Source organism: Kerstersia gyiorum (genome assembly GCF_048595715.1).
Classification (GTDB): Bacteria; Pseudomonadota; Gammaproteobacteria; order Burkholderiales; family Burkholderiaceae_B; genus Kerstersia; species Kerstersia gyiorum.
In genome coordinates this window covers 2639785-2751952 of sequence record NZ_CP169556.1, presented here as the reverse complement: position 1 = coordinate 2751952, position 112168 = coordinate 2639785, and the positions used below count along the sequence as shown (strand labels likewise).

The following is a 112168-nucleotide window of genomic DNA, read 5'->3' as shown; positions in this document are numbered from 1 at the left end:
CCGCAGTGTCGCCGCCTTGTGCCTGGCGAACTGTTCCTGTTGAGCGTGACCAACCCGGCGTCGTTTGACAGCCGCTATTTCGGGCCAGTCAGTGCATCCGCCGTGATCGGCGTCGCGCACCCGGTTTGGTTGGAGACACGCCCATGATGGTCGCCGATTCGCTACATGCTGCCGTGCACCTCATCGTGCCATCGGGCATACCGTTCCGGCTGCTGCCGCCATGTCGTCGCGCGTGCAGTGCGGGTGCATTCGCACCGCACTTCGCGCTGCCTTCGGCGCAGCCGTCCAACGTGCAGGCGTCTTGCCTCGAACGCGCCCAGCCTGCTGCCATCGGCGTGTCCCTCTGTGCGTTCGCCGGCGGGCTGGCTGCAAGCAGCGCAGCGCCGCCGGGCCGCCGACGCCTGGAGCACCAGCGACAGGCAAAGGCGGAAGGCAAGACAAAAGGACGCGGCACCGGGCCGCGTCGAAAGCCTGTCTGCACATGGGGGGAACGCAGCACGGAGCGGCTTCGCCGCCGTGCCGCGTTCGGCGCGAGGATCGCGCCAATGCAGGCATGTCCGCGTGCTTCGCACGACCGGCCACGCCCGAGCTTGCAGGGAGCGCAGCCATGACCGACCGCCGCGATGATGATTTCCGGGTGCGCCCCAGCGCCCCGAAGAACCGGGGCAAGGGCCAGGGCCAGAGCTTCGTTTCCAAGGTGCTCAAGCAGGCTGGCAAGGCCAGCAGCGGCAAGTCGGCGGTGCGCCGTCCTGGGGCGGCCGGCACCGGCCAGCGTCCCGGCTCGCGCCTCGGGCGCGGCCACACGGCAGCGCGCTTCGCCGGGGCGACGCTGACGCCCATGTCGCGGCGCGTGACCATCAAGACGCTGCTGGTCAATCACCAACGGGCCAGCCCGCAATCGCTCGCCAAGCATCTGCGTTACATCGAGCGCGACGGCGTGGGCCGCGATGGCGAATCGGGCCGGGCCTATGGGCCGCAGACTGACGAAGCCGACCTCGGCGCCTTTAAGGAGCGGGCCGCCGACGACCGGCATCATTTCCGCTTCATCGTCTCACCGGAAGACGGGGGCGAGCTGGACGACCTGCGCACCTACACCCGGCATCTGGTGAACCGCATGGAAGCCGACCTGGGAACGCGGCTAGATTGGGTGGCGGTCGATCACTGGAACACCGACAACCCGCATACCCACCTGATCGTGCGAGGGCGCGACGACACCGGCAAAGACCTCATCATCGCGGGCGACTACATCGCCCACGGCTTTCGCCATCGCGCCGCCGAACTGGTGACGGAGTGGCTGGGGCCGCGCACCGAACTGGAGATCCAGCAGACCTTGGGGCGCGAAGTGGAACAGGAGCGGTGGACGAGCCTCGACCGCACGCTGCAGCGCGAGGCCGACGACGACGGCCGGGTGCGGATCGAACGCTTCAACGAACCCCGGTTGCAACGCCAGCGCCTGTTGCTGATTGGCCGGTTGCAACGCTTGCAGCGCCTGGGCCTGGCCGACGAGGTGCAGCCCGGCACCTGGGTCGTGCATGCGGACGCGGAGAAGACCTTGCGTGCCCTGGGCGAGCGTGGCGACATCATCCGCACCATGCAGCGCGCCATGAGCGGCCAGCCGCGTGAGCTGGCGGTGTTCGAGCCGGGCGACGATGGCCGTACCGTCATCGGCCGCGTGGTTGCTAAGGGGCTGGCCGACGAGCTGCACGATCGCGGCTATCTGGTCGTCGACGGCACCGACGGCAAGGCCCACTACGTCGCGCTGAATGCCCGCGACGAGCTGGCGAACTATCCCACCGGCGCCGTGGTGGAGATACGCGGTTCCGCCGAGGTGCGCGCCGCCGACAAGAACATCGCCACACTGGCAAGCGATGGCCTGTACCGCACCGATCATCACCTTGCCATTGAGCAGGGCCGCGCCAAGCCCGGTCGCGATCCGCAGGAGGTTGTCGCATCGCATGTCCGTCGCTTGGAAGCCCTGCGCCGGGCCGGCATCGTGGAGCGCGTGACCGAAGGGCTATGGAAGGTGCCGGACGACCTGGCCGAGCGTGGCCGCCAGTACGACGCGCAGCGCCTGGGTGGCGTGGCCGTGGAAATGAAGTCCCATCTTCCCATCGAGCGGCAGGCCCGCGTGATCGGCGCGACCTGGCTTGACCAGCAACTGATCGGCGGCGGCCGTGGACTGGGCGACCTGGGCTTTGGCGGCGATGCGAAGCAGGCCATGCAGCAGCGAGCCGTCTTCCTCGAAGAACAGGGGCTGGCGCAGCGGCGTGGGCAGCGCGTCATCCTCGCACGCAACCTGCTGGGCACGCTGCGCAATCGGGAGCTGGCGCAGGCTGCCAAGGAGATTGCCGCCGAAACAGGCCTGGAGCATCGCCCGGTGGCCGACGGGCAGCGCGTGGCCGGCATCTACCGGCGCTCCGTCATGCTCGGCAGCGGGCGTTACGCGATGCTGGACGACGGCATGGGGTTCAGCCTGGTGCCGTGGCGGCCGGTGATCGAACAGAGGCTGGGGCAGCAGCTCGTTGCGACGGTGCGTGGCGGGGGCGTGTCTTGGGAGATTGGGAAGCAACGTGGCCCACAGATATAAATTGCCTCAGGACATTGCATGAAAAAGGTGTCTTGCTGTCTGCAAGGAAAGATCATTTGGAACAAGTTTTTCCAAGCAGGCTGTTTATTTCTGCTTTGAGGTGATCCTCTGTTGCCACGCGCACCGGATAACCAAATGCTTTGCTAAGCGGTGTTACCACAACACTCAAAGACACCGCAATGGCTTGGTTCGATACGATGACAACACTACCCGCACAAGTTCGCTTTAACGATTCTCGGTTCCGTTTGAGCCAAAGCGCGAATCGTTTCCGGTCTTCGCCATTTGCATCATGCCCCCTGTCTGGCATCTCCCGTGTGAGCAATACGAATCTCTCCCCTTTACTCAGCAAGGCGTCTAATTGCGATTCCCAGTTAGATGGTTGAGAGGAAGACATCCATACCAACGGGAAAAGGCGAGTATCAATGTGCATAGGCTGCTTCCTTAGTGCTAGGCGACTGCATTACCAGGGGCATGGAAGGTGTTTTGCACACCAGCGATCAGAAGTTCCAAGCCGGTCAAAAACCGGCCATCGAAATCCTCTGAAAAAATGGCATCACGAGCGATCCAGTTGTTTGGATACCTCTCACGCGACAGTTCAATAAATGCCTGCTTGCGCGTGGCCAGGTCCAGCGTGCTGCCCGGCCCCAGCGCCTGTTCTTCCGTTACGAAGCCCAACACGTAATAAGTGACGCTGAAGCTGGCAGTGGCCGCGAGGTCAGCATCTGCACCCGCCTGCGCGAAGGCTGAGAGCAATGCCTCACTGGTGCGCAGTACGTTGTCCGTGACAACGTATGTCCCCGCAAACACCCGCGCGCCATCGCGGCGCTGTAGGAGAGCCTGGCGAAGCTCACTCGCCACCTGCCGGACTCGATCCGTCCATTCCTGATTCTCAGGAAGGTCGCGCGCCACATCCTGCACCAGTGCATCGGCCATGCCGTCGATCAAGGCCTGCTTGCTGTCGAAATGCCAATAGAGGGACGGTGCTTGTATCTGCAAAGCCTGGGCGAGCTTGCGCATGGTCAGGCCTTCCAGACCGTCCTTATCTAGCAGCTCCAGCGCTGCCTGGATGACCTGTTCTCGCTGGATCTTTGGGGCTTTCACGTGTGGGAATTTTCCGTTGGGCTTGAAATCTAACGGTGTTAGTGTATCATTTCAATCAAGACTAACGACGTTAGATTTGATATGAGAACGATTGTTTTATGCGGCATCTTGGCATCGAGCCTGGCAGGCTGCGCTGGCATGGATGGCCTGGACAAAGCCCCCAGGGCGACGCTGAACACGCCAACGGCCATCGGCGCCAAAGAGAGTGCGCAATCGCAATGGCCCTCCGATCGCTGGTGGGAAAACTATCAAGACCCAGCGCTCAATCGCCTGATCGAGCGAGCACTGGCGCAGAGTCCCGATCTGCGGATTGCAGGTGCGCGGCTGGCGCAGGCGGCAGCCCTGGCCGAACAGGCCGGCGCACAGCGGTGGCCGAAGATGGACATGGATGCCAGCGGGGTGCGGAAGCGGTATGCCCAGCAATACGATGCAGACGCGCCGCTGGCCGGGCACCACGGAACGACCCTCACGCTCGGCGCTGAAATTCAATACACCTTCGACTTTTGGGGCGAGCAGCGTGCCGCCTTGAGGTCGGCCTTGGGGGAAACGGCGGCGCGAAGTGCGGAAGTACAGGCTGCCCGGGTGCTCTTGACGAGCCGGCTTGCCAGTGCCTGGTTTGAGCTGGCGCAGTTGATCGCCCTGCGGGAACTGGCACAAGAGGCGTTGACGATACGCAGCCACACGCTGCGTATCGTGGAACGGCGGACTCAGGCAGGCCTTGCTACCGAAGTGGATCGCAAGCAAGCGCAAGGCGATCTGCCCGCTACCGAACTAGAGATTTTCAGTCTGGACGAGCAAATCGCCCTGCAACGCCATGCGCTGGCTGCTTTGGCGGGGCTTCCAGTGGATGCGCTGTCCGATGTCATGCCCAGCCTCAGCGCCGTGCCTGACAGCGAGTTTCCGGCAGCAGTCCCTGCCGCCCTGATTGGTCATCGCCCGGATGTGGTCGCAGCGCGCTGGCGGGTGGAGGCTGCCGCCCAGGAAATGGAAGTCGCCAAAGCGGGCTTCTATCCCAACATCAGTCTGAGCGCATTCGCGGGATTTGCCCGCCAGGGTTTATCGGTTGGCTTGTCCGACTGGCTGACTGCGGGCAGCCGAACCTATGGCGTTGCGCCTGCCATCACGCTGCCCATCTTCGATGCAGGCCGGCTGCGTGCCCGGTTCAAAGGATCAGCAGCCGAACTGGACGCGGCCATCGAAACCTACAACCAGACTTTGCTTGCTGCTGTGCGCGATGTGGCCGATCAGCTTGTCTCTCTGGATGCATTGATGCCGCAATCGAACGCACAAGCGCAAACGCTCGCGGCTAGGCAGGCTGCGTTTGCACTTGCGCGGCGGCAGTACGAAGCCGGCTTGACGGACTACCTGACGGTTCTTAACGCCCAGAACGCCTTGCTGGGCGAACGCCAGCAGCAACTGGCACTGAAAACACGCGAACTAGTCCTTGGCGTGGAACTCAACCGCGCCCTGGGTGGCGGCTTCGACGCAGCGAGTACGACAACCAACCTGGCATGGAAACACCAATGAGCACACCTGAAATTGCAACACAGCCGCGATCCTTGGCGCTGCGGCTTGCCCCCTGGCTAGGATGCGCTGCCGTCATTGCTCTGGTCATTCTGGCAACCACCCAGTGGGGCGATTGGACCAGCAGCCGAACCATTCAGACGACGCAAAATGCCTATGTCAAATCCGATATCGCGGTGTTGAGTGCCAAGGTATCGGGCTATGTCAATGCGCTACCTGCGGGCGACTACCAGACCGTCCATGCCGGAGAGCTGATCGTGCAGATTGACGATGGTGACTATGAACTGGCCGTGTCGGCAGCGCAAGCGGCCCTGGCCAAGGTGCAAGCGAACTTCGACAATCTGGATGCGGAAATGGCCCAGCAGCGCGCGCGCATCAATGAGTCGCAGGCCAATGTCCGTGCGGCCGAAATCCGGATTCGGCAGTACCGGAGCAATCCTGCGCGTCAGGCCGAACTGGTCAAAGAGGGGGCACTATCTCGCCAACTATTCGAGAACGCGCAGGCCGACTTGGATCATGCCGTGAGCCAGCGTGAGGCTGCCGCTGCACAAGCTGAATTGGCCAGACGATCACTGGACGTTCTGGAAGGCCAGCGGAAACTTCGGCAGGCAGATGTGAACGCTGCCATCGCAACACTTGAAACAGCCAAACGAAACCTTGGCTATACACGGATTGTTGCGCCGTTTGACGGCATACTGAACAAACGGCACGTGCAAGCTGGTAGTTTGGTCAATATCGGCACGCAAATCGTATCTCTTGTTCCATCAAGGCCAGCCTACGTCATTGCCAACTACAAAGAAACGCAGCTCGCGCACGTAAAGCCGGGTCAGCCTGTTGTCGTGACTGTCGATGGCCTGCCAGGCCGGCACTTCCGTGGTCGGGTTGCTGAAATCGCACCCATGAGTGGAGCAGAGTCCGCGCTGCTGCCGGTGGATAACGCCTCGGGCAACTTTACGAAGGTCGTGCAGCGGATTCCGGTTCGCATCGAACTGGAGCCAGGACAGGACGCACTCGACCGGCTACGCCCGGGAATGTCAGCGGAGACGCGCATCGACACCGAAGGCGAAACAGTCGCCGTCTATGCGACAGCAGCGGTAAAAACGGCGCAATTTGCTGCTATCGCGGGCCGAGAGGCCGATTGATCATGGCCTTTTCCCGCCTGTTTTCCAACACGCCTATCCCGCGTCCGGCGCTCACCGTGGCGGCAATTTTTCTTGGTGCTGTCCTAACAACGCTGCAAGGACGCCTGTTTTCTGCGGCATTACCGGATTTGCGCGGGCAGTTCGGTCTGGACGTACTGGAGGCGGCTTGGCTGGGGACGGCGCTCAATGGCGCGCAACTCGTCACCATGCCCATCGTTCCCTGGCTTGCTACGGTTATTGGGCCAACACGTGTTCTCGTCGCACCGAGTCTGTTGCTGGGTTTTGTAGTGTTGGTAATTCCAGCCTTCGCACACCACTACCCGATGCTGATGTTCCTGCATGCCACAGCGGGACTATGCCTGGGAATCTACCTGCCCCTGACCATTTCCCTTGGATTGCGCAGCGCGCATCCTCGATTCTGGCTGGCGGTCATGGCGGCCTACAGTTTAAGGGTATCCACAGGTATGGACGCGGGATACGGTACGTCCGGCTTTCTGGTTGAAGGCATCGGCTGGCATTGGGTGTACTGGATCACAGCGATAGCAGGCCCATTGATTGCCTTGCTGACATGGAAAGCCATGCCACTGACACCGGTTGATCGTGCCCAGTTGAAGCAAGCGGACTGGGGAGGTATGGCTTTGTTCTGCACGGGGTTAGTTTTGTTCTTTATCGGTATTGAGTCCGCTGAGCGATTGGGGTGGGCAGATTCGGGCCTAGTCGTATCTACACTCGTGGGCGGAGCAGTTCTGTTCTGCACAGCCGTCATGCGTGCTATTCGCCTGAAAGGTTCGTTTGCACAGCTAATTGCATTCGCAAACCGCAACATCTTCATCTGCCTAGTGATCGCTTGCCTGTTCGGCGTATTGATGACGCCATCATCCCTGCTGATACCGACGTTTCTGGCCCAGATGGGTGGCTTGAAGCCGATGCAGGCCGGGACAGCCACATGGATCGCTTTCGCAGCCTACCTTGCCGCGACGCCTTTGGCGATTTATCTCGGAAGGCGTTTCGAGCCTAGGCTTCTAATTATCTGCGGATTGACCATAATTGCCACGACTGCGTGGCTAGGGACACATATCAATCACAATTGGCGCGTTGATCAGTTCGTCATGATGCTGATCCTGCAATCGCTGGGTGAGAGCCTCATGCTGATTGGGCTAATCGCGGCTTTTGTTACCAACCTGAATCCGCTGCATGGCGTCGCGCTAGGCGCTTATGTACCGATCGCCCGGGTTCTGACGCCCGTGGCCGCGGGCACGATCATGACCGCTTGGCTGCGGACGGCTGCGGATATGAGTCGCACAAGTTTGGGTTCGTATGTCCCGGCAGGCGATCCGTGGGTCATGGAGCGGGCCGCGTCTGGGGTAGCTGGTATTGCGCAGGTGCTGGCACGCGAAGCGCAAGTCGCGGCGCATATCAGCGGCTACCAGTTCGTATTTTGGTGCAGCCTGCTGTCGATCTCTTTGGCTGTCATGATTCGCTCGTCGCCGCCAAACCCGATTGCGCCACCACTTCTATAGGTGCGCAATGGAACTACGTCATCTTCGTTGCTTTCTTGCCGTCGCCGAAGAACTCCACTTCGCTCGCGCAGCGGAGAAACTGCATATCGAACAATCGCCACTGTCACGTGCCATCAAGGAACTGGAAGAAGAACTGGGCGTGGTGCTGTTCGCCCGCACCACGCGCAGCACACGACTGACCCGCGCGGGCAAGCTGTTTCTGGATTATGTGCCGCGCGTCTTCACCGCCTTGCAGCAGGCGCGCGATAGCGTGAAGGCAGCGGCCAACGGCTTCCATGGCCAGTTGCGCATCGCCTTGTCCGACGGCATCACGCCGTCGCGGCTACCTGCCTTGCTGGCGCTGTGTCGGCAGGAGGAACCCGAAGTCGAAATCCGCTTCTTCGAGGTGCCGCTAGCTCAGCAGATCAAGGGGCTGCATGACGATCTGTACGACGTGGGTTTTGCCCGCGCCGATGAAGTCGGCGATGGCATCGTCGCCTTGCCCGTCTGGAACGATCCGCTGATGGTGGCGGTGCCGGCGCGGCATCCGTTGCTGGCCCACAAGCGCATTCCATTGGAAGAACTGCTGCGTTATCCGCTGGTGCTGTGCGATCCGCAGGCGTGCGAGGGTCATTGCCGGCAGGTTGATCGTGTGCTGCGCCGTGTCGACGTGGAACCACTGGTCGTCGAACGGGTGGCATCCTGCGACCTGATGATGGCGCTGGTTTCCGCAGGCTTTGCCCTGGGCCTGACCGGCGCCGCACATATCGCGGCCAGCCAGGAACAGGGTATCGTCGCGCGGCCGCTGGTTGGCCGTTCGCCCATGCTCACGACCTATTTGCTGCGCCTAGATGGCGAACCTTCGGAAACGCTGGCCCACTTCATTGAGCGCGTGCAGGCTATCGAATCCCCGGAAGTCGCCAGATCTGCACCAGGCCATATCCCTGATCCCCCGGGGGAACCCAAACCATGAAGAAGGTAATCCTGCTGCTGGCCGTGGTATTGACCGCCTGCGGCCCCGCCGAAACGCCAGAGACGAAAAATGTGCCAACCGTTGAAGAACTGGCATCCGATCCCGTGCGCCTGAAAGAGCTGCGCCAGCAGTGCAGGACTGATCGTACCGCGCTGGGCGACATGCTGTGCAACCGGGTGGCCGAAGCCACGCGCAAGCGGTTTTATGGCAACGGCAATACACCTTACACGCCGCCGGAGAATCCGCCCAAGTTCTGATCGTGGGCGATTCGCCACGTCACTTCTGTTTTTCTGCCCGACACGCCGCAATGCGCTTTCGCTTGCGGCGTTTTTCTTTGGCTCGATACGACCCTAATTCTTTCCAATTACTCGACCTTTCTCCCGATAACGGTCTTTGACCGGCACCGCCCCGGCACTGATCCTCACATCATGCGGCACGTCCTCGTGCCGCGTTTGGACGAGGAATCAGCGCAGGGAAATCGGAGGCCAGTCTATGCAAGGTCAGGGCGTGTTGTTCGGGCAGATCACCGCCGTCTTCGGCATCGTGATCGCCGGTGTGTGGGGTGCCACGCAATGGACAGCCGCCGCATTGGGCTATCAGCTACGCCTTGGCTCGCCGTGGTTCGATTTCTTCGGCACGCCGGTCTATCACCCCTGGCGGCTGTTCGAGTGGTGGTTCTTCTTCGATGCCTACGCGCCCCAGGTCTTCGACATCGGCGGGGCCATCGCGGGCGGCAGCGGCCTGCTGGCCGTGGTGGTGGCCATCGCCATGTCGGTGTGGCGCTCGCGGCAATCGCGCATGGTCACGACCTACGGTTCGGCGCGCTGGGCCGAAGCGGATGACATCCGCAAAGCCGGGCTGACGCAGCCGGCCGGCGTCTTCCTCGGCAAGTATCGCAACGAGTATCTGCGCCATGAAGGCCCGGAACATGTCCTGACTTTCGCGCCCACTCGCTCGGGCAAGGGTGTCGGCTTGGTTGTCCCGACATTGTTGTCCTGGCCGGCTTCGGCCGTCATCCATGACATCAAGGGCGAGAACTGGCAGATCACCGCAGGCTGGCGCAGCCGGTTCAGCCACTGCCTGCTGTTCAACCCGACCGATGCGAAGTCGGCGGCCTACAACCCGCTGCTCGAAGTCCGGCGCGGCGCGCATGAGGTGCGCGATGTGCAGAACATCGCGGACATTCTCGTTGACCCCGAGGGCGCGTTGGAGAAGCGCAACCATTGGGAGAAGACTTCGCACGCGCTGCTGGTCGGGGCCATCCTGCATGTGCTTTACGCGGGTGAGGACAAGACGCTGCGCGGCGTTGCCAATTTCCTCTCCGACCCGGCCAGCCCGTTCGAGCTGACGTTGCATCGGATGATGACGACGAAGCACCTGGGCAATGATGGCGATGGTCGGCCGCACCCCGTTGTCGCGTCCGCTGCCCGCGAAGTGCTGAATAAGTCGGATAACGAACGCTCGGGCGTGCTCTCCACCGCCATGTCGTTCCTCGGCTTGTACCGCGACCCCACGGTGGCCGAAGTCACCTCGCGCTGCGACTGGCGCATCGCTGACCTGATCGCGTCCGAACATCCGGTGTCGCTGTATCTGGTGGTGCCGCCTTCGGACATCAGCCGCACCAAACCGCTGATCCGGCTGATCCTCAACCAGATCGGGCGGCGGCTCACCGAATCGCTGGATGGCAGCGACGGTATCGAGCGCCGCCACAAGCTGCTGCTGATGCTGGATGAGTTTCCGGCGCTGGGGCGCCTGGATTTCTTCGAGACGGCGCTGGCCTTCATGGCGGGCTATGGCATCCGCAGCTTTTTGATCGCGCAGTCGCTCAACCAGATCGACAAAGCCTACGGCCAGAACCATTCGATTCTGGACAACTGCCATGTGCGCGTGACGTTCGCCACCAACGACGAGCGCACCGCCAAGCGCATTTCCGAAACGCTCGGCACGGCCACCGAACTGCGTGCGCAACGCAATTACGCCGGCCACCGGCTGGCGCCGTGGCTGGGCCACCTGATGGTGTCGCGGCAGGAAACCGCCCGGCCGCTGCTGACGCCGGGCGAGGTGATGCAGCTTCCGCCCGACGAGGCGGTGGTGATGGTGTCCAGTCTGCCACCGATCAAGACCAAGAAGTTGCGCTACTACGCCGACGCCAACTTCAAGCAGCGCGTCTTTTCCCCACCCGCGCTCGCGGCCGGGAGCTACGCCGACGCGCCGCCAGTTCGCCCCGACGACTGGAGCGCCTTGGCGATTCCCACCGTCCCCGCCGCACCGGCCACGGTATCCGCCGACGACCTGGGCTGCACCGATGACGGCGGCCCGCGTCGGCAGCCGGAGCTATCCGAGGTTGCCGAGTACCTCCCCGAACAAGCGCCAGCCGCCAACGACCTGGCGCTGCTCGATGACGACGACTTGTCGCTGCCTGTCTTTGCCGTGCTTCCCGGCCAGCTCGATCCGGCCATGCAGCGCACGGCCCGGCTGGCTTTCCTCGACCCTAACGACGGAATCGACTTATGAGCCAATACCGCCTCAATTTGTTCATTCAGCCCGAGCACGCCAAGCGTCTCGAAGAACTGGCCGCCAAGAAAGGCGTATCCAAGTCGTCCATCGTCGCAGCGGCGCTCGCATCGTGGCTATCGCCCGATGCCGGCGACCAGCGTGAGGCGGCCATTGCCAAGCGGCTGGATCGCCTGTCGCGGCAGACCGAACGCCTAGAGCGCGACCAGAACATCCAGATCGAAACGCTGGCGCTGTTCATCCGCTACTTCCTCACCGTCAGCACGCCGGTTCCCGAGGCCCATCAAGACGCAGCCCGCGCCCAGGGCAAGGCGCGTTTCGAGCAGTTCGTGGAACAGCTCGGCCGCCACCTGCTGCGCGGGCGCAGCCTGGTGCGCGACGTGGTGGAAGAACTGCACCCCGACCCGGTGCGGATGGACGACGCGGCAGCACTCGCCCAAGCCCACGAACGAACAGCGGAGCGTGCCCTATGAGCGCCGTTCCACAGACCCCGCCCGAACGCTCATCCACCGCGGCTTCGCTGGATCGCCGAATCCAGATGCTGCGTACGGCAATGGGGCCGGTCATCGCCGACGCGCTGGCCGACCCGGACGTGGTGGAAATCATGCTCAACCCCGACCGCACCCTATGGGTGGATCGGTTGTCTTCGGGCCGCACGCCGCTGGGCGTGGAACTGTCCGAAGACGATGGCGAACGCATCATCCGCCTGGTGGCCGCCCATGTCGGCGCTGAAGTGCATCGCAGCCGACCATTACTGACCGCCGAGCTACCGGAGACGGGCGAACGCTTCGAGGGCATCTTGCCGCCGGCTGCGCCGGGGCCAGCCTTCGCGCTGCGCAAGCGCGCCGTGAGCATCATCGGCCTGGATCGTTACGTTGCTGACGGCATCCTAACCGCCGGGCAGGCGGACTTCCTGCGCCGCGCCGTGCGCGAGCGCCAGAACATTCTGATTGCGGGCGCGACCAGCAGCGGCAAGACCACGCTCGCCAATGCCTTGCTGGCCGAGATTGCCGCCACGGGCGACCGCGTGCTGGTGCTTGAAGACACCATCGAACTGCAGTGCGCCGCCCGCGACCATGTGCCGCTGCGCACCCGCGCCGGCGTCGTGTCCATGACCGAGCTGGTACGCGCCACGATGCGCCTGCGGCCCGACCGCGTGATCGTCGGAGAAGTGCGCAGCGGCGAAGCCCTGGACTTGGTGAAGGTGTGGGGCACCGGCCATCCCGGCGGCATTGCCACGATCCACGCCGGTTCCGCGCTGGGCGCGCTGCTGCGCCTCGAACAGTTGATTCTCGAAGTCGCGGTGAATCCGCCGCGTGCGCTGATTGCCGAGGCGGTCAACGTCGTCATCCACATCGCCGGACGCGGCCGCAAGCGCCGCGTCGGAAGCATTGCCCGTGTCGTCGGCTTCGACGGCACTGGCTACCGCCTGGCGGACGCGCTGGAAACGCCGTTTCCCGAGCCACCGCCGGTTCCTCTTGCAGCCGATGCCGCTGCGCCTTCTTTGTCCCCTGACCAACCTGGAGAACTGCCATGACGCACGCACATTCTTTCCGTATCTCCGTAAATCCGCTTCCCCACCTGTCCAGCCTGGCACGACTGCGCAGCCTGGCCCGCCCTGCGGGGCAAGGGCTGCTTCTGGCCGCGCTGCTGCTGTTCCTGGCCGGAACGGCGCAGGCCGCCGGCTCCTCGATGCCCTGGGAAGGCCCGCTGCAATCCATTCTTGAGTCGATTCAGGGGCCGGTGGCACGCATCGTCGCGGTCATCATCATCATCGCCACGGGCCTCGCGCTGGCCTTCGGCGACACGTCGGGCGGCTTTCGCAAGCTGATCCAGATCGTGTTCGGCTTGAGCATAGCGTTCGCCGCGTCCTCGTTCTTCTTGAGCTTCTTCAGCTTCTCCGGCGGGGCCGTCGTATGAGCACGGCCACCGATCTTCCAGGCTTCGAGGTGCCGCTGCATCGCTCGCTGACCGAACCGATCCTCATGGGCGGTGCGCCGCGCACCGTGGCGATTGCCAACGGCACGCTGGCCGCCGCCGTCGGGCTGGGGCTGCAACTCTGGATTCCTGGCGTGGTGCTTTGGATCGTCGGTCACTCGCTGGCCGTGTGGGGGGCGCGCGTCGATCCGCAGTTCATGCAGGTCTTCGCCCGGCACATCAAGCACAAGCCGCTACTGGACGTGTAGGGAGACGTCGCCATGATGAACCTTGCCGAATACCGCCAGCGGCCCGCGCTGCTGGCTGACTGGCTGCCCTGGGCCGGGCTGATCGCGCCCGGCGTCGTCTTGAATAAGGACGGCGCTTTCCAACGCACGGCGCGCTTTCGCGGGCCGGATTTGGATAGCGCCACGCAGGGCGAACTGATCGCCACTACTGCGCGGTTGAACAACGCGCTGCGCCGGCTGGGTTCGGGCTGGGCCTTGTTCATCGAGGCCGAGCGCCGACCGGCGGCGGATTACCCGCACTCCGATTTCCCCGAGCCACTTTCGTGGCTGGTGGACGAGGAGCGCCGTGCCGCCTTCGAGGAATCGGGCAACCACTACGAAAGCAGCTACCACCTGACGCTGGCCTATCTGCCACCGGAGGAATCCCGCGCCCGCGCGGCTAAGCTGCTCTACGAGCACGCACCGGGTGATGGCGTGGACTGGCGCGGCCGGCTCGATGCCTTCGTGGCGGAAACGGATCGGGTTTTCGACCTGCTTGATGGCGTGATGCCCGAAATCGCTTGGCTCGATGATGCGCAGACGCTGACCTACCTGCACGCCACGGTTTCGACGCGGCACTATCGCGTAGGCGTGCCCGAAGTGCCGTTCCATATCGACGCGCTGCTGGCCGATTCCGCCCTGGTCGGCGGACTCGCGCCCGTGCTAGGCGACCAGCATCTGCGCGTGGTGTCGGTGCGCGGCTTCCCGACCTCAACCTGGCCGGGCCTGCTGGACGACCTCAACCGCCTGGGCTTTGCCTATCGCTGGAGTACCCGGTTCCTTTGCCTCGACAAAGCCGAGGCGGAAAAGGAGCTGGGCCGCCTGCGCCGCCAATGGTTTGCGAAAAGAAAGAACGTCGTCGCGTTGCTGCGCGAAACCATCTTCCAGCAGGAATCGCCACTGGTCGATACCGACGCGAGCAACAAGGCGGCGGACGCCGATGCCGCTTTGCAGGAGCTGGGCAGCGATCAAGTCGCCTTCGGCTACCTCACCGCCACGGTGACGGTGCTCGACACCGACCCCGCCGTGGCCGACGAGAGGCTGCGCATGGTGGAGCGCGTCATCCAGGGTCGCGGCTTCGTCACCATCCCCGAAACCTTGAACGCTGTGGATGCCTGGCTGTCTTCCATTCCTGGCAACGCATACGCGAATGTGCGCCAGCCCATCGTCTCGACGCTGAATCTGGCGCACATGATGCCGCTGTCGGCGGTGTGGGCCGGCCCGGAGCGCAACAAGCATCTGGATGGCCCGCCGGTGATCGTCACGCGCACCGACGGCGCAACGCCGTTCCGTCTGGTGACGCACATCGGCGACGTGGGCCACATGGCCGTGGTTGGCCCGACCGGCATGGGCAAGTCGGCCTTCCTGGCCGTACTAGCGATGCAATTTCGACGCTATCTGCACTCGCGCATCTTCGTTTTCGACATGGGCCGCTCCATGCGCGCCACCATCCTCGGCCTGGGCGGCGAACACTACGACCTCGGCGCGGATGGAGGCATTGCCTTTCAGCCCTTGGCCCGCATCGACAGTGAAGGTTATCGCACCTGGGCCGCTGAATGGGTGGAAGGCCGCCTGCTGCATGAAGGCGTGACCGTCGGCCCGGATGAAAAGGCGGCTATCTGGTCGGCGCTTGGAAGCCTTGCCGGTGCGCCCGTCGAGCAGCGCACGATGACGGGGCTTTCGGTGCTGCTGCAATCGAACGCGCTGCGGCAGGCGCTGGCGCCCTATGTGCTCGGCGGCGCGCACGGCAAGCTGCTGGATGCCGACCGCGACCGACTGGGTAGCGCGGACGTTCAGTGCTTCGAGATGGAGGAACTGATGGCCAGCCCAGCCGCCGTGCGGTCGGTGCTGGGCTACTTGTTCGCCCGTTTCGATGAACGATTCGACGGTGCACCCACGCTACTAATCCTTGATGAATCCTGGCTGTTCTTGGATGACCCGGTATTTGCAGCGCGCATCCGCCAGTGGTTGAAGACGCTGCGCAAGCGCAATGTCAGTGTCGTCTTCGCCACGCAAAGCCTGGCGGACATTCAGAACTCCAGCATCGCGGCGGCCATCATCGAAAGCTGCGCCGTTCGGATTTTCTTGCCCAATCCGCAGGCGACCGAGCCGCAGATTCGCACGATCTACGAGGGCTTCGGCCTCAACGGCCGACAAATCGAAATCGTCGCCACCGCGCAGCCAAAGCGCGATTACTACTACCAATCGCGCCTCGGCAACCGCCTGTTCGACCTCGACCTGGGGCCGGCCGCGCTCGCCTTCGCGGGCGCATCCACACCGCAAGACCAACGCGACATCGACCGCGTGCTGACGCAGGCCGGCGCTCCCGGCTTTGCCGGTGCGTGGCTGCGCCATCGCGGCCTCGATTGGGCCGCCGACCTGCTGCCGTCCTCGCCGGCGGCGGCTTCTTTCCTTGCTTCTCAACCGCTGGAGGTTTCGCCATGAAGACCCGCGTGCTTTCCGTTTCGCTCGCCGCCGCGCTGTCGGTGTCGTTCCTGACCGTGCAGCCCGCATCGGCGCTGACTGTTTTTGACCCATCCAACTTCGTGCAGAACACGCTGACCGCCGTTCGCACGCTGGAGCAGATCAACAACCAGATCAACCAGCTTCAGAACGAGGCGCAGATGTTGATGAACCAGGCGCGCAACCTGGCGAATCTCGATTTCAACATCGTCAACCGGTTGCGCTCGACGCTCGCCACCACCGAGCGCCTGATCGCCGAGGCGCAGGGGCTGGCCTACGACGTGCAGAGCATGGATGCCACGTTCGCCCGCCTTTACCCGGAGCAGTACGCGGCCACCATCAGCGGCGACCAGATGCTGCGCGATGCGCAGGAACGCTGGAAAAACACCTTGAACGGCCTGCACACCGCGATGCGGATGCAGGCGCAGGCGTCGCAGAACCTCGCTCAAGACGAAAGCGCGCTGGCCGACCTCGTGAGCCAGAGCCAGTCGGCCACGGGCGCGCTGCAAGCGATGCAGGCGACCAACCAGCTTCTCGCGCTCCAGGCCAAGCAGTCCATCCAGGCCCAGCAGCTCCAGATCACGCAAGACCGTGCGGCCTCGCTGGAACTGGCGCGACAAGCGGCGGCAACCGAGCGCGCCCGCGAAGTGCGGCGGCGCTTCTTGGGTAGCGGTACGCCGTACACGCCGCAGTCCGTCAACTTCTACAACAACTGACGGGAGGCGGCCATGCGATGCCCTTCAGTCCTGCTGGCCGTGCTGCTGACCGCGTGCGGCCAGCAGCCGGCCGAGAACCTGGCCGACGCCCTGGCCGCCGATCCCGTGCGGCTCAAGGCGCTGCGCGCCCAATGCGCGGCCGACCGGCAGGCCGTGGGCGAAGACGCTTGCCGCTCCGCCGCCGAAGCCTTCCGGCGGCGCTTCTTCGCCGGCCACACCGGGCCGGACGAATACCGGACGCTGGCCGACCTGCCGCCGATTCCGCCGAGCTTCGACACGCCCACCGACGACACGCCGGAAGGCGATGCGCCGCTCGCCGCTGCGGAGGACACGCCATGAACGACGTGACCATCATCGACAGATTTCTCGATACCTTCTCGCGCTACATCGACTCCGGTTTCGGGCTGCTGCAAGGCGAAGTCGCGTTCCTGACGGCCACGCTCATCGTCATCGACATGACCATCGCCGGCCTGTATTGGGCCATGAGCCACGCCACCGGCCAGGGCGAGGACGTGATCGCCAAGCTGCTGCGCAAGGTGCTCTACGTCGGTGCCTTCGCCTACATCATCAACAACTTCAACTGGCTGTCGGGCATCGTGTTCAGGTCGTTCGCCGGCCTGGGCCTGACGGCCACCGGCTCAACGTTGAGCATGGAGAACTTTCTCCAGCCGGGACGGCTGGCGAAGACGGGCATTGACGCTGGCGCACCGATCTTGGAACAGATCGGCGACATGGCCGGCTTCCCCGAGGTGTTCACCAACCTTGATCCGATCGTGGTGCTGTTCCTCGCGTGGCTGGTGGTGATCCTCTGCTTCTTCGTGCTGGCGGTACAGCTTTTCATCACGCTGATCGAGTTCAAGCTGACCACGCTTGCCGGCTTCGTCTTGATTCCGTTCGCACTCTGGAACAAGACCTCTTTCCTCGCGGAAAAGGTGCTCGGCAACGTGGTGTCGTCGGGCATCAAGGTCTTGGTGCTGGCCGTCATCGTTGGCATCGGCTCGGGCCTGTTCGCGGAGTTCCAGGTTCACCCTGACGAGCCTTCCATCGACCACGCGCTTGTCGTGATGCTGGCCTCGCTCGCCTTGCTGGCGCTGGGCATCTTCGGCCCCGGCATCGCTACGGGCCTCGTGTCCGGTGCGCCGCAGCTCGGCGCGGGCGCGATGGCCGGCGCTGCCGTCGGTGCTGTCGGCACAGGCGTTGCCATTGGTGCCGCCGCGACTGGCGTGGGCGGTGCCGTCATGGCCGGCGCACGCATGGCCCCAGCCGCCGCCAAGCTGGCCGGCGCGGGTGCGCGTGCCGCCACGTCGGCGGCCGGTAACGCCCGGTCGGCATTCCAGGCCGGTTCCGCCGCTGCGGGCGGCGGGGCCAAGGGCGCGGCTGCTGGCCTGGGCAATGTCGCCAAGACCGGCGCACAGGCGGCAGGCCGCCGGGCCGCGTCCGGCGCTTCCGCTGCCGGGCAGAAGGTGGCGGATTCCTTCCGCGCCGGCTGGAACGGCACAAGCTCTGGCGCTGCTGGCGCAGGCCAAGCCACCGCCGGCGAAGCGGCGGATGGTGCCGCCAGCGCGCCCAAGCAGGAGCAACCCGCCTGGGCCAAGCGGATGCACCGCCGCCAGCAGATCACCCATGCCGCGACCACTACCGCCCACACGCTGCGCGGTGGCGACGGCGGCGGCTCAGGGCAAGGCCCGAGCCTGCGCGATTCCGATACCTGACCACCAAGGAGAACCTTATGCGATTCAAGCGACCGCAGGTGCGCTATGCCGATACACCGCAACCTGCCACCCCGTATCAATCCGCCGCCCAGGTGTGGGACGACCGTATCGGCTCGGCCCGCGTGCAGGCGAAGAACTGGCGGCTCATGGCGTTCGGCTGCCTGGTGCTTGCGCTGCTGATGGCCGGCGGTCTGGTGTGGCGTTCCGCGCAGTCCATCGTGACGCCTTACGTCATCGAGGTGGATGAGGCAGGCCAGGTGCGCGCCGTGGGCGAAGCCGCCACGCCGTACCGGCCCGCCGATGCGCAGATCGCGCACCACCTGGCGCGCTTCGTGACGCTGGTGCGCTCGCTGTCCATCGACCCCATCGTGGTGCGGCAGAACTGGCTGGATGCCTACGACTACACCACGGACAAGGGCGCGGCGGTGCTCAACGACTACGCCAGCAAAAACGATCCCTTCGCCCGCATCGGCAAGGAGTCGGTCACGGTGCAGATCACCAGCGTTGTCCGAGCCAGCGACACGTCTTTCAACGTGCGCTGGACGGAACAACGCTTCGTCAATGGTTCGCCTGCTGGCACCGAACGCTGGAATGCCGTGCTTTCCATCGTCCTGCAAACCCCGCGCACCGAACAGCGCCTGCGCAAGAACCCGCTGGGTATCTACGTCAATGGCCTGTCGTGGAGCCGCGAACTGGATTCTTCCGAAGGAGCCAAGCCATGAACCTGCCTTTCCGCTTTTACGCTTTGCCGTCAATCCTGCTGGCCTCAACGATTCTGTTCTCGGGCTGCGCTTCGCAGGGAAAACCGCCGCCGACCATCTCGCTCGATGAGCCGGTGCAGGCGCAGCCGCTGCCCGAACCGCCCAAGCCGCTCGAAGTCGTCGCCGTCCCCGAACCATTGGCGCTGCCGGCGCAGTTGAAGCCGCTGCCGGAGGTCGATGCGAACCCGGCCGCGCCGGAGTCGGCCGACGAGAAGGTGCGTGTTTCCCGGGCCAATGCCGAGGCGCGCATCGCTCCGACCCGCGAGGGCTACGTCAATGCGATTCAGGTGTGGCCCTTCACCGATGGCGCGCTCTACCAAGTCTATGCCGCGCCGGGGCGCGTGACCGTGGTTTCGCTCCAGCCGGGGGAGGAACTGGTGACAGTGGCCGCCGGTGACACGGTGCGCTGGATTGTCGGTGACACGTCCAGCGGCAGCGGCGACACGCTGCGTGTCAATGTGCTGGTCAAGCCCATCCGCTCGGGCCTGAAAACCAACCTGGTCATCACCACCAGCCGCCGCACCTACCTGCTGGAACTGACCTCGACGGAAAAGGCGTGGATGGCCTCGGTGTCCTGGGACTACCCGAAAGACCGGATGCTGGCTTTGCAGCGCCAGGCGCAGGCGGCCAGCGCCGCCGCGCCGGTCGATACCGGCCTGTCGCTGGAGAAGATCCGCTTCCGCTACGCGGTCAGCGGCAGCAATCCGCCGTGGAAGCCGCTGCGCGCCTTCGATGACGGCGAGAAGGTCTATATCCAGTTCCCGCCGGGCATCGCGCAAGGCGAGCTGCCGCCGCTGTTCGTCATCGGCGCGCAGGGCGACGGGCAACTGGTGAACTACCGCTTCCGCCCGCCGTACTACATCGTGGATCGGCTGTTCGGCGCGGCCGAACTTCGCCTGGGAGCCGACAAGGGCGATGTGGTGCGCATCGAGCGCACGGATGGCATCGCCGGGAGGAACTGAGCATGAGCCAGGACGACATTCCCGACCTTGCCACGCCGCAGGCGGAAAAGGTGGCACCCGAGGCGGTGGCGCTGCGCGCCCAACCGCGCCCGGTCACGCGCCTGAACCGGCGCACGCTGGCCATCCTCGCCGGCGGCCTGTCGGTCGGCGTGATGGGCGCGCTGATCTGGTCGCTGCAACCGCAGCAACGCGGCGCGGGCGAATCCACGGAGCTGTACAACGTGGATCGTGTGTCGCGCTCGGAAGGCCTCGACCAACTTCCTACCGACTATTCCAAGTTGCCAGCGCTGCCGCCCGATGTGCCGGAGCTGGGGCCACCGCTGCCGGGTGATCTGGGGCCAGCCATCGTCAATTCGCAGCAGCCAGTTGCCGCCTCCTATGCCGCGCCCGGCTACGATCCTAACGATGCGCTGCGCAAGGAAGCAGAAGCTGCGGCAGCTTCTTCGGTATTCTTCCGCACCGGCTCCACGCAGGCCGCGCCCGTGGCGCAGTCGCAAGTTTCTGCCGCGCCGGGCTTCGCCGCCAATGCCGCTTTCGATCCGCTGGCCGCTGGCCCGGCCTCGACGGCGGCCCAGCCTGCTGATCCGACTGTCGTGCAGAACCGGCAAGACCAGAAAGAGGCCTTCCTGACAGGCGGCTCTACGGAAACCCGTAACTCCGGCAACCTGCAAATGCCCGCATCGCCCTATCAGGTCATGGCCGGAACCGTCATTGCCGGGGCACTGGTGACGGGCATCAAGTCCGACCTGCCGGGCGACGTGATCGCCACGGTCACGGAGCCGATCTACGACACGGCCACTGGCAAGTTCCTGCTGATCCCGCAGGGTTCGCGCATCCTGGGCAAGTACAACAGCCAGGTCAGCTACGGCCAGAGCCGCGTGCAGGTGGTGTGGAACCGCATCATCTTGCCCGATACGTCATCACTCACGCTCGACAATCTCGTCGGTACAGACCCGGCGGGCTATGCCGGTCTGGAAGACGACGTGGACTGGCATTGGGATCGGATTTTTGCCGGTGCCGTGCTGACGACGCTGCTGGGCATCAGTGCTGAGCTGGCCGCGCCGGAAAACCGCCAGGACGGTGATCGCGTCATCATCGCCGGGCGTGACAACCTGCAGGACACCGTGAACCAAGTCGGCCAGGAAGTGACCCGACGCAACCTCAACATCCAGCCCACGCTGACCAGCCGCCCGGGCTTGCCGGTGCGCATCATCGTCAACCGCGATCTGGTGCTGCGACCCTATCAGCCGCTGTTCTTCAATAAGGGGACTTCCCGATGAGCACGACCAAGAAACTGCGGCTTGGCCCTCTGCCTCGCCAAGAAGTCACGAAGCTGACCTTCTCTTGCCCGGCCAGCCTGAAAGCCGACCTCGACCGCTACGCCGCGCTACACGCGCAGGCGTATGGCGAGGCGGTCGATGCCGTGACGCTGATCCCGCACATGCTGGAGGCGTTCATGGCGGGGGATCGGGGATTCAGAAAAGTATGCAGGCAGAGGTAACAAAATACAAACGAAATTCTATAATGTCCGTTATCGGCTATGAGCAGTCATTCCAGCATGGGTCTTGGGCGGTTCATCTCAAGCTCCGAGTTCAAAAAAATTTGAGATTTTCCTAAAATTTAGGCGAGTAATTGCTCGCTCCAAAGACCACTAATGGATTAATTGCATGAAAATAAAGAGCACCATTTCATGCACTCTACATCTACTAACCTTCCATATAGGACATATATGAATTATAAGAAAATGGTGGCTATTTTTGTCGATGTAATCGGATATAAAAACACTACTGACTTCTCAAAAAAATATGATCTTCATAGGCTCTTTCATGAGGAAGTGGCCATTCATTCGAAGCGCCAATCTGAAATACCTCATGTCATATACGATCGAAAAGTTTTTGGATTTTCAGATTGCGCATATTTTTTCTTCTATTACAAAGATGGAATTGAAGAAGAAAGAAAAAACGATGTAAATCTTGCATATATTGCCGCATACAATGTTTCATTAACATTTCTTAGGTTAATGAGCAAAGGATTTCTGGCAAGGGGTGGCGTTGCTTTTGGAGATGTTTTTATTGATGAATTGGGATTTTTCGGTCCTGCCGTAGAGCGTGCACATGAGATTGAATCAAAAGAAGCTATTTTCCCTCGCCTTCAGTTCGATCAGGGGTTAGGAAAAAACATATTTGAATGGGAGCACGATGTTTCAAAAAAAGATCCTGAATTGTTATCAATGTTTAATGAAGTCCCTTTTGTTTCAGAACTTGAGAATAGCAAGTATTTTGTTAATCCTTTCAATGTCTTGCAAAGAAGTGGACAGTTTTTAGCTGGAGAGGATTTGCTTACACTTGAGAGTGTAAAGAAAACTGTAATAGGCAAAATTGACGCTGATTTAGAGGCCTTTTCAAATGACCAAAGAGTTGTTGAAAAACTTGAATGGTTAAAGCTTTATGTTAATCAAAAGACGAAACTTCTAAAAAAAGAAATTGAACCAGATTCATTTTCTATTATGACTACGTATATTCGAGGTGGCTGATTTTGCAAGCAGCTTTATTTTCATAGCCCTTGCGGTCATGCTTTTCTAGGGCTTTGGATCTAACTCGGCGCTCAAGCCCACCCGCCTTCGGCAGTCAGCCTAGCTTCTCGTTAATAGTGTGGCTGTCTGCTCAGGGTCGAGACCAGTCGTCTTCCCTGGCATCTGCTGTTGTGCCTTTTTTGATTTTGATGGTGTACGAAAGAAAGGGTTACTATGGCTAACAAGCCCGCTGTCTCTGGATAGTTTTCACCGTCACAGCATGACGTGGCTTACTTTCCCAAGGCTCTCATGTGGCTCCCAGCCCACAACGCCACATCCCTCGCAAGCGGCACGGAACAGAGCTAACCTATTGCCCCGTATATGGTTTCAAGCCTCGCTTGATTTGCATGAAACGCTTGACACCGGCCATTTTTTGTCGCCGGGCCGCCCCAAGACAAAAACGCCCCCTTGGGGGGCAGCAAGCCGAAGGCGCCGCGTGGGGGCCCTTTTTTTGGTGCGTGATGCGTTTTTACTGCCCGCTCGCCCGCAGCAGCCGGGGCGGTTCAGACTTCCTGACGGGAAGGGTCTGGCGCGAACAACGTGGCGAGTATGTCTATGCCGTGGCCGATGGCCGTGTCTATGGCCTGAGCCGGACTGAGGGCATAGGCCACGGCAGCATCTGCGGCGTTGGCAAATGCCGGTACGGGATAGGTGAAACCAGGGTCGTCGGGCTGGCTGGCCTTGCGTATGTCCAGCGTGGCGGTGAAAGCCGGGCCGGAGCCATTGGCGCCTTCAGGCGCGGTGGACAGGCGAGCGAGCAGCAGATAGCCCTTGTAGATGTAGCGATTCGGGTACACCAGGCACATCTCCTGTAGAGCATCTTGGCCGGTCATGGACCCGGTAAGGGGCCTGGCGCCCCGAGGGCGGACCGCGCAAGACGGTGACTACCCGGAGCCGAAAGCTGCCGGATCGTGGCGGAGACGCGCCGACCTGGAAAGCAGGCGTGCTTCACGACCGATCCCCGGTGGCAGACGGCGCACGCAGGTGGTCAGGAATTGATCACTATGGAGAGTATCCTGCGGCCTGTCAAGTGTTGCCTGCTGAAAACGGGAAATTCGGCGATGTGTGTGCATTGTGGTGCTTACATCGCCAGAATTCAGTCAAAATTCTGTTTCTGCCATGAAAATGACATGTTCGGCATGCACGGAGGCTGGCAGCCGTGTCCTACATGGCAATAGCGGCGGGTCTGGGACTGGTGCGTGTTTTTTTCAGGGAGGGCGGGCAGGGATAATTCTGGCCATGCCTTCATGGCAATGTTGCAAAGCCGCCATACAATATCCCGCTAGCAGCAGGAGAAGGCTTATATGACAGATGCTCAGAACCCCACGCAATTTTCCTCGGATGGCGAAGCCCTGTGGCTGGTTCCCCCGACCCACGACGGCCAGGCGCCGGGACAACTGTTCGTCATGTTCCATGGCCAGGGAGGCGAACCGGCAGACCTGCTCTGGCTGGCCCGCACCCTGCAGGCGCAATGGCCAGGCGCAGCCATCATGGCTTTGCGCGCTCCCTATCCCGCAGGGGTCAGCGAAGCCGAGGGCCGACAGTGGTTCGTCGCAGATGAATTGAATGCCGATGAGCTGGCCGGGCAGGTCGCAGCCGGCCTGCCGCCGTTGCTCAAGCTGATTCGCCGCGTGCAGGCGCAATGGCAGATTGCTCCTGCCGCCACGGCCTTGTTCGGCCTGGGGCAAGGCGGGTTGGTGGCGCTCGAACTGTCTGCAGCCGACCATGCGCTGGCTGGCCGCGTAATCGCCTTTTCCGCCGGTTATGCCAGCTTGCCGCAGGCAGCCGCGCCGGAAACCAGCGTGCACCTGCTGCATGGTGCCGAGGACGATGTCGTGCCGCCGTCGTCCTCGCAGGATGCCTACGACCGTATCCAGGAACTCGAAGGCGACGCCACGCTGGATATCCTGCCCGATATCGGCCACGAGCTGAATGTCGCGCTGGTGACCCGCGCTATCGAGCGCCTGCGTACCCATGTGCCCCTGCATATCTGGCAAAGCGCGCTGATGAGCGCGCGCCAGTCCAGCTGAATGATGTGCCCGGCCCGCCCGCATGGCGGTGCGGGCCTTCCGACAACCCACGCTTAGGCCCTCAAACGTTACCCGGCAGGCCAGGAGAGTTTACGGATGTCCGCGTATTTTCCTTCGGTGGTACTCACTCCGGAACCGGTCGATTTCCAGTCCTTCGAGGTCGCCGCAGCGGCGGTGGACCGCCTGATCGAGATTTACGAGCGCAATACCGCATTCCTGCGCAGCCATTTCGCAGAACTTGCCCGTGGCGAGCCCTTGCCACGTTCTGCCCGCGTGCGGGCCTGGTATCCCGCGATCCGCATCCAGGTCGATACCTATGACCTGGTTGATACGCGGCTGTCCTACGGCCATGTTTCCGAGCCCGGCGTCTACGAGGCCACCATTACCCAGCCGCGCTTGTTCCAGGCCTACCTGGTGGAGCAGATCGGCCTGTTGCTGCTGCATCACAAAGTGAAGGTAGCGGTCGGTGAATCGGAGACGCCCATTCCACTGCATTTCGCGTTCCCTGGCGGGGCGCACGTGGAGGGCGTGGACCTGGCCGCGCTGGGTCGTCCGCTGCGCGATATTTTCGATGTGCCCGACCTGACCATCACCGACGATGCCATTGTCAACGGCAGCTGGCGTCCGGTAGCGGGCAAGCCGCACCCGCTGGCGCCTTTTACTGCGCCGCGGGTGGATTATTCCTTGCATCGCCTGCAGCACTACACCGCGACGTCTCCTGCGCATTTCCAGAATTTCGTGCTCTTCACCAATTACCAGTTCTACGTGGACGAGTTCTGCGCCTACGCCCGTGCCAGGCTGGCCGACGGCGTCGGTGGCTACGAATCCTTCATCGAGCCGGGCAATGTCGTCACGCTGCGCGGCGAGGCTGAACCCGTCTCGGGTACGGCGCCTGAGCGCCTGCCCCAAATGCCGGCCTATCACCTCTGCCGGGCAGGTCATGGCGGCATCACGCTGATCAATATCGGTGTCGGCCCGTCCAATGCCAAGACCATCACGGATCACGTCGCGGTATTGCGGCCGCAAGCCTGGCTGATGGTGGGGCATTGCGCCGGTTTGCGTTCGACCCAGCGCCTTGGAGATTACGTGCTGGCGCATGGTTATGTCAGGGATGATCACGTGCTGGATGCAGACCTGCCGCTGTGGGTCCCGGTCCCGCCGCTGGCGGAAGTCCAGGTGGCGCTGGAAACGGCCGTCGAGAAAATTGCCGGCCTGTCAGGCTGGGAGCTCAAGCGCATCATGCGTACCGGTACAGTGGCCAGCATAGACAACCGCAACTGGGAGTTGCGCGATCACCAGGAACTGGTCGAGCGCTTCGCGCAGTCGCGTGCCATTGCCCTGGATATGGAATCGGCCACGATTGCCGCTAACGGGTTCCGCCTGCGAGTGCCGTACGGTACCTTGCTTTGCGTCTCCGACAAGCCGTTGCATGGAGAGCTGAAGCTGCCGGGCATGGCCAATGACTTCTACCGGCGTCAGGTCGGCCAGCACCTGCAGATCGGCATCCATGCGCTGGAACTGCTGGCCAGCATGCCCAAGGAAAGGCTGCACTCGCGCAAGCTGCGCAGTTTCATCGAAACGGCTTTCCAGTAGGCGGGTGTTGGCGGCCTGCTCCGTCCGGCTTCAGTCCTGCTCCAGCAGTAGGGCCAGCGCGGGAGAGAACTGCTTGCTGCGGTGGCGGATGCGGTAGAGCTGGCGGTGTAGTGGTGGCAGGGCGGTGCGCAGCAGCGCCAGGCGGCCCAGATCCACCAGGTCCTGAACCGCGCTGCGGGACAGGCAGGCGATGCCCAGGCCAGCGGCTGCGGCCTGCTTGATGGCCTCGGTGCTGCCCAGCTGCAAGGCCAGGTCGAAGTTGCCCAGATGCGGCAGCAGCACGTTATCCACGGCCTCGCGGGTGCCAGACCCGCTTTCCCGCAGCAGCCAACGTTGCTTGCGCAGTTCTGCCAGCGGGCAGGGGGTCTGGGATTGCGCCAGCGGATGGTGTGCAGCCACGACGAACACCAGTTCGTCGCTGAGCCAGGGCAGCGCTTCCAGTTCGTCGGCATGGCAGGGACCTTCGATGACGCCGGCGTCGACTTCGCGGCGCAGCACAGCGCCCACGATTTCCTGGGTATTGCCGATGCGCATTTCCACGCTGGCCAAGGCATGGGCCTCCAGCAGCCGGGCAATCCGGGCCGGCATCAGATAATTCCCGATGGTTGTACTGGCGCCCAGGCGGATGCGTGCCGGTAGTGGCGCGCCAGGGTTGCCGCCATCCATGCCGAAATGGGTTTCTATCGTGCGCGCCATATCCAGCAGCGAGCGTGCCGGGTCCAGCAGGGCGCGCCCGGTCTCATTGAGCTGCAGGCGCTTGCCCACGCGGTCGAACAGGCTGGCGCCCAGCATGGCTTCCAGTTCCCCCAGCGCGGCGCTGGTGGCGGATTGCGACAGCGGGATGCTGCTGGCAGCCGCTGTCGTGCTGCCATGTTCGGCGATGGCCGTGAAAATATGCAGCTGCCTCAGAGTGATGCGCATCGGGCGGTTTAATCTATTTGAAATTACGATAGGTTATAGAAATATAACCTGTTTTACAGATATTCCTTCTGCATTCATTATGTGTTCAATTCATAAGGAATTGTTCCGTAATGACTGCTAATAATATATTGACTGCGGGCAGGGACGGCTGTCCGGCGCTGCGCGGCGAGGCAAAGGAAGATCGTCCGGCACGGGAAGGGCAGGGCATGCTGCATGAAGGCTCCCCGGCATTGACCGCAGGCGCGGCCTATGCTGCAGCGGCTGCGCCGGCAAGAGTTTCCCCAGGTGCCCAGGCGCCGGCAGGCAGGTCGTGGCAGCCGGGCGCACTGGTCGCCGGGCTGCTGCTGACTGGCAGCATTGCGGCGGCCGCGCAATGGCTCAGCAGCCAGCCGTGGGCTCAGACGCATGGTATAGCGGCGCTGACCCTGGCCATCGTGCTGGGGATGCTGGTTGGCAATACGGTGTATCCGTCAGTGGCAGGCAGGCTGGGTGCCGGGGTCGATTTCTCCAAGACGCGGCTATTGCGTGCCGGCATCGTGCTGTATGGGCTACGGCTGACTTTCTCCGACGTGGCCCTGGTAGGTTATGAAGGGGTGTTGCTGGACGCCTGTATGCTGCTCTCCACTTTCTGTCTGGCATGGTGGCTGGGGACGCGTTGGCTGGGCCTGGACCGCCAGACTGCGCTGCTGATCGGCGCAGGCAGTTCGATTTGCGGCGCAGCGGCCGTGATGGCGGCCGGTCCGGTGGTGGGCGGGCGGGCAGCCCAGATCAGCGTGGCGGTAGCGACGGTGGTGATCTTCGGCACCTTGGCGATGTTTGCCTGGCCTGCCTTGTATCACCTGGGGCAAGAGTGGGGTTGGGTGCACATGGATACGCGGCAGGCGGGCGTGTTCATCGGCGCGACGGTGCATGAGGTGGCGCAAGTGGTGGCTGCCGGGCGTGCGCTGGGCAGCGATGCAGCGGATGCTGCCGTGATTGCGAAGATGGTGCGGGTAATGATGCTGGCACCCTTCCTGCTCGGGCTTGCATTGTTGCTGGCCCGGCGGGGGGCGAGCAACGGGGCCCCGGCGCCGGGGCCGGGGCGGCGCGGGATCGCGATTCCCTGGTTCGCGTTCGGTTTCATCCTGATGGCGGCATTCAATTCGCTGGTCGAACTGCCTTCCGAACTGGTGCGTGTCGCACTCGACCTGGACACCATTATGCTTGCCATGGCCATGGCCGCCCTGGGACTGACGACGCATGTGTCGGCATTGCGCCGGGCTGGATTGCGCCCCTTGCTGCTGGCAGCGATGCTGTTTGCCTGGCTGCTTGGGGGCGGGCTGGCGATGAACGCCTTGGTGCATGCCCTCCTGGCCTGACGGCGAGCGTAGTTCAACATGCCTGCAGATGGGGCTTCATTAGTGCCTCGAACCAGTCCATGAATACCGCCAGCCGGCGTGAGCGCTGGCGGCGATGCGGATAGAGTAGTGATACTTGCAAGGGGGCTGCGCGATGGTCAGGCATGACTTCCTGTAGTTCTCCCGCGTCGATCAGGTGCTGCACGTCGAAACCGGGTATCTGGATCAATCCCAGACCCGTGCGGCAGCACGCAATGTAGTTCTCCGCGTTATTCGTTACGACTTGGCTGGGTATGGGCACACTGTGCTCGGCGCCGTCGGCGGAAATATAGCTCCACGGTATTTCTCGCCCGGTGGACGGAGAGGCGTAACCGACCATCCAGTGTTTGCTGCAGAGCTCCTCGGGGTGCTCTGGTATGCCTTGTTCTTGCAGGTAGGCGGGGCTGGCGCAGTTGATCAGCCTGATCAGGCCCAACGGCCGGACGGCAAGTGCGGTGTTCGGCAACGCGCCGACACGCACCACGCAGTCAATGCCTTCCCGTACCAGGTCAACGGCGCGATCGCTGGAACCCAGGATGAGTCGCAATTGGGGATGCTGCCGCAAAAGCATGGGTAATGCCGGCACGATAAGCCTGCGCGCGATGCGGCTGGGCACATCAATTCGCAGCTGCCCTGACACCTGGCGCTGGCTGGCTTGGAACATCGTGTCTATGTTTTCTACATCCGCCAGTAGCGGGCGTATGCGTTCGAGCAACTGCATACCGTCGGCGGTCAGATGTACCTGGCGTGTGGTCCGGTGCAACAGACGTGTACCTACCTGAGCTTCCAGTTGCTGGATGGCCGCCGACACCGAGGCACGCGGCAACTCCAGTGCATGCGCCGTCTTGATGAAACTGCCCATCTCCGCAATCTGAGCGAAGATACGGTACTGATCGAGCCTGTCCATAGTCTCCCCATGGTGCTGGCGCCCAGGTCCAGGCTATTTTGCTGTTCCCGGTTCAGCCAGCAAATGCTCGAGTGGGGGCACCGCCAGCCTGCTTATTTGGTGGTGTAGCCGCCGTTGATCAGGATGGTCTGGCCTGTGATCCACCAGCCGTCGCTAACCAGGTGGCGGATGAAGGGTACGACGTCTTCGATGTCCGTCAGGCCGGTTTTACTGAACAGAGAAAGCGCTGCCGCAGTTTTGTGATAGGCCACGGCATCGGCGCCTTCAGCCGGGTAGAAAAACGGCGTGTCCATCGGACCCGGTCCAACTGCTGTGACTGAAATGCCGCGTGCAGCAAATTCCTTTGCCGCGGCACGGGTGAAGTGCTCTACCGGCGCCTTGGTGCCTGCATACGCAGCATAGAACGGAGTGAAAGCCCCGAGTAGCGAGGTTACCAGGGTAAGCACCTTGCCGTTGTCGTTGACGTGTTTGCCGGCTTCCTTGAGGAAAAAGAATGCGCTTTTGGTGTTTACTGCCGACATGTCGTCGTACTCGGCTTCGCTGGTTTCGGTGATCGGTTTCTTGAGCACCTTGCCTACGGTATTGATGGCAATGTCAGGTCTGCCTACGGCGGCAATGGCATCGGTGAATAGTTTCTCGACGGCAGCTGCTGTGGTGAGGTCTGCCTGGATTGCCACGGCATGCGCGCCGGTTGCCTTGACGGCCGTCATTGTGGCCTCTGCATCACCCTGGCTGGCGTCACTGTTGTAGTGGATTGCCACTGCCTTGGCGCCATGTTGGGCCAGATCACGGGCGATCAGGCCGCCGAGGTTTTTGGCCCCGCCGGCGATGAGAACGGTTTTGCCTTTGATGGAATGGTCTGCCATGGGACTCTCCTTTGCAAATGGGGATGCCCCCAGCTTAGGCCGAGGGTGCCCGGAGATAAACCACCTGGCCCTGGATGGATTATCCAGGAAATCCATCCAATGAATTGTCTCAGCCTGGCGTGGACTACTGATCGCGCCGATAGTGGCGTGCGCTAAATGCCTGACTGATAGCGTTCGTGTACCAGCTTCCGGATGGACGCCTTGAGCAGCTTGCCTGTGGCTGTGTGCGGCAGTTCGTCGACGATCAGTACATCGTCGGGCATGCTCCACTTGGCGATCTTGTCCTTGTAGATGTCCAGCATGTCGTCGCGTGTGAAGGTGTGGCCAGGCCGGATAACGGCCACCAGGATGGGGCGTTCGCCCCAACGCGGATCTGGCATGGCGACCACGGCGGCTTCCTGGATGGCGGGATGCGCCTGCGCCAGGTTTTCCAGCTCGACCGAACTGATCCATTCACCGCCCGATTTGACTACGTCCTTGTTGCGGTCGACGATCTGTACGAAACCATCTTCGTCCATGGTGATGATGTCGCCAGTGTCGAACCAGCCCGGGACCAGGGTGTGGGCGGGGCTGGGGGGCGCGTTGTAGTAGCTGCCGGCTACCCAGGGACCGCGGATCAGCATGGAGCCGAACGACTTGCCGTCGCGCGCCACCGTCTGGCCGTCCTGGCCGTGAATCATGAATTCCATGCCGAAGACGGGGCGGCCCTGCTTGGCCTCTAGCATCAGGCGCTGCTCGGGTGTCAGTGCGGCATGCTTGGGCAGAAGGCTGCAGGACAGGCCGACCGGACTGGTTTCCGTCATGCCCCAGGCGTGGCGGGTCTCGATGCCCATGCGCCGGAACCGTTCCAGCATGATGGGAGGCGCTGCCGCACCGCCTATCGCCACGCGGCGCAGGTCCGGCAGGCTCTGGCGGTTGCTTTCCATCCAGTCCTGCAGTGCCAGCCAGACGGTGGGCACCCCTGCCGTGAAAGTCACTTTTTCGCTGGCGAACAGTTCGTGCAGGCTGGCGCCGTCCAGGCGCGGTCCGGGCATGACCAGCTTGGCGCCGACCATCGGTCCGGCGAAGGGCAGGCCCCAGGCATTGACGTGAAACATCGGCACGACAGGTACGATGGTATCGCTGGCGGAAAGCCCGAGCACGTCTGGTGCCGGGATGGCCATGGCATGCAGCACCGTGGACCGATGGCTGTACAGCACGCCCTTGGGCTCGCCGGTCGTGCCGGAGGTATAGCAAAGGCCGGAAGCGGTGTTCTCGTCGAAGACCGGCCAGTTGTACTCTGGCGATTCGCCGCCGATCAAGGTTTCATAGCTGATCAGGCCAGGCAGCGAGCTCGACGAAGGCATGTGGGTGTCGTCGGTCAGCAGGACGACTGCCTTCATGCCGCCCAGCTGATCCGCCAGTGATTCCAGCAGAGGCAGGAACGTGAGGTCAGCAAAGATCGCACTGTCCTCGGCGTGGCGGATGATGTAGCTGATCTGCTCCTTGAACAGCCTGGGGTTGATGGTGTGGCATACCAGTCCGGAACCAGACGTGCCGTAATACAGCTCCAGGTGGCGGTAGCCATTCCAGGCCAGGGTGGCGACGCGGTCGCCGAGCTTGAGGCCCAGGCGCTGCAGGGCGTTGGCGAGCTGCTGGCTGCGCCGCCAGGCGTCAGCATAGGTGTAGCGGTGCAACGGGCCTTCCACGGTGCGCGACACGATTTCGGTCTTTCCGTGGTAGGTGGCCGCGTGACGCAGAACCGATGAAATCAGCAGGGGCTGGTGCATCATATTGCCGAGCATGGGTTGTCTCCTCCAGGTGTCGGCGCAGGTCAGAATGCGTCTGCTGCCAGTTTTGCAAGCTCGGCTGCATCGGCGCGGATTGCCTGTTCCAGCGCGATCGTCTGCGGCAGCAGGCGGGTCACGAAGAAGCGCGCGGCGGCCAGTTTGCGTTGATGCAGCGGCGTTGCACCCGCCTGGCTCTTGCCGGCCATGCGTACCCACAGCCAGCCATAGGCTACCAGTGCGAAAAAGCGCAGGTAGTCGGTGGCGGCTGCTCCCAGGGTATTGGCGTCATGCGCGGACGACAACAGGTATCCGGTCACACTTTCCAGGCGCTGCAGGGCATCCAGTACGGGAGCGGCCAGGTCGGCGGTGTTGCCGGCCCGGGCCTGTTCCAGTTCCTTGCGCACGAGCGCGAAGAAGCTGCTGGCGAGTGCGCCGTTCGCCATGGGCAACTTGCGGCCGACCAGGTCCATGGCCTGCACGCCATTGGTGCCTTCGTAGATCTGCGTGATCCGGGCATCGCGCACATATTGCTCCATGCCCCATTCGCGGATGTAGCCGTGGCCGCCGAAAACCTGCTGACTGAGTACGGCGGTTTCGAAGCCGAAGTCGGTGAAGGCTGCCTTGATCACGGGCGTGAGCAGCGCGACGAAGCCGTCGGCCTGCTGACGCGTGGCGCCATCGGGATGGCGGGCTGCAGTGTCCATCTGCAATGCCGTCCAGACGGCCAGCGCGCGTCCTGCGTCGTTCAGTGCGCGGCCGGTCAGCAGCATGCGGCGCACGTCGGCGTGTTCGATGATGGCTACCGGGCCGCGGCTGCCGTCGGCCGAGCGGCCTTGCAGGCGTTCACGCGCATAGGCGGCCGCCTTCTGGTTGGCGGCTTCGCCCAGGCCCAGGCCTTGAATGCCGACGAACAGGCGTTCCGCATTCATCATGGTGAACATGGCGTTGAGTCCGCGCCCGGCTTCGCCCACGAGCCAGCCGATGGCGCCGTCGTAATTCATGACGCAGGTAGGCTGGGCATGGATGCCCATTTTGTGTTCCAGCGCGCCCACCGACATGTTGTTGCGCTCACCTATTTCGCCATTGGCGTCCGGCAGGAACTTGGGCACCAGGAACAGGCTGATGCCTTTCACGCCAGGGGCTGCGCCAGGCAGGCGTGCCAGGACCAGGTGGATGATGTTGCCGCCAAAATCCTGGTCGCCGGAGGAAATGAAGATCTTGGTGCCGGTGATGCGGTAGCTGCCATCGTCCAGCGGTTCGGCGCGGGTGGTGAGCAGGCCCAGGTCCGTGCCAGCGGACGCTTCGGTCAGGGCCATGGCGCCAGTCCATTCGCCGCTGATCATGCGCGGCAGGTAAAGCTCCTTGAGCGCCGGGCTGGCGTGGTGAGTGAGCGTTTCCACCGCTCCGTGCGTCAGGCCGGGGAACAGGCCGAAGGAAAGATTGACGGACGACACCATTTCGTTGAGCAGGATCTGCAAGGTCAGCGGCAGGCCCTGACCGCCATAGTCGGCGGAACCGGACAGCCCGCACCAGCCGGCTTCGCGGAAGGCTTGGTAGGCCGAGGCCAGCCCGGGAGGGGTGATGACCTGGCCGTTCTCCAGGCGGCAGCCGGTTTCATCGCCACTGCGGTTGAGCGGTTCCAGCACTTCGACGCAGAACTTGCCGCCTTCTTCCAGGATGCTGAGGGCAAGATCGGTGTCCACCTCTTCGCAGCCCGGCAAGACGGCCATGCTGGCATTGAAATCGAAGACGTCGGACAGCAGGAATTGTGCATCTTCAGTCGTGGGGATATAAGCAGTCATCGTGTTTCCTTGTGTCTAGGGACGGCGAGTCGAATCAATTGCGCAGGGGCTTTCCAGTGTCCAGCATATGACGGACACGCGCCTGGCTGGCAGGCGTGGCGAGCAGTTCAAGAAAGGCGGAGCGCTCCAGTTTCAGCAGCGCGGCTTCCGCCACCGGGTAAAGCGGGTCGGCGCCGGCGCCGCCGCTCAATACTTCCGCCAGGGCGGTATTGACCACATCATCGTGCGGAGTGGCGCGTCCTGCCAAGGTTTCCGTGGCAATCAGGTTTTTCAGCGCTGCCAGCCCCGAGGCGCCCGCCACTGTCACGCAGGCGGGTTCGGGCGGCAGGTAGTCGCGAGCCAGCGCCAGCGCTTTGGTCTTGGCGTCGGCCAGCAAGCGGCTGCGGTTCATGGTGATGCCGTCGCTGTCTTTCAGAAAGCCCAGCCTGCGGGCATCGAACGCACTGCTGGAGACTCTCGCGGCAGCGATGAGCTGAAAGGCGGCAATGGACGGGGCGACCGGCCCATGGGGCACGCCCGATGCGGCCTGCATGCGCAGCAGCATCTCCTTGCAGCCACCCCAGCCGGGGATGACGCCGATACGCGTTTCGACCAGTCCCATGGACAGCTCGGCGTGCGCCTGGATGGCGTCGCAGTGCAGCAGGATTTCGCAGCCGCCACCCAGGGCCAGGCCGGCCGCCGCGCCGACTACCGGGAAGGGGGCATACTTGATGGCCTGGAAGGTGCCATGGCCCAGGTCGAGAAAACGTTCCAGGGCCGGTTGGCCGTGCTGCTCCAGGGTTTCAAGAAAGACCCGGAGATCGGCGCCCGCGCTGAATGCCTGCGCGTCGCTGCCGATCACCAGCGCCTGAAAATGCTCCTGTGTATGCGCCAGCGCGGCCTGTATGGTTTCCAGCAGCGTGGGATTAAAGGTATTCATCTTGGTCCGGAAAGCCAGGCCAGCCACGCCGTCGCCCAGGTCCCAGAGCGCCGCGGTACTCCAACTGGCAACAGGCTGTTGCGCCAGGGCCAGGTCGCCCAGCAGCAGCACGCCAGGTGCCTGGCGCAGTGGCTGGTGGCTGCCGTCCGGCAGCAGGCAGGCGCGCCGGCCGTCGCGTACCGAATAGAAACTGCCATGGCGCGCCGCCAGGGCGAGGTAGGGCGGCACCGGCAGGCCACGCGCCTGCAGGCGCTGCGCCAGCCAGTCTGTGCCCAGTTTGTCCATCAGTTCGAATGGACCCTGTTTCCAGCCATAGCCGTTGCGCATGGCTTCGTCGATATCGAAGGGGGTATCGGCAATTTCCGGCACCAGCGCGGCAGCGTAGGCCAGGGCGCGCTCCATGACGGCTGCCGCATACTGGCCGCCAGGCGCAGGGTGTTCCATCAGCGCACGCGGGTCGCCCTGGCTGGCCTGCAGGCTTTCCGAGGCCACGCTGCGCTGTGGCCGGTACTCGCCGGTTGCCAGGTCGATGACATCGCGCTGGCGGCGGTCGGCCGATAGGCGTACGAAACCGGCCCCGCTTTTGCGGCCCAGGCGATTCTCGCGGATCATGCGGGCAATCAGCGGCGGCTCTGCATCGCAATCCTGGATGGCGTCGCCGGCAGGCGTGGCCTGTTGCAGGATGCGCAGGATCATGGGCATGAGGTCGATGCCGACGAGATCCAGCAGGCCGAAAATGCCGGTGGCCGGGATGCCGAAAGGCCGGCTGATGATGGCATCGGCTTCCTCTACGTCCAGTCCCAGGCGGATGGCTTCGTTCTGAGCCACGACCATCCAGTAATTGCCGATGCGGTTGCCGATGAAGCCCGGCGTGTCCTTGCAATGCACCACGCTTTTACCCAGCTGGCGGTCGGCGAAGTAGGTCAGTGTTTCAGTGGCTTCCTTGCGGGTTTGCGGGCCGCTCACCAGTTCCAGCAGCCGCATGATGCGCGGCGGGTTGAAAAAGTGGGTAATGAGGAAGTCGCCGCAGAAGCGTTCGGGCATGCCGGCCGTGAGTGCGGCAAGCGGAATCGTCGATGTATTCGAGGACACCAGGCTGCCGGGCTTGCGCGTCTTTTCGATATCGCGGTACAGCGCCTGTTTGATGTCCAGCTTTTCGGCGACGGCTTCTATGATCCAGTCGGCATCGGCAATGGCGGGCAGGTCGGCAGCAACTGCGCCCGTGCGCACACGGGCTGCGAAGGCGGGGTCCATGAACCCTCCTGCTTTCAGCTGGCGGGCGATGCCGGCATCGGCCTGGGCTTTTTCCAGGTCCAGCAGGACGACTTGAAGGCCGGCATTGGCCAGGTGGGCGGCAATGCCAGCGCCCATGACACCAGCGCCGATGACGGCGGCTTTTTGAATTGGGGCGTTCATGTCAGGCAGCCTCCAGCACCATGGCGATGCCCTGGCCGCCGCCTATGCACTGGGTTGCCAGTGCATAGCGTCCGCCATCGCGGTGCAGCAGGCTGGCAGCCTTGCCGACCAGGCGTGCGCCCGTGGCGCCGAGCGGGTGGCCCAGCGCGATGGCGCCGCCGTCGCGGTTCAGCCGGGCGGGATCGAGATCGAGATCCTTGCAGCAGGCCAGTACTTGTACGGCAAACGCTTCGTTCATTTCAATGACGTCCAGTTGCTGCGCGCTTATGCCGGCACGGGCCAGGGCCTTGCGCGTGGCTTCGACCGGTCCTATGCCCATGATGTCTGGGGCGCAGCCCGAGATGGCATAGCCGGCAACGCGAGCCAGCGGCTGCAGATGGTGACGGCGTACGAAATCGCCGGAGCACACCAGGGTGGCGCTGGCGCCGTCCGTCAGGGGCGACGCATTGCCTGCGGTGACGCTGCCTTCGGCTTTGAAGACGGTCTTCAGGCCGGCGAGCTTGTCGGCGTCCGTGGCCCTGGGGCAGCCGTCCTCGGTCACACCGTCGATTGGTGTGATTTCCGCAGACAGGCGGCCTTCCGCGCGGGCGGCCAGTGCTTTACGCTGGCTTTCCAGGGCATAGGCATCCTGTTCAGCCCGGCCGATGCTGTAACGGCTGGCCAGGTTTTCGGCCGTCAGGCCCATATTCAGCAGTGCCGTGCGCAGAGCATCGTCCCATGCGGGATTGGGCAGCGGATTGAAACCCATCATCGGTACCCGACTCATGCTTTCCACGCCGCCGGCGATAAAGGCTTCGCCGGCGCCCATGGCAATGGCGCCGGCCGCCATTTGCACGGCTTGCAGCGAAGAACCGCACCAGCGATTGACGGTAGAGGCGCCAACCGACAGCGGCAGGCCAGCCGTGAGCGCCGCACAGCGGGCGATGTTCAGGCCCTGTTCCCCTTCGGGAAAGGCGCAGCCCAGGTTGACGTCTTCCAGCAAGGCCGGGTCCAGGCCCGAACGGCGTACCAGCGCAGCGATCACGCTGGCGGCGAGATCGTCGGGCCTGACGCCGGCCAGCGCGCCGCGATGGGCCGGCGTGAAAGGACTGCGCAGGTAATCGACGATGAATGCGGTTGTCATGGAGTCTCCGGTAAGGAATGTCTATGCATTACATATTGGGATAGTTGGGTCCGCCGCCGCCTTCCGGTGGCGTCCAGGTAATGTTCTGGGCAGGGTCCTTGATGTCACAGGTCTTGCAGTGCACGCAGTTCTGCGCGTTGATGACGAAACGCGGCGCGCCAGTCGGCATGGCTGGGTCCGTGGGGTTGCTGGTGGCAGGGGCGTCATCGACGATTTCGTAGACGCCCGCCGGACAGTAGAGCCGTGCAGGTTCGCCATAGCGCGGCAGATTGCTGCCTATCGGGATGGCGGGGTCGGCCAGCTTCAGGTGGATGGGCTGGTCTTCCGCATGGCTGGTGCTGGACAGGAAGACAGAGGAAAGCTTGTCGAAGGTCAGGATGCCGTCATATTTCGGATACACGATGGGCCGGACTGCGGCCAGCGGCTTCAGACAGGCGTGATCGGGCTTGCAGTGGGCCAGGGTGCCGAATGGGGATTTGCCGGTCCAGGTCTGTAACCACATGTCCAGGCCGCCCAGGCCGATCCCGACCGGCGTGCCATAGCGTGACCACAGCGGCTTGACGTTGCGCACGGGCTTGAGGTCGCGGCCGATCGCAGAGTCGCGCCAGCCGTCGTCATAGGCGTCAAGGATGTCATGTCCGCGCCCGGCGGCCAGGGCATCGAAGGCAGCGTCCGCCGCCTGCATGCCGGAATGCAGGGCGTTGTGGCTGCCTTTGATGCGTGGCACGTTCATGAAACCGGCGGCACAGCCTGTCAGCGCGCCGCCGGGAAAGGCCAGCCTCGGCACGGACTGCCAGCCGCCTTCGGTCAGCGCCCGTGCGCCGTAGGCCAGGCGCCGCGCGCCCTCGAAGGTGCCACGGATCAGGGGATGCGTCTTGAAGCGCTGGAATTCGTCGTAAGGGGACAGCGTCGGATTCTGGTAGTCCAGGTGCAGGACGAAGCCGACGGTGACCAGATGGTCGTCGAAGTGATACAGGAAGGACCCCCCGCCGGTCTGCCGGTCCAGCGGCCAGCCGAATGAGTGCTGGACCAGGCCAGGCTGGAACGCATCGGGCGTGACCTGCCACAGCTCCTTGATGCCTATGCCGAACTTCTGCGGTGAACGCCCGGACTCCAGGCCATATCGGGCGAGCAATTGCTTGCTCAGGCTGCCGCGCGCGCCTTCCGCGAAGAGCGTATAGCGGGCCCGCAGTTCCATGCCCGGCGCATAGTCGGCACGAGCTTTGCCATCGCGGCCTATGCCCATGTCGCCGGTCGCGATGCCACAGACGGCGCCCTTGTCGTCGTACAGCACTTCGGTGGCGGCAAATCCAGGGTAGATTTCCACGCCCAGGGCCTCGGCGCGGCTGGCGAGGTAACGCGCCAGGCTGCCCAGCGAAGCTATGAAGTTGCCATGGTTGTTCATCAGCGGCGGCATCATCCGGTTGGGCAGTCGCATGCCACCGGTACGCCACAGCAAGTAGAAGCGATCGTCGCTGACCTGCGTCTTGAGTGGCCGGTCTGCATCATCGCGCCAGTCGGGCAGCAATGCATCCAGCCCCGACGGGTCAATGACGGCGCCCGACAGGATATGCGCGCCGACTTCCGATCCTTTTTCCACGACCACGACGGAAATCTCGCGCCCTTCCGCCTGTGCCCGTTGCTTGAGCCGGATGGCTGCGGCCAGGCCGGCCGGACCCGCGCCGACGATGACCACATCGAAGTCCATGGATTCGCGCTGGGTATTGCTCGTCACGGCATGTGTTCCTTGTGTAGGTTGAAAATGCGCGCCGCGCGGTGAGGGATCGAGACAGACAGGCCTGCCTGGACCAGGAAGCCGCTACTGGAAACCGATGGCCAAGAGCACGGCGTTCTATCTGCCAATGACTATATCAAACGATTGGTGTAATAACGAAGAAGGCGATTCTCCCAGCTTGACGCGATGCCGTGAACACGCTATATCCGCACATTCCCCTGCGTGCCGCGTGCCGGTGCCGATGCACGGAAGGGGATTCAATCAATCGGGTCGGAGCAGAAATGATGGGTAATGGAAGCGGGGCGGAAAAGCGGGCCAGTCGGGGAAAGTTCATCAGCGCATTACCCGTCGAAGGCATGAGCGAACGCCACCGTGAGGTGCTGGAGGCGGCTGCGGCCCTGTTCGCCGAACGTGGCTATGCGGCGACTTCGGTCAGGGACATCGGCGAGCGCGTGGGCTTGCTGGGCGGCTCCCTGTACCACTACATCAAATCCAAGGAGGCCTTGTTCGTGAATATCCACGACATGGCGCTGCAGGTGGCTGAAGACCGCATCAACGCGGCAGTGGCGCCGCACGAGGACCCGTGGAGGCGCCTGGAGGCAGCCTGTATCGCCATGCTGGAGATACAACTGGACCCGGAATCGTTGACCATGCCGCTGATGAGCGACTTCAATTCCGTGCCCCCGGAGATCCGTGTCAGCCTGGTGTCCAAGCGGGACAAATTCGAAGATATTTTCCGCGGTCTGATTGCGGCGCTGCCGCTGGCTCCCGGCCTGAACCGCAATGTCTACCGCTTGCTGCTGCTGACCCTGCTCAATAATGTGAGCGGCTGGTACCGCCAGGGCCTGCTGTCACCGGCGGAGATCGGCCAGCAGATCATGCGTATTTTTCGGCACGACGGTAGCGCGGGGCAGTGAACGATGCCGTCCGTTTGCCTGTACTGGTGTGCATATGTTTCTGCTCAAAGTTTAATCACTGTTTTCAAGTAATTGATTTTTATTGGGGAAATCATGTGTTCCCCAAGCTATCCCAAAAGTTGTCCACATTTTTTCGGGATAAGAATGGACAAATGACGGGTGGACGCGCCGAAGGGGTGTGCTAGGCTGTCGGCAGTTCCGGCTGCCGTGGTGGCGGCGGGAGACAGGTATCACAGGAGTTTCTTCATGTCCGACTCAGTCAGCAAGGCCATACTGGAATCCCAGGCATACGGTTTCGCCATTACGTTATTGATCGCCGCCGTCATTCTGATCGTCGGCTGGTGGGTATCCAAATGGGTGGGCAGCATGGTGCGCCGCGCCGCGACCAGTTCGCCGCGCATCGACGCCACCATCGTGCCCATCCTGAGCAGCACGGCCGTGTGGGCAATCCGTGTTTTCACGCTGGTGGCGGTCCTGGCCCGCTTTGGTGTGCAGACGGCCAGCATCATCGCCGTCCTGGGCGCCGCTGGCCTGGCGATCGGCCTGGCGTTGCAGAACACCTTGCAGAACATTGCTGCTGGCGTCATGCTGCTGGCGCTGCGGCCCATGCGTGCCGGTGAGTACGTGTCCGTCGGTGGTGTCAATGAAGGCACGGTCGAGGAAATCGGCCTGTTCATGACGCGCCTGACGCAATTTGATGGCATTGCGATCTCGCTGCCGAACAGCACGGTATGGGGCGCGAACCTGATCAATTACAGCCGCAACCCGACCCGCCGCCTGGATCTCGAAGCCCAGGTGCGCTATGACGACGATCTGGATGCGGCGGTGGAGAGCCTGAAGGCGCTGATCAACGACCATCCGCTGGTATCCAAGGAGCCGGCACCCATGGTGATGGTGATGGGCTACCGTGACAACGGCGTCAGCATCAATGTGCGGGTCTGGACGGACAACAGCAAATACTGGGAATTGCGCTGGGACCTGCTCTACAAGATTCGCAAGACGCTGGTGGGTGCCGGCATGGGCGCTGCGGTGCCCGTGCGCGAATTGCAGGGCCCGGTTGTTGCCAAGGAGCGCCAGCAGGGCTGAGGCAGCCAGCCTGAACCGGCTCGGCGTGCCGGGCCGGTTCAGTCCTGCTTGCGGTAGTTTTGCGGCGCCAGCATGGCGGTACAGACACCGCGCATCATATCGACCTCATCACGGGTCAGGGCGCTGCGGCCGAACAGATGCTGCATGCGCGGCACCAGTTTCTTGGGATGTTCCGGGTCGAGAAAGCCGACGGCCACCAGCGCTTCGCGCCAGTGTTCGAGGAAAGCCTGAACCTGGCCGTTGCTGGCCAGGGCCGTGCCGGGGTCCACGCTCTGGATGGGCGTTTGTGGTAGCGCCCGTCCTTCGGCGCCCAGCGCGTAACGCATTTCCCACGCGGCCAGTTGCAGCGCCTGCGCCACATTCAGCGAACTGTATTCCGGGTTGGCGGGAATGTGGCAAATGCGCTGGCAGAGGGCAATATGCGCATTCGTCAGGCCGCTGCGCTCCGTTCCCAATACAATGGCGACGCTGGCGTCATCCTGAGAGGCCAGCAATTCGCGGCTTTCTGCGGCGGCTTCGCGGATGTCACAGACCGGCGGGCCGATGTCGCGCGGCCTGGCGGTCAGGGCATATGCCCGGGTTACCGGCGCGAGCGCTTCTTCAAGAGATGCTGTTATCAGCGCGCCAGACAGGATATCATCGGCGCCACTGGCCATGGCAATGGCATCGGGATGCAGGGTGATATCGTCCAGTTTGGGCGTGACCAGCACCAGCGATGAGAACCCCATGGTCTTGATGGCCCGGGCGGCTGCTCCCACATTGCCAGGGTGGCTGGGGGAGGTCATGATGAAGCGTACACGCGAAAAAACAGGCGTCATTTAAAATACCGGTCTGGGCCTACTGCCAGTTACTTTTATATAGGCCCTGGATGGGAGCCATCCAGGGCCTGCGAACGGATCAATACGGAATTCTATGCATCCCATGCTCAACACCGCCGTGAAGGCGGCGCGCCGTGCCGGCGCGATCATCAACCGCGCCAGCCTGGACCTCGACAAGATTCAGGTCGGCCGCAAGGGGCCCAACGATTATGTCACGGAAATCGACCGGGCCGCAGAGCAGGCCATCATCGAAATCCTGAGCACCGCCTATCCCGACCACGCTTTCCTGGCGGAAGAGTCGGGCGACGTTCCGCCTGCCGACGGTTCGACCGAATCCGAGTATCGCTGGATCATCGACCCGCTGGATGGCACGACGAACTTCATTCACGGCTATCCGTCCTTTGCCGTGTCCATCGCCCTGCAGCATCGCGGCGTGACCACCCAGGCGGTGATCTACGATCCCTCCAGCAATGAGCTGTTCACGGCCAGCCGTGGCGGCGGCGCATTCCTGAATGACCGCCGTGTGCGCGTGGGCAGCCGCGCGCGCTATCACGACGCCCTGCTGGGCGTGCGCTGGCCCAGCGGTGCCGGTCCGGTCGGCGTGCCGCGCTACCGCGAATTGATGGAACAGTGCTCGGGCGTGCGCCGCAGCGGTTCGGTGGTGCTGGATATGGCCTATGTGGCCGTCGGTCGCCTCGATGGTTTCTGCGGCATGGACCTCAAGCCCTGGGATCTGGCGGCCGCGGGCCTGCTGGTGCTGGAAGCCGGTGGCCTGGTGGGCGATTTCGAAGGCGAGCAGACCTGGTTCGAAACCGGCAATGTGCTGGCCGGCTCGCCCAAGATCTTCACGCAGATGCTGGGGCACCTGCAACTGGATTGATGGTTGGCAGCCTGCCGTATGGCGGCAGGAACCATGCATCGGCAACAGGCGCGAACCGCAAGGTCCGCGCCTGTTTTTTTATGGTTTCCACGCTGCGCCAGACGAAGACGGGCCAGGATGGTGGCCGAGCCGGCCAGGCCGCAGGAATCGTGCGCGGGGTGGCCCCGGCTTCGTATTGCCGGATGGATGCGTAGACTTTTTTATCCTGTTGCGCCGCGTGTGACACAGAATCCTAGTACGATTAGAGGCTTCAAGAACAACGGGAGTCTTACATGGAGTGGCTGCTGGACCCTTCAGCATGGGTCGGCTTGCTGACATTGGTCGTGCTCGAGCTGGTGCTTGGCATCGACAACTTGGTATTCATTGCTATCCTGGCAGAGAAACTGCCGCCTTCGCAGCGGGATCGTGCCCGTATCATCGGCCTGTCACTGGCGCTCATTATGCGTCTGGCGCTGTTGACGGCGATTTCCTGGATAGCGACCCTGACTTCCCCGTTGTTTTCCATCGGGGCGCTGAGCTTTTCCGGCCGCGACCTGATATTGATGGCTGGTGGCTTCTTCCTGCTCTTCAAGGGCACGATGGAGTTGCACGAGCGTATCGAAGGCAAGACACATCACGTCCGCGGTCCGCGCGTTTATGCCGGCTTCTGGGTCATTGTGACGCAGATCGTGGTGCTGGACGCCGTATTCTCGCTGGATGCCGTCATTACCGCCGTCGGTATGGCAGAACACCTGTCGGTCATGATGATGGCTGTGGTTATCGCCATTGGCGTGATGCTGATCGCCTCCAAGCCGCTGACGATCTTCATCAACCGCCACCCTACCGTGGTCGTCCTGTGTCTGGGCTTCCTGCTGATGATCGGTTTTTCGCTGGTGGCGGAAGCCTTTGGCTTCAAGGTGCCCAAGGGCTACCTGTACGCGGCCATCGGTTTCTCGATCATGATCGAGGTGCTCAATCAGTTGGCACGTCGCAGCCTGGTGCGCACAGTGGCGGCGCGACCCATGCGTGAACGCACGGCCGAAGCTGTGTTGCGCATGCTGGGCAAGCGCCTGCCGGATGAAATCGAAACCGACAAGCCGGCGCCGGAAGAACCTGCCGTCGCCTTCGGCGTCGAAGAGCGCAACATGGTCAGCGGCGTCCTGACGCTGGCCGAGCGTTCCATCCAGTCCATCATGACGCCCCGCACGGATATCAGCTGGGTCAACCTGAAGGACAGCCCCGAGGAAATCCGTGAACAGCTGAGCGCGTCGCCGCACAGCTTCTTCCCGGTGTGCGATGGGGCGCTCGATGAGGTCGTGGGAGTAGGCCGGGTCAAGGACATGATCGCCGACATCATCACGGAAGGCGCCATCCGCCGCGACCGCCTGCGGGAGCCATTGATCGTGCACGAGTCCATCGGCATCCTGCGCCTGATCGAAACACTCAAGCGTTCGCGGGGCCAACTGGTACTGGTGACCGACGAGTTCGGTGCGATCGACGGCCTGGTGACGCCCATCGACATTTTCGAAGCCATTGCGGGGGAGTTTCCCGACGAAGATGAAACACCGGATGTCATCCCCGACGGTGACAACCGCTGGCGCGTCAATGGAGCTGCCGATCTGCACTACCTGGAGCAGGTCCTGGAAGTCGATGGCCTGGTGGACGAGGCCGACGACTACACCACGCTGGCAGGCTATCTGCTGGCACGCTTCGGCAGCCTGCCGCAGGTGGATGACGTGTGCGAATACGTCCAGGACCATGTGCGCGTGCGCTTCAAGGTGCTGGCGCTGGAAGGCCGGCGCATCGCCGACGTACTGGTTGAACGCTCCATCCTGGAGCCGGAAATGCCGGAAAGCGGCTCTCAGCCAGCCTGAACCCCGGCAGGCGTGGCCGGCTTGCCGGCCACGCTTTCAAGAAGAGGTCAGGCAAGCCGGGTATGATGCGGCGTTTCGGACCGATTCCGGTGTACAGCACAGCTGGGCGGATAGCGGATATAAAACACGGCAGCGGCTTTCAGCCGTTGCCGATTTCTTAAATGACTATCGGAAACATTCATGGACGCAGGACTTCTACATCTGGTCAAGGCATTTTTTCTAGGCATTATCGAAGGCCTGACGGAGTTCATTCCGGTGTCCAGCACGGGGCATTTGATCCTCATCGGTGACTGGATCAGCTTCCAGAGCAGTGACGGCAAGGTGTTTGAAGTGGTGATCCAGCTGGGCGCCATCCTGGCTGTCATGTGGATTTTCCGTGCCCGCCTGGGCCAGTTGATCGGCGGCACCTTGCGCGGTGAACGCCAGGAAGTGCTGTTCGCGCGCAACCTGATCGTGGCATTCCTGCCGGCCGGCATCGTCGGCGCGATTTTCATCAGCCAGATCAAGGCGATCTTCTATCACCCCGGGGTCGTGGCGACCACACTGATCATCGGCGGTCTCATCATGCTGTACGTGGAGCGCAATGCGCACAACGCCAAGGAGCCCAAGCAGACGGCGGCCGATGTCCGTGCCACGTCGCATACGCTGGAGCAGATCTCCTGGAAGCAGGCCCTGGGCGTGGGTGTGGCGCAGTGCGTGGCCATGATTCCGGGCACTTCGCGCTCTGGCTCCACCATCGTCGGCGGCATGATCGCAGGCATCCAGCGCAAGACGGCAACGGAGTTCTCGTTCTTCCTGGCCATGCCCACCATGCTGGGCGCGGCAGTTTACGACATGTACCGCAACTATCACCTGCTGACGCAACATGACCTGTCGGCCATTGCAGTGGGCTTCGTGGCGGCATTCCTGAGCGCCATCCTGGTCGTGCGTGCAGTGTTGCGCTTCGTCGCCAATCACACCTATCGCGGCTTTGCCTGGTACCGCATCGCGCTGGGCCTGGTGGTGGCCGTCGTCCTGTTCGCCAAGGCCTGAACGGGGGGCATCCAGCAGGCGGCGCCGCCGCCAGGGCTGCCCGGCAAAAAGAAACCGCCCGCCATTCCTGGATGAAGCCAGGGTGGCAGGCGGTTTTTTCGTCTGCAAGCGGGCCATTGCCGGGCAGGCCGCCAGGCTGGCGGCCTGCCTGGCTCAGGAACGGTGTTCCGTTGCCTCGTTGTCGGCTTCTTCCAGGTCGTAGGCGGTCAGGCCATCCAGGTCCAGCGCGAACCAGCCGCCGCGCCAGGGCTGCTCATCACAGCTCCAGTCGGGCAGCACCCAGCGTTCGCAGGCCCGGCCATCGACCTGCAGCACGTGGCGTGCGGGGCGATGGGTGTGGCCGTGAATCATCAGGGAGACACCGGTGTCGCGGAAGGCGGCGTCAATGGCTTGCGCATTCACGTCCATGATTTCCTGCGACTTTTGCTGGTTGGCCTGCATGCTGTCGCTGCGGGCCTGCTGCGCCATCTTGAGGCGTTCCGGAATGGGCATGGCAAGGAACTGCGCCTGCCATTGCGGATCGCGTACCATGGCGCGGAATTGCTGGTAGGCCTGGTCGTCGGTGCAGTATTCGTCACCATGCGACAGCAGCACGGTGCGATAGTCCGTTTCCAGCAGCACTGCGTCGGGCAGCAACTGCGCGCCCAACTGGCCGGCCAGCGTTTCCCCCATCAGGAAGTCGCGGTTGCCCCGGCCGATCCACAGGGGGATCTGGCTGGCCGTGGCGCGCATGGCCTCCAGTACTGCCGCCAGCCAGGGCGGCGCGATGGCGACCGTATCGTCGCCGATCCAGAAATCGAAGATGTCGCCCGGCAGCAGCAGGGCGTCGGCTTCCTCGGCAGCGGCTTCCAGGAAGCCGATGAAGGCTTCATTGGTAGCCGGAGTGGCTTGCGCCAGATGCAGGTCGGCGGCGAACCACAGCGTGCCGGGCAGCGTCAGGCGCGGCAACTTACTCAATCGTTTCTGCCTTGATGATGACGACGTCCTCGACCGGCACGTCCTGGTGGAAGCCACGGCTGCCGGTGCGGGCGCCCTTGATCTTCTCGACCACATCCTGGCCTTCAACGACTTCGCCGAAGACGGCGTAGCCCCAGCCCTGCGGCGTGGGCGAGGTGAAGTTCAGGAAGTCGTTGTCCTTGACGTTGATGAAGAACTGGGCCGTAGCGGAGTGCGGGTCGCTGGTGCGGGCCATGGCCAGCGTGTAGCGCTTGTTCTTCAGGCCGTTGTCGGCTTCGTTCTTGATCGGGGCATGGGTCTGCTTTTGCTTCATGCCGGCTTCGAAGCCGCCGCCCTGGATCATGAAACCGTCGATGATGCGGTGGAAAATGGTGCCGTCGTAGAAGCCTTCCTGGACGTAAGTCAGGAAATTGGCGGCGCTGACCGGCGCTTTTTCCGCGTCCAGGGCGATGATGATGTCACCTTGATTGGTTTGCAGTTTGACGCGGGGCTGATTGCTCATGACGGGGGCTCCTTGAGTTGTCGGTGAAATTGCCGGGCTGGAGGCGCCGCCGGTCTTGACCGGCAGCAGTGCAAAGCTGGCGGCGACCACGGCCGCCAGGGCGATGCCGGAGAAAACCAGCCGGCGAGTAAAAGTCCTGTTGGTCATGGCTGGACCTCAGGGGATGAGAGGGATTGTACGGCGGAGATGCGGCCATCCAGGCCGCGCAGGCCCAGCGCGCGTGCGCGTTCCAGCGCGCGCGCCGATTGTGCCAGGCGCAGGTCGCCCAGGTTGGCCCAGGCCAGTGCATAGCCCGGGTCGGCATTCAGTGCCATGGATAGCGCATCTTCAGCCAGGTCGAGCTTGCCGGCGCGCCAGTAGAGCGCGGCCAGATTGTTCCAGGGTTCGGGGAGTTCCGGGTAATTGCCGGTCATTTCGCGGTAGATGTTCATGGCTTGTTCCGTCTGGCCGCTGGCCTGGAGGGCGCGGGCATAGAGGAACTGAAGCTGCACATCGACGCCGGGATCGTTGCGGGCGCTTTCCTCGGCCAGGCGCTGTTCGATGCGCTCCATGGCTTCGCTCGTATTGCCGCTATCGAGCAGATGGGCGATTTCCGCCGCCGTTTCGCTGGCGCTGGGCGGCAGCGAGGTATCGACGCCGGGCTTGAGGGCTTCGAGGAAACGGGCCAGTGTGTCCGAGCCGCCACTGGGCTCGCCGTTGTTGCCCGGCGTGGGCAGGTCAACGACAGGCAATGCCTGGGAGTGCGCAGCGGCAGAGGCCAGCAACAGGCTGGCCAACAGGGTGCGGGACAGGATATTCGAGAAGGTTGTGGTCATATCGCCTGGGCGGATTTCTGTGCAAAGACTGCCGGGCTTGAAGTCTGGGCAGCCGTGCTTGCTATACTTGCCGATCGCCATTTTAGCCTTGCTTGCCGTCCGGTACGGCATGTCGCTGGCTGCGCCGCGCCGCCAGGGGGTATTTCCCCAGGATGCACTGTTCGCGCGGCCATGTTCATTACCTGTCATACATCGGGCCGTTAGACTTCATGATGCAGATTCACAACACCCTGTCACGCAACAAGGATTTCTTGCGCCCCGTTGAACCGGGCAAGGTGCGCATGTATGTGTGCGGTATGACGGTGTATGACTACTGCCACCTCGGCCACGCACGCATGCTGGTCAGTTTCGATGTGGTCCAGCGCTGGCTGCGGGCCAGCGGGCTGGAAGTGCGTTACGTGCGCAACATCACCGATATCGACGATAAGATCATCCGCCGCGCAGTGCAGACCGGCAGGCGCATCAGTGAAGTGACGACTTTCTTCATCGACGCCATGCATGCCGACGAGCGTGCGCTGGGCGTGCAGTCTCCCGACGCCGAACCGCGTGCGACCGAGCACGTGGGCGATATGCTGGGCATCATCGCCAGGCTCGAGGAAAAAGGCCTGGCCTACCGGGCCGATGATGGCGACGTGAATTATTCGGTTCGTTCGTTTCCGGGCTATGGTAAGCTCTCCGGGCGCAGCCTGGACGACCTGCGTGCCGGCGAACGGGTGGCGGTCGATACCAGCAAGCGCGATCCGCTCGATTTCGTGCTCTGGAAAGCGGCCAAGCCGGCCGAGCCGGCCGATACGCGCTGGGATTCGCCTTATGGCTTTGGCCGACCAGGCTGGCATATCGAATGCTCGGCCATGAGCAAGGCGCTGCTGGGCCTGCCGCTGGATATCCATGGCGGTGGCCCGGACCTGAAGTTCCCGCACCACGAAAATGAAATCGCCCAGACCGAGGGCGCCTACGAACAGACGCTGGCAAATATCTGGATGCATTGCGGCCCGCTCATGGTGGATGCCGACAAGATGTCCAAGTCGCTGGGCAATTTCCGCACCATTCGCCAGACCATCGCTCGTGACGCTTCCCATGAAGAACACCATGAAGGCGAAGGCGACGACTGGTTCAACCGGCGTGAAGCGGAGATGCTGCGTTTCTTCATCGTGCGCAACCACTACCGCAGCGCGCTGAACTACGCGCCGGATAATCTGAACGACGCCCAGAATGCGCTGGATCGCCTGTACCGCAGCCTGCAGGCGGTACGCCCGGATGACGCCGGGATCGACTGGGACCACCCCAGTGCGCAGGCATTCAAGGCTGCGATGGACGATGATTTCAATGCCCCGGGCGCGCTGGCCGTATTGTTCGAACTGGCCAGCGAAGCCAACCGTCATGCATCGGCCCGCGCAGCGGGACAACTGCGCGGCCTGGGCGAATTGCTGGGCCTGCTGCAACAGGACCCCGAAGCTTATTTCAAGTGGCCGACGCGCTATCGCCAGAAGCAGGAAACCGACAGCGGTGGAGAAACGGGCGCGGCGCTCGCTGATGCTGCCATCGAGGCGCTGGTGGCACAACGCGGCGAAGCCAAGCGCGCGCGTGATTTCACGCGTGCTGATGCTCTGCGTGCCGAATTGCGGGCAGCGGGCATCGAACTGGACGACAAGCCGGGTGGCGTGACAGTATGGAGGCGGGCATGAGCCAGATCGGCCAGGCCGGCCAGGAGATGTCTTCCGCCAAGCCGGAGTATTGGGACGCTGCGGTGGCGCATTTGCTGCGCCGCGACCGCATCCTGAAGAAAATCATTCCACAGCACGATGGCAGCTGGCTGATGTCGCGCGGCACGCCCTTTGCGACGCTGGTGCGTTCGGTGGTCGGCCAGCAGATTTCCGTCAAGGCGGCCAACGCGCTCTGGGAACGCCTGAGCCAGGCCAGCGACGCGGCGCATGAGCCGGGCGTGTACCTGGCGCTGGGCGAAGATGGCCTGCGAGGCGCCGGCCTGCCCAAGCGCAAGGCAGAGTATGTGCTTGATCTGGCAGCGGGTTTCGAAGAGCGCAGGCTGCGCCCCGAACTGTGGGATAGCATGGATGACGAGGCAGTCATCGCCGAATTGACCACTATCCGCGGCATCGGCCGCTGGACAGCGGAAATGTTTCTGATCTTTAATCTACAGCGGCCGGATGTCCTGCCGTTGGATGATGCCGGCCTGCTGAAAGCCATTTCGCAGCATTATTTCAGTGGCGAGCCCGTGTCGCGCTTCGAAGCGCGTGAGGTGTCGCAGGCATGGCAGCCCTGGCGCACCGTCGCCACCTGGTATCTCTGGCGCAGCCTGAATGCCGTCGCAGTGCCTTCCTGCTGACGGCCCGGACTCGTCTTCACGCATACGGAATCCCATACGCAATGCGCAATACATTTCTCGAATTCGAACAGCCTCTGGCGGAGCTGGAAAGCAAAATAGAACAGCTGCGCTATGTCCAGACTGATTCGGCAGTCGACATTTCGGATGAAATCTCCAAACTGCAGCAGAAAAGCCAGACGCTGGCCAAGGGCATCTACGCCAAGCTGACGCCCTGGCAGACCGCCCTGGTGGCGCGCCATCCGCAGCGTCCCTATACGCTGGATTACGTGCGCGAGATCTTCACTGATTTCCACGAACTGCATGGCGACCGCATGTACGCCGATGACCAATCCATCATTGGTGGCCTGGCGCGTTTCGAAGGCAAGCCCTGCATGGTGATCGGTCATCAGAAGGGCCGCGATACCAAGGAGCGTGCGCGCCGCAATTTCGGCATGCCCAGGCCCGAGGGTTACCGCAAGGCCCTGCGGCTGATGCGTCTGGCAGAAAAATTCCGCATGCCGGTGTTCACCTTCGTCGATACCCCGGGCGCCTATCCTGGCGTGGGTGCCGAAGAGCGGGGCCAGTCAGAGGCCATTGGCCACAATCTGTACGCCATGGCCGAGCTGCGTGTGCCCATCATCTCGACGATCATCGGCGAGGGCGGTTCGGGCGGTGCCTTGGCCATTGCCGTGGGCAACACCGTCCTGATGCTGCAGTACTCCACGTATTCGGTGATTTCCCCCGAAGGTTGCGCTTCCATCCTGTGGCGCAGTGCGGACAAGGCCTCGGAAGCTGCGGCCGCGCTGGGTATTACGGCGCCGCGCCTCAAGGAACTGGGCCTGATCGACCGCATCGTCAATGAGCCTATCGGTGGCGCACATCGCGACCCTGGCGTCATGGCACGCCTGCTGCGACGGGCGCTGGGCGAATCCCTGCGCCAGCTGAGCGGCATGACGCCCGACCAGCTGGTGGCCCACCGCCTGGAGCGCATTCGCGCCTATGGCGAAGTGCAGGAAGTCAAAGGCTGAGGACAGTATGCAAGCGGCGGCTCGCGGCTCGAGCGCCAGCGCCGCCAACGCGCTGACCGAGCCCTTGCGGGTGATGTTGGCCGGCCTGCCCCCAGGAACACGCATCGCCGTGGGCCTGAGCGGCGGGCCGGATTCATTTGCGCTGGCGTGTTGCGCCGCGCCGCTGGCACAGGGCCTGGGCCTGGCATTGCATGGCTTCCATGTGCATCATGGTTTGCTGGCGCAGGCCGATGCCTGGGCTGCCCAGGCGCGCGCGCTGGGCGTTCATCTTGGCTGTCCGGTGCATGTCGCCCGGGTGGATGTCACCGGTGTTGCCGCACTAGGCATGGAGGCCGCCGCTCGCGAAGCGCGCTATGCGGCGCTGGCCGACTTGGCCCGGACCCATGGGGTAGGCATCATCCTGCTGGCACATCATCAGGATGATCAGGCGGAAACCGTGCTGTTGCGCCTGTTGCGCGGCACTGGGCCGGAAGGCCTGGCCGCCATGGCGCGGCAGAGCGAGCGTGGCGGGCTGGCGTACTGGCGGCCCTGGCTGGATGTGCCGCGCAGCCGTATCGTGCCGCTGGCGCAGGCTTGCGCCGAGCAATATGGCGTGCCGCTGGCCGATGATCCAAGCAATCTCGATCCCCGCTATACCCGGGCGGCATTGCGTGTGCAGCTTGCCCCGGTGCTCGACGAGCGCTGGCGCGGCTGGCGCAGTATCCTCGCCAGGCATGCCCGCCTTGCGGCCCAGCAGGCGGAAATACTCGCGGAAGTCGCGCATGCCGATTTGCAGGCGCTGGAACTGGCGGAGGATGGCAGCTTTGCGCTGGCGCGCTGGCGTGAGCTTTCCACGGCCCGCCAGGCGCATGTCTTTCGCTACTGGCTGCAGACTCGGGGGGCAATGATGCCGACCGAGGCCAGGCTCAACGATATGCTCAGGCAACTGCGCCAACTGCATGCCTTGGGACATGACCGGAAAATGTCGGTCAGGCACGGGGAGTGGGTCGTCAGTTGCGTTCGTGGCCGCGTCAGGCTGTTGCCGCATGAATGATGCGGCACGGCGGTCGTCACTGGCGCAGCCGAGGACGAAAACTGCGGTTTTTTTGACCGCCAGCAGGCGAATCTGGCAGGCCGGGGCCGACAGATACGCAAGTTCCGCGAGGAAATTGTGCATTTGGCTATCTATCATTGATAAGATAGACCGTTTGCGCCATATGCAAATAAACGCTAGGCGTTAAAATTATTCCCCTTTTATTTCCCGTTCAACGGGCGCGTGCTTAAACCGGGTGGAAGATGGCTCTGATAGTTCACAAGTACGGCGGAACCTCCATGGGGTCTGTCGAAAGGATCAAGAATGTCGCGCGGCGCGTCGCCAAATGGCACGCTGCCGGCCATAAAGTCGTGGTGGTGCCGTCTGCCATGTCGGGCGAAACCAATCGCCTGCTCGGTCTGGCACGTGAAATTTCTGCCATGCCCGATGGTCGTGAACTCGACATGATCGCTGCTACCGGTGAGCAGGCCAGCAGCGGCCTGCTGGCCCTGGCCCTGCAGGCCGAAGGCGTGGCTGCGCGCAGCTATGCGGGTTGGCAAGTGCCGGTGCGTACCGATTCCGCCTACACCAAGGCGCGTATCCAGGAGATCGACGCCACCCGTGTGCAGGCGGATCTGGATGCTGGCCGCGTGGTCGTCATCACCGGTTTCCAGGGCGTGGATGACAACGGCTACATCACCACGCTGGGCCGTGGCGGCTCGGATACGTCGGCCGTGGCCATTGCTGCAGCGTTGGGTGCAGACGAGTGCCTGATCTACACCGATGTCGATGGCGTTTACACCACCGATCCGCGTATCGTCCCGGAAGCGCGCCGCCTGAATGTCGTTTCCTTCGAGGAAATGCTGGAAATGGCGTCGCTGGGTTCCAAGGTGCTGCAGATCCGCTCGGTGGAGTTCGCCGGCAAGTATCGTGTTCCGGTGCGCGTGCTGTCCTCGCTCACCGACCCCCTTATTCCGCTCGACGAAGAAATGCGCTCGGGCACGCTCATTACTTTCGAGGAAGACGAAAAAATGGAATCCGCCGTTGTCTCCGGCATCGCGTTCAGCCGCGATGAGGCCAAGATCACCCTGGTCGGCGTGCCCGACACCCCTGGCGTGGCATCGGCCATCCTGGGCCCGGTTGCTGCAGCCGGCATCGACGTGGATATGATCATCCAGAACCAGTCGGTCGAAGGCACGACGCTGTTCTCGTTCACGGTCAACCGCAATGAGCTGTTGCGCGCCCGCCAGGTGCTGGACACGCAAGTCGTGCCCGCCATCAAGGCCCGCGAAGTGCTGACCGACGAAAAGGTCTGCAAGGTTTCCATCGTCGGCATCGGCATGCGCTCCCACGTGGGCGTGGCGGCGCTGATGTTCGAAACGCTGGCCAAGGAAGGCATCAACATCCGCATGATCAGCACCAGTGAAATCAAGACCTCGGTCGTGATCGAAGACAAGTACATGGAGCTGGCCGTGCGTTCGCTGCACAAGGCCTTCGGCCTGGACGGCGATCCCAAGGTCGCCTGATATTGTCATTTTCCTGCGCGTGCCTGTCCTTGGGGCAGGCGGCAGCGGCAGAAATAAACAGCTCTGCCGGGCATGTCCCGGCAGGGCTGTTTTGCTTCAGCAACACCGGCTGTGGTGTGGCCTGCGCGATACGTGATTTTTCCCGTGTTGGGAGTAAAATTTCCACGGCCTGCTCCCCGAAGGCGGGGCGGGCATCCGTTTACTTCCCCTCATTTGTCTGTCCATAGGCCACACGCGCACGCCCTGATCGCCAGTTTCCCTCCATCGGCTTCCCGTCCTGGACAGACCTTTGCCCCGGATGCGCGCAAGCCCGGGCTGGCTGTGGCCTAGATCCCCCTCATCATGAAACTGTACGGGCGTGCCTCGGGACGATCCTCCCGACCCGCGTATGCGCGTTTGTCGCAATCCCGTCCCGCCAGCTGCCTGGGTCTGTTGCGCGCCCAGGGTCCGCCAGGCCGGGCATGGGGCCAGGCAGGTGTCTCCCTTTCCTGAATCCGTGTTGCGGATTCTTCTTCCGGATTCTCCTTTTCGCGGATTTCCTTTGCGTTTTACCGGCAGTTTCGCCGGTGCTTCGAGGTTCTTATGTTGCGGCAACTGCTGGCCAATGCGCTGGCGCCATTACTCGGCCTGTTCATCATTTGCATCGGTAACGGGTTTATTTCTTCTCTGACGTCGATCAGGCTGGATGCGGTGGGTGAATCGGCCATCGTCGTCGGTATCGTTTCTTCCGCCTATTTCATCGGCCTGACCCTGGGGGCCATGTTCAATGATCGCCTGATCGTGCGCATCGGACACATCCGCGCATACAGCAGCTTTGCCTCGCTGATCGCCGTGACGGTGCTGTTGCAGGGCCTGTTCCTGGATGCCTGGGGCTGGGCGCTGTTGCGCCTGCTCAACGGCTGGGCGACGGTGGGCGTGTTCCTGGTGGTGGAAAGCTGGCTGCTGATGGCGGCAGACCCGAAATTGCGCGGGCGGCTGCTGGCGGTCTATATGATCTCGCTGTACGGCGCGGGCATGTTGGGCCAGGCCATGCTTGGTGCGGTGGATGCCTCCGGTGCGGCCGCCCCTTTCATGGTGGCCGGCATGCTGGCCTCGCTGTCGGTGATGCCCATGGTGATTCTGCCCCGGGTGTCGCCCATTGTCGAACGGGTGGAACCCTTGTCGCCGCACAAGCTGCTGCGCATGTCACCTACCGGCGTTATCGGCTGCTTCGGCTCCGGCGTGGCTATCGCTGCGGTCTATACCCTGTTGCCGCTGTACCTGCAGCGTATCGGGCTGAGCGTAGGCGACATCGGCCGGATGATGGCCATCACGATTCTCGGTGCGATGGTCTTGCAGTATCCGGTCGGTCGCTGGTCGGACAGGCAAAGCCGCCAGGTCGTGCTGATTTCCCTGAGCGTGTTCTGCACGCTGCTTTCGCTGGCCATCCTGCTGCTGCCGGCGTCGCTGCCACTGATGTCCGTCCTGCTGTTCCTGCTGGGCGGTGGCGTGTTTGCGATCTATCCGGTCTCGGTCAGCCATGCGGCAGATCGAGCCACGGCCGATGCGCTGGTGCGCATGATCCAGGGTTTGTTGTTGATCAATTCGCTGGGGTCGGTCATCAGCCCGCTGGCGATTGCGCCCATGATGACCTGGATGGGCGCAAGCGGTCTGTTCTGGGCCTTTGCCTTGCTGAATCTGACGATGTTGGGGCTGTATGTGTGGCGCCGTCAGGAACGGCCGGCCCCGGCGCCCGCAGCGCCTTTCGCGGCGGCATCACAGATGTCGCCTACTGGGGTGGAATTGCGAGTGACCGAGGATATGGTTCAGGGGGCGCTGGATAATGAGCTGCTGGACCCATCGCAGGGCAATAACACCGCCACAGTGCCGGCACGCCCCTGAAACAATGGGGGCAGCTTACTGGTAGCGGGCAGCAGGCAGGATTGCCTGCTGCCCGCCTGGTGTCTGCCCGCAGAAGGGAATCAGGCCGCTGCCGCGGGGGTGTCATCAGGCACGCCCCCCAAAGCCTGCCACAGTTTCAGTTGATTGATGCGCTGGTTGAGCTGGGCTTCCCAAAGCGAGGTTTCACTGCTGCGGCGAGCGTCCTGCGCATCCAGCAGGGTCTTCAGGTCCACGGCTCCCGCCTGGTAGCGGACTTGTTGCAACCGTTCTGTCTCACGCGCGGCATCCAGCGCCAATTGGCGTTGCGACGTTTCCGAGGTATAGCGTTTCTGCGCAGAGAGGGCATTTTCCACTTCCGCGAAAGCCTGATAAAGCGTCTGGCGGAAACTGATGACGGCCAGTTCCGTATCGGTGTCGGCGATATCCCGGTTCAGGCGCATTTCCGTGGCTTGCAGGAATGGCAGGCTGAGGCCGGCCCCGAGGGTGGCCACAGGGTTGGACAGCAGGTTGAGCAGGGCGCTGCTGCTGGTGCCCAGCGCACCCGTCAAAGACAGGCGCGGGTAGTAGTCTGCCCGGGTGGCGTCGGCGCTGGCGTAGCTCTTGCGCAGCCGCAGTTCCGCCGCCTGCACGTCCGGGCGGCGGGCCAGCAGGCTGGCCGGCAGCCCGGCGGCCAGATCGTGCAGACGGGTGTCGGGCAGTTGTAGTGGCACGGGCAGCTCGGTGCTGGGCGGTGCATCGCGCAACAGCGCCAGTGCGCGCAGATTCTCGTCCCGGCTTTGCAGTAGCTGGGCGTGCGTACTCTCCAGGGCCGCCAGGCTGCGGGTGATTTCAGCCAGGTCCAGGGCGCTGGCGGCGCCGGCGCGGTGCTGCACGTTGACGATCTGCCAGGTTTTGCGGGCATTGGCGATATTTTCGCTGCTGGCCGCGACGCGCTGGTTGAGATAGCCGGCCTGCCAGTAGAGTGAGGCCGTGGTCACAACCAGGCCCTGGCGCACAGCTTCGCGGTCTGCGTCGGTGGCCTGGGCTTCCCATTGGGCCGCAGCGTCCCGGGATGACAGGCGGCTCCAGAGATCCCATTCATAGGAAAGCCCCAGCCGGGCGCTGCTCTGGCGGCTTTCATTGCCATGGTCGAGATCCTGGCTCAGGCTGTTGCTGGCATCGGCCGACAGCGCCGGGCGCAGCGCATCTGCGCTCAGACCGGCCTGCAGGCGCGCTCGCCGGGTCTTCAGGCTGGCGCTGGCAAGGTCGCTGTTGCGGTTCAGGACATCGGCAATCCAGCGGTCCAGCAGCGGGTCATCGAATTGCTGCCACCAGCCGGTCGCGCTGTCTGCACTCGCCAGCACCAGTGGTGTGGCGGCGGTTGCCTGCCAGGCCGAAGGTAGGTTCAGGTCCGGCTGGGAATACGGCGTATGGACGGCGCAGCCGGATACCAGCAAAGTCAGCAACAGGCTGGCGCCGCCGTGACGCAAGGAGAACGGAACAGGCATGGTTATCCTTTCGAGAGAGCGACGATGGGGTCCAGGTTGGCAGCGCTGCGTGCGGGCAGGTAACCGAACACAATGCCGACGAGGCTGGAGCAGGCCACTGCGGCCACCATGGACATGGATGAAAACACCATCGAAAAGCCGGTGCTGAACACGGAGAACAGGGCGCCTATGCCGAGCGCACCAAGAATGCCCAGCACGCCGCCAAACAGGCAGACCAGAACCGCTTCGATCAGGAACTGTTGCATGATGTCGCTGCGCCGCGCGCCGATCGCCATGCGTACCCCGATTTCGCCGGTGCGTTCAGTCACGGAAACCAGCATGATGTTCATCACGCCAATACCGCCGACGACCAGCGAAATCAGCGCGATGGCGGAAATCAGCAGGCGCATGGTGGCGCTGGTGCTTTCAATGGTGTTGCGGATGCTGTCGGTATTGACGATGAAGAAGTCCTGCGCCTTGTGCCGCCGGGTCAGCAGCGTTTCCACGCCTTGCTGCGCGGCAGTGGTAGAGATGTTATCGGCGACCCGGATGGTGATGTTGCGCAGGTAGGATTGCCCCAGAATACGGCTCATCGCTGTGGTGTAGGGCACCCAGACATTGAGCTGTTCGCTGTTGCCGAAAGGCGATTCGTTTTTTGCGGTCACGCCGATGACTCGCACCGGCACGTTACCCAGCAGGATGACCTGGCCGATGGGGTCGGTGTTTGGGCCGAACAGGGTGTTGCGGGTATTCTGGTCGATCACGGCTTCCTGCGCAAGGTTGCGCACGCCCGCTGCATTGAAGGCATGGCCGTCTTCAATGCTCAGGCCCTTCACGCGGAAATACTGCTCATTGACGCCGTTGATCTGGCCGCTGGCAGAGGTGTTGCCAAAGCGCAGGCTGGCGTTGGTGCTGACCAGCGGCGTAATGCTATCGACATAAGGTTGCTGCGCCAGCGCATCGACGTCGCCGGGCAGCAAGGTGCGTATGCGCCCTGAGCGCTCGTCGCCGAAGCCGCGGCCGGAATATATTTCCAGGGTATTGGTGCCGATGGCGCTGATGTCGGCCAGCACGCGCTGGCGCGAGCCTTCGCCCAGCGCCACGACGGAGACGACCGATGCGATGCCGATGATGATGCCGAGCATCGTCAGGAAGGTGCGCAGCTTGTGCGCGCGCATGGCGCGCCATGCCATGCGTGCTGCTTCCAGGTAGCGGTCGCTGTTGCGCGTGCGGCCAGCGGCCTCCGGTGCCGGGGACTCCGGGGCGGCAGTGGTCGCTGCCGGCGCATCCGAATTGGCGCGGTCGGCGACAATGCGGCCGTCATGAATTTCGATGATGCGTTGGGCATGGCGCGCCACGTTCATGTCATGGGTGACGATGATGACGGTATGGCCGCGGCCGTGCAGTTCCTGCAGGATGTCCAGTACATCTTTGCCGCTGCGGCTGTCCAGCGCGCCGGTGGGCTCGTCGGCCAGGACGATCTGGCCGCCGTTCATCAGCGCGCGCGCAATGCTGACCCGTTGCTGTTGTCCGCCCGAAAGCTCGCTGGGCAGGTGCAGGGCACGATCGGCCAGCCCCAGGCGACCCAGCAACGCCAGGGCGCGCTGATCACGTTCCTGTCCACTGACGCCGGCGTAGATGGCCGGGGTTTCCACGTTGTCCCTGGCGTTGAGGTCAGGCAGCAGGTGGTAACGCTGGAAAATGAAGCCGAAGCGCTCGCGCCGCAATGCCGCCAGGCCGTCGGCATCCAGACTGGCGACGTTCTTGCCGGCGATCCGGTATTCCCCGCCGGAGGCGCGATCCAGGCACCCCAACAGGTTCATCAACGTCGACTTGCCAGAGCCGGAGGCGCCGACGATGGCGACCATCTCGCCCGCCCGGATCTGCAGGTCGATGTCTTGCAGCACCGTCACACACTGTTCGCCGCTTCCGAATTCGCGGCGGATGCCGCGCATGTCCAACAAAGGGGTTGCGCTATCCATCACAGCCTCATGCCCGGGCCGCGGCGCATGCCGCCAGTGCTGGACAACTGGCTCGCATCTCCCAGGATGACGGCGTCGCCGACGGCCAGTCCTGACAGCACTTCCGCCTGAATCTGGTTGTCCATGCCGATTGTGATGTGCCGCTCTTCGGGGCGTCCCTGGGCATTCAGCACGCGCACCAGATAGCTGCCGTCGGGCTGGCTGGCGCCTAGTGCCGACGAGGGAATGACCAGTGCATCTTCGGCCTGCTTGAGGACGATGTAGACCTGTGCCGTCATGTCTATGCGCAACAGGCCGTCGGGGTTGGCGACTTCGAACAGGCCGTTGTAATACACCGCGGAACTCGATGAGGAACTGCTCGAAGTGCTGCTGCTCGATGAGCTGCTGCTGCTCGTGCTGCTTTCCGGCGCCGGCTCGATGGCGCGCAGTACCGCGCTGCGGCGCTGGCCGGGTTGGCCCAGGATGGTGAAGTAAACCGGATCGCCGGGCGCGACGCGCACCACGTCCGCTTCGGAAATCTGTGCCTTGACGGTAAGCGTATCGAGCTGGGCGATGGTCAGGATGGTAGGGGTTTGCTGGTTGGCGTTGAGTGTTTGGCCTTCCTCGGCGGACAGGCCGACGACTACGCCATCTATGGGAGCGGAGATGCGCGTATAGCCCAGGTCCAGCGTGGCGGTATCGACGGCAACCGAAGCCTGTTCAACCTGTGCCTTGACCGATTCCAGGCCGGCACGGGCGGCAGCCAGCGTAGCGACGGCGGCTTCATAGGCTTCGCGGGAGCTGGCGTCTGCGGCCAGCATGGTTTTCTGGCGCGTGTGGGCCAGTTCCGCCTGCTTGAGCTGGGCCTGGCGTGAAGCCTGCTCGGCACGGGCGCTGGCCAGCCCGGCCTGTGCGTTGCGCAGCACGTTCTCCTGGGGCAGGGAGTCGATCTCGGCCAGCAATTGTCCTTTTTCGACTCGGTCGCCCAATTCGACCTTCAGACTGACGAGTTGCCCGGAAACTTGCGCGCCGACGTCCACCTGCTTGTACGCTTGCAGCGTGCCGGTGGCAAGGACTGTGTCCTCGATGGCGGCCCGGCGTACGGGAACGGTGACAAAGCTGCTGTCGGCGCCGGATGAAGTCAGCAGGGGATAGCTTGCGGCTGCAACGGCAGCGGCTGCGGCGATGCCGCAGCCTGCCAGCAGCCAGCGGCGGGAGATACGTGCCATGGCTGCTTCTGTTTTAACGTTGCAGTTGTTGTTGCGGGCGGCGTTCGCCGGACTGGTGCATGCCGCGACGGGATTCCTGGCGGCGCTCCTCGAGCTGGCTGCGCTGTTCCGCCGTCAGCACGTGATAGAGCGCGTTGTCGCGTGTTACGCGCAGCCTGGCTTCTTCGGCAACGGCATTGCCCAGGGCATCCGTGGCGCGCTTGAGCGCATTGGCGTCGAGCTTGTCGGCGCGCTGCAGTTCGCGTAGTTCACGGTGCGCCTGGCGCAAGGCCTTGCGGCTTTCGTGCAGGGCCGGTTCGGCCTGGTGGCGGATATTGAACAACTGGTCACGCTGAGCTTCGCTCAAGTCCAGGCGCTCGAAACCAGGGCCGAAAGCGGGGCCGAACCCCGGTCCACGCGCATCGCCATGATGCATCATCATGCCGGGATGCGGGCCGAAGCGGACATCCTGGGACTGGACGGCGGGGGCGGCATCAGCGGTGTCTGTGGCTTGTGCCAGGACCGGAGCGGCCAGCGCGGCCAGCAAGGCGCCGGTCAGCAGGCGGCGGGACAGGGCGGAGTGAGAAAAACCGATCATGATTGCGCTCCTTTTCAGGTGATAGCCGGAGGAGATTTCCGGCTTACAGACAGATTAAAGAGGCAATGGGGGCAAATTATGGGTGCAATGGGCAGAAATTGTGGAGATCGTCCGGGTAGGCGCCTGATTCCGGTGTATCCCCGGCCGTGCGGGTTGCGGCCAGGCGGGTTTTGGCGGCTGGCGCCTGCGCCAGGTATGCCGGCAGACCTGTTGCCGGCATCATTCCAGTTCGAGGCGGTAGCCGACACCGTATATGGAGCGAATGATGTCGTCTTCGGGACGAATGGCTTGCAGCTTGCGCCGCAGGTTCTTGATGTGGCTGTCGACGGTACGATCCGCAACGACGCGATGATCGTTATAGAGCTGGCTGAGCAATTGGTCGCGAGAGAAAATAATGCCGGGTGCGGACGCCAGCGTGCGCAGCATGCGGAATTCCACCGGGGTCAGCGACAGGGCCTGGCCGTCCAGCGTGGCCAGGTAGCGGTCGCTGTCGATTTGCAGCGCGGCGGCGGGTGTCTCGGGGGAGACGGGGGCATCCGTTCCCTGGCTGCCTGCGGCGCCTTGCGCATAGGCCTGGGCGCGGCGCAGCAGGGCCTTGACCCGGGCGACAACTTCCCTGGGGCTGAAGGGTTTGCAGATATAGTCGTCCGCACCCAGCTCCAGTCCGAGCAGGCGGTCGATTTCTTCCACCCTGGCCGTCAGCATGATGATGGGAACGTGTCCGTCCTGGCGCAATTCGCGGCAGATATCCAGGCCGTCCCGGCCAGGCAGCATCAGGTCCAGCAGCACCAGGTCGGGCGTGTGCCGATGGTAGGCGGGCAGGGCCTCGTCGCCATGGCTGATCCAGATGGCCTGAAAGCCCGTCGCCGTCAGGTAGTCCTGCAGCAGCTGGGCCAACTTGGGTTCGTCCTCGATGATCAGAATGGTACTCATGGCTGTGTCGTCTTCTGTGAGGGAATGGGAAAGGCGGCGGTAATGCTCAGGCCGCCCAGATCGGAAAGCGAGGAAGTGATGCGGCCGTGGTGGGCGTGCACAATGCGTTCGCACAGCGCCAGCCCAAGGCCGGCACCGCCGTGGTTGCGGTTGCGCGATGATTCGACGCGGTACAGCCGCTCGAACAGATGGGGCAGGGCTTCTTCAGGCACGCCAGGCGCGGAGTCTTCGACCGTCAGCAATATTTCATCGTCCGCCTGTTCCAGCCGAACCCGCACCAGGCCGCCCGGGTCGGTGTAGCGCACGGAATTCTCCAGCAGATTGTTCAGCAGTTGCGTCAGGCGCTGGGCATCGCCTTCGATGGCGGGCAAGTTCGGGGCGGCGAGCAGTTCCGCGCGCAAGCCGGAAGACGCCAGGCGTTCACCGAAGAAGGCCAGTGCGGTATCGGCCAGCCCGGCCAGGTCGACGGGGTGCATGCGGTAGCTCAGCGCGCCCAGGTCGGCCAGAGAAAATTCGTGCAGGTCGTCGATCAGCTTGTTCAGCATGGTGACTTCGGCATGCATGGAGGCGATGGTGGCTGGCGTCAGCTGGCGCACGCCATCCTGCATGGCTTCCAGTTCGCCGCGCAGGATGGCCAGTGGCGTGCGGATTTCATGGGACAAGTCGGCCATCATCTGGCGCCGCAACCGTTCATTCTTTTCCAGCGCCTGGGCCAGGCGGTTGAAGTCCAGCGCAAGCTGGCCGAGTTCGTCGCGGGAGGTCTGTTCGATGCGGATGGCATAGTCGCCAGCGGCCAGCCGGTGCGTGGCTCGGGCAATGCGCTGTACCGGCGCCAGAAAGCTGCGCGCCAGCAACATGCTCACCAGTGCCGCCAGCAGTAGCGACAGGCCAAGGATGACCCAGGTGGTCCGGGTTTGCTCGCGCTGGAAACGGTTGTCGGGCGCATCCGGCGTGCGGTCCGGCGGCTCCACCGCCAGCCAGCCTATGGTGCGTCCTTCCAGGCGGATGGGGTACAGCGGCGTGCCGCTGGACGGCGCCCGCTCGCCTGCCACGAGTTCGCGGTTCTCATCGAGCAGTATCAGCGCCAGCGGTGGGGGCGGTGGGGGGGGCATATTGCCGCGCTCATGGTGCGGCATCTGGTTGCGCGACGAAGCACGCTGCAGGCGTAGCCAGAGGGAACTGTTGCTGCGCAGGAATTCCCAGTTGCCGTGATGTTCGTAGGCGGTGACCAGCGCCTGGTTCAGTTCCTCGCGCTTGCGTTCTTCCCGTTGCTGGATATAGCTGCGGAAACCGGCATCGAAGCTGTAGCGTATGGCGGCACCCATGGCCAGGATCACCACGATGCAGGTTGCAAACAAAGTCAAGAATAGTTTGAAGGTAATACCGGATTGCAGTCTCATTGTCATGCCGCCAAAGCAGGCGCCGCCAGGGCAGATGGCCATATTGTTACGCATCTGCCAGGCGCTGGGCGCATTGCGGGCCATCTGGCGCCTGATTCCATGGTTTCTTCATTTTTGCCTGTGGGTGCAGGGACGTGAAACGAGGAATGAAAAAATCTATGCGGGGGGCGCGACAAAATAAAAAATATCGTGCTAGAATTACGGTTTCACGGAGACGTGGCCGAGTGGTTGAAGGTACTCCCCTGCTAAGGGAGCATACGGCTTATACCCGTATCGAGGGTTCGAATCCCTCCGTCTCCGCCAGTTAGAACTAAGCCCTTGAGACATCAAGGGCTTTTTTCTGCCCGCTCGTTTTACAGTGGTGTGGATGGCAGCTTGTCAGTGCCATGCGCGGCGTCAGGAGCAGGGCCGGCGGCATCGCCGATGGCATGAAAAAAATCTGTAAAAATAGGCTTGCTATTTAAAACGAGAGCGTGCTATATTTCTGCTTCTGCGTTTTTCGCGCCGTCCTTACAGCAAGGGCAGGTAATGGAAAAATCAGAATGCGCCCGTAGCTCAGTTGGATAGAGTACTTGGCTACGAACCAAGGGGTCGTGGGTTCGAATCCTGCCGGGCGCGCCAATTCAGAGGGGTCTACAGTGAAAACTGTAGACCCCTTTTTCGTTGCCTGTGCACGGTGCCGGACTGTCTCCGTCCCCATACCGGAATTTCCCGGGATGCGCACCTTTTTGGGCACCCCTTGCGCTTTTTTCTGTCGTCTACTTGCGATACTCGCGTACGTGATCTCCCTATTTGGCGAAAAGCATGGTCAAATTCCTGTCATTTTTTGATGGCAGTTCAATCGACCACATCAGCCTGGGCTTCCGGGATGAGAACTGCTGTTAGCCGTGGGCCGGATTTGCCGGTCACTGCGGTTTTGGGTGGTGAGTTGGAAACAGAATAACTTCTCATGAGTGCATCTCCACTGCATGCCAAGCCCGTCGACGACACTGCGGGGTCTTGGCGCATCAGCTTGTTTTTTGCCGTACTGCTGGTCAGCGTCTCTGGCTACTTTGTCTATTGGGCCCTGGGCTACACCCACTTCAATCACCCCGTACTGTTGATCCTGGCGATCCTGTTCGGGGTCTTCATGGCCTTCAATATTGGCGGCAATGACGTCGCCAACTCGTTTGGAACCAGTGTCGGGGCACGGACCCTGACGGTCAAACAGGCGCTGCTGATTGCCGCCGTGTTCGAAGTCAGCGGTGCAGTCCTGGCGGGCGGGGAGGTCACCGCGACCATCCGCGGCGGCATTGTCGATATGTCGGCGATGCATCTGGAACCGCTGCAACTGGTGCACATCATGATGTCGGCGCTATGTGCAGCGGCGATCTGGTTGCTGTATGCCTCCAAGAAAGGCTACCCGGTATCGACGACGCACTCCATTGTCGGCGCTATCGTGGGCAGTTCCATCACGCTGGGCTTCATGCTGAGCGGTGGCAGCGCCGCGCTGGATCTGGTGCAGTGGGACAAGATCGGCACGATTGCGCTGTCCTGGGTGGTGTCGCCCCTGCTTGGCGGCGTGATGTCGTACCTGCTCTATGCGCAGGTCAAGCGCCATGTGCTTAACTACAACGAGACGGCGGACGCCCAGCTGCGTGAAAATCGCCGTGCGCGCCGTGATTACAAGAAACAGCACAAGGAAGCGTTCGAAAGTCTGACGGATATCCAGAAAGCTTCCTATAGCCGCCTGCTGGAGCAGGACGCGCAACTGATGGAAGACGAGGAGTTCGAGCCGGAACATCTGCAGTCGGACTACTACCGTGGCCTGCACCAGTTCGAGCAGCGCAAGGAAGAAATCCGAGCCTACCGCGCGCTGGAAAATGGCGTGCCGTTTATTGCCGCCATCGGCGCCATAGTCATTGCATCCATGCTGCTCTTCAAAGGACTGAAGAACGCCAACCTGGGGCTGTCGTCGCTGCACATGTATGTGCTGATCGGCATGATCGGCGCCTTTGTTTGGATGGCGACCTTTATCTTTGCCAAGACGCTCAAGCGCAAGTCCCTGAGCAAATCGACCTTCATGATGTTCAGCTGGATGCAGCTGTTCACGGCAGCGGCGTTTGCGTTCAGCCATGGCTCCAACGACATCTCGAATGCCATCGGTCCGTTTGCCGCCATCCTGGATGTCATGCGTACGGGTTCCATCGGCGAATCGGCGGCCATTCCGGCGGAAGCCATGATTACGTTCGGCGTGGCGCTGGTGGTGGGCCTGTGGTTCATCGGCAAGGAAGTGATTGCCACGGTGGGCACCAACCTGACCAAAATGCACCCGGCCTCTGGCTTCTCTGCCGAGCTGGCGGCAGCCGTGGTGGTGATGATGGCGTCCCTGATGGGCATGCCGGTTTCCAGCACGCATATCCTCATCGGGGCCGTACTGGGCATTGGCCTGGCCAATCGCCAGACCAACTGGGGCCTGATGAAGCCGATCGCCATGGCCTGGATCATCACCCTGCCTGCGGCAGCCATCCTCAGCTCCATTATTTTCGTGGCGCTCAACAGCATTTTCTGAATCTGGCCGCTGACTGGCCTGAACACGCGGAAATGCAGGAAAAAGCCGGGGATGCCACGGCTTTTTCGTATTGTGCGCCGGTGTGCCAGCGGGGCAGGGACGTGTTACAGGCTAGGTGTATCTGTGGGCATTTATTTTTCTGCTTGCATGAATAGAAAAATACATGCTATATTTCTTTCTCTGCACTTGTTGCTCATCTGGCTTTCAAAAAAGCCGGTCCGCAAGGAAGCACAAGACAGAATGCGCCCGTAGCTCAGTTGGATAGAGTACTTGGCTACGAACCAAGGGGTCGTGGGTTCGAATCCTGCCGGGCGCGCCAATTCAGAGGGGCTTACAGTGAAAACTGTAAGCCCCTTTTCGTTATGGCTGTTTGGCTGTGGCTGCTGGTTTCCTAGCGAAAAACAGGGCATGGCCGGCAGCGCCGATCATGTCCTGTGCACGAACCGCTCAGGCTGCCTGCGTGGACGGCGCGGCTTGCGTGACGGGGATGCGTTGCAGGCGGATGTCGTCCAACCCGGTGATGATGATGCGGTCCTGCTGTGCCGGGTCGGCATGCGGCAGTTCCTGCAAACGGTGCATGCCCCGGGTTTCGCGGCGTTCGCTGGCGCTGCGGTAGATCCAGCGTGCGCCCGCCAGCATGGCAGCGGTTTCGCGGGCGTGGCGCGGGCTTTGGTCGGCATTGGGGGCCAGCCCTGCGCTGGCCTGGTCCCAGAGCGTTTCCAGCTTGTCGAGGGAGGCGCGAATGCCGCCCAGGTTGCGGAAAACATTTTTTTCGATGGGCAGGATTTCCGCCTGGACACCCTGGCGGATGGCTGCGCTGGGGGCATTGCTGGCTGCACCGCGTGGCCGCAGGCCGATTCCGCCCAGGCCATGCAGGGCCTGCTGTGGGGCCGGGGCGGGTTGCGCCGCCGCTACGGCGGCCTGGGCCGCCCATTTGGCCGATACCAGGCACCAGGCAATGGCCGGTCCGGCGCCGCTCATGGCAGCACCGCACAAATGGGTGCGCTCCGTGACATCGCCGGCGGCATACAGCCCTGGCACGCTGGTGGCAGAGCGTTCGTCGGTCGTCAGCCCGCCGGCAGCGCGGATCAGGCCTTCGTAGCGCAGTTCCAGAGGAAAGCGTTCGGTGAACGGGTCTACGCCGATGGTACGGAAGTGCTCGTAGATGCTGCTGACTGTCTTGGCAAAGGCCTTGAGGTGCGGGTTGCCCCGGTTCATGCTGGCGTAGGCCCCGCCGGTTTCGATGATGGCACGGCCGACATCGGCGACGGATTCCCAGCCATTGGCTGGCAGCTCGCGGCCATTGCCGTCGTAGAAGGTGGCGCTGCTGTACCAGAAACCCTTGGTAGTGGGGCTGCCTTTCGGTGAAATACCGTAGTGCCCGCTGAACTCCAGGCCGGAAAAATTGGCTCCAGCCTCGGCTGCCATCAGGTGGCCGTCACCAGTCGTGCCTTCGGTGCCCATGGCGCCGGATAGAAAGGCGTTGCCGCCCGTGGCCAGGATGACGGCGCCGGCACGTACGCTCCAGCTTTGCCCGTCTTCAGTGTTGTAGCCTGCCGCACCCGCAACCGCGCCCTCATGACCCAGCAATTCCAGCGCCGGGCTGTGGTCAAGTATCTGCACGCCGGCCTGCAGCAGTTGTTCGCGCAGGAACAGCAGGGCATACGGGCCCTGGAATGCCAGCAGGCTGGGCGGGCTGCCATCCAGCGTCGGCAGGCCATAGGCCGACTGAAAACCCAGTGCCTTGAGTTGCAGGCCGATGCGGTAGCTTTCTTCGTAGACTTTTTCGATATAGGCGAGGTCGTCGAGGCCGCAGGCAGCCGCATGGCGCGAGTGGATCAGCTTGTCGTTGTAGGCGGTTTCTCCCGGCCGGGTGTAGCAGGCGCTGCCGCTGGCCTTGGCCACGACGCCGGCTTCGCCGACCACGCCTTTTTCCGCAAGGATGACGCTGGCGCCGGCCGTGCGCGCGCTCAGTGCTGCCCAGCAGCCTGCGACACTGCCGCCAATGACAAGAATGTCGGCGCTGTATTCATGGTCGTGGGAACCGGGGCGGACGAGGTTACTGCTGGGGTAGGAAGCCATGGCGATAGGGGAAAACAGAAAATTTGGAAAAGGCCGTCGGAATGCCGCTCTGGCATTCCGACGGCCGGGGCCGGGGCGGCTCCGGTGGTGCTGGCTGCCGCCGTGGCAGAGATGCCGTTGCGCCGGGGTGTCAGGTTTTTTGCAGCACGCGGTCCAGCACGGTTTCACGCAGGGCGACGAACGCGGGGTTGCCCCGGGCCCGCGGCCGGGGCAGCGGAACGGCGAGGTCCAGCGCAACCTGGCCGCCATCCATGAGCACGACACGATCGCCCAGCGCGACGGCTTCTTCGACTTCGTGCGTGACCAGCAGCACGGTGAAGGCGTGGGTTTGCCAGATTTTTTCCACCAGCGCCTGCATTTCCAGGCGGGTCAGTGCATCCAGGGCGCCCAGGGGTTCATCGAGCAGCAGCAAGCGAGGACGATGGATCAATGCCCGTGCCAGCGCGACGCGCTGGCGCTGGCCGCCGGACAATTGCGCGGGCCATTTGCCTGCGTGTTCGGTCAGCCCCACTTCTTCCAGCGCTGCCCGGGCGCGCGGGCGCCAGTCGCCGCGCAGACCCAGGCCGATGTTGTCGAGCACGGAAAGCCAGGGCAGCAGGCGCGAATCCTGGAACATCATGCGGATATTGCGCGCCTGGGCGCGCAGGCTGCCGCCATCGGCCTGCAACTGGCCGCCATCAGCGGTTTCCAGACTGGCCAATGCACGCAGCAGCGTGGACTTGCCACAACCTGAACGGCCGACGATAGCCAGGAACTGCCCAGCGCCGACCTCCAGGTCCAGCGTGCGGATGACCGCCTGCGAACCAAAGGATTTTTCCAGGCCGCGGATGGATAGCGCCAGTCCCTGGCCAGCAGCGGCGGCTGTTCGGTCGTAGGCTGGTTGCCGGGGGGCGCGGGCTGCACCGGTCTCTGCCTGGGGTTCAGCGCTGGCCGAGTGCGGCAGCAGGCGGCGCCAGAACGAAGGAAAAAATGCAGGTTGGCTGCTCATGGCCGGGCCTCCGCCAATTGATAGGATGGATGCCATTTCAGCCAGCGCCGTTCCAGCAGGCGTGCCGCCCAATCGGAACTCTTGCCCAGCAAGGCATAGATGATGATGGACAGCACGACGATGTCGGTCTGCAGGAATTCCCGGGCAGTCATGGCCATATAGCCGACCCCGGACTTGGCGGAAATGGTTTCAGCGACGATCAGCACGATCCAGGACACGCCTAGTGCGTAGCGCACGCCAACCAGAATGGAAGGCACAGCGCCCGGCAGCACCACATAGCGCAAGAGCCGCCAGCCGCTCAGGCCGTAGTTGCGCGCCATTTCGATCAGGCCGCTGTCCAGCGAACGGATGCCATGGTAGGTATTCAGATAGACCGGGAACAGGGCGGCGAAAGTGATCAGGAAAATGCGGGTGGTCTCGTCGATGCCGAACCACATGATGGCGAGCGGCACCAGCGCCAGTGAGGGAATGTTGCGCAGCATTTGCAGCGTGGTATCGAGCAGGCGCTCGCCTGTGCGCGACAGGCCGGTCAGCAGGCCCAGCCCCAGGCCCAGCGCGGTGCCCAGCGTGAAGCCTGCCGCCGCGCGTGCGAAGCTCACGCCCACGTGGTGCCAGAGTTCGCCGCTCATGAACAGACGCACGAACGTGTGCAGGACTTCGAGTGGGGGCGGAAACAGCCGCGCCGACACCAGCCCGCGCGTGGAGGCATAGTGCCAGACGATGATGGTCAGTATCGGGATCAGCCAAGGCATGGCCTGCCACCAGACCGCGCGCAGCGGTGCGGTGGCAGACGGAGCCAGGGACGCACGGCCGGTCCGGCTCACTTTGCGCCTTCCTGTTGGGCGGGTTCATGCCATTGCCAGTCGGCAATCGAGAAATCCTCCTTGGCCAGACCGTTGGAAAGCAGGAAGGCTTTCGTGCCTTCCAGCAGATCCAGGCCTTGTTGCGGGAAGGCGTCGATGTTGAACGAGCTGACTGGCCAGGATTCACGCACTACCGGCTCGCTGAAGGCCGTGGTGGTCAGGTAGTAGGTGTAGTAAGCGTCGGGGTTGGCATGCAGGTCGCGGGCGCCTTGTTCGCGCGCGTGGTCGAAAGCCGCGGCGAACCCGGGGTGAGCCTTGAGGAAGTTTTCGCTGGCGACGATCACCGAGTTGCCTTCCAGGCCGTGCTGGCTGGCCTGGTCGATGACTTTCAGGCCTTGCGCCTTGAGCTGCGGGCCCAGGCCCGTCGGGGCGGTATAGGCTGCGATGTCGCCTCGTTCCAGCGCGGGCTGGGCGTCGCGCGGGAACAGGTGGACTTCTTCGACATCCTTGATGACGCCCTGGTCTTTCAGACCGGCGAAGTAGCGATGCAGATAGGAGCCGCGTGGCAGGCCCACGCGCTTGCCAGCCAGCTCGGCCGGTGTGTCGACGCCATTGGCGGGTACGACCAGCCATGCATCGCTGGCAATGCCGTTGAACCCCAGCAGGCGGGTGGCGCCGCCGCTGGAGCGGGCGAACAGCGCGGGCGTGTCGCCATAGATGCCGACATCCAGCTTGCCACTCAGCAGCGCTTCATTGAGGTCGGGGCCATTGGGGAAAATGTGCTGGGTGATCTGGTTGAAACCCAGCCCCTTGATGGCGTCGGCCAGCAGGCCTTTTTCCAGTGCCCAGCCTACCGGGCCGCCTATGCTCTGGCCCGGTCCGATATAGCCCAGGCGCAAGGTGTAGTCGCCTGCCGCAGCTTGGGCAGCCGTTGCCGTGCCGGCGCCTGCCGGAGGCGTTGCCGTGGTGCCGGACTGGCCGGTGGGGGCGGCCGGCGCACTGGCCGAATTGCTGCCGCCCGCTGTATTGGCGGCGGGGGTGTTGCTGTCACAGGCGGCCAGCGTGCTGGCCAGTACGGCACTGGCCAACAGGCGCAGGCTGGTTCGTGCCCAGGCCCCGGGGAGCGCCTGCAGCAGGGAAAATGAGGGAGCCTGCGTAAAAATATTCAGAGTCATGGCGGATGCTTTCTAGAGAAACGCGGCGCGTCGCAACAGACGCCGGAGGCGCCGGCGGACTTTTGCTGCCGTGGAATGAATTCTAGAAATATGGCGCCCGTGGCCGAACGAAGGATTATTTATTTGCTAATGGGGCAAAGCCGCAGCGGCGGGGGGCTCTTGGCTTTTTGGTACCAGACAGGAGACCGGTGGGTGGCCGTCTGGTGGCGCAGGTCGGGCGTGTGAGCGCCGGGCTGGAACGAAAAAGGCCGGCCCGATGCGGGCCGGCCTGGATGGGCCGCAGCGCGTGGATGCGCTCAGGTATCTGATGGCCGCAAGGGCAGTTTCGTCCTGGCCGCGTTGGCGGCCAGGACGAAACATCAACGGCGCTGGGCCGAAATGGTATAGCGGCGGTCGCGGTCGCCGTCGCCCAGGGTGCGGGACTGGACCTCGTAAGTGCCGGGCGCCAGTTCGGTGACGATCTGCGCATCCATGTTGCCGGCGCTGTCATCGTCTTCTGCCAGCGTCGAACCGTCCTGCAGCAGCGTCAGGTAGCTGTCGGAGTCCGGGGCACGCATGGTGATGGCATAGGTGCCACCCTGAGTGATCTGCAGCGTGTAGCTATCGGCTTCGTTGCCGCCCAGCAGTAGTGCCGCACGTGGTTCGCCTACCTTCAGGGTGCCGCCGCCGGCATTTTCGGGTACCGCCTGGGTCTTGACGGCCAGGGTGTAGGGGCCGCTTTGCGTGCCGCCGCCGATGTTGACGTAATAAGTACCCGGCTGCAGGACGCTGCGAACCCGGTTGCGCTGGCCGCTGCTGCTGCCGCGCACGTTGCCGGTATCGGCGCTGATCGCCACGTCGGCCTGGAAGCCTTGGGCGCTCATTTCCACGGTGACGAGGGCGGGTTCGTTGAGGCGGAACGAGTACTGTTGTTCCTCGCCTGCATAAACTGCTGTCCCTGAGGGGCCGTTGAGCTGCAGGGCGGCATTCGGCGCCAGGAGCTCGCCTTCGGGCATCGGCAGGCGTTCGACATCAATCGTGAAGCCGCCCTGGAACTGGCTGGTTTCCATGGCGGAGTCGGCCACGATGGTATAGCTGCCGGGTTTCAGTGCCACTTGCAGGCGCGCATCCAGGTTGCCGCCGCTGTCGTCGTCGCTGAACAGGTCGTTGCCGGCACTGTCGCGCAGCACCAGATAAGGGTCCAGGCCCTGTTGCGACGCACGCATGTCGATGCGGTAGATGCCTTCTTCGGTAATGTTCAGGCGGTATTCCAGCACCTTGCCAGTACCCCAGTCCGTAACGTTCTGGCCGGCGGTGACGGGCTCGCCGGAATACGGCTGGAGTTTTTCCACTTCCACCTGGAACGGGCCGTAGGCGCTGGCGTCCATGCCGCTGACCGCGATGTTGTAGGTGCCATTGGCTTCGGTCTTGAAACCCAGTACCGTCTTGTTATTACGGTTCGAGCCGGAGCAGTCGTCGCACGGGTTGTTCAGGCGCGAAACCAGGTTGCCGTCACGCAGCACGCTGATCTGCGGGCGCAGGGCGCCAGTGACGATGATGCGGAACAACTGGTCTTTTTCCGCGTTCAGGCTGAACAGAGCGCTACGAACGCCGTCGCTATAGTTCAGCAGGCTCTTGCTGGACAGTTCTCCCGAGACTTGCTTGCCAACAGTCAGCGGCGTGGCGGCCGGTTGTTGGGACTGGTGTTGCTGGAAGTAGAAAAATACAGCGGAACCCGCGACGATCGCACCGGCGATTGCTGCAAGCGGAGTGGAGAGTTTCATAGATCCTCGTAGGAATGATTCAGGCTCGGCCCTGTGCGGCATGGCCCGGCCAGTTGCGCTGTGTCCGGAACACGAACCAGGCGCTGGAAACGCGGTGTGCGCCATGCATGCGCGATTTTAGAAGGCAGGCCTGGTGCGCGCATGCTGGGCGCGGGGAGCGCGATAGTATCAGAATGCTACGGGCAATCCCGAGGGGGAAGCGGGCGGCAGGGCGGATTGCGGCGGAAATAGAAGCCTGGCGGCAGGAACGTCGTTTCCCTGGTGCTAGCGCAATGTTGCAAACACATGCACAAGCGTCGTCAGCCGCCGTGGGAGGCGGGCGGTCGAGGTGTGTACTGGCCTGTGATGCCAATTTATTTCAGGTAAAAGTGGATAATACGTTATGTGTGAAGATGTAAGGCCGTCTGGAAGTCGCGCGGCAGCCGTGGCAAGGTATGGCCGTGCAGTTTTCACAACCTGTTTTCAATTCTCTTTATTGGGGCCAGCAAGACATGAAATTTTCCACGCGACCTTTGTTTCCTTGGCTGATGTTGGCAGGTGCCGTGAGCCTGGCGGCTTGCCAGAACACGGTGCCGCGCCAGCCGGAAAGCGAATCCCAGGCCGCGCAGCAGGCACAGCAGCAAGGCCAGGAACAAACACAACAGGCGCAGCTGACGCAGCAGCAGGCTGCTGCGAATACCGCGCCCGCCATTCGTTTCTTTCTTGCGCAACCGCAGCCGGCGGATGACCTGGTGCAGATTCAGCTCAATCCCGAGACCAGCGTGTATGCCTTGCCGCAGCCCGTTTTTACCCAGGCTGACCTGCAGCAGATCGTTCCCCTGCAAAGCCAGCAGGGCCAGGTTTTCCTGCGCTTCGATTTCAATGAGCAGGGTGCGCAGAAGCTGGAATCCATCAGTCGCCAGGCGGCAGGCAATTACCTGGTGCTGACGATCAATGACCAGATCGTCGCTGTTCCGCAGGTGGCATCGTCCTATGAGCGACCGGCTGTGCATGTGCCCATGCGCAGCGCGGAAGATGCGCAGGCTGTGGTCGAATTGCTGCGCCAGGGCGCGAACTGAGCCTGAAGGATGATCGGCCTGGCCATCGTGGCCGGGCCGGTTTTGCACCCGGCTGCCGTCCGGCATGGCAGCCGGGTGCTGTCGTGTTGCGATAGAGGTTTTTCCATGCATGGTGAGTACAAGGTTCACGGCGGCAAGCTGGTAGTGGTCGATCTGGAGGTGGAAGCGGGCTGCTTGCGCGACGTCAGTGTCGCCGGGGATTTTTTCCTCGAGCCGCCGGAGGCGCTGGCCGATATACGGCAGTCACTCAACGGACTGCCGGTCAGTGCTTCGGCGGAAGACATGGCTGCAGCCATACGCCGTGGGTTGCGGCCGGATGCAGCCTTGATTGGCTTCAGTCCGGAAGCGGTCGCCATCGCCGTGCGCCGCGCGCTGGGCGTGGAGCGCAGCTGGCGTGACTACGAGTGGCAATTGGTCGAGGCCGGCCCGATGTCGCCGGCCATGCACCTGGCGCTCGACGATGTGCTGGGCCAGGCGGTAGGGGCAGGGCAGCGCGCCCCGACCCTGCGGTTCTGGGAGTGGAGCCATCCGGCCATCATCATCGGCTGCTTCCAATCCTTGAAAAACGAAGTGGATAGGGATGCTGCGCGTCGCCTGGGCGTGGATGTGGTGCGTCGCATCACGGGCGGGGGGGCGATGTTCGTGGAGCCCGGCTCGACGATTACCTACTCCCTGTATGCGCCAGGCGAACTGGTGCGTGGCATGAGCTTCGCGGAATCCTATGCCTTTCTGGACGACTGGGTGCTAAAGGCGCTCAACGAACTCGGCATTGCCGCGTTCTACAAACCGCTCAACGACATTACCAGCCCGCAGGGCAAGATTGGTGGTGCTGCGCAAAAACGTTTCGCCAATGGTGCCGTGTTGCATCACGTGACCATGGCCTACGACATGGATGCGGGCAAAATGCTCCAGGTATTGCGCATCGGCCGGGAAAAGCTGAGCGACAAAGGCACTGCCAGCGCCGCCAAGCGTGTGGACCCCTTGCGCAGCCAGACCGGGCTGGCGCGCGAGCAGATCATCGCCCGCATGAAGGCGACCTTCGCCGCGCTCAATGGCGGCACGCCGGGGCAGATTACACCCGAAGAGTTTGCTGCCGCGGAGAGCCTGGCGCAGGGCAAGTTCAGCAGCGAGGCCTGGCTGAACCATCTGCCCTGAGGGCAGCGGGCAGGCTGCCAGGTGCCGCGACGGCATCCTGGCAGGCCTGCAGCAGGGCATGGAGCTGTGGCGAGGCCTGGGTGGCCGTGCGCAGGGCCAGCCCGATTTTCCTGCCGGTGCCTGGCGTTGCAACCGGGACAATGCAAAGGTTTCCGTGGCGGGCCTCGATTTGTGCCTGACCCCGCGACGCGATGGCCAGGTGCCCGGTTTGTTGCACCAGTGCCTGCGTCATCATCGGGCTGTTGGCATACAGGCGCCCGGAGGGCGGCGCGAGGCCCTGCGCGGCGAATATCTGGCGCAGCAGGCGGTCCGCAGGCGTGTCCGGCAGGGGCGTGACCCAGCGCCAGCGCGTCAGGTCGTCCAGCTGCAGGCCGGCTTGCTGCAGGCAGGGATGGTCCGGGCGCGCAACAATGACCAGATCATCTTCGAATAACGCTATCTGGCGGATGTCATCATCCACCGGGTCGCGCCGCAGCGCGCCGGCAATGACGTCGATATCGGCGCTGCGCAGGCGCTGCAGCAGGTCTTCGTAAGTACCGTCAATGATGCCCACTCGCACGCCGGGGTGCGCCTGCATGATGGTCTGGATCGCGTGCGGCAGGAAAATGGGCACGGACAGTGGCAGCGTGCCGATGACTATCGTGCCTCGGGTTTCTCCTTGCCAGGCCGCCAGGTCGCTTTCCAGGCCGCGCAGTTCAGCCAGCGCCTGCCGGGTGCGCAGCAACAGCGCATCGCCTGGCGGCGTGAGCCAGGTGCCAGATGGCAGTTTGTAGAACAGCCGCACCGAGATCAGGCGTTCCAGTCCTTGCAGCGCGGCGTGGATGGCGGGCTGGGAGATGCCCAGCGCCTGGGCCGCGCGCGATTCGCTGCCCCAGGCTGCCACGCTGAGCAGCGCCTGGATCTGGCTGGGCGTAACGCTGCGCGCAAACCGGCCCGTCGTGCCGTCGCCCCCACGCTTCGATGCGTCGCTGGCCAGGGCTTCCCTGGCACCAGTCTGCAGGCATGCCAGCAAGGCCATGACCCGCGCCGCCATTTGCCGGCCCGGTTCGGTGGGCGCCATGCCACGCGCGGTGCGCAAGAAGAGGTCCAGTCCGCAATCGCGCTCCAGGCGCTGAATGGCGCGAGTGATGGCGGGCTGGGAAACATGGCAGGCTTCGGCGGCGGCAAAGGTGGTGCCGTGCTGCACGACGGCGCTCATGGCGCGCAGCGAGCGCAGCATCGGCAGCAGGGTTGGCGTGCCGTGTGTTGCCTGGCTGGCGGGGGAAAGCGGGGCGGAGCGCATGGGCAGGGAAACGTAAAAGGAATCAGGCCTGTGGCACAGCATAACCAGGATGCATGATTCTGTGCCAGCAAGCCTGTCGTTGAATGCCTGTCATTGGCTTGATTTTATTAATGACAGTCTTGTTTTTGATTCTTTGGAAGGACTAGGTGTTTTCCAGCATATAAGTAAAACACATTGAAAAGGCGCTTTTTTTGATTGGTGGTGGTGGCCTGGTTTGCCGATACTGATAGCTGCTTTGCAATCGCTCGAGGAGGTGACATGGCCTTGGATAAACCTTATCTGGACGTGCCGGGGACAACGGTGTTCGACGCCGATCAATCCCGCAAGGGCTACTGGTTGAATCAGTTTTGCATGAGTCTGATGCAGCCCGCCAACCGAGAGCGCTTCAAGTCCGACGAACGCGTCTACCTGGATGAATGGCCGATGTCGGAAGAGCAGAAGCAGGCGCTGCTGGCGCGTGACCTGAACCGTTGCATCGCGCTGGGCGGCAGCATTTATTTCCTGGTCAAGGTGGGGGCAACCGATGGTGTCAGTGTTCAGAAGATGGTGTCCACCATGACAGGCATGAGCGAGGAGGCCTACCGCGACATGATGCTGGCAGGTGGCCGTCCGCCAGCGGGCAAGGGCGAGGGGGCATGAAGCGGCTGGCTCGGAAGGGGGCGCGGTGTGGCAGTGAGCCGCCCGGACCCGCCTGTTGGCGGATGCGGGCGATGAACGAATAGAAGATAGGGAGCAGGAAAACATGAGCAAACCGGTTTTGCTGTTATTGCCGGGGCTGTTGTGCGATGAGACGGTCTGGCGCGAGCAGCGCGAGGCCTTGTCGGCCTACCACTGCGTGGTACCGGACTATGGCTGCGCGGATTCGATTGGCGCCATGGCCAGCCTTGCGCTGGATGCCGTGCCGGCAGGCGGTTTTGCCGTGGCAGGTCACTCGATGGGAGGGCGGGTTGCGTTGGAAATCGCTCGCCAGATGCCCGAGCGGGTGGAGCGTATGGCCTTGCTGGATACCGGCACGCACTCGCTGGCATCAGGGGCTGCGGGCGAACGAGAGGTGGCGGGGCGTATGGCGCTGTTGCATATCGCACGTACGCAAGGCATGCGCGCCATGGGCCGGGAATGGGCGCGAGGCATGGTGCACAAGGACAGGCTGGAAACGCCGCTCTTCGAGGAAATCCTGGCGATGATAGAACGCAAGACGCCAGATATTTTTGCCGCACAGTTGCAGGCGCTGATCGAGCGGCCGGACGCCAGCGGCGTTCTGGCGCGCCTGCAAGTGCCGGTGCTGCTGTCCTGCGGGCGGCAGGATGCCTGGAGCCCGGTCGCGCGCCATGAGGAAATGCAGCGGCAGTGTCCTGCCGCACGCCTGGTCGTCATCGAAGACAGCGGGCACATGAGCACCATGGAACAGCCACAGGCAGTGACGCGGATGTTGCGCGCCTGGCTGGAGGATGACGGCCAGGCTTGAAGCCGGTCCGATGGGCGGGAACGCACCTGAGAGCGGCCAGGCAATGGCGCCAGGAAGGGCGGGCCCGCCCCAAACAATCAGAGGAGACAATCATGAAGAAGACGAAGGTCGCGATCATCGGCGGCGGCCCAGCCGGGCTATTGCTGTCCCATATCCTGGCGCTGCATGGCATCAGTAGCATCGTGCTTGAGCGGCAAAGCCGCGAATATGTGCTTCAGCGCATCCGGGCCGGCGTGCTGGAGCATGGCACGGTCCAGTTGCTGCGGGATGTGGGCCTGGGCGAACGGCTGGATCGCGAAGGCTTGGAGCACAACGGTACGCTGGTGACCTGGCATGGCGAAGGTTCTTTTGTGATCGACACCATGAAGTATGCCGGTCGGCCCATGGTTGCCTATGGCCAGACCGCCATTACCGAAGACCTGTATGCGGCCCATGATCGCGCGGGCACGGAAATCCTTGATCGCGCCACCGATGTCGTGCTGCACGATATTACGGGCGTCCAGTCCTATGTGACCTATACCCGCAATGGCGAGGCGGGTCGGATAGATTGCGATTTCATCGCCGCCTGCGACGGCTTTCACGGCATCGGGCGGCAATCCATTCCGGCCAGTGTTCTGCGGACCTATGAGCAGGTCTATCCATTCGGTTGGCTGGGCATCATGTCGGAAACGCCGCCGATGGAGGACTTGATCTATGCGCGCCATGAGCGCGGCTTCGCCCTGGCATCCCAGCGCAACCCGAATTTGAGTCGTTACTACATCCAGTGTCCGATGGATACGGACCTCAATGACTGGCCCGACGAACGTTTTTGGGAAGAGTTCAAGCGGCGCTTGCCGGCCGAGCTGGCGCGCACCGTCGTGACCGGCCCCAGCATAGAAAAATCCATCGCGCCCTTGCGTAGCTTCGTTGCCGAGCCGATGCGCCACGGCCGGATGTTCCTGGCGGGCGATGCTGCCCATATCGTGCCGCCGACGGGCGCCAAGGGCCTGAACCTGGCGGTATCCGACGTCTATTACCTGTCGCGAGCTTTCGATGCCTACTACAACCACCAGCAGGATGAATTGCTTGAGCGGTATTCGGAGACGGCTTTGCGGCGGGTCTGGGCGTCGGAGCGCGTGTCCTGGTCGCTGACCAAGCTGTTGCATGTCTTTCCGCAGGATTCCGGGTTCGAGGAAAAAATGCGTCTCAACGAGTTCCAGTACCTGCAGAAATCCGAGCGTGCGCTGGCGACGCTGGCCGAGCAATATGCAGGGCTGCCGTTTTAATCTCTTGATAAGGGCGGCGGACGTGCGCTTGCCGGATTGGTCCGGCAAGCGCGCAAGCTTGCTGCATTGGGGGGGCTCAGGGGCGTTCCCTGCGGTCGGTGGCTGATGCAATGAGGATTGCCTGGCATCGCCACCGGCAGACGTGAGACAAGGTTGCCGGGCTGGCTGGAACGGCGATGCAGGAATTCAGCTGGGGAGAATGCCGCCGGAAAGTAAAAACGGCTTGAAATCTTTCGATTTCAAGCCGTTGCAATTGGTGCCCAAGAGAGGACTCGAACCTCCACACCCGAAGGCACTAGTACCTGAAACTAGCGCGTCTACCAATTCCGCCACCTGGGCAACGTTTCGTCGACTTCAGAAGTTCTCTTCCGTGTCAGAAGCGTAGGGAAAGAAGTATATGGCTTATTTTTTTGTGTGTCAACACTATTGGTGAAAAAAAGAGAGATACGGCAAATTTTTTTTGGGGGTCTGCCAGGCTTCAGGTGGCGCCTGCGTCAGTCGCCTCTATTTTCTTGACCTCCGTGCCCTCGGGCGACAGTGCCGATCCATCCTCGGCTTGAGGCGCCATGGGGGCGATGGGGCGCCCGGTGCGCTTATCCACCAGTATCGAGTGAGCTTCGCCATGCGGAAACAGATGATGTTCGCCCCACTGGCGCAGCGCGACCACAATGGGAAACAGGCGCTTGCCTCGTGGCGTCAGGCTGTATTCCTGATAGGCCGAACCATCGGATGCATCCTGCATGGCGAAGATGCCGGCATCGACCAACTTGCGTAGCCGATCGGCCAGAATGTTCCTGGCCATTCCCAGGCTGCGCTGGAAATCGCCAAATCGGCTGATGCCGTCAAAAGCATCACGCACGATGAGCAGGGACCAGCGGTCACCGATCACATCAACGGAACGCGCAACCGGGCAGGTTTCCTGGCGGGCTTTTTTTCGGGACGGCACGGCATCTCCTGGTGGCTGGCGGATAAACCTGGTGGTTGCATTTTAAAACTACGTGATCTGGCATTCAATCAGTTTTTATTTGAAACTGGATCGGTTGGGGCAGCGATCATGGGGACTTTTATGGGGCCGTCGGGCGACGGCGGCCTGGCGTGCAATCAAACGATGGCCATGCGCAGCCGCCTGGTCGGTCTGTATATGCTGTTCTATGCAGTCGGCAGTGGCCTGGGCGCCATCGGCTCCACCCTGGCCTATGCGCGATCTGGATGGGCGGGTGTATGCGCGCTGGGAGCCTTGGTGAGCCTGCTGGCCCTGGTGTTCTGGTGGCTGACCCGGCGTGTGACCGATGTTGCGCTTTCGCCTATTGCACCAGCTGGTTGATTTCGATGATGGGCATCATCACCGCCAGGACGATCACCAGTACGATGCCGCCCATGATCAGGATCATCAGCGGTTCCAGCAGGGCGGTGAGTGTCATGGCACGTCGTTCCAGTTCGCTGGAAAGCGTCTTGGCGGCGCGGTCCAGCATGGCGGGCAGTTCGCCGGTGCGTTCGCCGCTGCCGACCAGGTGGACCAGCAGCGGCGGGAAGATTTTCTGCGCCTGCAAGGCGGCGGACAGCTGCGCACCTTCGCGTACCCGTACCGTGGCGTCATTGACGGCGCTGCGCAGTCGTTCGTTGCGCAGGGTCTTGCGCGCGGCATCCAGCGCGGCCAGCAGCGGGACGTTGCTGCTGGTGAGAATGGCCAGCGTCGCGGAGAAGCGGGCGATGTCCACACCCATGGCGTAGCGGCCAAAGACAGGCAGGCGCAGGACCTTGCTGTGCCAGGCCAGTTTTGCCGCCGGACGCCTCAGGCTGAAGCGCCAGAGCACGAACAGGGCAGCCAGCGCCAACGCGGTGACGCCCCCCCATTCGCGGATGAAGCCGCTGGCGCTGAGCATCATTTCAGTCAACGCAGGCAGTTTCTGCTTGGCTTGTGAAAATGCCCCCACCACCTGCGGCACGACATAGCTCAACAGGAAAATGACGATGCCGATGGACACGACCGTCACGATGATGGGGTAGATGAAGGCGGTCAGGATCTTGCTGCGCAGCGCGCCACGGGACTCGATGTAGTCGGCGAGCTTTTCCATGACCTGGGCCAGGTCGCCGGATTGTTCGCCGGCATCGACCAGCGCCCGGTAGATGTCGGGAAAGTCGCGTGGGTGGGCGGCAAGGGCTTCGCCCAGGCGATGGCCGGCACGCACATCGGCGCGAACCGCCGCCAGCGTATGCGCGACGTGGCGGCGTTCCGCCTGCTCCAGCGTGGCGGTCAGCGCTGCTTCCAGCGGTAGCCGTGCCGCCAGCAGGCTGGAAAGCTGACGTGTCAGCCAGCCCAGGTCCGAGTCGCTGATGCGCGGCCCCAGGCTGCTGCGCTGGCTACCCTGGCGTGAAGCGCCGGTCGCGCGGACTTTCAGCGCGACCAGGCCGCGCGAGCGCAGCGCCTGGCGTGCGCCGCGTTCGCTGTCGGCATCAATCAGGCCGCGCTCGATGCGGCCTGTCGTATCGGCGGCTTCATACTGGTAGGAAGGCATGGCTGGGGAGGATGTATGGGTAGGGCGGGCGGCGGAATTCCGCGCCCGGGGTCAGGGCAGGGCGGCGGGCAGGGTCAGGCGTCTCGGGTAACACGGGTGATTTCCTCCACCGATGTGACACCTTGTGCGATCCAGCGGTCGCCATCCTGGCGCAGCGTGCGCATGCCGGCGGTTTGTGCGGCACTGCGCAATGCCAGTTCATCGGCATTGTTGTGCACCAGTGAGCGAATTTCATCCGTCACGGTGAACAGCTCGTGAATACCGGTACGGCCGCTGTAGCCAGTGTGACTGCAGGCCGGGCAGCCGCCAGGCGTCCAGCTGGCGGTGCCGTCATCATGCTTCTTGCAGCAGTGCTGGCACAAGCGGCGCACCAGGCGCTGCGCCAGCACACCTTGCAGGGTGCTGGCCAGCAGGAAGGGTTCGACCCCCATGTCGATCAGGCGGGCCACGGCGGAAATGGCATCGTTGGTGTGCAGCGTGGCCAGCACCAAGTGGCCGGTCAACGAGGCCTGCACGGCGATCTGGGCAGTTTCCAGATCGCGGATTTCACCAATCATGATGACGTCCGGATCCTGGCGCAGGATGGCGCGCAGCGCCGAGGCAAAGGTCAGGTCGATGCGCGGGTTCACCTGGGTCTGGCCGATACCGGGCAGATCGTATTCGATCGGGTCTTCCACCGTCAGGATATTGGTGGTGCTGGCATCCAGGCGCCCCAGTGCAGAATACAGCGTCGTGGTCTTGCCGCTGCCTGTAGGACCGGTCACCAGCACGATGCCGTGCGGTTGGCGGATCTGACGGTCCAGCTGGCGCAGTACATCGGGCGCCATGCCGAGTTTTTCCAGTTGCAGGCGGCCGGCTTCCTTGTCCAGCAGACGCAGCACGGCGCGTTCGCCGTGACCGGTGGGCAGCGTGGAAACCCGCACGTCGATCGGGCGGCCGCCAACCCGCAGCGCGATGCGGCCGTCCTGCGGCAGCCGCTTCTCGGCGATGTCCAGGCTGGCCATGATCTTGATGCGGGACACCAGCGCACTATGCAGGGCGCGGCGCGGACTGACTACGTCGCGCAAGGTGCCGTCGACGCGATAGCGCACTACTGAGTGCGTTTCGAATGGTTCTATGTGGATGTCGCTGGCGCCGTCGCGCGCGGCCTGGGTGAAGAGCGCATTGATCATGCGGATCACCGGGGCGTCATCATGTGCCTCGAGCAGGTCCTCGACTTCAGGAATATCCTGCAACAGGCGGTCCAGGTCGATTTCGCTGGCGGCAGCATCGACCACGGCCGCGGCGTCATCGGTCTGCGCATAAGCGGCGGCCAGCAGCGTATCGAGTTCCGCGTCGCTGACTTCACGGCTGGGCAGCTCGCCATAGCGACGCTGAAGTTCGGCCCGGGCCCAGGCGGGCGTATCCGGGCTGAGCACCAGGGCCAGGCCGTTCGGGCTGGCCTGGATCAGCGCGCGCTGGGCCCGGGCCCAGGAATAGGGCAGGCGTGCGTTCATTGGCCGGCGTCCGTATTGTCGAGGATGACCTGGGGTTCCGCCGTCACGGGGCTGGCCGGGGCTGGGCCGTCGTCACGCAGATCCAGCAGACCCGCATCGTTGCGGTCCAGTTCTGGCAGCAGGGGGCGGGAGTCATCCGGCGTCAGCCAGCGCGATTCCAGCGGCATGTTGTTCTGCGCGGCGCGCATGAAGTTGTAGCGGTCCAGCGTCAGGCTGGCGCTGTCACGCGCGTCGCGCACGATGTGCGGCCGCAGGAAGACCATCAGGTTGGTCTTGGTACGGGTGCGTTTGTCGTAGCGGAACAGATTGCCGATGAAAGGGATGGAACCCAGCAGGGGGACTGCCACGGTGGTGTTGGAAACGTTGTCTTCCAGCAGGCCGCCCAGCACGATGATCTGGCCGTCATCGACCAGGACATTGGTTTCCAGCGAACGCTTGCGGGTCACGATGCTGCTCGAATTGGTGGAGGCCGCATCGTCGATATTGCTGACCTCCTGGTAGAGCGCGAGCTTGACCGTGCCACCTTCGGAAATCTGTGGACGGATGCGCAGCGTCAGGCCGACGTCTTCACGCTCGATGGTCTGGAACGGGTTGCTGGAACCGTCGCCTGAGGTGGTGTACTGGCCGGTGACGAAGGGCACGGTCTTGCCGACCATGATGCTGGCTTCCTCGTTGTCCAGCGTCATCAGGTTCGGGGTGGACAGCACGTTGGCCTGGCCAGTGCCTTCCATGGCGCGCGCCAGTACGCCCAAGTTGAGGACTTCATTGCCGAGGATATCTACCGTACCCTTGACCACGCCCAGGCTCAGGCCTTTGCCTAGCGCGTCGATGGTGGTGGGGCCGTTACCGGTGAGGCCCGAGCCGCCCAGGTTGGAACCGCCGACGAAGGATGTATTGCCGCTGCTGATGCTGTCGCCGCCAACCATCCACTGGATGCCGAATTCAGCCGAGTTGTCGGCGTTGACTTCAACGATCAGGCTCTCGACCAGTACCTGGGCGCGGCGCTGATCGAGCTGGTCGATGACTTCGCGCAGGCTGCGATACAGGGGGTCGGGAGCGGAAATGATGAGGGTGTTGGTTGACGGGTCGGCCTGGATGGTTGCGCCGCCAGCCGAGAAGGCTACGGATTGCTGGTTGTTGCTGCTGCCGCTGCTGCTGGTGTTGCCGCTGCTGTTGTTGCTGCTGGTACCCAGCAGGCTGTTGGCCGAACGCGAGCTGCTGGAGGACGAGTTCGACGATGACGAGGACAGTCCAGAGGTATTGGACAGGCCCTCGCTGCCAGTGCTGCTGCCGCCCTGGCCGGTCAGCGCGCCGCGCAGGACTTCCGCCAGCTTGGTTGCCTGGGCGTTGCGCAGGTAGACCACGTGCAGGTTGCCGGGCTTGGTGGTGGGGCTGTCGATGCGTTGGATCAGTTCCTTGGCGAGATCCAGGCGGGCCGGACTGCCGGCGCGGATCAGCACGCTATTGGTACGCGGGTCGGCCACGACGGAAATGCGCTGGGTGGCGTCGCCCGAGCCCCCCTGGCCTTCCAGCAATTGCGAGGCCAGGCCGGCGATATCCGCGGCGATGGCGTAGCGGATGGGCACGACGTCCGTATTGATCGAGTGCGGCGTATCTATCCCGGCGATGACCTGGGCGATGCGATCCAGGTTGTCGGCGTAGTCGGTGATGACCAGCGTGTTGTTGCCGGGGTAGGCATTGATGGGGTTGTTGGGCGCGATCATGGGGCGCAGCACCGGGACAAGATTGGCCGCATTCTCGTAGCGCAGCGAGAAGACACGCGTGACCAGGCCGCTGCTGGGCACCGTGCCGTCGGCCGCGCTGACCGGGCTGCCTTGCAGCTTGGCATCGGCTTCGGGCACGACGCGGCTGACGCCATCGACCTCAACCACGGCAAAGCCTTGCATGCGCAGCGCGCCCAGCAGCATGGTATAGGCGGTCTGCGGTGATACCGGGGCTTCGGATACCAGTGTGAGCTGGCCCTTGACGCGCGGGTCGACGATGAAGTTCTTGCCGGTGAAACGTGCCAGCGCCCGCACCACGCCCTGCAGGTCGGCGTCAACGAAGTTGAGCATGACCTGGTTATCGCTGGTGGTGCCCCGGCCGGCAACCGTGCGCGGCGTCGCCGCAGCCGTGGTGACCTGCTTGCTGCGCGAAGTCTGGGCGGGCGGTGGCGGTGGCGGTGGCAGGTCGTTGCGGAACCGGCTGTCGTCGGCATTGCGCTGCACGCCGCCGCTGGTGCGGACCAGCAGTTCTGAGGCGTCCTGTTGCTCGGGCGGCGGCACGGTGGCGCAACCAGCCAGGATCAGGGTCAGCAGGGCGCTGGGAATCAGCGGAAAGGAAGAGGTCGGGGCGTTGCGCTTGACGGTCATGATGGCGATATCGTTTCGTTTCTGGGGGCGGGCTCAGCGGAAGCGCAGGCGGGTCTGATTGCCTGTGCGCGGTCCGAGCGCGGCGAGCAGTTCATTGAGGGCGCCGTGGACATCGGCGTTGGCGCTGGCTTCGACTTCGGCGGTGCCGTCGAACGCCAGCCCCTTGCTGTTGATGGTGCCTTCGCCTTGCAGGCGCAGCGGGCCCTGCCGGGTGGCCAGCGTCAGCTTGACGCGTTTATCGGTATCCTGACTAACCGCCAGATCATAGCTGCCGAATGGTTTCACCGGGGTGAGATCGGACGAGGCGTTACGCCACTGGATATCCAGCAGGCGGGTGCCGGGCGGCGTGGCGGCCCCCAGCGTGGATGCGGGCCAGTTCAATTGGAGCTCCCCCCCGGGTGCGATCGTGTCCAGCGCGGCATGGAAGGCGGTCAGTGTGGAGGCAGGCAGGCGCAGCGATTGCGCATTGATGGCCAGGCCGCGCCAGCCAGGGGCCAGCGTGACCGGGCCGCCCAGCCAGGGGTGACGGAGGTCTGCCACAGGCCCCTGGCGCCAGGCCAGTTTCCAGCTGAGCGGATCGGGCAGGGTGCGGCGTCGGCCTTCGGGGCCGACGGCGATAGTGGCGCTACCGTTCCAGATGGAACCGCTGGCGTCGACGATGGCGAGCGGCAGCGAAGCAGGCAGCAGAACCATGGCCCAGCGGGCGGGCATGACAGCCAGTGCGGCAGCCAGCGCGATCAGTATGAAACCGATGATTTTGAGGATCAGTTTACGACGCATCAAGCATTCTCCTGCGGGGCTGCCAGGATGATCTTGCCCGTTACCGAACCCGGACGGTCGCGGCCGTCGATGCGGGTACGGGACAGGTCTACGCTGCGGGTCTGCACATGCAGCAGGGCAGGCACGTCCGCCAGCCACTCGATGACGCGCCCGGCGCTGGCGTTCTCCAGCAGGACTTCCCACTGGCGCGCGCCGTCCATGCCGGCCTCGGTTTCGCGCAGGGTCGCCAGCTCGGAGAGACCGGCACGTTGCAGGCTCGATTGCAGTGCCGGCGTCAGTTCTTCGGCCGGAATGCTGCCGCTCTGGCCACGGCGCAGGGCCTGCGCCTCGCGGATGACGGCGTCGACCTTGAGTGCCGTTGCCTGCAATTGCGGCAGGCGCTTGTCGGCCTGCTCAATGGCGCCCAGCGCCGGCTTGATGCCGATCAGCCAGACCAGCGCCAGCGCTACCGCCAGGCCGCCAGCCTGCAGCAGCTTGCGCTCGCGCGGTTCGCGTTGCGACCACCAGGCGCGCAGGCGTTCGCTGGATTGCTCCAGGTTCTGTTTCCAGGCCGGGGTGGCCTGTGATGTCGGCGTATTCATTGCTGTCCTCCCTGGCTGCGTTCGCGGGCACGGCGAATGATCCAGGTATTTTCCAGGGTGTCGTCTTTGCGTATTTCCAGGCTCTGGGCGGCGGCGGCCTGGTTCAGGCTGGCTTCCGGCGGCGCCGTGAAGCCCTCGTTGAAGCCCAGCTGCAATTCGCCCTTGTCATAGACCAGGCGTGCGACCCGGCCCTCGGCGCCATTCATGACGCGCGCCGCAGCCAGGGCCAGCGGAACGAAATCATCATTGCTGCTGGCACCTCGAGCCAGGCGCAAGGTATCCCGGGCGTTTTCCGCCTGGCGCAGCGGGTCGATGATGACCGACATTTCCGGAAAGGCGCGGCGTACGCTTTGTTCAATGCCTGTCGTCAGGGTACGGACTTCGGCGCCACGCTGCGCGGCATGGATGTTCAGGCCCAGAATCCAGAGGGCGGCAGCGCCGGCGACCCACGCCAGCGGCGCGCGCCAGCGGCGCTGGTCGGCGGCGGGACGCCATTCCGGGCGGGCGAAGGACCATTTGGGCAGCGGTTGGCGCCAGCGCTCGTCGGCAGGCAGGCTCAACTGGCGCTCGCGTTCCTTGTCCTGCGCAGGCAACGCCAGCGGCAGCGGCGTGAGGCTCTGGACATTCAGGCCGACTTCCGCCAGCAGGCGCCAGGCCCGCAGCAGCGGTTCGCGGTCGGTCCATGCGACGATGGCACTGCCGTTTTCCTGCCTCGGGCCGTGGATGATGCACAGCGCGTCGGTATCCGACAGGGCCATCGATTCCACCAGCGATTGCACGGCCAGGTCCAGGCGGTTGCCGGACAGTGCGGGCACATTGAGCGTGACGATGACGGCGTCGCCAGGGTGCAGGATGGCTTGTACGCCGGGCGCCGGCACGGCGCTGGCAAGCTGCGCCAGCTGCAGCTCACCGGAACGGAGCACGGTGCCGTTGCGGTCCAGCAGCGCAAAGGCGACGTGGCTTTCGGGTCTCAGGCTGGCCAGAGGAGGAAGCGCCAGGCGTAGGTGATTCTTCAATTCATTTCCTTGATCCAGACGACCGTCGGGGAATTGCGATCGGCGCGGTTGAGCAACGCCTCCATGCCGACGACGGCATTGTCCAGTGAAACCTCTCCGGCTACCCGGAACCAGTTGCTGTTGGCTGTGATGCGGTTGCCGACGTCCAGTTCGCGGTTGGGCAGACGGTTGACGAAGTCACCACTGTTGTTGAACCACTGGCCTCGGTCACGCTGTACCACCAGGGCCCGTGCATCGGCCAGCGACAGGCCGGAGATGGCGGCGCTCAGCACTTCCGCGCTGGCGGTATTGGCATTGATGGCCGTCGTGGCGGGCAAAACGGTGAGATAGGGGCGCAACAGGTCTACGGTAGTGGCGTCGATATCGTCGATGCCGCGCAGATCGTTGATCGTCCGCAGGCCGGGTGCGCTGGCACGCCGGTTCTCGGTGGGCTGGCTGTCGGCAACGCGCTGGGCAATGCTGCTGGCAAGATGGGTGGGCACGCGCAGATAGTTCAGCAGGCGTTCCAGCGACATCAGTTCTTCCGGTTTGATGACGCCCTGGGCAGCCAGGTTGTTCAGGTTGTATTTACCCTGCTCATCTTCTACGCGGCCGGAAAACAGCGCGGTGCGTGGATCATCAGGTTCGGAAACTTCCAAGCCTGTAATCGGACGGGCCCAGGCTGAATCCGGCCGGGTGATGGCATTGCGCCGGGCATCCCAGCGCAGGATGACGCGCGACCAGTCCAGCCCGCCGCGCAACAGCCAGTCGGCCTGCGCCCGGTCTCGTTCGCTGGCCAGGGTGCGTGCCAGGTAGGCTTGGCGTTCCAGGATAGCGGTGGCGGCAATGGCGGCGGCCGCCACGACGATCAGCGCGCTGATCACGGCCATGCCGCGTTGTCGCCAGGCTGTCAGCCGCATGCTGGGCAAGCGCGGCAGCAAGCTGCGCCCTGGCGCAGGCCGGGCGGGACGGACGGGGTAGGAGCGTCGGCGCATCATGGCAGCAGCACCACCTTGCGATAGCGGCCGGCATCCGGGCCCGACGCACGGCCTAGCGTGATTTCCAGGCCTGTCGCATTGGGCGAGCCTTCGGGCAGCGGCAGGTTGGTCCAGCCGCGTCCCGGCAACCACGCGCGGACTTCGAACAGATTCACGTCGTCGAGCACGACCGTGCCTTTTTGTGGCGGCTCGGGTAGCGGCAATTGCCGGCCGGCGGGGGCGATGGCGCGCATCAGGCGCGTTCCTTCCAGCCACCAGCGTACCTGCTGCCAGGTGCCATTGTCAGCCGGGGCGGCGCGTGTGACCTGCAGGTAGGGGACGCCGCCATCGGTACGGATATAGTTGATGCCGGCCGGCAGCGAACGGGCGACCACAGCCTGCCCGACAGGATGGTATTCGGGCAGGATGTTGTTGTCTGCGTGCAGGCGCAGGTCGCGGTCCAGCTGGCCGAAAACGCGCATCAGGGACATGATGTCTTCGGAAACCTGTTCCAGGCGTTCGCTGGTGCGCTCCACGCTGTCGAGTGCGCGCCATGAAATCAGGCTGACCAGCGCCATGAGCATCAGTGCGACCAGAACTTCGATCAGGGTAAATCCATGTTGCCGGCTGTGCATGGCTTATCTCAGCGACGACAGCAGGCCGCGCAAGTCGGCAAGTACCGTGCCTTCGGCATCGCGGACTCGTATGGTGACCTGGCGGAAATTGGTATTGTTGGAACTGCGGATTTCCTGCTCGCAGGTCAGGGTCAGCGGCCCCTGGGGGCAATTTTCCGTTTGCCGCCCCGGGCCTGGGAAGGCATTGAGCAGGCGCAGCTCGGCCATGCGGTTTTCCGCTGACAGCAGCGCCAGGCTGCGCTCGCGCATGGCCTGGGTGCCGCTTGCGCTCAGTCCCAGGGCGCGCACGCAGGCAGCCAGTGCCACGCCGGCGATGGCCAGCGCGACCAGTACTTCTATCAGCGTGAAACCGGACGTGCGGGCACGCCGCAGGCGAGGCAGGTTCATGGCAGCACGACCTCGTAGTGCCCGGTTGCATCGCGCTCTATGCGCAGGTGCTGCTGGCCGTTGTCCAGCTCGATGACCATCGGGTCAGGCATCCATTCCACATTGAAGACATTGGCCGAATTGGGCGAGAGACGCACGGTGACCGGCGTTTCGCTGTCCCAGCGGCGTGGGCGCAGCAAGTCGTCGTTCTCGAAATACTCGGATTCCACCGGTGCCAGCGCGCTCATGCCTACCGGCAGCGCCAGCGTGTGCGGGCGGCGTGCGAAGCGGTAGCCCTGCGTATCGAATTCCCAAACGATGGGACGCCCGCCGCTACGGGCTTCCGACTGCACGACGGGCAGCAGTTGAGCCAGGCGGTGGGCATCTTGTTGCAAGGCGCGATCCTTCGAGGAGGGAAAGGCGCTCAGGCCGGCGATGGCGGTAACGATACCGATGATCGCCAGCACGACCAGAAGTTCCAGCAGGGAAAAACCGTGTTGTCCGCCAGAAAGACCGGGTAAGGCTTTATTGCCAGGAACCGATATCGGCATCGTTGCCTTCGCCGCCGGCCTGGCTGTCCGCGCCGAACGAGAATATGTCGATTTCGCCGTGTACACCGGGATTCAGGTATTGATAGGGAGCGCCCCAGGGGTCGTTGGGCAGGCGGTCCATATAGGAGCGCCAGTTGTTGGGCAGGGGCGCCACGTCGGGACGCTTGACCAGCGCTTCCAGGCCTTGAGCCTGGCTCGGGTAGCGGCCGTTGTCCAGGCGATAGAGCTTGAGTGCCTGCATAATCTCGCTGATATTCAGGCGAGCAGCGGTGATACGCGCCTGGTCGGGACGATCCAGCAGGTTAGGCACCACCAGTGCGGCGAGAATGCCCATGATGACCACGACTACCATGATTTCGATCAGGGAAAAACCGGACTGCCGACCGGCGCGGCGGAAACGGCGCTGGCGGGAAAGGAAGCGGGGGGCCGAGGAGGCGGTGGGTATCATGGCGACGTCAAAAAACTGTCAAATGAATGAGAATAGCATTAGTTTATACTTTGTCACTCCCGGATAGGGGAGATTGGGCCCGCACATCATATAGAAAGGCAGGGTTGTGCGTGATCCGGACAATTCCGTACGATAACCCCCGTTCTGTTGCGCCGGGATGACAGTGCTTATTGCTGCAGGCTGCGAGGCGGAGGGCCTTGGTACCCGTTCCTGTTGTTCCTTCTGTTTTCCTGCTGCTGTCCCTGCGTTTCCTGCCCTAATATATCTGGACTTTGCCTGCCCGCGATTCGCGGCCCTGAATATTTGCCACTGTCACGGTGCATTTGTGAATTTTCGTCTTCCTGCCTTACGTTTTCCCCAGATCCGTGTGAATCCGGCGAGCCTGGTACGCCTGCTGGCGGCCCTGGCGCTGGCCGTCGGGTTGGGGGTATGGACGGTTTTGCTGCTGGCGCCGAGGCCCGGCGCCATTCCTCCCTCCATGACTTTCGAGACCGTGGCTGGTACGGACGTCCAGCCGGTGGCGCGCTGGTTTGGCGGCGGCAATCAACGGGTGCGCGTGACGGTGGCGGGGATCATCGCCATGGGCAACGACCGTGGCGCTGCCGTGCTGAGCGTGGATGGCGCCACGCCCCGTGCTTACCGCGTGGGTGAAACCCTGGCGCCGGGCGTCACACTGGTGGCGGTGGCGCGCGATGAGGTCTCGATAGACCAGGATGGCGCGGTCGAAGCCGTGCGCATGGCTGCCGACCCGAGGCCGGTGATCCAGGGCTTCGTGAAAGTCGCGCCGGAATCCTCGCCAGCCCAGCCCTGATGCGTTGAGCTTGATAGAACATTCTTGAGATTGCGTTTCCTTGCGCTCCGATACACTGGTCAGGTACCAGTCCGGTATCGGCATGGCGCCGGTGCTGCGCCCCTTTGGCGGCGCCAGGGCTGGCGCGCATTATCCAGTCATCTTCCCCGCAAGGAGCCAGACATGTCCGCAGTAACCCAGGAAGCCGCAACGACGGAAGTCACGCTGTCCAAGCGTCTGCAAACTGAGACCGGCGCACAGCACCAGCGCATGCACGGCCTGATGGCGCGTGCCAATCCCTTTGCTGATGTGCAAAGTTATGCAAAGTTTGTTCAAGCGCAGTATCTGTTCCAGCGCGACGTCGAGTTCTTGTTCAGCGACGAGCGCCTTAAGCAACTGGTGCCGGATCTGGATATCCGTGGCCGCCAGGAAGCCGCGCTGCAGGATTTGAAGGACATCGGCGCCGATGCCCCGGCAGACATCGCCATCGCCACCTCGGACGTGGTGTCGCCCGAAGCGCTGGGCTGGCTGTATGTCTCCGAAGGTTCCACGCTGGGCGCTGCCTTCCTGTTCAAGGAAGCCGGTGAAAAGCTGGGCCTGACCGCCGAACATGGTGCCCGCAATCTGGCCGCCTATCCGGAAGGCCGTGCCAAGGCCTGGAAGAGCTTTGTCAACGCGCTGAACGAAAGCGGACTGAGCCAGGAAGAGCAGGATCGTGTCGTGGCCGGCGCCAACGCTGCCTACGACCGCTTCGGCGATCTGCTGACCTCGCACTACCAACTGGCCTGATCTGCTGACCGCAGCAACCGGCGCGTGGCTCCTTGCCCGTGACGGTTGGATGGCCGGAGCACCGCCACGACGTGTCTCCCGGTAAACCCGGGATGCATGGCGTGGCGGTTTTTTTGCCTCAGAATGATCCCAATCCTGAGGTGCGCCAGAGGGTGCCTGAATTGGATATATAAGCATAATCAACTATTTGCATTTGTATAATAGCAAGTGATTCTCATCTGCTTTATGCTTGCTTCCGTGGGAGATGTGAAATAATGGCGCGGTTGGTTGAGCATTGATAGATCAGCCGGACACACATGAAAGTTTTGAGAGTTTTGATATGAACATCACAAGAAGAAAGCTCCTGATGGGGTCAGGGGCTGCCGTCGTTGTGGCTGGTGGCGCGGTCCTGACCCCCATGCTGACGCGCGAAGGAAGCCTGGTTCCGGGTCAGCCCCGGGTCGGTTTTGTCGAAGGCATGGAAGGACCGCTGCCGGCTCAGGCAGACGTCGTTGTTGTCGGCGCGGGTATTCTGGGCCTCATGACAGCAATCAGCCTGGTTGAACGCGGACTGTCGGTCGTGATCGTCGAGAAGGGCAATATCGCGGGTGAGCAGTCGAGCCGCTTCTATGGCCAGGTCATCACTTACAAGATGCCTGACGCTACGTTCATGCTGCACCATCTGGGCAAGCAGCGCTGGCGTGAAATGAATGCGAAGGTTGGTTTCGATACCAGCTACCGCACCCAGGGCCGGGTTGAAGTGCCGCTGGACGAAGAAGACCTCGAAAATGTCCGGAAGTGGATCGCCGCCAGGAGCGCGGAACTCGGTCCCGATATTCCGTTCAAGACCCGCATCATTGAGGGAGCGGAACTTGCCCAGCGGCTGCGGGGTGCTGTTTCTGAATGGAAGATCGCCGGTTTCGAAGAGGACTCCGGCAGTCTGGATGCCGAGGTCACGACGTTCGTCATTGCCGAATACGCCAAGCGTATCGGTGTCAAGATCTATACGAATTGCGCTGCGCGTGGCGTGGAAACCCAGGCAGGGGCGATTTCCGATCTCGTGACCGAAAAGGGCGCCATCAGGACCTCCCGCGTCGTGGTGGCGGGTGGCGCGTGGTCCAGGCTGTTCATGCAGAACCTGAATGTTTCAGTTCCGACGCTGCCGGCCTACCAGTCCCAGCAACTCGTCAGCGCCGCCCCAGGCCTGCCGGGCGGCAACGTGGCGCTGCCTGGAAATATCTACTTCCGCGAACAGGCGGACGGTACCTATGCGACCTCGCCCCGAGTCATTGTGGCGCCGGTGGTGAAAGAGTCCTTCATCTACGGGTACAAGTATCTCCCGTTGCTGGCCTTGCCTGACTTCCCGGTTCATATTTCGCTGAACGAGCAATTGCTGAATTCGTTCATGCAGTCGACCCATTGGGCACTGGATGAGGTTTCGCCGTTTGAAACGAACAGGAATATGGTTGCGGCCCCTGATCTGCCGGAACTCAATGCCTCACTGGAAAAGCTCAGGGCAGAGTTCCCTGCGTTCAAGGAGGCGACGCTGATTGACCAGTGGAGTGGCGCGATGGCGATTGCACCGGATGAAAATCCGATCATCTCGGTCGTGAAAGAAGTACCTGGCATGGTCATCAATACGGCAACGGGCTGGGGCATGACGGAAAGCCCGGTCTCGGCCGAAATTACCGCAGCGCTGCTGCTTGGTGAAAAGCCCATCCTGGATCCGACGCCTTTTGACCTCTATCGCTTCGCCTGACGGTCTACACCACCAGGCTTGCTGCATCGGCACACGGTGCGGCAAGCGGTTTGCCGTCTTTCTGGCTTGCCACGGGCCCGGCCCGGATCGCTTCTAGCAATCCAGGCCGGGCTCAGCCGCATGTGGCTTACGGCAGGTTGTAGGCGATCACGTAATCGCTACGGTTGTCATTGGTACCGGTACGGGTGGCACCGCCTGCGATCACGACGACATATTGCTTGCCATCGGTCCCGATATAGCTCATCGGGGCACCCTGGCCGCCCACGGGCAGGCGACCGCGTCACAGTTCTTCACTGCTGTCGTTATCCAACGCGCGGCTGTAGCAGTCCAGCGAGCCGTGGAAGCATGCCAGGCAGCCGGAGAGCAAGTGTCAGGGGTGGTATCAATCGGGCCTATGTTGGCGTTTTACCGGGTTTTTGACGGGGTTTTGTCGGAGCGTTGTCGGGCGCCGCAGCCGTGGAATCGGCGTGTTCGCGCCGCAGCAGTTCGCGTTTGCGCGCAACGCCCCAGCGGTAGCCCGATATGTCGCCGTCCTGGCGCACGACACGATGGCACGGAATGGCGACAGCCAGCTTGTTGGCGGCGCAGGCTTGGGCGACGGCGCGTACCGCCTTGGGGGCACCAATGCGGTTGGCGATGTCCATGTAGCTGGCTGTGGCCCCGGGGGGAATCTCGCGCAGCGCCTGCCAGACTCTTTGCTGGAAGGCCGTGCCGCGAACATCCAGCGGCAGGTTCAGGCCCAACGCAGGGGTTTCGATGAACCCGACTACCTGGGCGATCCGTTGTTCGAATGCCGGGTCGCCTCCCAGCAGTTCTGCCCTGGGAAATTGGTCCTGCAGGTCGCGTAAAAGCGCTTCCGGCGAATCGCCTAGCAGAATGGCGCAGATGCCCTGCTGGCTTTGGGCCACCAGAATCGCGCCCAGGCTGCATTGCCCGATGGCAAAACGGATGAGGGCGCCGGCGCCGCCCGCACGATAGCTCCGGGCAGGCATGCCCAGCACCTGTGTGGCATTTTCATAGAAACGGCTGTTGGAGTTGAACCCCGCGTCGTAAATGGCGGCGGTGACCGAAGCCGTATCTCCGCTCAATGCCGAGCGCAGGCGGCGCACGCGAGCGGCCTGGGCATAGGCTTTGGGCGTGACGCCGGTTTCTGCCTTGAATACCCTGTGGAAATGGTAGGAGCTCATGCCGGCCTGTTGCGCCAGCACGTGCAGGCCGGGCGCAGTCTCTGCCGTTTCGATTTGCAGGCAGGCTTGACGGATGATGGCGGCATGGCGCGCCGAGGTCTGATCCAGCGCCTGGACACGTTGGCTGGGCCGGTAGCCAGCGGCTTCGGCAGCAGCGGGCGTGGGGAAGAATGTGACATTCTCGCGGCGCGGGCGTTTGCCGGCGGCGCCGGGCAAACAGTAGAGCCCGGTGGTGCGCACGGCATAGACAAAATGCGCATTCGCACCGGCATCGCGTGCTATCACGGCGTGCCAGCGTTGTTCGTCCGTGTCGTAGCAGGCAGGCTGGTCAGTCATGATGCATGGGTTCCAGATCTGTGGATGACAAGGAGACAGGCTCAGGTTGTAACGGCACTGCGCATGCGCCAAAGATACCAGGTAGCGATGGTGCGGTATGGTTGCCAGGCGCGGCCGAATTCGCGCATTTGCCTGGCGCTTGGCATTGTCTCCAAGCGCTTGAGCAGCCGGTAGCCGTCACGCACGCCCAGATCGTCCGCAGGCAGGATATCGGATCGTTCCAGTGTATAGATCAACAGCATCTCGACGGTCCAGCGACCCACGCCCTTGAGGGTGATCAGCCGTTCAATCAGCTTGTCATCGTCGAGCCGCAGGGCTTGCGCACGCGAGGGCACGGTGCCGTCCAGCGTGGCCCGGGCGATGCCCTGCACGGTTGCCAGTTTGGCGGCGGAAAACCCGCAGGCGCGGATGGCAGCCGGGTCGCAGGCCAGCAGCTGCGCCGGAGCCGGGAACGGGCTGCCGGGAAACAGCGCCAGCAGGCGTGCCAGGATGGTGTCGCCGGCCTTGGTGCTCAACTGCTGGTAGGCGATGGCGCGCACCAGGGCTTCATAGGGTTCGCGGGCGGGTTTGGCCGCATGGCGGCAGGGACCGATGGCAGCAATGTTGCGCGCCCAATCAGCATCCAGACTGGACAGGTGCGCTGCCGCTCGTTCGTAGGCCTGCGGTGACAGGTCGGCGGCAATCGCTTGCACGGTGGCCGGGGCGTGGGTTGCGCCAGCCATGGTCAGAATCCGGGCAGCCGGTTGCTGTGTTGTACGGGCGGCGCGGACGAGGCCGCAGGCAGGGCGTGTTCGTGCGCCAGCAGCCAGTGCTTGCGGTGCAGGCCGCCACCGTATCCGGTCAGGGAGGAATTGCTGCCGATCACACGGTGGCAGGGCAGCACCAGGCTGACGGGATTGGCCCCGTTGGCCAGCCCTACAGCCCGCACGGCGGCCGGGTGTCCGATATTATTCGCCAGTTCGCCGTAGCTGAGGGTATGGCCGGCGGGAATACTGCGCAAGGCATGCCAGACCTGCCGTTGAAACTCCGTGCCGCCCAGGGCGACAGACAGGCGGTCGAGCGCGTGAAGTTCTCCACCGAAATAGCGCAGCAGAGCGTCGGCAGCCGCTGGCGCTTCGGCGGTAGCGCGCAGGCGGATGGCCAGGCTGCGGTATTGGCGTGTCATCAGTTGGTGCATACGGGCTTCGTGGTCATGCCAGTCCAGCGCGCGCAGGCGGCCCTGTTCGTCCGTGACCAGCAAGGCCTGCCCCAGCGGTGTTTCTGTGCGGTACAGCAGGAAGATGGCGCCATGCGCCGTGGCGTCGGCTGGCGGTATGGCAGCGCCAGATGGCGAGCCAGCGACGGCGGGGGCGACAGGCATATGCATGGAAGACGGTTGGGGTTGAGGCATGGCGGCAAAAGGTGTCGGAACGGGGTGTGCGGGGCCGGCAGCCGGCAGGGCGGAGAATGGGGAAATCATGATGCTATCTCACCTGGGTAATCCTGATGCTGCAGCTTAGTATCTGTTGCCGGCCCCGGCACTCCGGTTCTTGCGGTCGAATTTCCGCAGGCTCTGGTACTGGCAACGGCTGCCGCTTGCTTTATCATTTCCGCCTGGGTGTGCGGCGGCCCGGCCCTGGGCGGCCGGCAGCCATGCGTGGGGCAAAGATCGCAAGGGTATTTTTCATGCGAATGGGCATACGCGCCGAATGGCGCAGGGCCGTGGGGCTGGTGGGGGTACTGCTGCTGTTGCAGCTGGGAGGCGAGAGCGTGCGTGGCGCCTTGCGGTTCGAACGCGATGCCATCGCCGCCGGTGAACTCTGGCGTTTGTGGACGGCGCACTTCGTGCACCTGGGTTGGAATCACGCATGGCTCAATTGCGCCGGCGTGCTGTTGTGCTGCCTGCTGGCGCCCGAGCGCTTCGACCGCCGCCTGTGGCTGCGCCTGGCCTGCTTGGCGCTGGGCGTAGGGCTGTGCCTGTGGTGGCTGTCGCCCGGGGTGCCTGATTACGTGGGGCTGTCAGGCGTGCTATATGGCATGTTTGTGCTGTGCCTGCTGCCCCAGGGTTTGCAGGGGGATAAAAGTGCCTGGCTGGCGCTGGCCTGCGTGTTGGCCTGGATGCTCTGGCAGTGGCTGGTGGCGCCCTCGGTTTCCGAAGAGCGGATGATAGGCGGCACCATCGTCAGCATCGCCCATGTCTACGGCTTCTGCCTGGGGTTGGCGGGCGTGGGGCTGGGCTGGCTGGCCGCGCGCCGCCAGCGGCCAGTGGCCGCGCAAGAGGCGGGCGGCCGCAACCAGGGAGGACGGCCCCCAGGCTGACAGCATGGGGCGCCCGCCGTCCCTGTGCATCAGGCAGCGAGCGGTTCGAAACTCTCCGCGTGTGCCATGTGCCACATGCGTTCATAGAACTCGCTGCCGATTGCGCCCGACAGCAGCTCGCCCGGCTTGAGGAAGTGATGTAGCTGGGAATACAGGCGGATTTCCGTGCCGGTCATGCGGCGGGCCAGATGGCGGGCCTCCACCTGCGAAGGATGGGACAGGCCGGCGGCTGCCAGCAACTCTGCCAGGGCCTTGAGCGTATTCTGGTGGTAATGGAATACACGTTCCGCCTTGTCTGGCACCACCAGCGCCTGCTGCCTGCGCTCATCCTGTGTCGCCACCCCGGTAGGGCAGTGGTTGGTATGACAGGATTGGGACTGGATGCAGCCAATGGCGAACATGAAGCCGCGGGCAGAGTTGGCCCAGTCGGCACCCATGGCCAGGACGCTGGCGATATCGAAGGCGCTGATGATCTTGCCGCTGGCGCCAATCCGGATGGACTGGCGCAGGTTCAGGCCGACCAGCGTGTTGTGGACGAACAGCAGCCCTTCACGCAGCGGCAAGCCCATGTGGTCGATGAATTCCAGCGGAGCGGCGCCGGTGCCGCCTTCCTTGCCGTCCACCACGATGAAATCGGGCAGGATGCCGGTTTCGTGCATGGCCTTGGCGATGGCCATGAATTCCCAGGGATGGCCGATACAAAGCTTGAAGCCGACCGGCTTGCCGCCGGAAAGCTCGCGCAACTGCGTGATGAACTGCAACAGCTCCAGCGGTGTGCTGAAGGCGCTGTGGCTGGAAGGCGATACGCAGTCGCGATCCATGGGAACACCACGCGTGGCGGCGATTTCCGGTGTGATCTTTTCCTTGGGAAGAATGCCGCCATGGCCGGGTTTGGCGCCCTGGCTCAGCTTTATCTCGATCATCTTCACCTGGGGATCAGCGGCGTTGCTGGCGAAGAGGGCGGGATCGAAGCGCCCCTCCGCGTTCCTACAGCCGAAATAGCCGCTACCCAGTTCCCAGGTCAGGTCGCCGCCGTATTCGCGGTGGTACGGGCTGATGGCGCCTTCGCCTGTATCGTGGATGAAATTACCCATGCGCGCGCCCCGGTTGAGTGCGCGGATCGCATTGGCGCTCAGAGCACCGAAACTCATGGCGGAAATATTGAACACCGACATGGAATAAGGCTGGCTGCACGCGGGGCCGCCGATATCCACGCGGAACGTGGCGGGGTCTGCCAGCGGGGCGGGGCGGATCGAATGCGCCATGAATTCATAGCTGGGCTGGTAGACATCCAGCAGAGAACCGAAAGCCTTGTCCGAGCTTTGCTGCTTGGCGCGTGAATAGACGAGTGCGCGTTGGGCGCGGGAGAAAGGCAGGGCCTCGTTATCGCCTTCTATCAAATACTGGCGGATTTCCGTACGGAAACTCTCCACCAGATAGCGGACATTCCCCGTAACCGGGTAATTGCGCCGCACTGAGTGAGCGGTCTGGCGCAGATCGTAAAAGCCCAGGATGCTGAGCGCCAGCGTGATCAGGGTAGGCAGCCACGCCCAGGAAAAATGGCCGGCCAGCAGCAACAGCGGCAGCGAAATGACGGTATAGGCAATACAGGCCAGGAATACGGCATAGCGGCCCAGCACGGAAAGATTCATAGCGGCTCCTTCGTAAAGCAGGAAAACCCGCCTGGCGCCACGGCCAGCACTCAAACATTCGCACCAGCACCGGGGCCGGAGCTGCCGTGGCAGGCAGCGGGGCGAGACATCCCGGATGGTAGCGTTTCCTGCCGCAAACGCCCTTGATCCGGCGCAGTCGCGTAATACGATGTAATGGGCGCCGACGCGCCGTGTGCATGCGGCTGCATCAACGACACCAGCGTTGATTCGTGACGACTCACGTCCGAACCGCGCGTTTTGCTTGGGTCATTGAACCGTCACATCAAATCTCTATAGTTTTCCCGCACCTCTAATCCGGGCTGCTACCGACACCCGTCCTCATCGGCATTGCGCCGCGCTCCCTGCGCGGCTTCCCTGGCTGGATCGTCCAGCCCGATGCCACATCGGAGCTTCACCTCAATATGCATTCCCAACGCCTCGCACCCCGCCTGCCCTCCATGCTGGCGGGTCTGACCTGTGCCATCCTGCTCGCCGCCTGCGGCAGCGACAACAATGACAATACGGGCATCACGATTCCGCCCACCGTCGAGCCGAAGCCAGAATCCGGCGCCTGGAGCGCGGGCGATCTGCACGTGCATACCTATCAGTCCGACGACGCCCAGGTCAGCTTGGAACACGTGCTCGATTCTGCTTTCGAGCGCTACGATCTGGATTGGGTCTCTATTTCCAACCACCTGCGCCTGTCCCGCCGCGACCATACCGGCGCCGAGATCGCTGGCGGTTCGATTCCTTTTTCGCAAGGCATGGCTGAGTATGAAGTGCCTTTCATCCAGCAGGCGCAGGCCAACGGCAAGTACGCTGGCAAAACGATTTTCTCGTCGTTCGAATGGGATATGCCCACGCATGATCACGTGAACATCGGTATCGGCCTGGATGCCCCGTTCTCCGCCGAATCGCTGACGGCTGTGGCCGAATTCGAGTACCTGTTTACCAGCCGCGACGCCGCGCTGTTCGATGCCTCTCTGGTCGAGCGCCTGTCCGCCGAGACCCGGGCCTATTCCTCCCACGCCGATTCGCTCAAGGCTATCGCCTGGCTGCGCGACAACCATCCAGACAGCTATGTGCTGCTGAATCATCCTTCGCGCTACATGGGCAAATACACCATTGCCCAGATCCGCGAAATGAACGATCTGGCACCAGAGATTTTCTTTGCAATGGAAGGTATGGTCGGCAACCAGATGGAGCCTGATCGCGGCGGTTATGCCGAAGCCTATACCGATGGCAATCTGCCCTCGCGGACCTACGGCGGAACGGATTACCTGGTTGCCAAGCTCGGCGGCACCTGGGACGCGCTGCTAGGCGAAGGCCGGCGCGTTTGGAACGTGGCCAATTCCGACTATCACTTTCTGACCGCCAACGGCCAGCACAGCAGCGGCTACGCACCAGGAGAGTATGCACGCACGTATCTGTTCAAGGATGGCGATACCATGGCCGACATTCTGGCTGGCCTGCGCGCCGGGCGTTTGTTCGGTGTTTTCGGCGATCTGATCGACGCGCTGGATTTCCAGGCTGTGAGTGGCGATGCCAGCGCCCATATGGGCCAGGAACTGAAGGTGGCCCAGGGCAGCGAGGTGGACGTGACTATCCGCTTCCGCAGCCCTTCCGCCAATAACTACGAGTATCCGCTGGGCAGCGGCAATCCGACCTACGTGCGTCCCACAGTGGATCACGTGGACCTGATCGTCGGTGACGTCACCGGCAAGGCCGAGCCTGGCACAGCCGCTTACGAACGTGCGACCAATTCGTCCACGCATGTGCTGGCACGATTCACCCGCGAGGACTGGACGCTGGACGAAGACGGCTATTACACGATCCGCTATACCATGACTGCCGAACGCAACCAGTATTTGCGCCTGCGCGGTACCAATCTTGGGGTAGACGTGGACGGTGAGACCGCCAACGGCGAACCGCTGCCGGACGCGAAGGTGACGATCACCGAGAACAAGGCCCGTTTCGACGCCATCAATGCGCGTAACTACAACGATCTGTGGTTCTATTCGAATCCGGTGTTTGTCAGCGTGGAGTAAGGCGAAGGTGCGCAGGTGCTTATGCGCCTGCGCGGCGGCGCAGTGACACGTTCAGGGAAGGCAGCTGTATTGACCCAGCAGAACCTGCTTAACTTATGCGGCTAAAGGGTAGGTTTGAGCCGGGGCTTTCATCTTCAGCGCTTGGTGGGGCCGTTGATGGTTATAAAAGCGTATCCAGTCGCCAATCACGCGACTGGCATGCCGCAGGGTTTCGAAGCGGTGGCGATGTGCATATTGGTCTTTCAATGTGCGGATGACGCGTTCGAGCATGCCATTTTGCTGTGGGCAGTGCGGCGTGATGAACTCCTGGTGCAGCCCGTAGCTGCGAACCAACGCGATTCACCTAGGCGCGAGGCTGGTTTCGATCACTATAAGGAGATATCGAATAATAGTGCGCACTGCTTCAAAGAGTTTTCCCACACTTTTTTGCATACTCGATCAGCGCAGCGTTGATGACCGCAGATTTGCTCATTCCATCAACTGTGAGCGCGTCCAACGCCGCACTGGCTTTAGCGGTCAGGAATCCGCCGGGCATTCGGGTGCGGCCTTCTTCGAGCAAGCGGGCGTGGTACTGTCGCTGGGGTTCGAATGGTTTGTTCATGTTCGCATTGTAGTGCGCACTAAGTAGCGGCGCCAGCGGCGTTATACAAACCTCAGGACGAAAAAAGCCCGCAAATTCCAGCGGGCTTTTTGGTATAAGGATTTTTATTTGGTGCCTAAGTTATCTTGTAAATCAATGTGTTACGCATGATTTATGGCGTCCCCAACAGGAATCGAACCTGTATCTAGAACTTAGGAGGTTCTTGTTCTATCCGTTGAACTATGGGGACGAAGCGGCACCTGAATCCAGCATTGTAACTGTTAATGCCCCATCTTTGCACGTGTTGATTCAGGCGCGGGTGGTCTGGCTGGCAGCCGGGCGGGCTGTCGGGGCAGGGTGTCGGCTGCCGGCCGGCGCGCTATGATTCCCGCTTGCGCAAGCCAGTCAGGAACCCAGGAATCTATGCCAGAGCTACATACCGATATGCCCAGAATCGACATCGCGGCCTTGGCGGACATGCCGGCAGGCGGGACGCTGGTGCTGACGGTCAATAACCGTTGGGCGCGCCGACTGACCCAGGCACTCGCCGAGCGCCTGCGCAGTACGCGCCAGGTCAGCGAGTTGCCGCATATCGTGCCGCTGGCATCCTGGTACCGCGAGGCGGCAGAGAGCCTGGCATTCGTGCCGGATGCCCATTTGCCCGCGCACTGGCTGGATAGTTTTGCGTCCGCCATGGTGTGGATGGATGTGATTCACGAGGCCGAGGCCGAACGCCTGCTGATGGATGCCGCGCAGGCCGCGTCGCTGGCACGCGAGGCCGATACCCTGCTTGACGAGTGGGACATCGAGGTACTCGGTCCTGAGGAAACGGACGAATACCGCCGTTTCCTGGCCTGGCGCGCCGCCTATCTGGAAAAACTGCAGGCGCTGGACGCCGAGGATGCGAATCAGGCCATAGGCCGTGTACTGGCTGCCATGCGGCAACAGGCCATTCGTTGGCCGCAGGTGTTGGTGCTGGCCGGTTTCACCGAGCAGTCGCCACGCATGCAGCGCATTCTTGCTTTGGCGCGAGAGGCCGGCACGCAGTGTCTGGCGTTGACGGAAGAGCAGGCGGATACTGGTGAAGCCACGCGCCTGATGGCGGTGGACCACGCGGCCGAATGGCGTGAAGCGGCGGCATGGGCGGCGCAGCAATTGGTTGCCCAACCCGAAGGGCGGTTTGCGATCGTGGCTTCCGGCCTGGAAGCGGATGCGCCGCTGGCGCGCCGGGTGCTGGCGCGCGCGCTGCGGCCGCTGGCGCCTGAGCTGCCGGAGTCTGCCTGGTTCAATATTTCGGTGGCTAGGCCGCTGCCTCAGTGGCCGGCAGTGCGCGCCGCGCTGGCATGGTTGAAGGTCATGGCTGGCTGGGATGACACCAGCGGTTGTGATGCCGCCACCCTGGGGGCGGCGTTGCTGGCCGGGCATGTCGATTGGGGCGGTCTGCGCTGGCCGCCTGCGGCACTGGATGCACAGTGGCGCAGGCGCGGCTGGAGTACGGTGGGGGCGGCGCATTGGAACCGGGTTTTGCAGGACGGCGGCGAGGCTTTTGCCGAGCGTTGGCAGCGGGCTCGCGAGGCCTGGCGTGTGCCCCAGGGGGCTGCTGGTGCCGCCGTCTGGGCAGCCGCCATGCGCCATACCCTGGATGCGCTGGGGTTTCCGGGACGGCAGCAGATAGATAGCGTGAGCTATCAGGTTCTGGAGGCCTTTGGCGAGGCGTTGGCGCGTTTTGCCGCGCTCGAACCCGTGGCAGGCCGCCTGGGCGGACGCATGGCGGTTGCCTTGCTGGAACGCCTGGCCGACAGCATGCCTTTCCAGCCGCAGCGCGATTTTCGTGCGCGGCTGGATGTACTGGGTTTGTTGGAGGCCGAGGGCGGGCGCTGGGACGGGCTTTGGGTGATCGGCCTGACGGACGAAGTCCTGCCTGCGTCGCCCAAGCCCAATCCGCTGGTTCCGGCGCCGGCATTGCGACGTGCCGGTGCTCCGCGGGCGACGGCGGGCCGTGAACGCGCCTGGGCGGCACAACTCTACGAGGCCTTGTTGCGCGGTGCACCTGCCGTGGTGTTCAGCCATGCCGAGCGCGAAGGCGAGCGGGAATTACGGCCTTCGCCGTTCATTGCCGGGCTGCCAGTGGTGCCGCCGCAAGCAGCGGCGGCCAACGCGCCACCACTGCAGCTGGAAGAACTCGATGACAGCCAGGGGCCGCCTCTGGCTGAAGGCGAGCAGGTGACGGGGGGGCTGGATGTACTGGATACTCAGGCGCGCAATCCGCTCTGGGCGTTTGTGCGCCATCGCCTGGGTGGCCGCGAATTGCCGGCGTATGAACCGGTCGCCGGGATGAACGTGCGCGGGCAGTTCCTGCATCATGCGCTGGAGTTGCTGGGCCATATGCTGCCCGACCAGGATCAATTGCATGCCGCCATGGAAGAGGGGCGCCTGGAGGCGCTGGTCGTGGAAGTGGTGCGCCAGGCGGCGCAGGAGCACCTGGGCGCCTACGAGCCGGCGCTGCGCGAACTGGAGTGCGAGCGCGGTCGTGGGTTGTTGCTGGACTGGTGCCATGCCGAAGCGGCACGCCCGCCTTTTGCCGTCTATCAGCGCGAAGAACGCTACCGCTGGGAGCACGGCCGCCTGACGCTCAACGCGCGGGTGGACCGCATCGACCAACTGGGTGATGGCAGCATGCTGATCATCGACTACAAAACCGGCATGGGAGAAGCGTTTCCCGAGGCGGATTGGTCGCGCCAGCGCCCGGTCAACCTGCAGTTGCCGTTCTATGCGGCGATCCTGGCTGGCCAGGCCGGGACGGCGCAATCCGGTATCGCCGGGCTGATGCTGGCTCAGGTGCATGCAAGGCACATCCGGGCCAAGGGGCTGGGCGCGGAAGACCTGGGCATCAAGGGAGTCACCCCGGTGACGGACAGCAAGGTCTTCGAAGGGCAGGACTGGTCGTCCGTGCTGCGGCGCTGGGAGGCGTCCATCGGCATGTTGGCTGATGAATTCAGCCGTGGCTATGCCGCCAATTTCGTCCTGCAGCCGCAGGATTTGGTCTATTGCGACGCGTTGCCGTTTCTCCGGCTGCAGCGGGAAGAGGAATGAGCATGACGCAGCAAGGGTTTGAATTTGACGACATGCCGAATGATGCGACGCCGCCGGCACTGGCAGGCGGGCAGGGCGAGGGGCAGTTTGCAGCGGCCGGCGTGCCAGCTGTACCGGCAGCGCCCCAGGGCGCGGTGCGTGAGCCAGCGGACGCGCCACAGCGCCGCCGGGCGCTGGACCCTGGGCGTTCGTTTCTGGTGCAGGCCCCGGCGGGCTCGGGCAAGACGGAGCTACTGACGGATCGCATCCTGGCATTGCTGGCGACGGTCGAGCGCCCGGAAGAAATTGTTGCGATTACTTTTACTCGCCGGGCCGCGTCGGAAATGCATGCGCGCGTGCTGGAAAAACTGCGTCATGCCGCCAGCGGCATCGAACCGGATGCGCCTCATCTGCGCGCCAGCTGGCGCCTGGCGCGCCAGGCCCTGGCGCGGGATGAACAGCAGGATTGGCAGTTGCTCAAGCATCCGGCGCGCCTGGCGATCCAGACCATCGACTCGTTCTGCGCGCGCCTGGTGCGCAGCATGCCGTGGCTCTCCGAACTGGGCGGCATGCCGGGCATCGCGGAAAACGCCTGGAGCCACTATGAAGCTGCCGCGCTGGAAACGCTCCGCATGGCAGAATCCGAAGAATGTGTACGGCGTTTGCTGGCGCATATGGATGTGGATGTCGCCGCGGCGATGGAGGCGATTGCCAGCATGTTGGCGCAGCGCGACCAGTGGATGCCCTTGTTGCGCCACGGCCTGGATCGTGCCGGCCAGGAGGCCACGCTCGCGCACTTCATCCAGGCCGATATCGAGGCCGCCGCCCGGCGCATGCCGCGTGGCTGGGAGGACGCGCTGGCGCCGGCGGCACGCCTGGCAGTCGCTTCACTGGACGAAAGCGGCCCGGACCACAAACTGGCACCGCTGCGCGATTGGTTACCTCCGCTGGCGCGTGACGCCTCGCAGGCCCGGGCCTGGGCGGCTCTGGCAGATCTGTTGCTGACCAGCGAAGGCAAACCGCGTTCGCCCCGAGGCTTGAACAAGAACCTCGGTTGTCCGCCCAAGAGCCAGCAAAAGGAAGTGCTGGGTGAGTGGCTGGATGAACACGCCCTGGACACTTCATGGGCGTCTGCGCTGGCGGCCATGCGTGAATTGCCGCCAGCACATTTTGCGGACGATCAATGGGAAATCCTGGAAGCGCAATGGCGCGTGCTGCGCCTGGCGGCAGCGCAATTGCGGGTGCGCTTCGCGCAAGAAGGTGAGGTCGATTTCACCGAGATTTCCCAGCGTGCCGAGGCTGCCCTGGGGTCAGCCGATGACCCGGGCGAGTTGTTGCTGAAGCTGGATGCCTCCATCAGGCATCTGCTGATCGACGAATTCCAGGACACCAGCCAGTCTCAGGTGCGCCTGCTGGAAAAGCTCACATCGGGCTGGATGCAGGGCGATGGGCGTACGCTGTTCCTGGTGGGCGACCCGATGCAGTCCATTTACCGTTTCCGCAAGGCGGAAGTGGGGCTGTTCCTGCAGGTGCGCGATCACGGCATCGGCGAGTTACGGCTGGAGTTCCTGAACCTGACCGATAACTTCCGGTCGCAGGCCGGAGTCGTGGATTGGGTCAACCAGCGTTTCGGTAGCCTGTTGCCATCGCGTGAAGAGGAAAATGCCGACGCCGGGGCCGTGGCCTATACGCGGTCGGTTGCATTCAATCCCGCGTTGCCGGGCCGGGCGGTATGCTTTCATGCGGCCTGGGGCGACGCGGCGACGCAGTCGGACGCAGCCGCGCTGGCGATTACCGGGCAATTGGTGCGCGATGCCCTGGCCTCGGCCGCGGGCAAGCCGCATTCCGTGGCCATTCTGGTTCGGGCGCGTACTCATCTGGGCGAGCTGGTGCGTGCGCTGACGCGGGCTGGTATCGGCTGCCGTGCCGTGGAGCTGGTGCCGCTGGCGCAGCGCCATGTCGTGGCGGACCTGGTGCAACTGGTGCGCGCGTTGGTGCATCCGGCCGACCGGCTGGCATGGTTGTCGGTGTTGCGGGCGCCCTGGTGCGGCCTGACTCTGACGACACTGACGCGACTGTTTGGCAGCCGGCACGAGCGGCCGGTGCCACAGGTGTTGCGCGAGTGCCTGCACGCTGCGGCGGGCAGTGCCGTCGGCGAGATCCTTGCTTCCTTGCCGGCGCCAGAACGGGAACGGTTGCTGCGCGTGGCGGCTATCTTGCTCGATCGCGGCAACGAAAATGGCGTGTTGCCCTGGGCGGCCTGGGTCGAGTCGCTGTGGCAACGCCTGGGGGGAGCCCGGCTCTACGCCGGCAGCAGTACCGCAGAAGACGCTGAAAGCGTTTTCGTGCTGCTGGAAAAGCTCGCGCCTTATGGCGAACTTGATACCGTGGCGCTGGATGCTGCGCTGGCGCGCCTGTTCGCCTCGGGGCAGCCGGAACCAGGCAGCGGGCCGGTCGTGGAAATCATGACCATGCACAAATCCAAGGGCCTGCAGTTCGACACGGTGATCCTCTACGGGCTGCACCGCGTGCCGCGGGCGGCGTCCACGCCGCTGCTGAGCTTCGAACATGTTGCCGGCAATGTGCTGTTCGGGCCTGCCAAGCCGCGCGCACAGCTTGAACCCGATCCGCTGTCGCGTTATATCGGCCGACGTGAGAAGGTGCGCGGTGATTACGAAGTCGACCGCTTGCTGTATGTCGCCGCCACGCGTGCCCGGCAGCGCCTGCATCTGGTTGGTAGCGTCATGCTCGACGATAGCGGACAAGTGCGCCAGCCGGCAGGCAGCAGCCTGCTGGGGCGCTTGTGGCCGTTGCTGGACGATTGCGACAGAACGCCTCCGCCCGTGCTGCCGGAAGCGGATTTGGCCCCTGCCGAGGCCGCCGGTTTGCATGGGGCATTGCTGCAGCGCATTTCCCAGGATGATCTGCTGTCGTTGGCGGACACGGCGCCGGCTGCAAGCAGCGGTGCGGATGCTGCCCTGACGGGGCAGGCGGCGCCGGTAGGCGATAGCGTCCAGTGGGGGGAAGAGGAAAGCCGCCAGGCAGCTATCGGCACGCTGGTGCATGCCTGGCTGACACGGCTGGGGCAGGATGGCCTGGAATGCTGGCCGGAAACGCGCCTGCGCGCCAGCCTGGACATCATGGCGCGGCAGTTGACGCGTGCCGGCACCCGGACGGCCCATGCGGCGCAGGACGCAGGGGATGTGCTGGAAATTCTGCTGGCTACCCTGCGCAACAACCGCGGCCGCTGGTTGCTGCAGCGTGCGGCGGCACGCCGGGAGTGGCCGCTGCTCGACGCCAGCGGCAAGGTATCCATCCTGGACCTGGCGTTCGAGGACGATGGCACCTGGCTGATCGTCGACTACAAAACCGGTACGCCCTGGCCGGGCGAGACCGCCGAGGCATTCGCGGGCCGCATGCGCGTCCGCTATATGCCGCAGATGGTGCGCTACCTGGATCAGGTCACCGCGCTGACGCGCAGCGCGGCGCGGGCGGCCCTGTATTTCCCCCGGCTGGATCTCTGGCTGGATATGGGCAGCGCCCCGGCGCGCTGACGCTAGGCCGATGGCAAGTTGAAGGACGGATGCGGCTTCCAGTCGCATCCCTTGGCGCTCGCCTGGGAGGGGCGGTGCTGTTGTTCGCCTGGTTTTCGTCTCATTCTGTCCCGTTGTCGGGGCCGCTACGGCGCGGCCGACTGTTGCGTGCGCGCCGCTGAGGGCTTTTCCTTGCTTTTGCAAGTTTGCCGGTTATGCTCCAATAGTGAGATTGATTTACATTAATTTGGTGTGCGGGCGCCGCCTGCCACTGTCGGCCAGGTATGCCCATGTCTTCTTCCGCGCCCGCGTCTTCGCCCGCCGACCTCAACGACCTCTATCGCGACAATCACGCCTGGCTGGTGTCTTTGTTGCGGCGGCGCCTGCCGGACGCGGCGCAGGCCCAGGATCTGGCGCACGATACCTTCGAGCGCATCATGCGTGCCGATCTGGCGCAGGTGCTCAAGGCGCCGCGCGCCTATCTGACGACCGTGGCGCGCAATGTGCTGCTCAATCATGTGCGTCATGAACGCATTGCTCGCGCCTACCAGGAATCCTTGGAAAGCCTGCCCGAACCCCTGGCACCCTCCCCGGAGGAACAGCTGCTGGCGGTACAGGCGCTGGAGCAGGCTTGCGCTGTGTTGGACGGCTTGCCGGCCCGTACCCGCCTGATCTTCCTGATGTCCCAGCTGGAAGGCATGACTAGCCCCGAGATCGCCGCGGAATTGAAGCTGAGCGTGAATGTCGTCAAGAAAGCGGTGGCGCAGGGCATCAAGCATTGCTATTTCGCGATGGTGGGGTAGCACGGTATGTCTGCTCGTGACGAAGGCGCGGTAGCGCTGCCCAATGAAAAACTGCTGGATCAGGCCATAGATTGGCTGCTGCGCGTCAACGATGATGCCAGTGGCAATGCCGAAGCAGCCTGTAGGCGCTGGCGGGCCGAACATCCGGACCACGAACGGGCCTGGCAGGGCGTGGTGTCGGTAGGTGCGCGCTTGCGCGGCAGCACCGCCAGCATGGCGCCGCGTGCCGCCGTGAAGGTGCTGCACCAGGCCAGCGCGGCGCAGGGACGCCGTGCAGCCATCAAGACGTTGATGCTCGGTGGTGCCTTTGCGGTAGGCGCGGGCGCCGTCTGGCAAGGCAACCGCGCATGGCCGGCCTGGAATGCGGCATACCGCACCGCCAGGGGCGAAACCAGGGAAGTATTGTTGGCCGACGGTGCCAGCATCTGGCTCAACACCGATACCGCACTGGATATCGACATCACGCAGGCAGGCAATACGCTGCTGTTGCGGCGAGGGGAAATCCTGGTGCAGACCGGGCACGATCCTGCCGTCAAGCAGCCGATGTGGGTACACACGCAGGCCGGCGTCATGGAACCCTTGGGAACGCGCTTCATTGCACGCGTCCTCGACGGCGGCGAGGTGACGCGCCTGAGCGTGCTGGAAGCGCAAGTCCGGGTGCAGGGGCCGACCTTGCCTCAGCCCCTGGAGCTGGCGGCAGGGCAACAGCTGGATTTCGGCCCGCAGGCCAGCCAGCAAATCGAAAACATTCAGGGCGATCCTGCCGCATGGCAGCAGGGCATGTTCGCCGCCAGCCGCATGCGGCTGGATGTATTCCTCAAGGAACTGTCCCGCTATCGCTCGGGGGTCATCCAGTGCGACCCGAACGTCGCGCATCTCACCGTGACTGGCGCTTTTCCGCTGGGCGATACCGACAGGGTGCTGGACGCTCTGCCGCAGGACTTGCCGGTCAGGGTGCAACAGCTTTCCCGTTATTGGATACGGGTATTGCCGAAAAAGTTGTAACAACGAGGCGCTTTCTCATTTCTGAAGTGTTAACCCATATGTAAGCCTCGCTGCGGGCATGATCGCGGCGCGGCGGGGTAACCAATTTTCAGGAATGCCAATGCGGTTCCGTGTCTCTCTCGTCAGTTTGCTGATACTGGCGGCCTATGCGCCAGAGGGCGTCAAGGCCCAGTCCGCCATGCCCGCTGCGGCGGCCAATGCCGAACGTGATTTTGATATCCAGGCGGGTAGCCTGGATGACGCCCTGAGCCGTTTTGGTGCCAGGGCCGGCATCATGGTGCTGGCTGATACGCGCCTGACCGCGGGGCGCAATAGCCCGGGGGTGCGCGGCCGCTACAGTGTCGACGTGGCTCTGGTCAGGTTGTTGTCCGGGACGGGCCTGCAAGCCTATCGTGCGGCGGACGGCGGCTATCGCCTGCGCTTGGCGCCATCGCCGGATGGCAGTGGCGTGTCGGAGCTGGAGGCGGTGGAAGTCCTGGGAAACGACCCCAAGCCGGCCGATGAGGTTTACCGCACGGCGGCCAGTGTGAATTACCTGTCACAGGACGATATCGAACGTTTTCGAGGCACCTCGGTCGGGGACATCTTCCAGGGCATTCCCGGTGTGCTGGTGGGCGAAAACCGCAATTCAGGCGGACTGGATATCAACATCCGCGGGATGCAGGGCCAGGGCCGGGTGCCGGTGCTGGTCGATGGCGCGCGCCAGGAAACCACGGTCTATCGCGGCTATTCCGGCGTGGCTTCGCGTTCCTATGTCGATCCTGACCTGATCGGCGGGATAGAAATCAGCAAGGGGCCGGTTGCTGGTGCCCTGGGTACCGGGGCGACTGGCGGGGTGGTGGCGATGCGCACCATCAATGCCAAGGACATCATCAAGAAAGAGGATGAAAACTGGGGCATACGCGTGCGCGGCAGTACGTCCGGCAACAGCAGTGCAGCGCCAGCGGCGGGGACGGCGGGCGGCATGTTCAATGCCGGCACCTACCGGGTCAACTGCGACCCAGCCGCCCTGTGCGGCGGGCAGTACAGCATGCCTGACACCTATCGCAATGACGAGAACTTCGACCGTCCCGGCACGCTCGATCCCTATAGTTATGCCTCCAGTGTCGCGGGCGCCTGGCGCAACGAAAAACTGGAGCTGGTGGCCGCCGTTTCCACGCGCCGCCAGGGCACGTATTTTGCCGGCAAGCACGGCAAGGGGGCAGAGCCGGTCATCACCTTGACCGATCCGCCACCCAGCATTTACTACGACACCGCTACGGTCACGAATGGCGGCACCACGCGCTTCTACACTGGGGAGCGTGTGCTCAACAGTAACAACGAAAGCAATTCACAGTTGCTGAAAGGCAAGCTGAAGTTGTCCGACGCTCAGGATATCGAACTGAGTTATCTGCGCTACCACAGCGAATATGGCGAGCTGATGCCTTCGCAGCTGATGTGGTTCAACAAGATCTACCAGACGCAGAACAGCGAAGTGACGGCGCAGACTGCCACGCTCTCACATCACTGGCAGCCGGCGGATCAGTCCTGGCTGGATTTGCGCACCAAAGTCTGGATGACGCATACGGACAGCTTGAACCGCAACTACGCCTCGGAAGACCAGGCCGAGGCCGGGGCCGAGTCCGGTGTTGCACCCGAACCCGAAACGTA

Annotated in this window: 96 protein-coding genes, 5 tRNA genes and 1 pseudogene (2 of these 102 running past the window's edge); 55 read left to right on the top strand and 47 right to left on the bottom strand. The window is 63.3% G+C overall.

Features of this window, described 5'->3' with window-relative positions:
• Window positions 1-147 carry the final stretch of a S26 family signal peptidase gene (locus ACEW7X_RS11995; RefSeq protein ID WP_420177242.1) on the top strand. The gene continues 453 nt to the left of window position 1, outside the view, so 147 of the gene's 600 nt are visible here — the last part of the coding sequence; its start codon lies beyond the left edge, outside the window; its stop codon occupies window positions 145-147.
• Window positions 148-607: 460 nt separating this feature from the next.
• Window positions 608-2587: a relaxase/mobilization nuclease domain-containing protein gene (locus ACEW7X_RS11990; protein WP_420177241.1), complete on the top strand. Its 1980-nt coding sequence runs from the start codon at window positions 608-610 to the stop codon at window positions 2585-2587.
• Between the two features lie 52 nt (window positions 2588-2639).
• Here ACEW7X_RS11990 and ACEW7X_RS11985 read toward each other — a convergent pair whose 3' ends face one another.
• Entirely contained in the window at window positions 2640-3017 is a 378-nt protein-coding gene (locus ACEW7X_RS11985; RefSeq protein ID WP_420177240.1) for a hypothetical protein, read from the bottom strand.
• Between the two features lie 17 nt (window positions 3018-3034).
• Window positions 3035-3604, bottom strand: a complete 570-nt coding sequence (locus ACEW7X_RS11980) for a TetR/AcrR family transcriptional regulator C-terminal domain-containing protein (protein WP_420177239.1) — start codon at window positions 3602-3604, stop codon at window positions 3035-3037.
• Window positions 3605-3769: 165 nt separating this feature from the next.
• Here ACEW7X_RS11980 and ACEW7X_RS11975 point away from each other — a divergent pair, with 165 nt between their 5' ends.
• The 19 genes from ACEW7X_RS11975 to ACEW7X_RS11885 all read left to right on the top strand — a co-directional run bounded on the left by ACEW7X_RS11975 (window position 3770) and on the right by ACEW7X_RS11885 (window position 22691).
• On the top strand, window positions 3770-5215 hold the full coding sequence (locus tag ACEW7X_RS11975) for an efflux transporter outer membrane subunit (protein WP_420177238.1): 1446 nt from the start codon (window positions 3770-3772) through the stop codon (window positions 5213-5215).
• The gene (locus tag ACEW7X_RS11970) at window positions 5212-6354 is read left to right on the top strand and encodes an HlyD family secretion protein (protein WP_420177237.1); all 1143 of its coding nucleotides are present in this window, start codon (window positions 5212-5214) and stop codon (window positions 6352-6354) included. Before ACEW7X_RS11975 ends, ACEW7X_RS11970 begins: the two co-directional genes overlap by 4 nt.
• 2 nt (window positions 6355-6356) lie before the next feature.
• Window positions 6357-7874: an MFS transporter gene (locus ACEW7X_RS11965; protein ID WP_420177236.1), complete on the top strand. Its 1518-nt coding sequence runs from the start codon at window positions 6357-6359 to the stop codon at window positions 7872-7874.
• Between the two features lie 7 nt (window positions 7875-7881).
• Window positions 7882-8826 (top strand): LysR family transcriptional regulator, encoded by a 945-nt coding sequence (locus ACEW7X_RS11960; RefSeq protein ID WP_420177235.1) that lies wholly within the window; start codon window positions 7882-7884, stop codon window positions 8824-8826.
• On the top strand, window positions 8823-9083 hold the full coding sequence (locus ACEW7X_RS11955; RefSeq protein ID WP_420177234.1) for an EexN family lipoprotein: 261 nt from the start codon (window positions 8823-8825) through the stop codon (window positions 9081-9083). The genes ACEW7X_RS11960 and ACEW7X_RS11955 overlap by 4 nt, the downstream gene beginning before the upstream one ends.
• A gap of 235 nt (window positions 9084-9318) precedes the next feature.
• Complete coding sequence (locus ACEW7X_RS11950) at window positions 9319-11340, top strand: conjugal transfer protein TraG (RefSeq protein WP_420177233.1); 2022 nt, start codon at window positions 9319-9321, stop codon at window positions 11338-11340.
• Complete coding sequence (locus tag ACEW7X_RS11945) at window positions 11337-11813, top strand: CopG family transcriptional regulator (protein ID WP_420177232.1); 477 nt, start codon at window positions 11337-11339, stop codon at window positions 11811-11813. The genes ACEW7X_RS11950 and ACEW7X_RS11945 overlap by 4 nt, the downstream gene beginning before the upstream one ends.
• Complete coding sequence (trbB, locus tag ACEW7X_RS11940) at window positions 11810-12877, top strand: P-type conjugative transfer ATPase TrbB (protein ID WP_420177231.1); 1068 nt, start codon at window positions 11810-11812, stop codon at window positions 12875-12877. The genes ACEW7X_RS11945 and trbB overlap by 4 nt, the downstream gene beginning before the upstream one ends.
• Window positions 12874-13260 carry a TrbC/VirB2 family protein gene (locus tag ACEW7X_RS11935; RefSeq protein WP_420177230.1) on the top strand — a complete coding sequence of 129 codons (387 nt, stop codon included), beginning with the start codon at window positions 12874-12876 and terminating at the stop codon, window positions 13258-13260. Before trbB ends, ACEW7X_RS11935 begins: the two co-directional genes overlap by 4 nt.
• Window positions 13257-13526 (top strand): VirB3 family type IV secretion system protein, encoded by a 270-nt coding sequence (locus tag ACEW7X_RS11930; protein WP_258164086.1) that lies wholly within the window; start codon window positions 13257-13259, stop codon window positions 13524-13526. The genes ACEW7X_RS11935 and ACEW7X_RS11930 overlap by 4 nt, the downstream gene beginning before the upstream one ends.
• 12 nt (window positions 13527-13538) lie before the next feature.
• Window positions 13539-15989 carry a conjugal transfer protein TrbE gene (gene trbE, locus ACEW7X_RS11925; protein WP_420177229.1) on the top strand — a complete coding sequence of 817 codons (2451 nt, stop codon included), beginning with the start codon at window positions 13539-13541 and terminating at the stop codon, window positions 15987-15989.
• Window positions 15986-16723: a P-type conjugative transfer protein TrbJ gene (trbJ, locus tag ACEW7X_RS11920; protein ID WP_420177228.1), complete on the top strand. Its 738-nt coding sequence runs from the start codon at window positions 15986-15988 to the stop codon at window positions 16721-16723. Before trbE ends, trbJ begins: the two co-directional genes overlap by 4 nt.
• Window positions 16724-16735: 12 nt before the next feature.
• Window positions 16736-17062 (top strand): hypothetical protein, encoded by a 327-nt coding sequence (locus ACEW7X_RS11915; RefSeq protein ID WP_420177227.1) that lies wholly within the window; start codon window positions 16736-16738, stop codon window positions 17060-17062.
• Entirely contained in the window at window positions 17059-18435 is a 1377-nt protein-coding gene (gene trbL, locus ACEW7X_RS11910; RefSeq protein WP_420177226.1) for a P-type conjugative transfer protein TrbL, read from the top strand. The genes ACEW7X_RS11915 and trbL overlap by 4 nt, the downstream gene beginning before the upstream one ends.
• A 17-nt stretch (window positions 18436-18452) precedes the next feature.
• The gene (gene trbF / locus ACEW7X_RS11905) at window positions 18453-19157 is read left to right on the top strand and encodes a conjugal transfer protein TrbF (RefSeq protein ID WP_420177225.1); all 705 of its coding nucleotides are present in this window, start codon (window positions 18453-18455) and stop codon (window positions 19155-19157) included.
• Window positions 19154-20158 (top strand): P-type conjugative transfer protein TrbG, encoded by a 1005-nt coding sequence (gene trbG / locus ACEW7X_RS11900; RefSeq protein WP_420177224.1) that lies wholly within the window; start codon window positions 19154-19156, stop codon window positions 20156-20158. The genes trbF and trbG overlap by 4 nt, the downstream gene beginning before the upstream one ends.
• Before the next feature lie 2 nt (window positions 20159-20160).
• Window positions 20161-21438 (top strand): TrbI/VirB10 family protein, encoded by a 1278-nt coding sequence (locus ACEW7X_RS11895; protein WP_420177223.1) that lies wholly within the window; start codon window positions 20161-20163, stop codon window positions 21436-21438.
• The gene (locus ACEW7X_RS11890) at window positions 21435-21659 is read left to right on the top strand and encodes a DUF2274 domain-containing protein (protein WP_278858989.1); all 225 of its coding nucleotides are present in this window, start codon (window positions 21435-21437) and stop codon (window positions 21657-21659) included. Before ACEW7X_RS11895 ends, ACEW7X_RS11890 begins: the two co-directional genes overlap by 4 nt.
• 228 nt (window positions 21660-21887) lie before the next feature.
• Entirely contained in the window at window positions 21888-22691 is an 804-nt protein-coding gene (locus ACEW7X_RS11885) for a hypothetical protein (protein WP_278858987.1), read from the top strand.
• 542 nt (window positions 22692-23233) lie between these two features.
• Here ACEW7X_RS11885 and ACEW7X_RS11880 read toward each other — a convergent pair.
• Window positions 23234-23527 (bottom strand): hypothetical protein, encoded by a 294-nt coding sequence (locus ACEW7X_RS11880; RefSeq protein WP_127774787.1) that lies wholly within the window; start codon window positions 23525-23527, stop codon window positions 23234-23236.
• Between the two features lie 507 nt (window positions 23528-24034).
• Between ACEW7X_RS11880 and ypfH the strand changes: the two genes are divergently transcribed.
• A complete protein-coding gene (gene ypfH / locus ACEW7X_RS11875) occupies window positions 24035-24760 on the top strand; it encodes an esterase (protein ID WP_420177222.1) in 726 nt (241 codons plus the stop codon).
• A 96-nt stretch (window positions 24761-24856) separates the two neighbouring features.
• Window positions 24857-26353: an AMP nucleosidase gene (locus ACEW7X_RS11870; protein ID WP_127774786.1), complete on the top strand. Its 1497-nt coding sequence runs from the start codon at window positions 24857-24859 to the stop codon at window positions 26351-26353.
• Window positions 26354-26383: 30 nt separating this feature from the next.
• Here the strand turns inward: ACEW7X_RS11870 and ACEW7X_RS11865 are convergent, their stop codons facing one another.
• Window positions 26384-27274, bottom strand: coding sequence for a LysR family transcriptional regulator (locus tag ACEW7X_RS11865; RefSeq protein WP_127774785.1), 891 nt, complete (start codon window positions 27272-27274; stop codon window positions 26384-26386).
• Between the two features lie 110 nt (window positions 27275-27384).
• Between ACEW7X_RS11865 and ACEW7X_RS11860 the strand changes: the two genes are divergently transcribed.
• Entirely contained in the window at window positions 27385-28632 is a 1248-nt protein-coding gene (locus ACEW7X_RS11860; protein ID WP_420177221.1) for a YeiH family protein, read from the top strand.
• Between the two features lie 13 nt (window positions 28633-28645).
• On the opposite strand, the gene ACEW7X_RS11855 is transcribed toward ACEW7X_RS11860, so the two are convergent.
• The 7 genes from ACEW7X_RS11855 to ACEW7X_RS11825 all read right to left on the bottom strand — a co-directional run bounded on the left by ACEW7X_RS11855 (window position 28646) and on the right by ACEW7X_RS11825 (window position 39160).
• Window positions 28646-29557, bottom strand: a complete 912-nt coding sequence (locus ACEW7X_RS11855) for a LysR family transcriptional regulator (RefSeq protein ID WP_130486704.1) — start codon at window positions 29555-29557, stop codon at window positions 28646-28648.
• Window positions 29558-29649: 92 nt separating this feature from the next.
• Window positions 29650-30423, bottom strand: coding sequence for an SDR family oxidoreductase (locus tag ACEW7X_RS11850; RefSeq protein WP_420177220.1), 774 nt, complete (start codon window positions 30421-30423; stop codon window positions 29650-29652).
• 152 nt (window positions 30424-30575) lie between these two features.
• Entirely contained in the window at window positions 30576-32207 is a 1632-nt protein-coding gene (locus tag ACEW7X_RS11845) for a long-chain-fatty-acid--CoA ligase (RefSeq protein ID WP_257740414.1), read from the bottom strand.
• A gap of 29 nt (window positions 32208-32236) precedes the next feature.
• The gene (locus ACEW7X_RS11840) at window positions 32237-33994 is read right to left on the bottom strand and encodes an acyl-CoA dehydrogenase C-terminal domain-containing protein (protein WP_068370363.1); all 1758 of its coding nucleotides are present in this window, start codon (window positions 33992-33994) and stop codon (window positions 32237-32239) included.
• 34 nt (window positions 33995-34028) lie between these two features.
• Entirely contained in the window at window positions 34029-36329 is a 2301-nt protein-coding gene (locus ACEW7X_RS11835; RefSeq protein WP_253597248.1) for a 3-hydroxyacyl-CoA dehydrogenase/enoyl-CoA hydratase family protein, read from the bottom strand.
• 1 nt (window position 36330) lies between these two features.
• A complete protein-coding gene (locus ACEW7X_RS11830) occupies window positions 36331-37452 on the bottom strand; it encodes a thiolase family protein (RefSeq protein WP_068370358.1) in 1122 nt (373 codons plus the stop codon).
• Window positions 37453-37480: 28 nt separating this feature from the next.
• Window positions 37481-39160 (bottom strand): electron transfer flavoprotein-ubiquinone oxidoreductase, encoded by a 1680-nt coding sequence (locus ACEW7X_RS11825; RefSeq protein WP_420177930.1) that lies wholly within the window; start codon window positions 39158-39160, stop codon window positions 37481-37483.
• A gap of 308 nt (window positions 39161-39468) precedes the next feature.
• Here ACEW7X_RS11825 and ACEW7X_RS11820 point away from each other — a divergent pair, with 308 nt between their 5' ends.
• Together ACEW7X_RS11820 and ACEW7X_RS11815 are read left to right on the top strand one after the other, a co-directional pair.
• Window positions 39469-40104 carry a TetR/AcrR family transcriptional regulator gene (locus ACEW7X_RS11820; protein WP_202969539.1) on the top strand — a complete coding sequence of 212 codons (636 nt, stop codon included), beginning with the start codon at window positions 39469-39471 and terminating at the stop codon, window positions 40102-40104.
• Window positions 40105-40350: 246 nt separating this feature from the next.
• A complete protein-coding gene (locus tag ACEW7X_RS11815; RefSeq protein ID WP_127774779.1) occupies window positions 40351-41190 on the top strand; it encodes a mechanosensitive ion channel family protein in 840 nt (279 codons plus the stop codon).
• A 38-nt stretch (window positions 41191-41228) separates the two neighbouring features.
• On the opposite strand, the gene ACEW7X_RS11810 is transcribed toward ACEW7X_RS11815, so the two are convergent.
• Window positions 41229-42008, bottom strand: a complete 780-nt coding sequence (locus ACEW7X_RS11810) for an RNA methyltransferase (RefSeq protein WP_127774778.1) — start codon at window positions 42006-42008, stop codon at window positions 41229-41231.
• Window positions 42009-42102: 94 nt separating this feature from the next.
• On the opposite strand from ACEW7X_RS11810, the gene ACEW7X_RS11805 reads away from it, so the two are divergent.
• The 3 genes from ACEW7X_RS11805 to ACEW7X_RS11795 all read left to right on the top strand — a co-directional run bounded on the left by ACEW7X_RS11805 (window position 42103) and on the right by ACEW7X_RS11795 (window position 45773).
• Window positions 42103-42888, top strand: a complete 786-nt coding sequence (locus ACEW7X_RS11805; protein WP_068370353.1) for an inositol monophosphatase family protein — start codon at window positions 42103-42105, stop codon at window positions 42886-42888.
• Between the two features lie 272 nt (window positions 42889-43160).
• Complete coding sequence (locus ACEW7X_RS11800) at window positions 43161-44741, top strand: TerC family protein (protein WP_068370351.1); 1581 nt, start codon at window positions 43161-43163, stop codon at window positions 44739-44741.
• Window positions 44742-44921: 180 nt separating this feature from the next.
• A complete protein-coding gene (locus ACEW7X_RS11795) occupies window positions 44922-45773 on the top strand; it encodes an undecaprenyl-diphosphate phosphatase (RefSeq protein ID WP_068370349.1) in 852 nt (283 codons plus the stop codon).
• A gap of 153 nt (window positions 45774-45926) precedes the next feature.
• Here ACEW7X_RS11795 and ACEW7X_RS11790 read toward each other — a convergent pair whose 3' ends face one another.
• From ACEW7X_RS11790 to ACEW7X_RS11780, 3 genes are all read right to left on the bottom strand, one after another.
• Window positions 45927-46721 (bottom strand): UDP-2,3-diacylglucosamine diphosphatase, encoded by a 795-nt coding sequence (locus ACEW7X_RS11790; RefSeq protein WP_068370347.1) that lies wholly within the window; start codon window positions 46719-46721, stop codon window positions 45927-45929.
• Between the two features lies 1 nt (window position 46722).
• Window positions 46723-47232 (bottom strand): peptidylprolyl isomerase, encoded by a 510-nt coding sequence (locus ACEW7X_RS11785; RefSeq protein WP_068370494.1) that lies wholly within the window; start codon window positions 47230-47232, stop codon window positions 46723-46725.
• Window positions 47233-47375: 143 nt separating this feature from the next.
• A complete protein-coding gene (locus ACEW7X_RS11780) occupies window positions 47376-48047 on the bottom strand; it encodes a tetratricopeptide repeat protein (protein WP_068370489.1) in 672 nt (223 codons plus the stop codon).
• A gap of 209 nt (window positions 48048-48256) precedes the next feature.
• On the opposite strand from ACEW7X_RS11780, the gene cysS reads away from it, so the two are divergent.
• From cysS to ACEW7X_RS11750, 6 genes are all read left to right on the top strand, one after another.
• Entirely contained in the window at window positions 48257-49732 is a 1476-nt protein-coding gene (cysS, locus tag ACEW7X_RS11775; RefSeq protein ID WP_068370488.1) for a cysteine--tRNA ligase, read from the top strand.
• Between the two features lie 26 nt (window positions 49733-49758).
• Entirely contained in the window at window positions 49759-50391 is a 633-nt protein-coding gene (locus ACEW7X_RS11770) for a DNA-3-methyladenine glycosylase family protein (protein ID WP_420177929.1), read from the top strand.
• Window positions 50392-50432: 41 nt separating this feature from the next.
• Window positions 50433-51398: an acetyl-CoA carboxylase carboxyltransferase subunit alpha gene (locus ACEW7X_RS11765; RefSeq protein WP_068370343.1), complete on the top strand. Its 966-nt coding sequence runs from the start codon at window positions 50433-50435 to the stop codon at window positions 51396-51398.
• Window positions 51399-51405: 7 nt separating this feature from the next.
• The gene (tilS, locus tag ACEW7X_RS11760; protein ID WP_420177219.1) at window positions 51406-52431 is read left to right on the top strand and encodes a tRNA lysidine(34) synthetase TilS; all 1026 of its coding nucleotides are present in this window, start codon (window positions 51406-51408) and stop codon (window positions 52429-52431) included.
• 242 nt (window positions 52432-52673) lie between these two features.
• Entirely contained in the window at window positions 52674-53936 is a 1263-nt protein-coding gene (locus ACEW7X_RS11755; protein WP_420177218.1) for an aspartate kinase, read from the top strand.
• A gap of 582 nt (window positions 53937-54518) precedes the next feature.
• Window positions 54519-55817 carry an MFS transporter gene (locus ACEW7X_RS11750; RefSeq protein WP_127774773.1) on the top strand — a complete coding sequence of 433 codons (1299 nt, stop codon included), beginning with the start codon at window positions 54519-54521 and terminating at the stop codon, window positions 55815-55817.
• A gap of 80 nt (window positions 55818-55897) precedes the next feature.
• Here ACEW7X_RS11750 and ACEW7X_RS11745 read toward each other — a convergent pair whose 3' ends face one another.
• The 6 genes from ACEW7X_RS11745 to ACEW7X_RS11720 all read right to left on the bottom strand — a co-directional run bounded on the left by ACEW7X_RS11745 (window position 55898) and on the right by ACEW7X_RS11720 (window position 63347).
• Window positions 55898-57304: an efflux transporter outer membrane subunit gene (locus ACEW7X_RS11745; RefSeq protein WP_420177217.1), complete on the bottom strand. Its 1407-nt coding sequence runs from the start codon at window positions 57302-57304 to the stop codon at window positions 55898-55900.
• Window positions 57305-57306: 2 nt separating this feature from the next.
• On the bottom strand, window positions 57307-59265 hold the full coding sequence (locus ACEW7X_RS11740; protein WP_068370331.1) for a MacB family efflux pump subunit: 1959 nt from the start codon (window positions 59263-59265) through the stop codon (window positions 57307-57309).
• Entirely contained in the window at window positions 59265-60473 is a 1209-nt protein-coding gene (locus ACEW7X_RS11735) for an efflux RND transporter periplasmic adaptor subunit (protein ID WP_068370329.1), read from the bottom strand. The genes ACEW7X_RS11740 and ACEW7X_RS11735 overlap by 1 nt, the downstream gene beginning before the upstream one ends.
• 13 nt (window positions 60474-60486) lie before the next feature.
• A complete protein-coding gene (locus ACEW7X_RS11730) occupies window positions 60487-61050 on the bottom strand; it encodes a Spy/CpxP family protein refolding chaperone (RefSeq protein ID WP_130487776.1) in 564 nt (187 codons plus the stop codon).
• Between the two features lie 219 nt (window positions 61051-61269).
• A complete protein-coding gene (locus ACEW7X_RS11725) occupies window positions 61270-61983 on the bottom strand; it encodes a response regulator (protein WP_130487777.1) in 714 nt (237 codons plus the stop codon).
• Window positions 61980-63347 (bottom strand): ATP-binding protein, encoded by a 1368-nt coding sequence (locus ACEW7X_RS11720; RefSeq protein WP_238591351.1) that lies wholly within the window; start codon window positions 63345-63347, stop codon window positions 61980-61982. The genes ACEW7X_RS11725 and ACEW7X_RS11720 overlap by 4 nt, the downstream gene beginning before the upstream one ends.
• Before the next feature lie 246 nt (window positions 63348-63593).
• On the opposite strand from ACEW7X_RS11720, the gene ACEW7X_RS11715 reads away from it, so the two are divergent.
• From ACEW7X_RS11715 to ACEW7X_RS11700, 4 genes are all read left to right on the top strand, one after another.
• Window positions 63594-63686 (top strand) — tRNA-Ser (locus tag ACEW7X_RS11715).
• A 241-nt stretch (window positions 63687-63927) separates the two neighbouring features.
• Window positions 63928-64004: transfer RNA gene (locus tag ACEW7X_RS11710), tRNA-Arg, on the top strand.
• A gap of 328 nt (window positions 64005-64332) precedes the next feature.
• On the top strand, window positions 64333-65934 hold the full coding sequence (locus ACEW7X_RS11705; RefSeq protein ID WP_127774767.1) for an inorganic phosphate transporter: 1602 nt from the start codon (window positions 64333-64335) through the stop codon (window positions 65932-65934).
• A gap of 242 nt (window positions 65935-66176) precedes the next feature.
• A tRNA-Arg gene (locus tag ACEW7X_RS11700) sits at window positions 66177-66253 on the top strand.
• 128 nt (window positions 66254-66381) lie between these two features.
• Here the strand turns inward: ACEW7X_RS11700 and ACEW7X_RS11695 are convergent.
• The 5 genes from ACEW7X_RS11695 to ACEW7X_RS11675 all read right to left on the bottom strand — a co-directional run bounded on the left by ACEW7X_RS11695 (window position 66382) and on the right by ACEW7X_RS11675 (window position 72745).
• Complete coding sequence (locus ACEW7X_RS11695) at window positions 66382-68016, bottom strand: FAD-binding protein (protein WP_130487778.1); 1635 nt, start codon at window positions 68014-68016, stop codon at window positions 66382-66384.
• A gap of 130 nt (window positions 68017-68146) precedes the next feature.
• Entirely contained in the window at window positions 68147-69004 is an 858-nt protein-coding gene (locus tag ACEW7X_RS11690; protein WP_202969538.1) for an ATP-binding cassette domain-containing protein, read from the bottom strand.
• Window positions 69001-69756: an aliphatic sulfonate ABC transporter permease SsuC gene (gene ssuC / locus ACEW7X_RS11685; RefSeq protein WP_420177928.1), complete on the bottom strand. Its 756-nt coding sequence runs from the start codon at window positions 69754-69756 to the stop codon at window positions 69001-69003. Before ssuC ends, ACEW7X_RS11690 begins: the two co-directional genes overlap by 4 nt.
• 68 nt (window positions 69757-69824) lie before the next feature.
• Entirely contained in the window at window positions 69825-70982 is a 1158-nt protein-coding gene (locus tag ACEW7X_RS11680; RefSeq protein ID WP_068370319.1) for an ABC transporter substrate-binding protein, read from the bottom strand.
• A 359-nt stretch (window positions 70983-71341) separates the two neighbouring features.
• Window positions 71342-72745, bottom strand: a complete 1404-nt coding sequence (locus ACEW7X_RS11675; RefSeq protein ID WP_134838668.1) for a hypothetical protein — start codon at window positions 72743-72745, stop codon at window positions 71342-71344.
• Window positions 72746-73236: 491 nt separating this feature from the next.
• Here ACEW7X_RS11675 and ACEW7X_RS11670 point away from each other — a divergent pair, with 491 nt between their 5' ends.
• Complete coding sequence (locus tag ACEW7X_RS11670; protein WP_127774762.1) at window positions 73237-73803, top strand: SecDF P1 head subdomain-containing protein; 567 nt, start codon at window positions 73237-73239, stop codon at window positions 73801-73803.
• A 429-nt stretch (window positions 73804-74232) separates the two neighbouring features.
• Complete coding sequence (locus ACEW7X_RS11665; RefSeq protein ID WP_372726442.1) at window positions 74233-74958, top strand: lipoate--protein ligase family protein; 726 nt, start codon at window positions 74233-74235, stop codon at window positions 74956-74958.
• Here the strand turns inward: ACEW7X_RS11665 and ACEW7X_RS11660 are convergent.
• On the bottom strand, window positions 74924-76240 hold the full coding sequence (locus ACEW7X_RS11660) for a LysR family transcriptional regulator (RefSeq protein ID WP_167731897.1): 1317 nt from the start codon (window positions 76238-76240) through the stop codon (window positions 74924-74926). The two genes, ACEW7X_RS11665 and ACEW7X_RS11660, sit on opposite strands and share 35 nt — an antisense overlap.
• A gap of 258 nt (window positions 76241-76498) precedes the next feature.
• On the opposite strand from ACEW7X_RS11660, the gene ligA reads away from it, so the two are divergent.
• The 3 genes from ligA to pobA all read left to right on the top strand — a co-directional run bounded on the left by ligA (window position 76499) and on the right by pobA (window position 78970).
• Complete coding sequence (ligA, locus tag ACEW7X_RS11655) at window positions 76499-76879, top strand: protocatechuate 4,5-dioxygenase subunit alpha (protein ID WP_068370313.1); 381 nt, start codon at window positions 76499-76501, stop codon at window positions 76877-76879.
• Between the two features lie 103 nt (window positions 76880-76982).
• Window positions 76983-77705, top strand: coding sequence for an alpha/beta fold hydrolase (locus tag ACEW7X_RS11650; protein WP_068370312.1), 723 nt, complete (start codon window positions 76983-76985; stop codon window positions 77703-77705).
• Between the two features lie 92 nt (window positions 77706-77797).
• Complete coding sequence (gene pobA, locus ACEW7X_RS11645) at window positions 77798-78970, top strand: 4-hydroxybenzoate 3-monooxygenase (RefSeq protein ID WP_068370310.1); 1173 nt, start codon at window positions 77798-77800, stop codon at window positions 78968-78970.
• Window positions 78971-79224: 254 nt separating this feature from the next.
• Here the strand turns inward: pobA and ACEW7X_RS11640 are convergent.
• Together ACEW7X_RS11640 and ACEW7X_RS11635 are read right to left on the bottom strand one after the other, a co-directional pair.
• Window positions 79225-79309, bottom strand: a tRNA-Leu gene (locus tag ACEW7X_RS11640).
• 139 nt (window positions 79310-79448) lie between these two features.
• Window positions 79449-79916, bottom strand: coding sequence for a winged helix-turn-helix transcriptional regulator (locus tag ACEW7X_RS11635; protein ID WP_420177216.1), 468 nt, complete (start codon window positions 79914-79916; stop codon window positions 79449-79451).
• A gap of 174 nt (window positions 79917-80090) precedes the next feature.
• Between ACEW7X_RS11635 and ACEW7X_RS11630 the strand changes: the two are divergent.
• Window positions 80091-80294 (top strand): annotated as a pseudogene (locus ACEW7X_RS11630) (MFS transporter); the annotation flags it as partial.
• Here the strand turns inward: ACEW7X_RS11630 and gspF are convergent.
• The 11 genes from gspF to gspG form a co-directional block, all read right to left on the bottom strand.
• Window positions 80275-81486: a type II secretion system inner membrane protein GspF gene (gene gspF, locus ACEW7X_RS11625; protein ID WP_068370303.1), complete on the bottom strand. Its 1212-nt coding sequence runs from the start codon at window positions 81484-81486 to the stop codon at window positions 80275-80277. The pseudogene ACEW7X_RS11630 and the gene gspF overlap by 20 nt on opposite strands.
• A gap of 74 nt (window positions 81487-81560) precedes the next feature.
• Window positions 81561-82982, bottom strand: coding sequence for a type II secretion system ATPase GspE (gene gspE, locus ACEW7X_RS11620; protein ID WP_068370301.1), 1422 nt, complete (start codon window positions 82980-82982; stop codon window positions 81561-81563).
• Window positions 82979-85354, bottom strand: coding sequence for a type II secretion system secretin GspD (gene gspD / locus ACEW7X_RS11615; RefSeq protein WP_420177215.1), 2376 nt, complete (start codon window positions 85352-85354; stop codon window positions 82979-82981). The genes gspE and gspD overlap by 4 nt, the downstream gene beginning before the upstream one ends.
• Before the next feature lie 33 nt (window positions 85355-85387).
• On the bottom strand, window positions 85388-86134 hold the full coding sequence (gene gspN / locus ACEW7X_RS11610; RefSeq protein ID WP_068370297.1) for a type II secretion system protein N: 747 nt from the start codon (window positions 86132-86134) through the stop codon (window positions 85388-85390).
• The gene (gene gspM, locus ACEW7X_RS11605) at window positions 86134-86715 is read right to left on the bottom strand and encodes a type II secretion system protein GspM (RefSeq protein WP_068370295.1); all 582 of its coding nucleotides are present in this window, start codon (window positions 86713-86715) and stop codon (window positions 86134-86136) included. Before gspM ends, gspN begins: the two co-directional genes overlap by 1 nt.
• On the bottom strand, window positions 86712-87731 hold the full coding sequence (gene gspL, locus ACEW7X_RS11600; protein ID WP_420177214.1) for a type II secretion system protein GspL: 1020 nt from the start codon (window positions 87729-87731) through the stop codon (window positions 86712-86714). The genes gspM and gspL overlap by 4 nt, the downstream gene beginning before the upstream one ends.
• Window positions 87728-88708, bottom strand: coding sequence for a type II secretion system minor pseudopilin GspK (gspK, locus tag ACEW7X_RS11595; RefSeq protein ID WP_420177213.1), 981 nt, complete (start codon window positions 88706-88708; stop codon window positions 87728-87730). Before gspK ends, gspL begins: the two co-directional genes overlap by 4 nt.
• Window positions 88705-89322, bottom strand: coding sequence for a PulJ/GspJ family protein (locus ACEW7X_RS11590; protein WP_420177212.1), 618 nt, complete (start codon window positions 89320-89322; stop codon window positions 88705-88707). The genes gspK and ACEW7X_RS11590 overlap by 4 nt, the downstream gene beginning before the upstream one ends.
• 3 nt (window positions 89323-89325) lie before the next feature.
• Window positions 89326-89709 (bottom strand): type II secretion system minor pseudopilin GspI, encoded by a 384-nt coding sequence (gene gspI / locus ACEW7X_RS11585; RefSeq protein ID WP_127774750.1) that lies wholly within the window; start codon window positions 89707-89709, stop codon window positions 89326-89328.
• Complete coding sequence (locus tag ACEW7X_RS11580) at window positions 89706-90239, bottom strand: prepilin-type N-terminal cleavage/methylation domain-containing protein (protein ID WP_420177211.1); 534 nt, start codon at window positions 90237-90239, stop codon at window positions 89706-89708. The genes gspI and ACEW7X_RS11580 overlap by 4 nt, the downstream gene beginning before the upstream one ends.
• Window positions 90214-90687: a type II secretion system major pseudopilin GspG gene (gene gspG / locus ACEW7X_RS11575; RefSeq protein WP_420177210.1), complete on the bottom strand. Its 474-nt coding sequence runs from the start codon at window positions 90685-90687 to the stop codon at window positions 90214-90216. Before gspG ends, ACEW7X_RS11580 begins: the two co-directional genes overlap by 26 nt.
• A 325-nt stretch (window positions 90688-91012) precedes the next feature.
• Here gspG and ACEW7X_RS11570 point away from each other — a divergent pair, with 325 nt between their 5' ends.
• The 3 genes from ACEW7X_RS11570 (at window position 91013) to ACEW7X_RS11560 (ending at window position 94004) form a co-directional block, all read left to right on the top strand.
• Complete coding sequence (locus ACEW7X_RS11570) at window positions 91013-91498, top strand: type II secretion system protein N (protein ID WP_238591349.1); 486 nt, start codon at window positions 91013-91015, stop codon at window positions 91496-91498.
• Window positions 91499-91660: 162 nt separating this feature from the next.
• Window positions 91661-92266: a biliverdin-producing heme oxygenase gene (locus ACEW7X_RS11565; RefSeq protein WP_068370283.1), complete on the top strand. Its 606-nt coding sequence runs from the start codon at window positions 91661-91663 to the stop codon at window positions 92264-92266.
• A gap of 319 nt (window positions 92267-92585) precedes the next feature.
• The gene (locus ACEW7X_RS11560) at window positions 92586-94004 is read left to right on the top strand and encodes an NAD(P)/FAD-dependent oxidoreductase (protein ID WP_068370281.1); all 1419 of its coding nucleotides are present in this window, start codon (window positions 92586-92588) and stop codon (window positions 94002-94004) included.
• A gap of 392 nt (window positions 94005-94396) precedes the next feature.
• On the opposite strand, the gene ada is transcribed toward ACEW7X_RS11560, so the two are convergent.
• Genes ada through ACEW7X_RS11545 form a run of 3 tightly spaced genes read right to left on the bottom strand, consistent with a single transcriptional unit; the run spans window position 94397 to window position 96986 of the window.
• A complete protein-coding gene (ada, locus tag ACEW7X_RS11555; protein ID WP_339139147.1) occupies window positions 94397-95527 on the bottom strand; it encodes a bifunctional DNA-binding transcriptional regulator/O6-methylguanine-DNA methyltransferase Ada in 1131 nt (376 codons plus the stop codon).
• A gap of 41 nt (window positions 95528-95568) precedes the next feature.
• Window positions 95569-96249 (bottom strand): DNA-3-methyladenine glycosylase family protein, encoded by a 681-nt coding sequence (locus tag ACEW7X_RS11550; protein WP_420177209.1) that lies wholly within the window; start codon window positions 96247-96249, stop codon window positions 95569-95571.
• A gap of 2 nt (window positions 96250-96251) precedes the next feature.
• Window positions 96252-96986 carry a methylated-DNA--[protein]-cysteine S-methyltransferase gene (locus ACEW7X_RS11545; protein WP_420177208.1) on the bottom strand — a complete coding sequence of 245 codons (735 nt, stop codon included), beginning with the start codon at window positions 96984-96986 and terminating at the stop codon, window positions 96252-96254.
• 206 nt (window positions 96987-97192) lie between these two features.
• On the opposite strand from ACEW7X_RS11545, the gene rrtA reads away from it, so the two are divergent.
• The gene (rrtA, locus tag ACEW7X_RS11540) at window positions 97193-97825 is read left to right on the top strand and encodes a rhombosortase (RefSeq protein WP_130487782.1); all 633 of its coding nucleotides are present in this window, start codon (window positions 97193-97195) and stop codon (window positions 97823-97825) included.
• Between the two features lie 29 nt (window positions 97826-97854).
• On the opposite strand, the gene ACEW7X_RS11535 is transcribed toward rrtA, so the two are convergent.
• A complete protein-coding gene (locus ACEW7X_RS11535) occupies window positions 97855-99477 on the bottom strand; it encodes an FMN-binding glutamate synthase family protein (protein WP_130487783.1) in 1623 nt (540 codons plus the stop codon).
• Between the two features lie 422 nt (window positions 99478-99899).
• On the opposite strand from ACEW7X_RS11535, the gene ACEW7X_RS11530 reads away from it, so the two are divergent.
• Window positions 99900-101525: an S-layer protein gene (locus tag ACEW7X_RS11530; protein WP_420177207.1), complete on the top strand. Its 1626-nt coding sequence runs from the start codon at window positions 99900-99902 to the stop codon at window positions 101523-101525.
• Window positions 101526-101618: 93 nt separating this feature from the next.
• Here the strand turns inward: ACEW7X_RS11530 and ACEW7X_RS11525 are convergent, their stop codons facing one another.
• From ACEW7X_RS11525 to ACEW7X_RS11515, 3 genes are all read right to left on the bottom strand, one after another.
• Entirely contained in the window at window positions 101619-101858 is a 240-nt protein-coding gene (locus tag ACEW7X_RS11525) for an integrase core domain-containing protein (protein WP_238591348.1), read from the bottom strand.
• 70 nt (window positions 101859-101928) lie between these two features.
• Window positions 101929-102126 carry a hypothetical protein gene (locus ACEW7X_RS11520; RefSeq protein WP_068370264.1) on the bottom strand — a complete coding sequence of 66 codons (198 nt, stop codon included), beginning with the start codon at window positions 102124-102126 and terminating at the stop codon, window positions 101929-101931.
• Window positions 102127-102280: 154 nt separating this feature from the next.
• Window positions 102281-102355: transfer RNA gene (locus tag ACEW7X_RS11515), tRNA-Arg, on the bottom strand.
• A 173-nt stretch (window positions 102356-102528) separates the two neighbouring features.
• Between ACEW7X_RS11515 and ACEW7X_RS11510 the strand changes: the two genes are divergently transcribed.
• The 5 genes from ACEW7X_RS11510 to ACEW7X_RS11490 form a co-directional block, all read left to right on the top strand.
• The gene (locus ACEW7X_RS11510) at window positions 102529-105198 is read left to right on the top strand and encodes a PD-(D/E)XK nuclease family protein (RefSeq protein WP_068370262.1); all 2670 of its coding nucleotides are present in this window, start codon (window positions 102529-102531) and stop codon (window positions 105196-105198) included.
• Between the two features lie 2 nt (window positions 105199-105200).
• Window positions 105201-108731 (top strand): UvrD-helicase domain-containing protein, encoded by a 3531-nt coding sequence (locus ACEW7X_RS11505; RefSeq protein WP_257740441.1) that lies wholly within the window; start codon window positions 105201-105203, stop codon window positions 108729-108731.
• Between the two features lie 269 nt (window positions 108732-109000).
• Entirely contained in the window at window positions 109001-109513 is a 513-nt protein-coding gene (locus ACEW7X_RS11500; RefSeq protein WP_130487786.1) for a sigma-70 family RNA polymerase sigma factor, read from the top strand.
• 6 nt (window positions 109514-109519) lie between these two features.
• Window positions 109520-110518 (top strand): FecR domain-containing protein, encoded by a 999-nt coding sequence (locus tag ACEW7X_RS11495; RefSeq protein WP_130487787.1) that lies wholly within the window; start codon window positions 109520-109522, stop codon window positions 110516-110518.
• A gap of 100 nt (window positions 110519-110618) precedes the next feature.
• On the top strand, window positions 110619-112168 hold the 5' portion of the coding sequence (locus tag ACEW7X_RS11490) for a TonB-dependent receptor domain-containing protein (protein ID WP_420177206.1). 1225 nt of this gene lie beyond the right edge of the window; only the first 1550 of its 2775 coding nucleotides appear in the window; its start codon is at window positions 110619-110621; the stop codon falls past the right edge of the window.

What these genes read in the sequence shown, in the direction of transcription:
- ACEW7X_RS11990 (WP_420177241.1), top strand. Translation starts at nt 608, where the DNA reads ATGACCGACCGCCGCGATGATGATTTCCGGGTGCGCCCCAGCGCCCCG.
- ACEW7X_RS11985 (WP_420177240.1), bottom strand. Translation starts at nt 3,017, where the DNA reads ATGCACATTGATACTCGCCTTTTCCCGTTGGTATGGATGTCTTCCTCT.
- ACEW7X_RS11980 (WP_420177239.1), bottom strand. Translation starts at nt 3,604, where the DNA reads ATGCGCAAGCTCGCCCAGGCTTTGCAGATACAAGCACCGTCCCTCTAT.
- ACEW7X_RS11975 (WP_420177238.1), top strand. Translation starts at nt 3,770, where the DNA reads ATGAGAACGATTGTTTTATGCGGCATCTTGGCATCGAGCCTGGCAGGC.
- ACEW7X_RS11970 (WP_420177237.1), top strand. Translation starts at nt 5,212, where the DNA reads ATGAGCACACCTGAAATTGCAACACAGCCGCGATCCTTGGCGCTGCGG.
- ACEW7X_RS11965 (WP_420177236.1), top strand. Translation starts at nt 6,357, where the DNA reads ATGGCCTTTTCCCGCCTGTTTTCCAACACGCCTATCCCGCGTCCGGCG.
- ACEW7X_RS11960 (WP_420177235.1), top strand. Translation starts at nt 7,882, where the DNA reads ATGGAACTACGTCATCTTCGTTGCTTTCTTGCCGTCGCCGAAGAACTC.
- ACEW7X_RS11955 (WP_420177234.1), top strand. Translation starts at nt 8,823, where the DNA reads ATGAAGAAGGTAATCCTGCTGCTGGCCGTGGTATTGACCGCCTGCGGC.
- ACEW7X_RS11950 (WP_420177233.1), top strand. Translation starts at nt 9,319, where the DNA reads ATGCAAGGTCAGGGCGTGTTGTTCGGGCAGATCACCGCCGTCTTCGGC.
- ACEW7X_RS11945 (WP_420177232.1), top strand. Translation starts at nt 11,337, where the DNA reads ATGAGCCAATACCGCCTCAATTTGTTCATTCAGCCCGAGCACGCCAAG.
- trbB (WP_420177231.1), top strand. Translation starts at nt 11,810, where the DNA reads ATGAGCGCCGTTCCACAGACCCCGCCCGAACGCTCATCCACCGCGGCT.
- ACEW7X_RS11935 (WP_420177230.1), top strand. Translation starts at nt 12,874, where the DNA reads ATGACGCACGCACATTCTTTCCGTATCTCCGTAAATCCGCTTCCCCAC.
- ACEW7X_RS11930 (WP_258164086.1), top strand. Translation starts at nt 13,257, where the DNA reads ATGAGCACGGCCACCGATCTTCCAGGCTTCGAGGTGCCGCTGCATCGC.
- trbE (WP_420177229.1), top strand. Translation starts at nt 13,539, where the DNA reads ATGATGAACCTTGCCGAATACCGCCAGCGGCCCGCGCTGCTGGCTGAC.
- trbJ (WP_420177228.1), top strand. Translation starts at nt 15,986, where the DNA reads ATGAAGACCCGCGTGCTTTCCGTTTCGCTCGCCGCCGCGCTGTCGGTG.
- ACEW7X_RS11915 (WP_420177227.1), top strand. Translation starts at nt 16,736, where the DNA reads ATGCGATGCCCTTCAGTCCTGCTGGCCGTGCTGCTGACCGCGTGCGGC.
- trbL (WP_420177226.1), top strand. Translation starts at nt 17,059, where the DNA reads ATGAACGACGTGACCATCATCGACAGATTTCTCGATACCTTCTCGCGC.
- trbF (WP_420177225.1), top strand. Translation starts at nt 18,453, where the DNA reads ATGCGATTCAAGCGACCGCAGGTGCGCTATGCCGATACACCGCAACCT.
- trbG (WP_420177224.1), top strand. Translation starts at nt 19,154, where the DNA reads ATGAACCTGCCTTTCCGCTTTTACGCTTTGCCGTCAATCCTGCTGGCC.
- ACEW7X_RS11895 (WP_420177223.1), top strand. Translation starts at nt 20,161, where the DNA reads ATGAGCCAGGACGACATTCCCGACCTTGCCACGCCGCAGGCGGAAAAG.
- ACEW7X_RS11890 (WP_278858989.1), top strand. Translation starts at nt 21,435, where the DNA reads ATGAGCACGACCAAGAAACTGCGGCTTGGCCCTCTGCCTCGCCAAGAA.
- ACEW7X_RS11885 (WP_278858987.1), top strand. Translation starts at nt 21,888, where the DNA reads ATGAATTATAAGAAAATGGTGGCTATTTTTGTCGATGTAATCGGATAT.
- ypfH (WP_420177222.1), top strand. Translation starts at nt 24,035, where the DNA reads ATGACAGATGCTCAGAACCCCACGCAATTTTCCTCGGATGGCGAAGCC.
- ACEW7X_RS11870 (WP_127774786.1), top strand. Translation starts at nt 24,857, where the DNA reads ATGTCCGCGTATTTTCCTTCGGTGGTACTCACTCCGGAACCGGTCGAT.
- ACEW7X_RS11865 (WP_127774785.1), bottom strand. Translation starts at nt 27,274, where the DNA reads ATGCGCATCACTCTGAGGCAGCTGCATATTTTCACGGCCATCGCCGAA.
- ACEW7X_RS11860 (WP_420177221.1), top strand. Translation starts at nt 27,385, where the DNA reads ATGACTGCTAATAATATATTGACTGCGGGCAGGGACGGCTGTCCGGCG.
- ACEW7X_RS11855 (WP_130486704.1), bottom strand. Translation starts at nt 29,557, where the DNA reads ATGGACAGGCTCGATCAGTACCGTATCTTCGCTCAGATTGCGGAGATG.
- ACEW7X_RS11850 (WP_420177220.1), bottom strand. Translation starts at nt 30,423, where the DNA reads ATGGCAGACCATTCCATCAAAGGCAAAACCGTTCTCATCGCCGGCGGG.
- ACEW7X_RS11845 (WP_257740414.1), bottom strand. Translation starts at nt 32,207, where the DNA reads ATGCTCGGCAATATGATGCACCAGCCCCTGCTGATTTCATCGGTTCTG.
- ACEW7X_RS11840 (WP_068370363.1), bottom strand. Translation starts at nt 33,994, where the DNA reads ATGACTGCTTATATCCCCACGACTGAAGATGCACAATTCCTGCTGTCC.
- ACEW7X_RS11835 (WP_253597248.1), bottom strand. Translation starts at nt 36,329, where the DNA reads ATGAACGCCCCAATTCAAAAAGCCGCCGTCATCGGCGCTGGTGTCATG.
- ACEW7X_RS11830 (WP_068370358.1), bottom strand. Translation starts at nt 37,452, where the DNA reads ATGACAACCGCATTCATCGTCGATTACCTGCGCAGTCCTTTCACGCCG.
- ACEW7X_RS11825 (WP_420177930.1), bottom strand. Translation starts at nt 39,160, where the DNA reads ATGGACTTCGATGTGGTCATCGTCGGCGCGGGTCCGGCCGGCCTGGCC.
- ACEW7X_RS11820 (WP_202969539.1), top strand. Translation starts at nt 39,469, where the DNA reads ATGATGGGTAATGGAAGCGGGGCGGAAAAGCGGGCCAGTCGGGGAAAG.
- ACEW7X_RS11815 (WP_127774779.1), top strand. Translation starts at nt 40,351, where the DNA reads ATGTCCGACTCAGTCAGCAAGGCCATACTGGAATCCCAGGCATACGGT.
- ACEW7X_RS11810 (WP_127774778.1), bottom strand. Translation starts at nt 42,008, where the DNA reads ATGACGCCTGTTTTTTCGCGTGTACGCTTCATCATGACCTCCCCCAGC.
- ACEW7X_RS11805 (WP_068370353.1), top strand. Translation starts at nt 42,103, where the DNA reads ATGCATCCCATGCTCAACACCGCCGTGAAGGCGGCGCGCCGTGCCGGC.
- ACEW7X_RS11800 (WP_068370351.1), top strand. Translation starts at nt 43,161, where the DNA reads ATGGAGTGGCTGCTGGACCCTTCAGCATGGGTCGGCTTGCTGACATTG.
- ACEW7X_RS11795 (WP_068370349.1), top strand. Translation starts at nt 44,922, where the DNA reads ATGGACGCAGGACTTCTACATCTGGTCAAGGCATTTTTTCTAGGCATT.
- ACEW7X_RS11785 (WP_068370494.1), bottom strand. Translation starts at nt 47,232, where the DNA reads ATGAGCAATCAGCCCCGCGTCAAACTGCAAACCAATCAAGGTGACATC.
- ACEW7X_RS11780 (WP_068370489.1), bottom strand. Translation starts at nt 48,047, where the DNA reads ATGACCACAACCTTCTCGAATATCCTGTCCCGCACCCTGTTGGCCAGC.
- cysS (WP_068370488.1), top strand. Translation starts at nt 48,257, where the DNA reads ATGATGCAGATTCACAACACCCTGTCACGCAACAAGGATTTCTTGCGC.
- ACEW7X_RS11770 (WP_420177929.1), top strand. Translation starts at nt 49,759, where the DNA reads ATGTCTTCCGCCAAGCCGGAGTATTGGGACGCTGCGGTGGCGCATTTG.
- ACEW7X_RS11765 (WP_068370343.1), top strand. Translation starts at nt 50,433, where the DNA reads ATGCGCAATACATTTCTCGAATTCGAACAGCCTCTGGCGGAGCTGGAA.
- tilS (WP_420177219.1), top strand. Translation starts at nt 51,406, where the DNA reads ATGCAAGCGGCGGCTCGCGGCTCGAGCGCCAGCGCCGCCAACGCGCTG.
- ACEW7X_RS11755 (WP_420177218.1), top strand. Translation starts at nt 52,674, where the DNA reads ATGGCTCTGATAGTTCACAAGTACGGCGGAACCTCCATGGGGTCTGTC.
- ACEW7X_RS11750 (WP_127774773.1), top strand. Translation starts at nt 54,519, where the DNA reads ATGTTGCGGCAACTGCTGGCCAATGCGCTGGCGCCATTACTCGGCCTG.
- ACEW7X_RS11745 (WP_420177217.1), bottom strand. Translation starts at nt 57,304, where the DNA reads ATGCCTGTTCCGTTCTCCTTGCGTCACGGCGGCGCCAGCCTGTTGCTG.
- ACEW7X_RS11740 (WP_068370331.1), bottom strand. Translation starts at nt 59,265, where the DNA reads ATGGATAGCGCAACCCCTTTGTTGGACATGCGCGGCATCCGCCGCGAA.
- ACEW7X_RS11735 (WP_068370329.1), bottom strand. Translation starts at nt 60,473, where the DNA reads ATGGCACGTATCTCCCGCCGCTGGCTGCTGGCAGGCTGCGGCATCGCC.
- ACEW7X_RS11730 (WP_130487776.1), bottom strand. Translation starts at nt 61,050, where the DNA reads ATGATCGGTTTTTCTCACTCCGCCCTGTCCCGCCGCCTGCTGACCGGC.
- ACEW7X_RS11725 (WP_130487777.1), bottom strand. Translation starts at nt 61,983, where the DNA reads ATGAGTACCATTCTGATCATCGAGGACGAACCCAAGTTGGCCCAGCTG.
- ACEW7X_RS11705 (WP_127774767.1), top strand. Translation starts at nt 64,333, where the DNA reads ATGAGTGCATCTCCACTGCATGCCAAGCCCGTCGACGACACTGCGGGG.
- ACEW7X_RS11695 (WP_130487778.1), bottom strand. Translation starts at nt 68,016, where the DNA reads ATGGCTTCCTACCCCAGCAGTAACCTCGTCCGCCCCGGTTCCCACGAC.
- ACEW7X_RS11690 (WP_202969538.1), bottom strand. Translation starts at nt 69,004, where the DNA reads ATGAGCAGCCAACCTGCATTTTTTCCTTCGTTCTGGCGCCGCCTGCTG.
- ssuC (WP_420177928.1), bottom strand. Translation starts at nt 69,756, where the DNA reads ATGCCTTGGCTGATCCCGATACTGACCATCATCGTCTGGCACTATGCC.
- ACEW7X_RS11680 (WP_068370319.1), bottom strand. Translation starts at nt 70,982, where the DNA reads ATGACTCTGAATATTTTTACGCAGGCTCCCTCATTTTCCCTGCTGCAG.
- ACEW7X_RS11675 (WP_134838668.1), bottom strand. Translation starts at nt 72,745, where the DNA reads ATGAAACTCTCCACTCCGCTTGCAGCAATCGCCGGTGCGATCGTCGCG.
- ACEW7X_RS11670 (WP_127774762.1), top strand. Translation starts at nt 73,237, where the DNA reads ATGAAATTTTCCACGCGACCTTTGTTTCCTTGGCTGATGTTGGCAGGT.
- ACEW7X_RS11665 (WP_372726442.1), top strand. Translation starts at nt 74,233, where the DNA reads ATGTCGCCGGCCATGCACCTGGCGCTCGACGATGTGCTGGGCCAGGCG.
- ACEW7X_RS11660 (WP_167731897.1), bottom strand. Translation starts at nt 76,240, where the DNA reads ATGCGCTCCGCCCCGCTTTCCCCCGCCAGCCAGGCAACACACGGCACG.
- ligA (WP_068370313.1), top strand. Translation starts at nt 76,499, where the DNA reads ATGGCCTTGGATAAACCTTATCTGGACGTGCCGGGGACAACGGTGTTC.
- ACEW7X_RS11650 (WP_068370312.1), top strand. Translation starts at nt 76,983, where the DNA reads ATGAGCAAACCGGTTTTGCTGTTATTGCCGGGGCTGTTGTGCGATGAG.
- pobA (WP_068370310.1), top strand. Translation starts at nt 77,798, where the DNA reads ATGAAGAAGACGAAGGTCGCGATCATCGGCGGCGGCCCAGCCGGGCTA.
- gspF (WP_068370303.1), bottom strand. Translation starts at nt 81,486, where the DNA reads ATGCCTTCCTACCAGTATGAAGCCGCCGATACGACAGGCCGCATCGAG.
- gspE (WP_068370301.1), bottom strand. Translation starts at nt 82,982, where the DNA reads ATGAACGCACGCCTGCCCTATTCCTGGGCCCGGGCCCAGCGCGCGCTG.
- gspD (WP_420177215.1), bottom strand. Translation starts at nt 85,354, where the DNA reads ATGACCGTCAAGCGCAACGCCCCGACCTCTTCCTTTCCGCTGATTCCC.
- gspN (WP_068370297.1), bottom strand. Translation starts at nt 86,134, where the DNA reads ATGCGTCGTAAACTGATCCTCAAAATCATCGGTTTCATACTGATCGCG.
- gspM (WP_068370295.1), bottom strand. Translation starts at nt 86,715, where the DNA reads ATGAATACGCCGACATCACAGGCCACCCCGGCCTGGAAACAGAACCTG.
- gspK (WP_420177213.1), bottom strand. Translation starts at nt 88,708, where the DNA reads ATGATGCGCCGACGCTCCTACCCCGTCCGTCCCGCCCGGCCTGCGCCA.
- ACEW7X_RS11590 (WP_420177212.1), bottom strand. Translation starts at nt 89,322, where the DNA reads ATGCACAGCCGGCAACATGGATTTACCCTGATCGAAGTTCTGGTCGCA.
- gspI (WP_127774750.1), bottom strand. Translation starts at nt 89,709, where the DNA reads ATGAACCTGCCTCGCCTGCGGCGTGCCCGCACGTCCGGTTTCACGCTG.
- ACEW7X_RS11580 (WP_420177211.1), bottom strand. Translation starts at nt 90,239, where the DNA reads ATGCCGATATCGGTTCCTGGCAATAAAGCCTTACCCGGTCTTTCTGGC.
- gspG (WP_420177210.1), bottom strand. Translation starts at nt 90,687, where the DNA reads ATGATACCCACCGCCTCCTCGGCCCCCCGCTTCCTTTCCCGCCAGCGC.
- ACEW7X_RS11565 (WP_068370283.1), top strand. Translation starts at nt 91,661, where the DNA reads ATGTCCGCAGTAACCCAGGAAGCCGCAACGACGGAAGTCACGCTGTCC.
- ACEW7X_RS11560 (WP_068370281.1), top strand. Translation starts at nt 92,586, where the DNA reads ATGAACATCACAAGAAGAAAGCTCCTGATGGGGTCAGGGGCTGCCGTC.
- ada (WP_339139147.1), bottom strand. Translation starts at nt 95,527, where the DNA reads ATGACTGACCAGCCTGCCTGCTACGACACGGACGAACAACGCTGGCAC.
- ACEW7X_RS11550 (WP_420177209.1), bottom strand. Translation starts at nt 96,249, where the DNA reads ATGGCTGGCGCAACCCACGCCCCGGCCACCGTGCAAGCGATTGCCGCC.
- ACEW7X_RS11545 (WP_420177208.1), bottom strand. Translation starts at nt 96,986, where the DNA reads ATGATTTCCCCATTCTCCGCCCTGCCGGCTGCCGGCCCCGCACACCCC.
- rrtA (WP_130487782.1), top strand. Translation starts at nt 97,193, where the DNA reads ATGCGAATGGGCATACGCGCCGAATGGCGCAGGGCCGTGGGGCTGGTG.
- ACEW7X_RS11535 (WP_130487783.1), bottom strand. Translation starts at nt 99,477, where the DNA reads ATGAATCTTTCCGTGCTGGGCCGCTATGCCGTATTCCTGGCCTGTATT.
- ACEW7X_RS11530 (WP_420177207.1), top strand. Translation starts at nt 99,900, where the DNA reads ATGCATTCCCAACGCCTCGCACCCCGCCTGCCCTCCATGCTGGCGGGT.
- ACEW7X_RS11520 (WP_068370264.1), bottom strand. Translation starts at nt 102,126, where the DNA reads ATGAACAAACCATTCGAACCCCAGCGACAGTACCACGCCCGCTTGCTC.
- ACEW7X_RS11510 (WP_068370262.1), top strand. Translation starts at nt 102,529, where the DNA reads ATGCCAGAGCTACATACCGATATGCCCAGAATCGACATCGCGGCCTTG.
- ACEW7X_RS11505 (WP_257740441.1), top strand. Translation starts at nt 105,201, where the DNA reads ATGACGCAGCAAGGGTTTGAATTTGACGACATGCCGAATGATGCGACG.
- ACEW7X_RS11500 (WP_130487786.1), top strand. Translation starts at nt 109,001, where the DNA reads ATGTCTTCTTCCGCGCCCGCGTCTTCGCCCGCCGACCTCAACGACCTC.
- ACEW7X_RS11495 (WP_130487787.1), top strand. Translation starts at nt 109,520, where the DNA reads ATGTCTGCTCGTGACGAAGGCGCGGTAGCGCTGCCCAATGAAAAACTG.